Annotated in this window: 99 protein-coding genes and 3 pseudogenes; 61 read left to right on the forward strand and 41 right to left on the reverse strand. The window is 41.4% G+C overall.

Annotation, left to right across the window (positions count from 1 at the left end):
• Window positions 1-257: DinI-like family protein (locus GKR71_RS16220; RefSeq protein ID WP_154634552.1), on the reverse strand; the 257-nt coding region annotated here is incomplete at its 3' end.
• A 369-nt stretch (window positions 258-626) separates the two neighbouring features.
• Here GKR71_RS16220 and GKR71_RS16225 point away from each other — a divergent pair.
• Both GKR71_RS16225 and GKR71_RS16230 read left to right on the forward strand, forming a co-directional pair.
• Entirely contained in the window at window positions 627-1,352 is a 726-nt protein-coding gene (locus tag GKR71_RS16225) for a hypothetical protein (RefSeq protein WP_154634553.1), read from the forward strand.
• A gap of 246 nt (window positions 1,353-1,598) precedes the next feature.
• Window positions 1,599-1,766, forward strand: a pseudogene (locus GKR71_RS16230) (NADP-dependent isocitrate dehydrogenase); the annotation flags it as partial.
• A gap of 122 nt (window positions 1,767-1,888) precedes the next feature.
• Here the strand turns inward: GKR71_RS16230 and GKR71_RS16235 are convergent.
• The 9 genes from GKR71_RS16235 to GKR71_RS16270 form a co-directional block, all read right to left on the reverse strand.
• A complete protein-coding gene (locus GKR71_RS16235; RefSeq protein WP_154634554.1) occupies window positions 1,889-3,022 on the reverse strand; it encodes a phage integrase Arm DNA-binding domain-containing protein in 1,134 nt (377 codons plus the stop codon).
• The gene (locus tag GKR71_RS16240) at window positions 2,997-3,248 is read right to left on the reverse strand and encodes a hypothetical protein (RefSeq protein ID WP_036965991.1); all 252 of its coding nucleotides are present in this window, start codon (window positions 3,246-3,248) and stop codon (window positions 2,997-2,999) included. Before GKR71_RS16240 ends, GKR71_RS16235 begins: the two co-directional genes overlap by 26 nt.
• Complete coding sequence (locus GKR71_RS20430) at window positions 3,248-3,454, reverse strand: hypothetical protein (protein ID WP_154634555.1); 207 nt, start codon at window positions 3,452-3,454, stop codon at window positions 3,248-3,250. Before GKR71_RS20430 ends, GKR71_RS16240 begins: the two co-directional genes overlap by 1 nt.
• 239 nt (window positions 3,455-3,693) lie before the next feature.
• Window positions 3,694-3,861, reverse strand: a complete 168-nt coding sequence (locus GKR71_RS19925; RefSeq protein WP_195848981.1) for a hypothetical protein — start codon at window positions 3,859-3,861, stop codon at window positions 3,694-3,696.
• Between the two features lie 29 nt (window positions 3,862-3,890).
• Entirely contained in the window at window positions 3,891-4,070 is a 180-nt protein-coding gene (locus tag GKR71_RS16250; RefSeq protein WP_154634556.1) for a hypothetical protein, read from the reverse strand.
• 44 nt (window positions 4,071-4,114) lie between these two features.
• Window positions 4,115-4,615 (reverse strand): siphovirus Gp157 family protein, encoded by a 501-nt coding sequence (locus GKR71_RS16255; protein WP_154634557.1) that lies wholly within the window; start codon window positions 4,613-4,615, stop codon window positions 4,115-4,117.
• Complete coding sequence (locus GKR71_RS16260; protein ID WP_154634558.1) at window positions 4,615-6,621, reverse strand: hypothetical protein; 2,007 nt, start codon at window positions 6,619-6,621, stop codon at window positions 4,615-4,617. Before GKR71_RS16260 ends, GKR71_RS16255 begins: the two co-directional genes overlap by 1 nt.
• Before the next feature lie 12 nt (window positions 6,622-6,633).
• Complete coding sequence (locus tag GKR71_RS16265; RefSeq protein WP_036965975.1) at window positions 6,634-6,966, reverse strand: hypothetical protein; 333 nt, start codon at window positions 6,964-6,966, stop codon at window positions 6,634-6,636.
• A gap of 378 nt (window positions 6,967-7,344) precedes the next feature.
• The gene (locus GKR71_RS16270) at window positions 7,345-8,097 is read right to left on the reverse strand and encodes a LexA family transcriptional regulator (protein WP_154634559.1); all 753 of its coding nucleotides are present in this window, start codon (window positions 8,095-8,097) and stop codon (window positions 7,345-7,347) included.
• A gap of 107 nt (window positions 8,098-8,204) precedes the next feature.
• On the opposite strand from GKR71_RS16270, the gene GKR71_RS16275 reads away from it, so the two are divergent.
• The 11 genes from GKR71_RS16275 to GKR71_RS16325 all read left to right on the forward strand — a co-directional run bounded on the left by GKR71_RS16275 (window position 8,205) and on the right by GKR71_RS16325 (window position 15,296).
• A complete protein-coding gene (locus tag GKR71_RS16275) occupies window positions 8,205-8,453 on the forward strand; it encodes a helix-turn-helix domain-containing protein (RefSeq protein WP_154634560.1) in 249 nt (82 codons plus the stop codon).
• A 44-nt stretch (window positions 8,454-8,497) separates the two neighbouring features.
• Window positions 8,498-8,953 carry a toxin YdaT family protein gene (locus tag GKR71_RS16280; RefSeq protein WP_154634561.1) on the forward strand — a complete coding sequence of 152 codons (456 nt, stop codon included), beginning with the start codon at window positions 8,498-8,500 and terminating at the stop codon, window positions 8,951-8,953.
• 17 nt (window positions 8,954-8,970) lie between these two features.
• The gene (locus tag GKR71_RS16285) at window positions 8,971-9,195 is read left to right on the forward strand and encodes a hypothetical protein (protein WP_154634562.1); all 225 of its coding nucleotides are present in this window, start codon (window positions 8,971-8,973) and stop codon (window positions 9,193-9,195) included.
• Between the two features lies 1 nt (window position 9,196).
• Window positions 9,197-10,027, forward strand: coding sequence for a replication protein (locus GKR71_RS19930; protein WP_195848982.1), 831 nt, complete (start codon window positions 9,197-9,199; stop codon window positions 10,025-10,027).
• Window positions 10,017-11,426: a replicative DNA helicase gene (locus GKR71_RS16295; protein ID WP_154634563.1), complete on the forward strand. Its 1,410-nt coding sequence runs from the start codon at window positions 10,017-10,019 to the stop codon at window positions 11,424-11,426. The genes GKR71_RS19930 and GKR71_RS16295 overlap by 11 nt, the downstream gene beginning before the upstream one ends.
• Before the next feature lie 79 nt (window positions 11,427-11,505).
• Window positions 11,506-12,195 (forward strand): hypothetical protein, encoded by a 690-nt coding sequence (locus GKR71_RS16300; RefSeq protein WP_154634564.1) that lies wholly within the window; start codon window positions 11,506-11,508, stop codon window positions 12,193-12,195.
• Between the two features lie 36 nt (window positions 12,196-12,231).
• Window positions 12,232-13,050 (forward strand): DUF5677 domain-containing protein, encoded by an 819-nt coding sequence (locus GKR71_RS16305; protein ID WP_154634565.1) that lies wholly within the window; start codon window positions 12,232-12,234, stop codon window positions 13,048-13,050.
• Between the two features lie 16 nt (window positions 13,051-13,066).
• Window positions 13,067-13,771, forward strand: coding sequence for a hypothetical protein (locus tag GKR71_RS16310; protein WP_195848983.1), 705 nt, complete (start codon window positions 13,067-13,069; stop codon window positions 13,769-13,771).
• Between the two features lie 84 nt (window positions 13,772-13,855).
• The gene (locus GKR71_RS16315) at window positions 13,856-14,449 is read left to right on the forward strand and encodes a DUF1367 family protein (RefSeq protein WP_154634567.1); all 594 of its coding nucleotides are present in this window, start codon (window positions 13,856-13,858) and stop codon (window positions 14,447-14,449) included.
• Window positions 14,450-14,460: 11 nt separating this feature from the next.
• A complete protein-coding gene (locus tag GKR71_RS16320) occupies window positions 14,461-14,775 on the forward strand; it encodes a Ref family recombination enhancement nuclease (RefSeq protein ID WP_154634568.1) in 315 nt (104 codons plus the stop codon).
• The gene (locus tag GKR71_RS16325) at window positions 14,763-15,296 is read left to right on the forward strand and encodes an antiterminator Q family protein (RefSeq protein ID WP_154634569.1); all 534 of its coding nucleotides are present in this window, start codon (window positions 14,763-14,765) and stop codon (window positions 15,294-15,296) included. The genes GKR71_RS16320 and GKR71_RS16325 overlap by 13 nt, the downstream gene beginning before the upstream one ends.
• Window positions 15,297-15,378: 82 nt before the next feature.
• Here the strand turns inward: GKR71_RS16325 and GKR71_RS16330 are convergent, their stop codons facing one another.
• Window positions 15,379-16,032 (reverse strand): hypothetical protein, encoded by a 654-nt coding sequence (locus GKR71_RS16330; protein ID WP_154634570.1) that lies wholly within the window; start codon window positions 16,030-16,032, stop codon window positions 15,379-15,381.
• 159 nt (window positions 16,033-16,191) lie between these two features.
• On the opposite strand from GKR71_RS16330, the gene GKR71_RS16335 reads away from it, so the two are divergent.
• From GKR71_RS16335 to GKR71_RS16345, 4 genes are read left to right on the forward strand one after another with little or no spacing between them, the layout of a single operon-like run.
• Complete coding sequence (locus GKR71_RS16335) at window positions 16,192-16,461, forward strand: HP1 family phage holin (protein ID WP_108477988.1); 270 nt, start codon at window positions 16,192-16,194, stop codon at window positions 16,459-16,461.
• On the forward strand, window positions 16,461-16,931 hold the full coding sequence (locus tag GKR71_RS16340) for a lysozyme (RefSeq protein ID WP_154634571.1): 471 nt from the start codon (window positions 16,461-16,463) through the stop codon (window positions 16,929-16,931). Before GKR71_RS16335 ends, GKR71_RS16340 begins: the two co-directional genes overlap by 1 nt.
• The gene (locus GKR71_RS19935) at window positions 16,913-17,086 is read left to right on the forward strand and encodes a hypothetical protein (RefSeq protein WP_195848984.1); all 174 of its coding nucleotides are present in this window, start codon (window positions 16,913-16,915) and stop codon (window positions 17,084-17,086) included. Before GKR71_RS16340 ends, GKR71_RS19935 begins: the two co-directional genes overlap by 19 nt.
• 20 nt (window positions 17,087-17,106) lie before the next feature.
• On the forward strand, window positions 17,107-17,562 hold the full coding sequence (locus tag GKR71_RS16345) for a lysis protein (RefSeq protein ID WP_230085106.1): 456 nt from the start codon (window positions 17,107-17,109) through the stop codon (window positions 17,560-17,562).
• Here the strand turns inward: GKR71_RS16345 and GKR71_RS20435 are convergent.
• On the reverse strand, window positions 17,529-17,975 hold the full coding sequence (locus tag GKR71_RS20435; RefSeq protein WP_154634573.1) for a hypothetical protein: 447 nt from the start codon (window positions 17,973-17,975) through the stop codon (window positions 17,529-17,531). The two genes, GKR71_RS16345 and GKR71_RS20435, sit on opposite strands and share 34 nt — an antisense overlap.
• A gap of 417 nt (window positions 17,976-18,392) precedes the next feature.
• On the opposite strand from GKR71_RS20435, the gene GKR71_RS16355 reads away from it, so the two are divergent.
• Window positions 18,393-18,665 (forward strand): hypothetical protein, encoded by a 273-nt coding sequence (locus GKR71_RS16355; protein WP_154634574.1) that lies wholly within the window; start codon window positions 18,393-18,395, stop codon window positions 18,663-18,665.
• Between the two features lie 81 nt (window positions 18,666-18,746).
• Complete coding sequence (locus GKR71_RS16360) at window positions 18,747-19,748, forward strand: terminase small subunit (RefSeq protein ID WP_154634575.1); 1,002 nt, start codon at window positions 18,747-18,749, stop codon at window positions 19,746-19,748.
• A 184-nt stretch (window positions 19,749-19,932) separates the two neighbouring features.
• Here GKR71_RS16360 and GKR71_RS16365 read toward each other — a convergent pair whose 3' ends face one another.
• Complete coding sequence (locus GKR71_RS16365) at window positions 19,933-20,460, reverse strand: hypothetical protein (protein ID WP_154634576.1); 528 nt, start codon at window positions 20,458-20,460, stop codon at window positions 19,933-19,935.
• Window positions 20,461-20,746: 286 nt separating this feature from the next.
• Here GKR71_RS16365 and terL point away from each other — a divergent pair, with 286 nt between their 5' ends.
• The 23 genes from terL to GKR71_RS16480 all read left to right on the forward strand — a co-directional run bounded on the left by terL (window position 20,747) and on the right by GKR71_RS16480 (window position 39,814).
• A complete protein-coding gene (gene terL / locus GKR71_RS16370; protein ID WP_154634577.1) occupies window positions 20,747-22,144 on the forward strand; it encodes a phage terminase large subunit in 1,398 nt (465 codons plus the stop codon).
• 2 nt (window positions 22,145-22,146) lie between these two features.
• Complete coding sequence (locus GKR71_RS16375) at window positions 22,147-23,649, forward strand: phage portal protein (RefSeq protein ID WP_154634578.1); 1,503 nt, start codon at window positions 22,147-22,149, stop codon at window positions 23,647-23,649.
• A gap of 37 nt (window positions 23,650-23,686) precedes the next feature.
• Complete coding sequence (locus tag GKR71_RS20440) at window positions 23,687-24,400, forward strand: phage minor head protein (RefSeq protein WP_154634603.1); 714 nt, start codon at window positions 23,687-23,689, stop codon at window positions 24,398-24,400.
• Entirely contained in the window at window positions 24,397-25,653 is a 1,257-nt protein-coding gene (locus GKR71_RS16385; RefSeq protein ID WP_154634579.1) for a DUF2213 domain-containing protein, read from the forward strand. Before GKR71_RS20440 ends, GKR71_RS16385 begins: the two co-directional genes overlap by 4 nt.
• The gene (locus GKR71_RS16390) at window positions 25,653-26,150 is read left to right on the forward strand and encodes a structural cement protein Gp24 (RefSeq protein ID WP_154634580.1); all 498 of its coding nucleotides are present in this window, start codon (window positions 25,653-25,655) and stop codon (window positions 26,148-26,150) included. The genes GKR71_RS16385 and GKR71_RS16390 overlap by 1 nt, the downstream gene beginning before the upstream one ends.
• Complete coding sequence (locus GKR71_RS16395) at window positions 26,150-27,217, forward strand: major capsid family protein (protein ID WP_154634581.1); 1,068 nt, start codon at window positions 26,150-26,152, stop codon at window positions 27,215-27,217. The genes GKR71_RS16390 and GKR71_RS16395 overlap by 1 nt, the downstream gene beginning before the upstream one ends.
• 56 nt (window positions 27,218-27,273) lie before the next feature.
• Window positions 27,274-27,615 carry a hypothetical protein gene (locus tag GKR71_RS16400; RefSeq protein WP_154634582.1) on the forward strand — a complete coding sequence of 114 codons (342 nt, stop codon included), beginning with the start codon at window positions 27,274-27,276 and terminating at the stop codon, window positions 27,613-27,615.
• A 2-nt stretch (window positions 27,616-27,617) separates the two neighbouring features.
• Window positions 27,618-28,049, forward strand: a complete 432-nt coding sequence (locus GKR71_RS16405) for a DUF4054 domain-containing protein (protein WP_154634604.1) — start codon at window positions 27,618-27,620, stop codon at window positions 28,047-28,049.
• A complete protein-coding gene (locus GKR71_RS16410; RefSeq protein ID WP_006661494.1) occupies window positions 28,049-28,507 on the forward strand; it encodes a hypothetical protein in 459 nt (152 codons plus the stop codon). The genes GKR71_RS16405 and GKR71_RS16410 overlap by 1 nt, the downstream gene beginning before the upstream one ends.
• The gene (locus tag GKR71_RS16415) at window positions 28,507-28,875 is read left to right on the forward strand and encodes a phage collar protein (RefSeq protein WP_154634583.1); all 369 of its coding nucleotides are present in this window, start codon (window positions 28,507-28,509) and stop codon (window positions 28,873-28,875) included. The genes GKR71_RS16410 and GKR71_RS16415 overlap by 1 nt, the downstream gene beginning before the upstream one ends.
• Window positions 28,865-29,380, forward strand: a complete 516-nt coding sequence (locus tag GKR71_RS16420; protein ID WP_154634584.1) for a phage gateway protein — start codon at window positions 28,865-28,867, stop codon at window positions 29,378-29,380. The genes GKR71_RS16415 and GKR71_RS16420 overlap by 11 nt, the downstream gene beginning before the upstream one ends.
• Window positions 29,381-29,389: 9 nt before the next feature.
• Window positions 29,390-30,877 carry a DUF3383 domain-containing protein gene (locus tag GKR71_RS16425; protein ID WP_154634585.1) on the forward strand — a complete coding sequence of 496 codons (1,488 nt, stop codon included), beginning with the start codon at window positions 29,390-29,392 and terminating at the stop codon, window positions 30,875-30,877.
• Between the two features lie 10 nt (window positions 30,878-30,887).
• Window positions 30,888-31,340 carry a phage tail fiber protein gene (locus tag GKR71_RS16430; RefSeq protein ID WP_154634586.1) on the forward strand — a complete coding sequence of 151 codons (453 nt, stop codon included), beginning with the start codon at window positions 30,888-30,890 and terminating at the stop codon, window positions 31,338-31,340.
• Between the two features lie 49 nt (window positions 31,341-31,389).
• Window positions 31,390-31,848 carry a hypothetical protein gene (locus GKR71_RS16435; RefSeq protein WP_154634587.1) on the forward strand — a complete coding sequence of 153 codons (459 nt, stop codon included), beginning with the start codon at window positions 31,390-31,392 and terminating at the stop codon, window positions 31,846-31,848.
• 82 nt (window positions 31,849-31,930) lie between these two features.
• Window positions 31,931-34,018 (forward strand): hypothetical protein, encoded by a 2,088-nt coding sequence (locus tag GKR71_RS16440; protein WP_230085108.1) that lies wholly within the window; start codon window positions 31,931-31,933, stop codon window positions 34,016-34,018.
• The gene (locus GKR71_RS16445; protein ID WP_154634588.1) at window positions 34,015-34,545 is read left to right on the forward strand and encodes a phage baseplate protein; all 531 of its coding nucleotides are present in this window, start codon (window positions 34,015-34,017) and stop codon (window positions 34,543-34,545) included. The genes GKR71_RS16440 and GKR71_RS16445 overlap by 4 nt, the downstream gene beginning before the upstream one ends.
• Window positions 34,545-34,838 (forward strand): phage baseplate plug family protein, encoded by a 294-nt coding sequence (locus tag GKR71_RS16450; protein ID WP_154634589.1) that lies wholly within the window; start codon window positions 34,545-34,547, stop codon window positions 34,836-34,838. The genes GKR71_RS16445 and GKR71_RS16450 overlap by 1 nt, the downstream gene beginning before the upstream one ends.
• Window positions 34,831-35,646, forward strand: a complete 816-nt coding sequence (locus tag GKR71_RS16455) for a baseplate hub protein (protein ID WP_154634606.1) — start codon at window positions 34,831-34,833, stop codon at window positions 35,644-35,646. The genes GKR71_RS16450 and GKR71_RS16455 overlap by 8 nt, the downstream gene beginning before the upstream one ends.
• 3 nt (window positions 35,647-35,649) lie before the next feature.
• On the forward strand, window positions 35,650-36,342 hold the full coding sequence (locus GKR71_RS16460; RefSeq protein WP_154634590.1) for a Gp138 family membrane-puncturing spike protein: 693 nt from the start codon (window positions 35,650-35,652) through the stop codon (window positions 36,340-36,342).
• A complete protein-coding gene (locus GKR71_RS16465) occupies window positions 36,339-36,683 on the forward strand; it encodes a hypothetical protein (RefSeq protein WP_154634591.1) in 345 nt (114 codons plus the stop codon). The genes GKR71_RS16460 and GKR71_RS16465 overlap by 4 nt, the downstream gene beginning before the upstream one ends.
• Complete coding sequence (locus tag GKR71_RS16470) at window positions 36,676-37,863, forward strand: baseplate J/gp47 family protein (RefSeq protein WP_154634592.1); 1,188 nt, start codon at window positions 36,676-36,678, stop codon at window positions 37,861-37,863. The genes GKR71_RS16465 and GKR71_RS16470 overlap by 8 nt, the downstream gene beginning before the upstream one ends.
• Window positions 37,860-38,519 (forward strand): DUF2612 domain-containing protein, encoded by a 660-nt coding sequence (locus GKR71_RS16475; RefSeq protein WP_154634593.1) that lies wholly within the window; start codon window positions 37,860-37,862, stop codon window positions 38,517-38,519. Before GKR71_RS16470 ends, GKR71_RS16475 begins: the two co-directional genes overlap by 4 nt.
• Window positions 38,520-38,524: 5 nt before the next feature.
• Entirely contained in the window at window positions 38,525-39,814 is a 1,290-nt protein-coding gene (locus GKR71_RS16480) for a phage baseplate protein (protein ID WP_154634594.1), read from the forward strand.
• A 192-nt stretch (window positions 39,815-40,006) separates the two neighbouring features.
• On the opposite strand, the gene GKR71_RS16485 is transcribed toward GKR71_RS16480, so the two are convergent.
• Complete coding sequence (locus GKR71_RS16485) at window positions 40,007-41,308, reverse strand: hypothetical protein (protein ID WP_154634595.1); 1,302 nt, start codon at window positions 41,306-41,308, stop codon at window positions 40,007-40,009.
• A 286-nt stretch (window positions 41,309-41,594) separates the two neighbouring features.
• Window positions 41,595-41,747, reverse strand: coding sequence for a DinI-like family protein (locus GKR71_RS20100; RefSeq protein ID WP_336431412.1), 153 nt, complete (start codon window positions 41,745-41,747; stop codon window positions 41,595-41,597).
• Window positions 41,748-42,034: 287 nt separating this feature from the next.
• On the opposite strand from GKR71_RS20100, the pseudogene GKR71_RS16495 reads away from it, so the two are divergent.
• Together GKR71_RS16495 and GKR71_RS16500 are read left to right on the forward strand one after the other, a co-directional pair.
• A pseudogene (locus GKR71_RS16495) lies at window positions 42,035-42,199 on the forward strand (NADP-dependent isocitrate dehydrogenase); the annotation flags it as partial.
• A gap of 448 nt (window positions 42,200-42,647) precedes the next feature.
• On the forward strand, window positions 42,648-43,406 hold the full coding sequence (locus tag GKR71_RS16500; protein WP_036953138.1) for a YnfC family lipoprotein: 759 nt from the start codon (window positions 42,648-42,650) through the stop codon (window positions 43,404-43,406).
• A gap of 95 nt (window positions 43,407-43,501) precedes the next feature.
• On the opposite strand, the gene GKR71_RS16505 is transcribed toward GKR71_RS16500, so the two are convergent.
• On the reverse strand, window positions 43,502-43,882 hold the full coding sequence (locus tag GKR71_RS16505; RefSeq protein ID WP_036953139.1) for a DUF805 domain-containing protein: 381 nt from the start codon (window positions 43,880-43,882) through the stop codon (window positions 43,502-43,504).
• 506 nt (window positions 43,883-44,388) lie between these two features.
• On the opposite strand from GKR71_RS16505, the gene GKR71_RS16510 reads away from it, so the two are divergent.
• Window positions 44,389-45,147 (forward strand): YnfC family lipoprotein, encoded by a 759-nt coding sequence (locus GKR71_RS16510; RefSeq protein WP_036953140.1) that lies wholly within the window; start codon window positions 44,389-44,391, stop codon window positions 45,145-45,147.
• A gap of 7 nt (window positions 45,148-45,154) precedes the next feature.
• Here the strand turns inward: GKR71_RS16510 and GKR71_RS16515 are convergent, their stop codons facing one another.
• Window positions 45,155-45,724: a cytochrome b/b6 domain-containing protein gene (locus GKR71_RS16515; protein WP_108478015.1), complete on the reverse strand. Its 570-nt coding sequence runs from the start codon at window positions 45,722-45,724 to the stop codon at window positions 45,155-45,157.
• Between the two features lie 223 nt (window positions 45,725-45,947).
• Between GKR71_RS16515 and GKR71_RS16520 the strand changes: the two genes are divergently transcribed.
• Window positions 45,948-46,337, forward strand: a complete 390-nt coding sequence (locus GKR71_RS16520) for a nuclear transport factor 2 family protein (protein WP_036953143.1) — start codon at window positions 45,948-45,950, stop codon at window positions 46,335-46,337.
• Window positions 46,338-46,419: 82 nt separating this feature from the next.
• Here GKR71_RS16520 and GKR71_RS16525 read toward each other — a convergent pair whose 3' ends face one another.
• Window positions 46,420-47,262 (reverse strand): MBL fold metallo-hydrolase, encoded by an 843-nt coding sequence (locus GKR71_RS16525; RefSeq protein WP_154634596.1) that lies wholly within the window; start codon window positions 47,260-47,262, stop codon window positions 46,420-46,422.
• A 208-nt stretch (window positions 47,263-47,470) separates the two neighbouring features.
• On the opposite strand from GKR71_RS16525, the gene GKR71_RS16530 reads away from it, so the two are divergent.
• Both GKR71_RS16530 and GKR71_RS16535 read left to right on the forward strand, forming a co-directional pair.
• Window positions 47,471-47,809: a GlpM family protein gene (locus tag GKR71_RS16530; protein WP_036953145.1), complete on the forward strand. Its 339-nt coding sequence runs from the start codon at window positions 47,471-47,473 to the stop codon at window positions 47,807-47,809.
• A gap of 165 nt (window positions 47,810-47,974) precedes the next feature.
• Window positions 47,975-48,373, forward strand: a complete 399-nt coding sequence (locus GKR71_RS16535; RefSeq protein ID WP_036953146.1) for a hypothetical protein — start codon at window positions 47,975-47,977, stop codon at window positions 48,371-48,373.
• A 59-nt stretch (window positions 48,374-48,432) separates the two neighbouring features.
• Here the strand turns inward: GKR71_RS16535 and GKR71_RS16540 are convergent, their stop codons facing one another.
• Window positions 48,433-49,212 carry a class I SAM-dependent methyltransferase gene (locus GKR71_RS16540; RefSeq protein WP_036953147.1) on the reverse strand — a complete coding sequence of 260 codons (780 nt, stop codon included), beginning with the start codon at window positions 49,210-49,212 and terminating at the stop codon, window positions 48,433-48,435.
• Between the two features lie 227 nt (window positions 49,213-49,439).
• On the opposite strand from GKR71_RS16540, the gene GKR71_RS16545 reads away from it, so the two are divergent.
• Window positions 49,440-49,784, forward strand: a complete 345-nt coding sequence (locus GKR71_RS16545; protein ID WP_036953148.1) for a DMT family protein — start codon at window positions 49,440-49,442, stop codon at window positions 49,782-49,784.
• A gap of 61 nt (window positions 49,785-49,845) precedes the next feature.
• Here GKR71_RS16545 and GKR71_RS16550 read toward each other — a convergent pair whose 3' ends face one another.
• On the reverse strand, window positions 49,846-50,997 hold the full coding sequence (locus GKR71_RS16550; protein ID WP_154599182.1) for a pyridoxal phosphate-dependent aminotransferase: 1,152 nt from the start codon (window positions 50,995-50,997) through the stop codon (window positions 49,846-49,848).
• Between the two features lie 277 nt (window positions 50,998-51,274).
• On the opposite strand from GKR71_RS16550, the gene GKR71_RS16555 reads away from it, so the two are divergent.
• Window positions 51,275-51,784 (forward strand): DUF1543 domain-containing protein, encoded by a 510-nt coding sequence (locus tag GKR71_RS16555; protein WP_108478017.1) that lies wholly within the window; start codon window positions 51,275-51,277, stop codon window positions 51,782-51,784.
• 68 nt (window positions 51,785-51,852) lie between these two features.
• On the opposite strand, the gene GKR71_RS16560 is transcribed toward GKR71_RS16555, so the two are convergent.
• Window positions 51,853-52,200: a hypothetical protein gene (locus GKR71_RS16560; RefSeq protein WP_036953152.1), complete on the reverse strand. Its 348-nt coding sequence runs from the start codon at window positions 52,198-52,200 to the stop codon at window positions 51,853-51,855.
• A gap of 338 nt (window positions 52,201-52,538) precedes the next feature.
• On the opposite strand from GKR71_RS16560, the gene GKR71_RS16565 reads away from it, so the two are divergent.
• Complete coding sequence (locus GKR71_RS16565; RefSeq protein ID WP_108478019.1) at window positions 52,539-52,910, forward strand: hypothetical protein; 372 nt, start codon at window positions 52,539-52,541, stop codon at window positions 52,908-52,910.
• 298 nt (window positions 52,911-53,208) lie between these two features.
• Here the strand turns inward: GKR71_RS16565 and GKR71_RS16570 are convergent, their stop codons facing one another.
• A complete protein-coding gene (locus tag GKR71_RS16570; RefSeq protein WP_036953155.1) occupies window positions 53,209-53,457 on the reverse strand; it encodes a DinI-like family protein in 249 nt (82 codons plus the stop codon).
• 652 nt (window positions 53,458-54,109) lie between these two features.
• Here GKR71_RS16570 and GKR71_RS16575 point away from each other — a divergent pair.
• Window positions 54,110-55,567 (forward strand): alanine/glycine:cation symporter family protein, encoded by a 1,458-nt coding sequence (locus GKR71_RS16575; RefSeq protein WP_154634597.1) that lies wholly within the window; start codon window positions 54,110-54,112, stop codon window positions 55,565-55,567.
• Window positions 55,568-55,777: 210 nt separating this feature from the next.
• Window positions 55,778-56,662, forward strand: coding sequence for an aromatic amino acid DMT transporter YddG (yddG, locus tag GKR71_RS16580; protein WP_154609554.1), 885 nt, complete (start codon window positions 55,778-55,780; stop codon window positions 56,660-56,662).
• On the opposite strand, the gene GKR71_RS16585 is transcribed toward yddG, so the two are convergent.
• Together GKR71_RS16585 and GKR71_RS16590 are read right to left on the reverse strand one after the other, a co-directional pair.
• On the reverse strand, window positions 56,630-57,094 hold the full coding sequence (locus GKR71_RS16585; RefSeq protein WP_036953160.1) for a DMT family transporter: 465 nt from the start codon (window positions 57,092-57,094) through the stop codon (window positions 56,630-56,632). The genes yddG and GKR71_RS16585 overlap by 33 nt on opposite strands.
• 3 nt (window positions 57,095-57,097) lie before the next feature.
• Window positions 57,098-57,550 (reverse strand): DMT family transporter, encoded by a 453-nt coding sequence (locus GKR71_RS16590; RefSeq protein ID WP_036953162.1) that lies wholly within the window; start codon window positions 57,548-57,550, stop codon window positions 57,098-57,100.
• Between the two features lie 101 nt (window positions 57,551-57,651).
• Between GKR71_RS16590 and GKR71_RS16595 the strand changes: the two genes are divergently transcribed.
• On the forward strand, window positions 57,652-58,578 hold the full coding sequence (locus tag GKR71_RS16595) for a LysR family transcriptional regulator (protein WP_154609552.1): 927 nt from the start codon (window positions 57,652-57,654) through the stop codon (window positions 58,576-58,578).
• 79 nt (window positions 58,579-58,657) lie between these two features.
• On the opposite strand, the gene brnQ is transcribed toward GKR71_RS16595, so the two are convergent.
• From brnQ to GKR71_RS16610, 3 genes are all read right to left on the reverse strand, one after another.
• A complete protein-coding gene (gene brnQ, locus GKR71_RS16600) occupies window positions 58,658-59,989 on the reverse strand; it encodes a branched-chain amino acid transport system II carrier protein (RefSeq protein WP_154634598.1) in 1,332 nt (443 codons plus the stop codon).
• Between the two features lie 220 nt (window positions 59,990-60,209).
• Window positions 60,210-61,019: a sugar-phosphatase gene (gene yidA, locus GKR71_RS16605; RefSeq protein ID WP_154634599.1), complete on the reverse strand. Its 810-nt coding sequence runs from the start codon at window positions 61,017-61,019 to the stop codon at window positions 60,210-60,212.
• A 165-nt stretch (window positions 61,020-61,184) separates the two neighbouring features.
• Window positions 61,185-61,568 (reverse strand): helix-turn-helix domain-containing protein, encoded by a 384-nt coding sequence (locus GKR71_RS16610; RefSeq protein WP_036953169.1) that lies wholly within the window; start codon window positions 61,566-61,568, stop codon window positions 61,185-61,187.
• A gap of 257 nt (window positions 61,569-61,825) precedes the next feature.
• On the opposite strand from GKR71_RS16610, the gene mgrB reads away from it, so the two are divergent.
• On the forward strand, window positions 61,826-61,957 hold the full coding sequence (mgrB, locus tag GKR71_RS20140; protein ID WP_255425017.1) for a PhoP/PhoQ regulator MgrB: 132 nt from the start codon (window positions 61,826-61,828) through the stop codon (window positions 61,955-61,957).
• Window positions 61,958-62,143: 186 nt separating this feature from the next.
• On the forward strand, window positions 62,144-63,508 hold the full coding sequence (locus GKR71_RS16620) for an amino acid permease (RefSeq protein WP_154634600.1): 1,365 nt from the start codon (window positions 62,144-62,146) through the stop codon (window positions 63,506-63,508).
• Window positions 63,509-63,630: 122 nt separating this feature from the next.
• On the opposite strand, the gene pagP is transcribed toward GKR71_RS16620, so the two are convergent.
• The gene (gene pagP, locus GKR71_RS16625; protein WP_036953173.1) at window positions 63,631-64,206 is read right to left on the reverse strand and encodes a lipid IV(A) palmitoyltransferase PagP; all 576 of its coding nucleotides are present in this window, start codon (window positions 64,204-64,206) and stop codon (window positions 63,631-63,633) included.
• A 500-nt stretch (window positions 64,207-64,706) separates the two neighbouring features.
• On the opposite strand from pagP, the gene thiD reads away from it, so the two are divergent.
• Window positions 64,707-65,504, forward strand: a complete 798-nt coding sequence (gene thiD / locus GKR71_RS16630) for a bifunctional hydroxymethylpyrimidine kinase/phosphomethylpyrimidine kinase (protein WP_036953175.1) — start codon at window positions 64,707-64,709, stop codon at window positions 65,502-65,504.
• Window positions 65,505-65,859: 355 nt separating this feature from the next.
• Here thiD and trhP read toward each other — a convergent pair whose 3' ends face one another.
• The 11 genes and pseudogenes from trhP to speG all read right to left on the reverse strand — a co-directional run bounded on the left by trhP (window position 65,860) and on the right by speG (window position 85,026).
• Window positions 65,860-67,236, reverse strand: coding sequence for a prephenate-dependent tRNA uridine(34) hydroxylase TrhP (trhP, locus tag GKR71_RS16635; protein WP_036953177.1), 1,377 nt, complete (start codon window positions 67,234-67,236; stop codon window positions 65,860-65,862).
• A gap of 152 nt (window positions 67,237-67,388) precedes the next feature.
• Entirely contained in the window at window positions 67,389-68,102 is a 714-nt protein-coding gene (gene baeR, locus GKR71_RS16640; RefSeq protein ID WP_108478025.1) for a two-component system response regulator BaeR, read from the reverse strand.
• Window positions 68,102-69,496, reverse strand: a complete 1,395-nt coding sequence (gene baeS, locus GKR71_RS16645) for a two-component system sensor histidine kinase BaeS (protein WP_036953183.1) — start codon at window positions 69,494-69,496, stop codon at window positions 68,102-68,104. The genes baeR and baeS overlap by 1 nt, the downstream gene beginning before the upstream one ends.
• Window positions 69,486-72,575 (reverse strand): multidrug efflux RND transporter permease subunit MdtC, encoded by a 3,090-nt coding sequence (mdtC, locus tag GKR71_RS16650; protein WP_154609549.1) that lies wholly within the window; start codon window positions 72,573-72,575, stop codon window positions 69,486-69,488. The genes baeS and mdtC overlap by 11 nt, the downstream gene beginning before the upstream one ends.
• The gene (locus GKR71_RS16655; RefSeq protein ID WP_154609548.1) at window positions 72,575-75,691 is read right to left on the reverse strand and encodes an MdtB/MuxB family multidrug efflux RND transporter permease subunit; all 3,117 of its coding nucleotides are present in this window, start codon (window positions 75,689-75,691) and stop codon (window positions 72,575-72,577) included. The genes mdtC and GKR71_RS16655 overlap by 1 nt, the downstream gene beginning before the upstream one ends.
• The gene (locus GKR71_RS16660) at window positions 75,691-76,941 is read right to left on the reverse strand and encodes an MdtA/MuxA family multidrug efflux RND transporter periplasmic adaptor subunit (RefSeq protein ID WP_108478028.1); all 1,251 of its coding nucleotides are present in this window, start codon (window positions 76,939-76,941) and stop codon (window positions 75,691-75,693) included. Before GKR71_RS16660 ends, GKR71_RS16655 begins: the two co-directional genes overlap by 1 nt.
• 256 nt (window positions 76,942-77,197) lie before the next feature.
• Window positions 77,198-78,553 carry an MFS transporter gene (locus GKR71_RS16665; RefSeq protein ID WP_036953195.1) on the reverse strand — a complete coding sequence of 452 codons (1,356 nt, stop codon included), beginning with the start codon at window positions 78,551-78,553 and terminating at the stop codon, window positions 77,198-77,200.
• 584 nt (window positions 78,554-79,137) lie between these two features.
• Window positions 79,138-80,418, reverse strand: a pseudogene (gene mgtE, locus GKR71_RS16670) (magnesium transporter); the annotation flags it as partial.
• Between the two features lie 386 nt (window positions 80,419-80,804).
• The gene (gene ppx / locus GKR71_RS16675) at window positions 80,805-82,337 is read right to left on the reverse strand and encodes an exopolyphosphatase (RefSeq protein ID WP_036953201.1); all 1,533 of its coding nucleotides are present in this window, start codon (window positions 82,335-82,337) and stop codon (window positions 80,805-80,807) included.
• 4 nt (window positions 82,338-82,341) lie between these two features.
• Complete coding sequence (gene ppk1, locus GKR71_RS16680) at window positions 82,342-84,411, reverse strand: polyphosphate kinase 1 (protein ID WP_154634601.1); 2,070 nt, start codon at window positions 84,409-84,411, stop codon at window positions 82,342-82,344.
• 69 nt (window positions 84,412-84,480) lie between these two features.
• Window positions 84,481-85,026 (reverse strand): spermidine N1-acetyltransferase, encoded by a 546-nt coding sequence (gene speG / locus GKR71_RS16685; protein WP_132496064.1) that lies wholly within the window; start codon window positions 85,024-85,026, stop codon window positions 84,481-84,483.
• 379 nt (window positions 85,027-85,405) lie between these two features.
• Here speG and GKR71_RS16690 point away from each other — a divergent pair, with 379 nt between their 5' ends.
• Complete coding sequence (locus tag GKR71_RS16690) at window positions 85,406-86,302, forward strand: LysR family transcriptional regulator (protein WP_036953210.1); 897 nt, start codon at window positions 85,406-85,408, stop codon at window positions 86,300-86,302.
• Window positions 86,303-86,349: 47 nt separating this feature from the next.
• Here the strand turns inward: GKR71_RS16690 and GKR71_RS16695 are convergent, their stop codons facing one another.
• The gene (locus GKR71_RS16695; RefSeq protein ID WP_036953212.1) at window positions 86,350-86,937 is read right to left on the reverse strand and encodes a LysE family translocator; all 588 of its coding nucleotides are present in this window, start codon (window positions 86,935-86,937) and stop codon (window positions 86,350-86,352) included.
• Window positions 86,938-87,284: 347 nt separating this feature from the next.
• Here GKR71_RS16695 and GKR71_RS16700 point away from each other — a divergent pair, with 347 nt between their 5' ends.
• Genes GKR71_RS16700 through arsC form a run of 3 tightly spaced genes read left to right on the forward strand, consistent with a single transcriptional unit; the run spans window position 87,285 to window position 89,378 of the window.
• A complete protein-coding gene (locus GKR71_RS16700; RefSeq protein ID WP_108478032.1) occupies window positions 87,285-87,605 on the forward strand; it encodes a metalloregulator ArsR/SmtB family transcription factor in 321 nt (106 codons plus the stop codon).
• Window positions 87,606-87,650: 45 nt separating this feature from the next.
• Window positions 87,651-88,940: an arsenic transporter gene (locus GKR71_RS16705; protein WP_108478033.1), complete on the forward strand. Its 1,290-nt coding sequence runs from the start codon at window positions 87,651-87,653 to the stop codon at window positions 88,938-88,940.
• Between the two features lie 12 nt (window positions 88,941-88,952).
• Window positions 88,953-89,378 carry a glutaredoxin-dependent arsenate reductase gene (gene arsC, locus GKR71_RS16710; protein WP_154599195.1) on the forward strand — a complete coding sequence of 142 codons (426 nt, stop codon included), beginning with the start codon at window positions 88,953-88,955 and terminating at the stop codon, window positions 89,376-89,378.
• 185 nt (window positions 89,379-89,563) lie between these two features.
• On the opposite strand, the gene purN is transcribed toward arsC, so the two are convergent.
• Window positions 89,564-90,051 (reverse strand): phosphoribosylglycinamide formyltransferase (purN, locus tag GKR71_RS16715; RefSeq protein WP_154634602.1); only part of this gene is annotated, 488 nt, incomplete at its 5' end.

Genomic DNA, 90,051 nt, shown 5'->3' on the forward strand with positions numbered 1-90,051 from the left:
TCAGTTTCTTTCATTTCAGGCATCCAGTCTCCATCATTCCAGATTTCTTCCAGCGTTTCTTCAATGTAGGTTTTCTTTTCGTTCTTTCCAAGACCATCAATAGACACATTCGCTTGAGATCCCCAGTTGATATCGATGTTTAAATCGGGGTATTTAGAGCTCAATCTTTTTGTGATCTCATTTCTCAATGCGTCGAAAGTCCCCATGGGTAACTTGCCTTTCATACTTGCAGCGAAGCGAACTTTAATTGTAACCATCTCACATCCTCCTTACATAAAACACTGTATATAAAAACAGTTAAATAATAACTGTGATTATATACAGTAAAATATTAGTAGAGGTCAAGAAATAAGGTGAAATTTATCTTATGGCTAAGAAAATGACTTCCCCAAAACCATTTAAAGAATATCGTCAAATCAAGAGGTTAAATGATAGTTGAAAATGACATAAAACCAAGGGTTAATGCCATTTAAATAATTATGAATCAATAAGTTAAGTTATTATTAAGCGCATGAATAAAATGCATATCATTAGTATGCTTAAAAATATACCATAGTGTTATTCTAATAAAATTACCGATATTGATAGAGCTCATAAACAATTCATATAAATCAAAAGGATATTAAATGAATAGTGACACTGATACAGAAAAAAAAGACTCTGTATGGGATGAAGAAATAGCAAGATTGCTTGATAAGAGAGCAACCTTTGTAAGGTGGACAAATATTATTTTAATAGGGGTTCTTGTATGCGCAGCTGTGGCTGTTGCAATTTTAATTATCAATGGTAAGGACTCGCAACGTAGTTGGATTTCAGAAACAATGACAACACCTAAAAGAAATTCACTGGTATCGGGTGACATTGTCATTTTTAAAACAGGGAAAGGTAATGAAACGAGAGCTGGTGTTTATGTCGGAAATGATGGGTCTATAAAATCAGGTAGTAATAGCTCAGAAAATGGAAGTTTCATAATGAATGACTTGGGAAATAATGGAGAGGCTTGGAATGTATTAACAGAAAAAATCAGGCAACTACAGTCTAAAAAAAGCGAAAGTGAGAAAATTGCAGATTCAATTGCAACGGTCCTTTTAAATTTATCTTTGATAATATTTATAGGCTTTGTAATGAAGGCGGTATTGGTTTTTATACGGTATTACATGCAATTAGGTGCTGATTTTGAAAATCAAAAACTTGCATATGCATTAAGCAAAGGACATGCAGGTGATTTTTCCCATATCTTAAGAAATCTTCGAAAAAACAGCATTAATTTCGAAAAAACACCAACTCTACCACAAGAGAAAATAATCCTATCGCTAATTAAATCCATGGGGAAGTCAGGAGATAAAAAATAACTATTGAATTTATGTTTCATCAGATAACTGACTGCCACTGACCGATTTTAATCTCTGGATCTTGGGGAGTTAAACCAATAAACATAAGTGTATTTAATGTAGCCTTCTGCAAAAAAAACTTTCTGCAAAACTATTTGTTATGCATTGATCTTTAAGCAATTTTTAAACAGATAATTACAGGTATAATAAGGATGTTTATAATCAATATACTTATATAAATCAATGTGTTATTTTTTTTATCTGATTGTGGTGCTGCGCCATATGGGTTGGGTTGAAGCGGCAGACTTAATCGTTAAGGGTATGGAAGGCGCAATCGCGGCTAAGACTGTAACTTACGATTTCGAACGTCAATTAGAAGGCGCTAAATTACTGAAATGTAGCGAATTCGGCGACGCAATCATTAAACACATGTAATTTATTACGTAGTGTGATTAATAACGGGAGCCTAATGGTTCCCGTTTGTTTTTTGTTCAATTATAATCTTCCCCAAAACCCCACCAAAACTCTTCCCCAAAACGGTTCAAAAAATAGGCTATTTAAATCGCAATAATTTGCCATTCTTTACCTCGGTCATCATTATATTTGTCGGTCATTTTCTGTGACTTATGACCAAGGAGTTTCTGGGTGTTGATCCCTTGCTCTCGATAGAGTCTTTCAGATAGAGAACGCTGTTCATGAAATGAAGGTGCCGACTTTTCAGCCCATGTTAGCCCGCATTTATCCCTAGCTTTTTTAAAAGTTGTCGTTAATGTGTTTGCTGTAACTTGCTCGCCCCGTTGAGCTTGAGAGGTAGTATGGCGATAATGTACGAGATATTGGCTAAGAACAGCATCTCGGCATTTTGAAATAACTTGTTTAAGTGTCATATCAATAGCATCACACTTAATTGACAGAGGGATAGCTAATTTAGATCCAGTTTTCTCTTGTTCAATATGTAACATATCATCCCAAATATCCGAGAATTTCATTTTCACGATATCACCAATCCGCTGACCGGTTACAATTGCTAGAAGCATTCCACATTGCAAATAAGGTGGGTGATTTTCTGCTTGTGCATAAATGATTTTCCACTCATCAAAAGTTAGTCGCTCCCTTTTAATTCTATTTCTAGGTTGTTTAGTCGCTAGAGCTGGATTATAACCAGGAGGTACATGACCAAAATGTTGGGCTTCTTTAAATACATCGATTAGAACCATACGTACTACTTGAGCCATTCTATCGTGCCCAAGTATTTTAACTTCATCGATAATTCTTGATATCTCTAATGCAGTAATGTCTTTAAGAGATAGGGTTCCACAATGCTGCCTAAATAAGTTTAATGGCTTAATTTTTTGTTTATATGAGTTAAATTTAAGTTCTTGAGCATCAAGTCTATCTTTTTGCACTTCTAGATATTTATCTATCCAATTAGTTACACTGATCCCAAGCTTTTTATTTTTAATACCTGAAAGGCGGTCATTAATGCTTAAAATTTGCTTTGTTTGCTGCTCTGCAATAATGGTATTAGCTTGAGATGCAACTTGCACAGCTTCTTCGGCATCTGTGCCAAGGCTATGGAATGTGCCTGTTAGTGGGTGTTTATATTGCCAGTATGTTTTTCCATTTCGTTTATCTAACTTTCGGTAGAGATTTGGAATGGTGATTTTATGAGAACGTGGTCTTGCTGCCATCTGATAAAATCCTCAATAATTTTTCATTTGCCTGTGTCGGTAATTGGGGTTTAGAAACTAAACCTACGTACCTTGAGTCACGGTCAATCATCCAACGTTTGCCAACCTTTAAAGCAGGGGGGATCATCATGTTGGCTTTGGCGTATTTAATTAAGACTTGTTGGGTGGGGGCACTATCACCAAATTCTAATTGCGCCCATGCTTCTAGCTTAATCATTCGAGACATCATAGCCTCCTGTGATATTTTTTCTCATTCTGGTCTTGCCTCATCATTAATAAAATGATCTTATCTGCAGTATCACAAGCATGTTTTATTTCAGCTTCAGTGCATGGTCGATTTTTTACACTTGCAGCTAACTTGCCTAATTTAATATCGAATTCAGTTAATAATTGTTCCTCGGGCACCCAAGGGGTTAGTTGTGGTTGTTTCATGGCGGCTACTCATTATTGAATAATCCGCCATGTTAATTATTACTAAAGAACAAATCTGATTAAGCTTAATCAATTTTTAACTGGTATAACCGAGTCAACCGGGTAACACTCTGCGATTTTCCCTTTGCCGGCTGCAATTTCTCTATCGATTAAACAATTAATTTCATCAGGGTAGATATAGCCATATGGCTCAAACTGACAATTTATTGCGCTACATACGAGTAAAAATAAACCAAACATTATTTCCCACCTTGATGTTTCGATATTGTTGGTTGTATTTCAATTTTGATATTTGCCGGTAGGTCATAGGAGACTTTGCAACGGCGGTCAGTTGAAATAAAACCGTACGATCCATCGGGAAGGGTGATTTTTACTTCTTGGTCTTTTTGATGTTCGTGTCTTAGCATTGGTCTTGCCTCTTTCGTGACATGTCACGCTAGTGAATAATAGGTCTAGTGACAGGGTAGCCTAGTTGCAGTAAAACCGCTTTTTTTACCATTGATAGAGTATGTTCTTCTTGAGTTGTCACATGCTCAGTTGTATCTGTAGACCACTCTACGCTGCATTTATTGCTTACTTCATCATGGGTGATGATAACTTCTAATTTCATGGCCATAATGTATCTCCTGATAATGCGCCCATTACTGGGCGCTTTAGGTATTAACGAACCATTAATGAACGATCACCGACTTCTAAGTGAGCACCAGGAACGTCGACGCCGTTTTCGATCGCCTCTTTAATGGCTTTTTTGTCGGGCGCCGTAATGGTTTGAACATCAACGAGAGCATCAGGAAGAGCCGCTTCATTATCAATGATGACTCGAACAACACCGGCGCGAGCCGTGAAAGTATTCTTAGTTGTTTTTAGCTTATCCATGCCAGACGTTAACAGGCAATCCAGCGCGTATTTTTTGAGGTTCTTAACCTGATTCTCGAATGATTTTTTACGATCAGCCAAACGTTTTGATTCTTCATCCAGCGTTTTAGCTTGCCCTTCTAGATTACGTGCGTGAAGCATAATTGCATCGAGCTTATCGCCTAGTTCACCTTCGATACCAACCAACGTATCGGCGATATCTTCGGCAGTAAACTCGCCGGTTTCGACGAGTTGTTGTAATTTGCTGTAGTCAGCAGCCATTGCAATAGCAGTTGTCTTGGTCATTAAATTGCCTCTTCTTTCTGGTTAAGTTGGTCTAAACACTCTTTTTCAATTTCATTTAACCGGCGCAAACGACCGTTTAAATATTTTTCATATTCACTATCGCCACGTTGTTTGGCCAATTTGGCATGCGTTGAAATTTCACGAGTTAGGTTTGACGTAATACCCCGCAATTCATTTGCAGTGACGGCGCTACGCATGGTCTCAGTGTGTCGAGTAAGCTTTTCATCTAACTCTTTACGAATACGCGTTACATCTTCAGCGTTATCCGTCGCCGCTTTGATTTCGTACTCGAGCTTGTTGCTTGCTACATATTCAGGATTATCGTGCATGCCCATAAACACATCAGAACTAAATCCAAGCATTGATAAGGCTTTTTTAATTGCATCAGTGAGTGATTTTTTAATTGCCTCACCATCGACTTTAATTCCGTAGTTCGTTTGGTAGCGATAAGGCGTGGCGCCATAACTTTCAAACTCACCGCGTGTTTCACATTCGATGGTGTACCAGAACTTGATCTTGAGCGAATGGTTCTGTTCACAAAATAATGAGCCATCAGCATCACGTAAAAATTTAGTGGCCACTTGCTTATTACGTTCATCGAGGACAGGTTCTAGGAGTGGCTTTCCATCAATGAACTTCTCTTCGATAACTTCATATCCCCAGCCTTCACCAATAGGGCCAAAGATTTCAGTTGCGCGCATAAACATGTAAGTGCTGTTAATGCTGGTACCAGTAAATCCCATCCCCTCTAAAGGCTTTGTAAATCGTGCGTCAGTGCGCTGTACGCGCTTCCAAATGCTTAGGTGGTCGTTATTGCCTTCGAGCACTTCATCGATAACGGCTGCACGATGTTCAAAATCATCTTGCTCAGAAGTAGCAGTAGGAATTGGTTTAGTAACTGCCTGCACATCGTTGCTTTCAATAACAACGGGTTCAGGTTCTTTTGTTGCTTTAGCCGGCGTGTCCTTTTTCTTACTTGTACGTTTTGGTTTATCTTGCCTGATGGTTTCTTCAGGCGCCCCATCATTAGCCGGTTTGGTACCTAAGTTATCAACTGAGAAGCGCCCATTACCTAGAGCCGTTACTTTCGTGGTTTCGGTACCAAGTTTGGAATCGATGAACGCTTTACGGGCATTAGCATCGTCAAATAATTCAGGCTTCTCTCGTGCCTCAGTTACTAATGCAAAGATGTTTTCGCGCGGTATATCTAGAGCGCTAGGGAGTGTGCGCAAGTCCATTGATAAACGTTTCCATACTTTATCTTCGGTTGCTATTAATTCTTTAGCTTTACGGATATCAGCACTACGGATAGCGTCAAAATCAACATCACCAATTAATGCAAGGGCAACCTCCATATCAATCGTGGCGTAGTCACGTTTAAGTACAGGTTCTTCTTCAATTGCTGCTTTAGAAGTAACATCTTCAGGTTTAGGATCTTCAACTAACCAACTGTTACCTAACCCAATTGCATCGATGACGGAAACATTATCATCAGCATATTCAAAAACAGCATGGGCAATTTCAGATGTTTGTTCAGCATCCATAGAATCGAGAGCTTTTATTCTTCCCAAGCCTTGAGCGATATTACGGATTTTTGGTTGCTCTGAACTTTCATTCATAAAGCTAATGGCTTTACTTACATCAGTGCGAGTAAACTGGGTTTTACCAAACAACAAGATTGCAGCGATACGAATAGTCGTATTTATTTTGCTAAACTCTTCTAATTTTGCTGGCTTCCAGCAAGTACCGTCGAATTCATTTTCTATTGCAAATGTTTCATCAAATTGGCCAACCGGTGGGCGAGGTGAGCCCATGGCATCTTCACAAACGATAGGTTCGTCAGTGTTGAAGTTATCCATAGCGTCTGGATACACTTCTGATAACTTAACCATGGCTGTTGCGGCAGCTAGTTTTGCATTTGCAGCATCGAGAGCGATAGTTAGTGGTACCGCTCCGTTAGTTCGAGCCTCGGTCGTTGGCTCAAATACACAGATAAAAGTTGTCATTGGTCTTGCCTCTTAATAAGGGATTTGTTCGTCAGTTTTAGAAATGGGTTTGCCTTCCAAACAGAGCAGCATCTGGATCTGGTCTTCCAGTAGGCTTGATTTCACCTGAGCATCAGCAAGAATTTTGCTTTGCTCGGCTTTGAGTGAGTCAATCTCTAATTGAACTAGCTCAGTATTTGACGGAGCAGTAAAGGGAATGTCGATAGTATGCTCAGCAATGACAAAGCCTAAACCAGATTCAATATCATATTTAAATGGATAAGGGCGGTATTTGTATGAGCCGTCAAATTGTTTCTGAGCATGAATGTATAAGGTGACACTTAGGGTTTTAGGTTGTGCTTTCATAGCAGCTCCTTTAAAATAACAGTGATCAGTGATTTATCATTGGTCTTGCCTCTTCTAGCGTTTGGTCGCGCTAGTAGAACTCTCGGTTAGCTTTGGTCGGCGACCCGAGGTAAAGGAACCCACTTCGGTGGGTTTTTTTACGTCTGTAAATCAATACTCGTCTTTCCGAGTTGTCTGGTCTTGCCTCAAGCTTTGGTCTAACTGTTTCCCTGGTGTGGGCTAATTTTTAAGTCTGAACACTTATCTAAACACTTGCTGTGTTTGTATTAATGAAATGAATATTAGCAGCGCTATTTTTAATTATCAATAGCATTGCTAATTATTTTAAGCGAAAAAAAGCCGCTAATATTAGCGGCGGTATTTAACTGTTTGTTTTAGTTAAGCAAAATCAACCATTTTTATTGGAAGAGATTTTATAACTTTACCTATCACACGCAAGTCATGCATCTCAGACTCTTCGATATAAAAGGTTTCATAGGCGGGATTATCTGATTTGACCGCGAGTTTTCTGCCTTTAACGCGTTGTAGTCGTTTAATGAACAGGGAATTTTCAAAACTAAACACATAGACGCCATCCCCATCAAAGAAGTCGCTATGCGTATCAACAAAGACAACATCTCTAGGATTAATTGCAGGGGACATGCTGTCACCACTGATATTAATCATCTCAATGCCTTTCAGACTTTTACGACCAAATAACTCAAAAACTTTTTCGGAAGAGAACTCGATAGATTTTATGGTATCTGGGAAGTCATTGTTAATAAAACCACCCGGGCCTGCTTTCGCATATATATCCATTAATCTCAATGTGTTGTGATCATTTCTAACCGAATGTTGCGGTTGAGCTATCTCAACATTTCGATTTGTTGACCTGACGTAGTCGAGTAAAATTTTTAATTCAGGGTTGATATCTTCAGGATCAACGCGAAGTAAAGCAGCAAATTTTAATGTGGTATCTGTATTTAACGCGGTACGGCCATTTAGGTACTGGCTAACCGCTCCTTGCGTAGCAAAACCAAGTGCCTCCGCGGCTTTTTCTTGAGTTAAGCCGAGAGATTCACGTTTGCTTTCCCAGATATTGCGTAAATTCTGGGCTGCTACCTTGTCAGATTCGGAAATTTTTCTGTTCATACTGTCTAGTTTATTTGTATTACTAATATTTTTCCAATAGCGTTGCTATTGATCTATTTAATTAGCATTGCTAATATTGCATTGTTAAGTTAAAAAGGAGCTAACAAATGAAATTAAATATCTACCTAAAGCAGCAGCAAATTAGCCAGTCTGAGTTTGCTCAGGCAGTTGGCGTGACACAGGGCTACATTAGCCAAGTCATTGCAGGAAATTACATTCCAAAGGGACGCAAAGCTATTGAGTGGGCATCGAAAACAAATTGGCTAGTAACCCCACATGACTTGAACCCGATAGATTACCCAAACCCTTACGACGGCTTACCCAAGGAGCCATCAGTATTACAGCTATCAGATTAAAAAACTGATTATTCATAATCAATTTTGCGACAGGAGACGCAGAGATGAGTTTTGATATCGATATTGTCCGCTCCGAAATTGAGAGTTGGGCTACAGAACACGGTCAAGAGCACGTAGCGATTGAGATAAGTCGTGCGTATTTGCAGATCACACGAGACAAATCACAGAGCCGCTTGCATGTGATTGAAGATGAACGAGGACAAGCGGATTGGAAAGCGATTAACAATAACCGACAGCAGATATTTCGTTGGTTGCGAGGCGACTCGAGCGCATCAATGAAAAAATTAGCAGAGCTGATGCCAGCGATTGAAATGGCGTTGCCAGCTTCGAGGTTAGCTCGAGTACGTGGCGATACAAAAAACTATTTAGCATCAGTGGCCATACAGCGATTTGCAGAAGCTATGACCGAAATTTTATTAGAGGGGCGTGACATGTCACACCGAATAAATAATGCCGTTAATGCACTCAATGCAATATCACGCCCGACCAGCGTGCACTAATTCAAGAGGCAAGACCAATGCTAAGAACGACTGAATTAATTACCTACTGCAATGGTTTTTTATTGAATGGAAAGCCAGCAGACAGAAAACAAATCGAAGACATTTTCGAGGGAAGAAGGGCGATAGCGCTCAACATTGGAGAGCAATACGAACAACAAAAACAAAAGCTACTTTTAAAGAAACTGACGCCTGAGCAGTACCAGAACGCTTGCCGTGATATCGCGAAAGCGCTGGGGGTGTGAAATGAGACCATCAGATTTGTTGCTCGATTTTGGGCGGCCTGTGGCTTACTACCCTGGTCTAGTTAAACGCTTTGGTAGCGTCAATGCGGTGATATTTTTTAGCCAGATATTTTATTGGCAGGATAAAACTGATTCTGAATTAGGGGTCTATAAGTCTTCTGAGGATATTACGGCCGAAACGGGCTTAAGCTATCGTGAGCAACTCACCGCAAGAAAACATCTTGTGAAACGTGGGGTTTTAATTGAAACGGATAGACGTCTAGAACACAAAATATATTACCGTATAGATTGCGACCAACTTGACCAAATTATGACACAACCTATTGATAATATCCCAAATGCGCAAAGCGCAATCGGGGAAAGTCACAATGGGGATTTGGCGAAACAACAAAATGAACAGCCGCCACAAGACAAATTCGACGGTGGCGGTGAAACAAATCCGCAGTTCGATCCTACAGAGATTACAACAGAGAATACTACAGAGAATACTAATGGTACGTCAGACTGTGCTGACGTACCCAAACCCTCATCAAAAATAAAATTAGATTATGGCCATATCCTTGAGGCTTATCACAGCATCTTGCCTGATATGCCATCGGTTAAAGTGATGACTGATGCACGAAAACGGATGCTGAAAAACTTTTGGCTAAAATTTAAATTTAACCAGGAACGTTGGGAAAATTATCTGTCGTACATAGCGAATCATTGTCGGTGGATGACTGAAGATCGTGATAACGGTCGTGGAGGTTTATGGCGACGCAAAAACTTGGATTACCTGATCACTGAACGTTGCTACGTGGCGGTCAAGGAGGAGCGAGCCAATGACAAATAATTATTTTGTTCCTCCCTGTAATCTTGAAGCTGAACAAGCGGTTTTAGGCGGTTTGATGATTAGCACAGACGAAGATAAGCGTCAGCATGTTATTTCGCTAATTAAACCTGAATCATTCTATCAGTGGTCACATAATCGGATTTTTGCAGAGATAGTTCGACTGATTAAAACCAATCAGCCTACTGATGTAATTACCGTAAGCGATGCGCTAACAGCTAATGGTGATTTAGACAATGTTGGTGGATTCGCCTATGTCGCTGAGCTTTGCATGTTACCAACAGCAGCAAACATAGTGAATTATGCAAGGATCATTCGTGATAAGGCCATACAGCGTTATGCGATTAATAATCTCAATAATTGCGTTGAAATGTTGATGGCCAATGATGGGCTTGAAGTGAGTAATAAACTCGCTAATGTACAGCAAGTTGTTTCAAGTATTATCGAACATGCGAAAACTGGAAAAAGTAAAGGGCTTAGACCTGCTCGTGATGTAGTAGGGGACTGGATTGAAGAAGTTGAAAGGCGTTTTGATGATCCGACGAATGCCGCTGGTTTTACTTTAGGTATCGAATCACTTGATGACTTAATGGCTCCCAAGCAAGCGCTAAGAGGATCTTTAATCGTTGTGGGTGCTAGGCCTAAAATGGGAAAAACAGCTTTCTACAACCGCGTAGCCACACATTTTGCCCTAAACCATCGGTTACCTACATTGTTGTTTAGTTTGGAAATGACGGACAGGGGGATCATTGAGCGCATGATTGCTCAAGAGGGGGGAGTCTCAGCAGATATATTCTATACCGGTGCGCATGATGATATAGAAATGGCTCGAGCATTAGCCAGAGCTGAAGAAATCGCAGAGTCGAATATGTACATCGACAGCACTCCTGGTGTTGATTTGCACCATATTATTGCTGAGTGTCGAAAGGTAAAAAGAGTTAAAGGGAAAATTGGGCTCATTGCTGTGGATTACCTGACATTAATCAAAGCTGCCCCAGCAGAACGCCGCGATATTGCCTACGGTGACATTACAACGGGTTTAAAGAACTTAGCCAAGGAAATGGATTGTGTGGTCCTATTACTAACCCAGCTTAACCGTAAACTGGAAGAACGAGCAGATAAACGACCGACACCTGCAGATAGCCGAGATACAGGACAAATTGAGCAAGATTGTGATGTTTGGATAGGCTTATACCGTGATGCGGTTTATAACAACAATGCAGATAAATCGTTGATGGAAATTATTCTTCGTTTGAATCGTGATGGAAATACCGGAACGGCTTATGGGCAGCTGGTGGATTCGTACATCAAAAACATTAGCCAAAATGAGGCTGAAAGGCTGTCGTTTAAGGGGCAAGACAAAGGGAGAGGGTATTCAAAGAAAGGGACGCAAGCGTTTTGAGTTATTCGTTGATTAATAGATATAGCTTATCTTTTAGCTATAATGTTTATAGTCATAAAATAGATGAAAGATAATATTAATGAAAAAAAATTTTAGTAAATTGGAAGAAAAATTTAAACATTTCATATCAACAAGTCTGGGGAGCATATGTTTAGATGATATGAAAGAAAGTTTTGAAAAAGGAGATGGCAGACAATATCAAATGGCTGATTTTCTTCTCAAAAAGGATAAAATTATTTTAGAAATGAAGACATTATTTAGCGATAGAAGCCAAATTGTTAATGAAAAGCTTAATGATTTAACAAAAACAGATTTGTGGTTGAAAAATAATTGGTATGGTGAAGTTCCTTTAAAGGAGTTAATTGAAAAACATCCTAATTCTGTTCAGTTTAGACAAAAAATATTAGATTTTGCGTATAGAAATATTAAAGAAAATATATTAAAAAAAGCGAACGAACAATTAGGAATTACAAAAAAAATTCTATCTATACCAAAAACGATAGGGGGGTTAGTATTACTGAATGACAAAGTCATATCTTATGATTCAAACCACCTTAGTACTGAAATATTATTTCACCTTAAAACTGGTAAATTTGAAAATATTGATTTTGTTATATTTATATCGGAAATAAATGAAGATTATATTGACCTTAATTTACTTTTAAATAGCAGTACAGGTAATGATGAGTATGTCAAATGGTATTTTGAAAGCAACTTTATGTTCAAATGGGCATCGTATAATAATGCGGGAATACAAACACATAGATAAAAGCATGGAGTATAAATTTGAAATGGAACAGAAATAATGAATATTAAAGATATAGAGTCAGAAGAAGGAATGATTTTATGGAGAGGATGTTTAAATAGCCATTTAAATCATTTGATTGAAAATTTAGAAGTTGTTAGAAATAGTAATAACTATAGGGTCGTTAAGTTATATCCATTGTATGCATCTATTATAGAAGATATTATTTCGTTAGATATTCTAACAAAACACTCCAGGTTAAATCAATGCTATATAATATCGAGGGCTCTCTTGGAAAGAGTAATCAATTATTGTTATTTGCTTTATGCCTCAAATGAAGAGTATGAATCATATGTTGATTATACTAAAAATAAAGCAGCCCGAAGCTTGTCTAGAAGTATAGAACTAGATGGCGTTAAGAAAGTTAGCGTGGAGTTTGCTAATGGTTATTATGAATTACCAGAAGATTATAAAAAAGCCGTTGATAAGTTTACTAGTAAAAATGGAAAGGAAATACCTCGATGGACAAGTTTAAATATAGATAAAAGAGCTATTTTTCTTGATGAAAAGTCAGGGAAGAATCTACTATTACATGTTCTTATGATATATGGTGACGCGTCAGAAGCTTTACATGGTACCCTTTACGGGGCATTATTTCATTTAGGAACCTATAATATTGGTTCAATACCAACAGATCAAAACTCACTTGATGAACATAGAAACAGCGCATTATCTTTTTTATATTTCATGGCATGCTCTGCTATTGGAACTTTATTTTTTGCTTTAAAGGATAATAACGTTGAAGTTAATGAGTCATATGAGCAGATGGAATCTAAATTTAAAAGTGTGACTATTAATACTGGTCTGGCTAAATCATAATTAGGCTGAGGTGATTATGGATGTTAATTGGATGAGTAAGTTTGATTGGGGTATTGCCATTGCAATTTTATCACTGTTATTTACTACAGTTGTTAGCTTTATTACAATCCGATATACAAAAAAATCTTTAGAGTACACCAAAAAATCTGTACAGATTGCAAATGATTCATTAGATGCAACGACAAAATCAGTTGTTACCTCGATCGAGATTTATGAACGCCAAAAAAGAGACGATTTTGAAAAAGAAAATACAATAACAAGAGCGGAGAAGAAAGCTTTGAATTATTTGATTTATAGTGAGGCTAATGGCAATTTTATTGTTTTTCAGCCTATTTTCGATTTTTGTACTTTTATTGGAAGTAATAAAGTAAAATACTATTTATATAATAACAAGGGGAGCGAATCATTTTTAAAGTACGCTGTAAGTGATAATGAAGAGATTGCTTTCTTGTTTTCAAAACAATCTTTAGATGTAATAGATAAATATTTACTTGATACTGCGAGAGTAGACAGCATATTAGTTGAAAAGTTAGTTTTACTAAAAATCAGTACATTAACATATAATAACTCATTTATTATCGCCTTAGAAACCATGATGAAAGCTAATTTAGATAAAAATGAATTAATGGATTTTATAAATAAGTGGATGGTGTTTGTTTCAGCATATAATAAACAATATAAAGATATAATAGACTATTGTAAGCTAAACATGAAATTGTGATATGATTATATTTAATATATAATAGTTACATTATTGGTCTGAACACCCAATCTTAACACTTGCTGTGTCTACTGAGAGAAACGTATGGCACAGCATGGCTTTATCAAAATGTCTAACGACACTCTTGTACCGGCTAATCCCGCTGCGAGAGTTTTTCTGCATTCAAAAATCAAATGTGGTGATGTGCTTTATGCTGATTTTAAGAAAGCACGAAACCCACGATTCCACCGTAAATACTTCGCATTGCTTAACCTCGGATATGAATACTGGGAACCAACCGGCGGTACTATTTCGCCTGAAGAAAAGGAGTTGGTACGTGGTTACGTTAAATTCCTCGCTTACTACACCGATAACGACGATGCCCTCCAGTCAGCTGCAGATGTTTACCTCGATGAAATAGCACAGAAACGCGCTCACAATATATCAGCGACCAAATCCTTTGATGCTTTTCGTTATTGGGTTGTAGAGCAGTCTGGTCACTATGAAACCTTTGAAATGCCGGATGGCAGCCTACGTCGTGTCGCTAAATCAATCAGTTTTGCCAAAATGGATGACCTAGCCTTTGGCGAACTCTACAAAGCCACTCTCGATGTGCTTTGGAACTTCATTTTATTCCGTAAATTCCCTACACAAGAAGCAGCTGAAAATGCGGCGGCTCAGTTATTAGATTTTACCTAGAGGCAAGACCAATGACCAAAAAATCAAAGACCAAAGAAGAGAGACAGTGGCTATCGGATGTAGCCGAACTTGGCTGTATTTGTTGCCGTAATATGGGGTATGGAGCAAGTCTCGCGGAAATTCATCATGTAAGAACGGGGCAGGGAATGGCGCAGCGAGCAAGCCATAAAGACGTTTTACCGTTATGCCCTCCTCATCACAGACCTAGCTATGATACTGGTTTTCATGCAGCGCCAAAAACATGGCAAGAAATTCATGGTACCGAGAGTGAACTACTTGAGCAAACCAAAAGAGAAGTCATGGAGCTGCGCGCATGTCGAGTATAAAAAATATTTCTGATGGACTTGTACTTGATGCAGAGCAAGAAGCCTGGTTACAAGGTTGGTTATCCAAGTTTGGTGCTTGGGTTTACAGTGGTAGATTAGAGAAACGCCAAAGCAGTATCATCGCTGAATTTATGGCAACTGTTGAAAAGCGTGATTATCCAGAAAGGGAGATGTGTAATGACGACGATGGAATGCTAATAACCAAGGTAGTTGATAAAATTTATCATATAGACCGAGTCGCATTTACGTTATTGTTATTACGCTATGCCTTTGTGAGTTCAGATCGTGCCATTGCTCGTTATTATTATGGTATTGCACAGCCACGGCAAATGGTTCGCAGAAATCGCACGCTTGAATATCGAAAGCCCTCGATGGCTACATGCCGCCGTGAGGTAAAAGAAATCATCAGTTCTGCAGAGTATTTAATTTATCCACATCTCTATAATGCATTTAAAATACGCGATAATGAGTGGAAAAAGAAAAATAATAGTAAGAACGTGTTGACTTCCTTGAGCCAATGAGCCACTATTTCAAGGTAAGTTGCCATTTTAGTAACTTCACCAACTAACCCAGCCAATGCGCTGGGTTTTTTGTTTTAACTTTCTATTTTTTATCCGTAATGGCTTGAGTTCCTCTTATCTGGAATTTCTTTTTACCTTCCATATATAAAGGCGATTTAAAGTAGGGGCCATTTTTTACTATTTCAGCGGAATTGACTAACTCTTCCATTGCATGAGCAATACCTTCTTCTAAATATGCAAAAGAATTTTGTCCTTGGGGATAACCATCTGCAATAGTTGTACATTCAATTTTAACATGTTGAATGTTATCCATGTAATTATGAAATGCATCCTGAGAAATAAATAATCCAAATTCTCTCCATGCATATTTTTTACCCCAATAATATTTATCCTTTACTAGATGAGGAGTAACCCTGTTATCATTTTTAGATTTATTTTCATCATGTTTTTGTTTTGACAAGTGTGTTGCATATAAAAAACTCATATTTTTATCTGTATTTTCCACTTTTGAAAGTGCGGAAATATCGAGTACCTTTTCATTATCCTCATTTACATAAAAACCAATATTACATCGATCACCATTCTTGAGGATTGGTTCAGAATTTCCGTAATAAACATACTCAGTTTCTGTTGTTAATGGAGTGAAAGAGTGGCGAAAATTAGTAGCTGTGACCGGAACTACTTTATAGTTTGTAACGATTAGGTCATGAATAGTTTTTAATTCTCTAGATTTCATAAGTTTATTCCTCTATTTGTTATATGAATCTTTCAATATATAAGAAATATTTATATTTTCAACCTTAGATGCCTATTGACGTCTTGTATAAGGGCAGAAAGTAACACTAAAAATTAATTTCTTTTCATTTAACTCGGGCACTCCGTAGGGGGTGAAATCATGCGTATGGATAAATATAGCAACGCAGCCTACGGCAGTGCTGGGCTAACAGCATTTTTTGCAAGCTTATCACTTTATGAGTGGGGCTTTATTATTGGGATGGCGTTCAGCATCATTCTTGGTCTCGCTACTTTTTTTATGAATAGACGGGAGCAACGAAAGCGAACGCGTTTATTCGAAGAACTGGTTCATAAAACCGACCCTCAAAACCCCTCAGCAAAAGCTAAAGTTGTCGCCAGTCTGATGGCGAAAGCGCCAAAGGATATCTAATGTCACTCAAACAAAAACTAACTGTGCTTGTTAGCGCAGGGGCTACGGCTATCGCTTTAACAGTGATTGCGCATTTTGAAGGTGTTAGGTATGAGCCTTATGAAGATGTGGGTGGTGTATTAACGGTTTGTTACGGTCATACAGGAAAAGACATCATTCCTAATAAAGTTTATTCAAAAGAAGAATGTAATGAGTTACTAGAGTTGGATTTTATGAGGACTAAATTACAAGTAGATCGCCTGGTTAAAGTTCCTGTTGATGAACATACAAAAGCCGCCCTTTATTCATTTGCTTTCAACGTTGGGACTGGTGCATTTGCTAAGTCGACAATGCTTAAAAAGTTAAACGCAGGCGATCAATACGGTGCTTGTGATGAACTTAAAAAATGGGTTTACGCTGGTGGTAAGGTATGGCGTGGGCTAGTTAATCGCAGAGAGGCGGAGGCGGCCATATGCCATGGAAACCTGTAGTGGCTGTCATTTTCTTTATGCTACTTGCGATATCAATGATTGCTTTTGGTGCTTATCGTTTGACAGACAACACATGTGGTATTGATAAGGCCAGTTTAGAAAAACGCTGCCAGAAAGCTATCGATCACTATAAAGGTCAGCAAGTTAATTTTTAATCTTCTCTATGGTAATCGCTATGAATATAGTTAGAGTCGCGTTATTTATCGCAGCATGGGTAGCCATATGGGGAATGTGGAAACAACACGAAAGGATAGGTGAGCTAAATACCAAGAATGACGAACTACTTGTTGAGCTGACAGAGCAAGTTAAAATCAATGAAGATTACCAAGAACGCGTCCAATCCCTTCATCAACTCGATACAAAACATACTCAGGAATTAGCCAATGCAAAAAGTGAGATTGATAAGCTGCGTATTGCTGCTGAGCGCAATCCTGAGCGGGTGTACATCAAAGCCAGCTGCCAAAAAGCCGAGGGCACTACCGCCTCCGGCTTGGATGATGCAATCACCGCCAGACCTACTGACTCCGCTATCCGAAATTATTGGCTACTCAGAGAGCGAATTGCAGAGTCAGAGCAGATGATTAAGGGGCTGCAGGACTATATACAAACACAATGTTTAATTGAGCTCTGAATTTCTTTTGCGACAGGTTCTAACCATTGTGGAGGGGTTAAATTTACGTTTTCTCCTTCATTTTTATATTCATAATGTATTGATTCTCCACTTCCGTAATAAATCGGAATATTTTTATCAAATTGTCCGTAAGTAATATCTATAATTGTGGAAGTATCGATTTCAACCCATGCATGAGATTTAGTGAGCCCATTTGTTAATATTTCAAAAGACACTACGTTACAGTCTATATCATAATAATGCTGTAAAATATTTTGTAGTATCCATGAGGCATTTCCACAGCAAGCGCAGGGAAATGTACTGAAGCTTGGTGGGCGAGCAATATTTTGGAATTTAATATTTTCCTTTAGTTTTTTATGGATTTCAATTGTGATTATCTTGGCAATTTTTAGCTTGTCACTCTGAATGAACACTTGAATTCCCCTAAGTTAGTATCATTTCTAGTTCTATATATATTAAATGTATCTGTCAATAATTAGTCAGATGTTGAAATGTTATCTTTATTGAAAATTTCAATATGTTAAAGGTAAATATACGATGGCTAAACCGGATTGTGGGGGCGCTACAGCAACAGTTCTACACATAACGTTATTTTGTGAGGGAAAAATAAAAATGCCCCAGATATCGGGGCGAAGTAGAGAATAATAGTTTATGAATGTGACGTCACTATACGTTAATCGTGAATGACCACAATCTGAAAAAGGTAGTAATCTCAAGCAGATGGTCAGATTAGAGCTTTGATGAACATCTCCTTTCTTATACATAAGTCAAATATGCGTTATTCATTATATTTAGCTAGTGTTAGTATCTCTCAAAAAGGGAGGTAACTAATGATTTCATGGTTCGATGTTATGGCTCTTCTTGCGATACCAATAATTATATTGTTTGTAGTTATAAAGATGGCAATAGGAAGTCATAAGATGCTAGAAAAAAGTGAGCAAGTAAAAGGGGAAGTATTAGAATCTCACAAAAACGAAATTAAAGAGTCTAGCGATGATGTGCAGGCAAGGAAGATAAAGAAAGAAATAGCAACAAAGATAATCTGGTACAGGGTATGCTCTGTTGTACTATTGATACCGGTTCTATATTTTTTGTTTAGATAACACCTCGCTTAGTACGGGGTTTTATTGCAAATCACAAAGCTCACTACGGTGAGTTTTTTAATTTGTTATGAGGAAAATATTATGGCTAAGCCGGATTGGAGCGAGCTACAAAAACAGTTCCTGTCTGACCATGCTAAATCAGGAATATCCCCTAAAAAGTGGTGTGAAGACCAGGGACTTAATTACGCGACAGCACGGCGATATATTAAAAAGCCAGCTGCGCAAAAAACTGCGCAAAAGAAATTGCGCACTGCGCACGAAAAAGAATGCGCAAAAGAGCCAATACACGATAGTGATATATCAATTGCGCAGAGCGGTGAACAAGATAATGCGCACAATGATGAAAACACGTTTAACCTGCGCAACTACAAGCTTACAGACCTACAATTTCGTTTCGTCAATGAGTATCTTATCGACTTAAACCGCACCGCTGCATACAAGAGAGCAGGTGGTAAATGTGATGGCCATAATGCCTACGCTAGCGCAAGTCAGATATATAGAAATATTGAGGTCAATCGAGCAATTAGAGACGCGTTAGCTGAACGAGAACGCAGAACTGAGATAACTCAAGATGCCGTATTAAAAATGTGGTGGGATATTGCGAACGCAGATGTAAACGAGCTAACTGAATACCGTCGTTTATGCTGTCGTCACTGTTGGGGCTTTGGCTTCAATTACCAGTGGCGTGATGCGGTCGAATATGAAGATGCCGTGAAAAAAGCCACGGTGGCAAATAAACCACCTCCAAAAGATGTTGGTGGCTACGGTTACGATGACACGTTAGACCCTAACCCTGATTGCCCTCGATGTAATGGCGCGGGTATTGGTCGTGCGCATTTTCATGATACGCGCGATTTAGCCGGTGCTGCTCGTCGTTTATTCGCCGGCGTGAAAGAGGGTAAGTTTGGTGTCGAGGTGATCACTCGTAATCAAGATGATGCTCTTAAGATGGTTGCACAGCATTTAGGTATGGTGAAAAATAGAACTGAAGTAACCGGTGCGGATGGTAAGCCTATTCAATCAACTGGGATTGACCTTAGTCATTTGAGTTTTGAGCAGCTCCTACAATTGAGAAAAAATTAAAGCTACTTACTTAACATAATGATATATAGAGAATCATTATTAAAATGATTCAGTATAGAGATCTAGATATAACAGTAAAACTTCAACCTAAAGAGATTCGAATGTTGATCTTATAAGTCATAAGGAAAGATATTATCTATTCCTTATGACTATGTTTAGATAGTTCAACTCGCATATGACTTATTTATGGTTTTTTCTTATTGTGTATATCTTTTTTATATATTATTTTTTTGCAGATATAAGGATAAGAAAGGGTTAATGCAACTGCTAATACTGGGAAGATTATAATAAATATCCAGGGAGTTTTAGATTTTGGGAAAGATGGTACATAATGAGGCGCTAAGGATAAGAAAAACAATAGTGTAGAATATGCCCATAATTTCCCTGATATCAAAACAGAAAAAAATATTCCGGAATATTTAATTAACTTATCGACATGCTGATCTTTTAATTTTTTAGAACTAAGATGAACACAATAAATTATGGCTATGAATAATAAAAATAGCCCAACGTAGAAAATTTCAAGGCCGTAATATTTATCAACTAGGAAAGATATTGTTGGGTTAATTTGAGTGTCAAGAGTTATTTTTCCTATATACATAAGATAGATTAAGAAAAGGGCAATGATAAGCATGATGAATTGAAAAATGAATGGAACGATAATCATATTGTTATTGTTTTTTTTCTTAGTTTGTTTAGAGGAGGGAACCATTTTATTTCCTTGTGAAAAATCAGATAAAATAAAATTATAAAGAAATTTTAATATATGTCTATGTTGATAATGTTTTTTTCATAATTATACTTATTTAACATAATGGTGCTTACATGCCCTGCGACTTTTCAACTCAATTAAAATGTCACTCTAAACCGATAAAAGCCTAAATCTTCTCTTTGAATTTGGACTTTTTATTTGTTGCTAATTTGTTATCAAAAACTCATTTCCCATTTCACTGTTATTTGGAAGCGAAAGGGCTATTTCTTACATTTTAGGTATGGCTATGGATATCGATTTCAGTTTATTTGATGAAGAGATCGAAAGGGAGATAGCACGCCGTAGTTTGCATGAATTCATTCAGTATATAAACCCTGAATACATCACAAGCCATTTCTCTCAAACGGTATGTGATGCGCTCGACCAATTCTTGATTGACATGATGGACGGCAAGCGCCCTAAGTTAATATTAGGCGCACCACCGCAACATGGTAAGTCTGATATTGTTTCACGTTATCTTCCCGCTTATTTCTTTGGAAAATACCCTAACATGCGTGTTGGGGCATTGTCGTATTCGTCTGATTTAGCCGGAGATATGAACACCGATGTTCAGCGAATTATGATGTCGGCTGAATATCGTGCGTTATTTCCTAAGAGCTGGTTAGGCAATAAGCCTGAGAATGGCATTGCTGTTAAACGTAATTCTGACGAGTTCGGCATTGCCAATCACAAAGGCAGCTATGTGTGTGCGGGGGTCGGTGGCCCATTAACGGGTAAGAAAGTTGATCTTGGTATTATTGATGACCCGATAAAGAACTCGAAAGAAGCACTTAGTCTGACGGTTAAAAAGTCGATTTGGAACTGGTACGTTTCGACCTTTAAGACTCGCTTATCAAAAAATAGCGGCGAAATCATCATGGCCACGCGGTGGGCGACCGATGATTTATCAGGCCAACTAAAAGAAAAAGCCCCTGAAACCAAAGTGCTTGCATTCCCTGCCATTAATGAGCAAGGGGAAGCGTTGGTACCTGAACTTCACCCCATCGATAAACTGTTGGAAACCAAAGCAATACTGGGTGAGTACTTCTGGTCTGCGATGTATCAACAGTCACCGAAACCGGGTGATGGCCAGATATTCCATGAAGAATTTGTCCGCTATTACTTACCTAAAGACCTACCTGATAAATTCGACAAGGTTATTCATAGTTGGGATATGACCTTTAAAGACAGCGACGGTACCGACTATGTAGTGGGGCAGGTTTGGGGTAAGAAAGATGCCAATGCCTATTTGCTCTATCAAATTCGAAAACGCATGAGCTTTACTCAAACTAAGGATGCCGTGAAGCTGCTCGCGGAAAAATTCCCTGAAGGGCGCCGTAAGCTGGTGGAAGATAAAGCCAATGGCCCAGCGGTAATTGATTCGTTGAAATCTACCGTGTCAGGCTTAATTCCTGTTGAGCCAGACGGCAGCAAAATAGCACGCGCCCACGCCTGTACCGCTGAATGGGAGGCTGGTAATGTGTGGCTACCGCACAAAGATATTGCGCCGTGGATCGTGGAAGCCGTGGAGGAAATTACCACGTTCCCATTCGCTGGCCATGACGACACAGTGGATGCAATGACGCAGGCGCTACGTGATTTATACCAAAAGAAAAAAGGCGGTTTCTTTACAACAAAGAGGTAAATATGTGGCTGTTTAAAAAGCGTAAAACAGAAGAGAAAATCGCGCCGGCTAAACGGTCAGCATTCACAACTGATTTGTATCCTGCGCTAGCAAAAGAGAATGGATTTAAAGGGATAGATTTGCCTCAGCCGGTGATTAACGGTGTGGGGATGGACAGTATTGATACTTCAGTGCCGTCATTTAAAGGTGAGCAAGTTTACGGTGTACCCGAGTCACAGGCGGCTTGGTATGCCTCGCAAATGTTTATTGGCTACAACATGTGCGCGATTATCGCCAAGCACTGGTTAGTCGATAAGGCTTGCAGCATGCCTGCCCGTGATGCCATTCGCCAAGGGTATGATATTGATTGTGATAATGATGATGACAGATCCATCAGTAAAAAGCTGCGTAGTCGCGATAAAAAGTACCGCATACAACACCACTTGAAGGAGCTTATTCACTTCGGGCGTGAGTATGGTGGTCGATTAGCACTGTTCGTGGTAGAAACCTCAAACCCAAATGAGTGGTACGAAAATCCCTTTAATATCGATGGTGTGACTAAAGGAATGTACAAGGGGGTCAAACAAATTGATCCGCAATGGGTAACGCCTGATTTAACCGACTCAAATATTCAAGACCCTGCCAGTATGGATTTTTACGACCCGACCTATTATGTGATTGGTGGTCGCAAATACCATAAGTCGCACTTTATTAAATTTGTGCCATTTCCCGTACCTAACGTGCTAAAGCCGCTTTATAACTATTTTGGTGTGTCGGTACCAGAGCGCATCTATGAGCGTGTCTATGCATCGGAACGTACAGCCAATGAGGCACCGCAACTGGCAATGACCAAACGGTTATTAACTATTGGCATGGCTGACCCTGAAGGAGCAGATAAAAGTACTATTCAGGAGAACATGATTTATTTCATGGAGATGCGCGATAATTATGGCGTGCAGGTTATGGGGAAAGAGGACGTTGCACAGCAGTTCGACACCTCGTTAGCCGATTTAGACGCCACCATTATGACGCAATACCAGCTAGTCGCAGCGGCGGCAAACGTACCCGCAACTAAGTTACTGGGTACCACACCAAAGGGCTTTAATGCCACGGGTGAGTATGAAGAATCGAACTACCGTGAAGAGCTAGAAAGCGTCCAATCAAATGACTTAGATGAACTCTTGCAGCGACATTACGACATGTTGATGCGCAGCGAAGATCTACCTCTGACTGAAATATCGGTCACGTGGGCGCCACTCGATAGCCCAACAGCGGCAGAGAGTGCAGATATTGAGTTGAAGTCTGCTCAGACGGATGCGGCTCTAGCGGCTACGGGTGCCATTGATGGGTTAGATATTCGTAAAAAACTCGCAGCCGATAAAGAGTCGAGCTATTACGGCATTGATGTGAACGAGAGTGACTATGTCGAGACGAATACGAGTCCGAACGAAAAAGGCGAAGTGGGCAACCTCCCGCCAAGCGGTATTGAAGGGCAAGCCCCTACAGTATTCAGCAGCGCCACCTAGCCGTTATCAGCGTGACATGTCACAGTTAATCAACTCAATGATTAAAGACTATGAAAAAGTGTTTAGTGAACTGAGTGATGATTTTGACGGCGCCACGATGGACGCCAGCATTGCGAGTCAAACGCGAATTTGGCTCAACCGGTTAAAACGTAAATGGGATAAAATCTTTAATACTCAATCGAGCGCCATGGCCGATAAGTTTGTTTCACAAGTCGACATCGGTGCGCAGCGTAATTTAGACGATTCTCTCAAGCAGCTTTCTGGTGGTATCGCCATCAAAACCCCAGCAATGCCCGACGCGTTAAAAGACAAAATGATTGCCGCAACAGCTGAAAATATCTCTCTGATTAAATCCATTCCTACTCAATTTCATCAACGTATTGAAAGTGCGGCGTTGCGCTCTATCTCACAAAGCGGAGAGGGGGCTAAAACGCTGCTAGATGAAATACGGGATATCGGAAGCGTCACGGAAAGCCGAGCGAATTTTATCGCCGTTGACCAAACGCGAAAAATCACGACTGCGGCGAACTATGAGCGCATGAAATCAGCGGGAATTCGTAAAGCTATTTGGCATCACTCCGGTGGAAGTGCCGAGCCTAGAGAGTGGCACCTGCAGCTAGACGGTGAAGTCTTTGATTTAGATAACCCACCCATGATTGACCCAAAAACGGGCGAGCGTGGATTACCGGGGCAATTACCTAATTGTAAGTGCTTTTGGTCACCCGTTATCGATTTTGGCGAGGAGACATGACAAAACGAACTTATGACAACAACGGCTGGCTCGAAGTAAAAGACAACCCCATCTCTAAAGTTGGGGTTTTTGATTATTTGGGGGCAGAAATTGGTGCGCCGGTACCCGATAAAATTTACCGTGTATTGCGCCCACCCGAAGAATTAGCCAGTGAAGAGACGATCAACTCTTTCAAGTTAACCCCGTTCATTATTGAACATGAAATGCTGGGTAAATATGCCACCCCAGCGGAGAAGAAAGGCATTCAGGGTGTTATTGGTGAGAACGTGTATTTTGACCCTCCGTATCTTAGAGCCAATATCAAAATCTTTTCTGATGTAGCACTTAGCAATATCGACAGCGGCAAAATCGACCTTTCACCTGGTTACCGCAGTAAGTATGAATTCACCTCCGGTATTTATGAAGGGCAGCACTATGACGTAATTCAGCGTCACCTACGTGGAAATCACCTCGCATTAGTAGATGAAGGGCGAACCGGCCCTGATGTTGCTGTGCAAGATCACCTCGTTATTACTATCGACACAAAGGAACTTATTCGCATGAACGAAGAAGAAAACAAAGAGAAGCAAACCGCTGATGAAGGTGCGTTTACAGCGGAGCAAGTCACTGCGCTGAAAAGCATTATTGCAGAGGTGATTGCACAAACTAAGCCTTCAACCGACGAAGAGCCGGAAGAAGAAAAAAAATCTACGGATGCTAATCCCGAAGAAGAGCAAAAAGCTGAAGAAGCCGTAGCAGCTGCCGAAGTTGCAGTGGGAGAAGCCTCAACGGGTACATCTGAAGCCGTAGAAGCTGCTGAAGTTGCGATTGAAACCGCTGTTGAAGCTATCGAGGAAGCCAAAGAGCATCTCGACCAAGCTACCACTGATAGTTTAAATCGTCGCATCAAGCGCTTGAAAAATGGCATCGGCACGATGGACGAGATTGCATCTTTAAAGCGCAAGATTAAGCGCTTGGAAGCGTCAAAGCCAACAATGGACACTGGTACGCTGTTAAAGCAAATCGGTGAGCGTGATTCATTAGCGCATAAGTTGACCCCGTTCATTGGCGTGTTTGACCATGCTGCCATGACTAAGCAGCAAGTAGCGGAGTATGGCGTTGATAAGCTCGGTATTCAATGTGGCAAAGGTAATGAATCCATTGCACTCGATGCGTGGATGCAAGGGCGTGTACCGGATTCTCAGAAAGCTACGGCAACGATGGACTCTGCGGTTAGCAATCAATCAATTATGGATAAATGGGGAGCTAAATAATGGCAATTCCTAAATCAGTGGCGCATGGTTTAACGTCTGGTGTCGTGGGTGAAATCAGCCATGCAGGCCCGATTCGCGCAATAGCGGCAATTCTCAGTTCAAAAGATGAGAAAGAAAACATTTTCGGTCGCGCTTTCACTTACAAAGATGATTCCGTTGAGTCTGTTCAAGTTGGCGGTGATGGCGCATTTGCTGGGATCATGATTAACCCGAAAGCGTATCGTGTTGAAGTGGGTTATGCACGTAACGGTACGCAAGGTGAGTTTTTGGCAATGGGCGAAGTCTATGTCGAACTCGAAGAGGGGGTAGGTAAGATCAATGCGCCAGTTGTCTTTGATGAAACGGACGGCTCACTTTCCTCCAAGCTTGTTCCAGCAGCTGGTGACCGCGTGATTGGTTTTGTTAGTCGTCACGTTGAATCCAGCGAATCAGCCCATTTGAGCGTTATTCGCTTAACTGAAATCCCATACCCAGTGGCAGTAAAGGAAGGTGAATAATGCCAGTTAGCAAGCAAAAGTTTTATATGTCCGGTCGTAAAGTTAAAGAAAAAGGACAGCTTAATATCAATCCCGCTCAGAAGTGGACATACGAAGAGTTAGACAAAATCGGCTTTGGTGGACTGGCTGCAATGGACTCCGCAATTAGCGGTACCGCCATGCAGGGTGGGTTAATTCAGCGTGAAATGTTGCAACATGTTCTCCCTGGACTGATTCGTACTGCAACTCGTGTTCGCGTACTGGATGAAATCACCGGTGTATTGAATGCGGGTGAGTGGCACGATGAAGAAATCATCTTAAACGTGGCAACACCAACCGGTAAAGCTGAGCTCTACGGTGATCATACCAACGTGCCGTTATCATCTTACATTCAAGACCAAGAGCGTCGCGGCATCGTGCGTTTCGAACAAGGCTTCCAAGTCGGTAAGCTCGAAGAAGCGCGCCAGTCTGCAGCAGGGTTTGAATCAGCAGCAGAAAAACGTAATGCGGTGGTTGAGTCATTAGAGCAAGGTCGTGAGCGCATTGGTTATTACGGTTTTAATGCCCCTGAAACCCGTGTTTTCGGTCTGTTAAATGAGCCTAATTTGCCGGCTTATGAAACTGCATCGAAAAAGTGGAAAGGCGGTACGTTTGCGGATATCACCAAAGATATCACTGACATGTTCTCACGCATTGAGATCACCTCTGGCGGTATTATCAAAGATGATATCAATATCACGTTGACGTTGCCGTTGGGCTACCGTTCAGCACTAAACGTTGCTAACCCTGTGGCGCGAGGTGAGACCGTGTATCAGTGGGTGAAAGAGAACTATCCAAACATGCGCTTTGTGTTCTCGCCTGAATTTGTCGGGGCGAATGGTGGGGCTGATGTGGCGTATATGTTCGCTGACACTGTGGATGATGGCTCAACCGCAACCAGCGCGACAATCTTGCAAGTTGTACCGGTTAAGTACCAATTGCTGGGTTCACAAGCTCAGATTAAAGGGTATTTAGAGGATGCGACTAACGCAACAGCAGGTGTCTTTGTCACGCGTCCTTGGGCGATCACCCGTCTAACGGGCATCTAACTTAACTACTTCCTTTTTTACGCCCTCATTTGAGGGCTTTTTTCTTGGAGAAAGCCATGTCTCTCTATGTTTATTGCACATTATCAAACGACCAAAATTACTCCGTTAAAGACGGCAAGGTGTTTATTGCAGGTCAAGCCAACATCATGACTAAGCACATGTATACCCCGCGTGGGCGTGTCACGGAAATTAGTGATGAACAATACGCCCAACTTAAAGATAACCATGTATTTCAGTTGCATAAAGAAAACGGGTTTATCAGTGTGGAAAATCGCAAAGAAGATCCAGACAAGGTGGCTACAAATATGGAAGCCAGTGACAACTCAGCACCTGAAACACCTGAATCACTGGAAGCGGCTAAACAGGAAGTTCCGAAAACCAACAAAAAGGGTAAATAATGATGGATGCGAGCACATTTCCTCTTCAATCATTTCGTGTGCTCCGCCCTCAGTTCAACGGGGTGCCTGATGATGATGTTTATGTTATCGCCCAATCTGCGTTGAATTACTTCTCGCCTTGTCGTGGTGTTTGTACCAATGAATTGTGGATGTTGGTTGTTGCTCATATGTTGGATTTAAACCAACAAATCGCCGAGGGTGCTGCGCCAACAGGGGTTATCACCAGTGTTACCATGGACAAAATCAGCGTGTCATATTCCGCGCCCCCTGCCGGTTCTGATTGGTCGCACTGGTTCAAAATGACGACCTACGGGCAGCAGTTCTTAGCGCTAATTAAACGCTGTAGCGTACCTCAATACTTTGGTGGTGTGGGTGAGCGCTCGGCATTTCGTGGCGTTGGTGGTCGATTCACGCGAGGAGGGCGGTTGCGTTAATGACAAAATTGGCTCAGTTGAAAAAAGTCTATGACGAATTGGGTAATAAACAGCTGAAAGTCGGTTTTTTTGATCATTCAAAATATCCCGATGGGACGCCAATTGCGTATGTTGCCGCTATTCAGGAATTAGGTTATCCCGAAGGTGGTATTCCTCCTCGCTCGTTTTTTCGCCCTACGATGAGTGATAAAAAATCAGAGTATGGTTCGTTAATCTTTCGTGCCGCTAAAGCAGCTGCAAAGGGAAATATCACAGTCACCGATGGGCTAACTCAAGTGGGTGCAAAAGCAGCTAGTGATGTGAAGTTAGCTATCAAAGCAGTAACAACACCCGCATTAGATGATGCAACAGTAAAGGCTCGTGCGCGGCGACATAGCAAAGGCAAATCGACGAATAAGCCATTGGTCGATACAGGTCAGATGTTAAATGCGGTCACTTTTGCCGTGGAGGACAAATAATGTTTGGTAATTTGCATCGCATAGCTTCTCGCTATATTCCTCAGCAAAAAGCCCTGTGGTTTCGCTTTAAAGGTCGTGAGCCAGATGATTTAGGGCATGACCAAAATCAGTACCATGAACCGGTTGAAATTCGCGGGAGTTGGCAAGCGGTAGATACACAAGACGCCCAAAGTATGGGGTTTGATTCAAGCTCGGTTTATCGTCGCTTCTATACCTCTCACGATATCAAAAGCATTCAGCGCGGAACGTCTCCCGATTTCCTTGTTTTCAATGGCAAAAAATACGATGTGATGGGCGATGCGGATTGGTATGAGCAGGACGGTTGGAAATCGGTAATTTGTATCGAGGTAGGTGCTTATGACAGATAACGAAGTTGATATTGCCATTCGTAAACAGCTTCTTTTTCAACTTAAAGCGGCAGGGATTGAGATCCCGGTCAAAGCGGGTTTTCAATCGACAAAGCAAGGTCGTGAGGAAAACATGCTGATGTTTTTCCCTATTGATGAGCATGGTCACGGATGGCAGGGGCGAAAATACAACGTTCAAGGTGAAAAGGCGAATCACCAAGAAAACCAATTATCTGAAAAGACATACCAGTTTCAAGCCTTAATCACCGATTTAGGGCGTTATACGGCGGGAGACATTACCGCTATTGTCAGAATGATTACCAACTCTTTGCCGTTTGTTGAAGCATTAAGAAAGCAAGGTGTGGGTATTCAACGCGCAAGCACCATTCGTAGACCTTATTTTCTTAATGATCATGGTAACTACGAACAAAATCCCTCGTTCGACCTCACAGTTTCATTCATCCGTACATTACTTCCCGATACAGCGGCTGTTAGTGCGCTCTATCCTGACATTCACCGCATATAAGGTTTTACTATGCCAATTAAACAAACTCGATACGTTGATATCGCATCGGCGGTCATTGGCGCGTCTGCTGTTCCGATGCGTAAATTAATCGGTCGCTTATTTTCAACAAACCCCAAAATTCCCGCAGGCAAAGTTTTAGAGTTTGCCAGTGGTCAAGTTGATGAACTGTTAGGCGCGGATTCACCCGAAGCGCACTTTGCGCGTCAGTATTTCAGCTATGTCAGTCCAGCACCGGTTAGCAAGCCTAAAGCGCTGCAAATCGCGTCTTATGAGCCAGTAGGACGAGCACCTACGTTGTTTGGTACCAAGGCAGCGGCGTTAGCAGATTTAAAAATGATTGCGGATGGTACTTTGTCTGTCACTATCGGTTCCATCACCAAAGATTACAAAGACTTGGATTTATCCGAGGTGAAATCGTATGCCGATATTGCCTCTCTGATCCAAGCGAAACTGAATGCCGAGACTGAACCTCAATTCTCAAGCAGCTATTTGACGTTTAACTCATTGAATAGTGCCTTTGAATTAAGCGGTGGCGTTCAGGAACGCGCCTCTATCAGTGTGGCTTACTCCGTGCTGTCGAATGCGATGGGGTTATCATCCGGCACCACATCCGAAGGTAATCCAGCACAAACACCACTTGAAGCCTTTATTATTGCTGAGCAAGTTTCCGATTCTTTTGGCAGTGCAACATTCTTAGATGAAATGTCGTTAGAACAAGCGGTTCCACTGGCGCAGTATGTAGCAGGTGAAAACGTGAAGTACCAACTTCACCTGAGCGTGAGTAAAGGTAAGGTTGAAGATTTTAGCGCAGCATTAATCAGTACTGCATCTGTAGGGCTTAATCTTAAAACTGAAAATGGTTACCACGTCCAAGCGCTGCCAATGGCGATCATGGCCGCAACTGATTATGACCGTACTAATGCAACAACGAACTACATGTTCCGTCAATTTAGCGTGACGTTCCCAGCGCAGGTTACTACTGACCAGGATGCCAACCTTTACGACAAATCGCGTGTGAACTACTACGGTGAAACGGCGGTTGCCGGTTCGCAGATTCGCTTTTATCAGCGCGGGTTCTTGTGTGGGGGACCATCGAATCCATTGGACATGAGTGTCCACGCTAACGAGCAGTGGTTAAAAGCCTATATCGCGCAACAGTGGTTCAGTGTATTGCTTTCCACGCGTGGTGTTCCGGCGAATAAAGATGGGGAAGCCCGTGCGCTTATGGTGATAGCTGGGGCGGTTACTAAGGCATTGGATAACGGCACGATTTTAGCCGGCAAGACAATCACCGAAGTTCAAAAACTGGCGATTGCCGATGCTTCCGGTGATGACCTCGCTTGGCATGACGTGCAGGACAAGGGCTATTGGTACAACGCCCAAATCGTTGAAAGCACTGGCGAGAGTGGATTGCCCGAGTATGTCATGAAGTACGTATTAATTTACGGAAAAGGCGACTGGGTACGCAAAGTCGAAGGCTCACATAATTTAGTGTAAGGAACAGATAATGAGCGACATTTCAGCAACAGGCTTGAGTTTAACGATTCAAGCCTCTAAAACTTTTCCTGCCGGTATCTTAATCACCACCTTTGCGGATGATGCCGACCCGCTGGATTTACCTGCCGTCGATATCGCGCAGACTGGCATGGACATTAACGGTAATTTGGTGAGCTGGTCAATACCGACGCCGCAGACGGTGACAATTAACGTTTTAGCCGGTAGCGAAGAAGACCAAAACCTGTCGATTTTGCTCGAGGCAAATACAGCGAAAAAAGGGCGTCGTCATGCCGGCGATATGATCACGATGGTGGCATCGTATGGGGATGGTTCAACTACGACGGCACGTAACGGTAAAATCACCAATGGTCCTCGAGGTAATTCAGCAGGGTCATCGGGTAAGTTAAAAGCAAAGCAATATACCTTTGTTTTCCAAGACTTCGACAGCACGCGAGTCCGTTAATTCACTTCCAACTATGGCGGGGTTCCCCGCTTTTTTATAGGTTCACATCATGTTAATTAAACCCAAAGAAGTCGCTATCAAAGACGTTGATGGTGACGAAAAGCTATTTGTGATCAGCCGACTACCGGCAACTGTCGGGCGTGAAATTTTGGCTAAATACCCACTGTCTAACGCACCGAAAATTGGTGATTATGATGTCAGTAAAGAAGCCATGCTGAAAATGATGGCGTATGTCTGCGTTGTGGTTGAGGGGGATGAAATTCCACTTAAAACGCAAACATTGATTGATAACCACGTGCCGGATGGTGAATCGTTGATCCGCTTAGAGTTGGAGATGTTGAAATATAACACCAGTTTTTTCGGCAAAGACGGGAGCCAAGGTTTCCTCCAATTCCTGCTCAGCAAGGTAAGCGCTTCACTCCCGTCGATTATAAAAACGCTGATAGCTTCTTTGCCGTCATCATCAGCGAACGCCTCGCCACCTTCACAGAACTCAAAACCTCAATAGATTTAGAAGAGGCGATGGACCTGTGGGAAATCGCTATTACCAATCGCTATAACGAAGCCCTAGCGGCTTCAAAGGATAGATAATGTCATTAATGGATACCTTTGTTCAGGTTTTTGAGTTTGACACAAAGCAAGCAGACAGTGCGTTTGAGAAAGTCCAACGCTCTACTGATGACATTATCGCGGACATGAAACTGGTAAGCGAGAATGCCAAAGGGGGGATCACTTCACTCACTGGATTTCTTTCTCAAGTTGCATCCTCGCTTCAAGCCGGTGCGGATAGTGCAAAAGTTGATATTAATCTCGATGCGCCTAGGGAGGAAATGTCCGCGTATCTCGATGAGATGAAACACTATCTTGATTATGCAAAATCACTGCAGCAATCAAATGTGTTATCTGCCGAAAGTAATAAAAAGCTGGCTAATGGTATTCAAGTTCTTGAGTCAAATATTCAGCGTGCAGAAGGCACTTTATCAGACCACACCACGGTTACTGGAAAAGCCGTGAATGAAGCCGAAAAGTTAGCCAATAAAAACTATCAGCTCTCAAAATCTGTGGATAACGTCGCCACGCAATACGGCAAGGCCACACACTCACTGTCGGGCTTTTTAGTCAAAATGGCTGGCATGGTGGGTTTGGGTTTAACAATTGGCGGTGTGGCCTCTTTTATCCAATCTACCGCTGAAGAAGTGAATATCTTATCGCAGTCTGCAGATGCGATGAATTTGCCCGTTGAAGACGTAGATGCGTTCGGAAAAGTAATTACAGCCATGGGTGGGGATGCACAAGGCGCGCGTGACTCACTTATGGATATGTCTGAAAGCATTGGTGAAGCGTTACAAGATGCATCATCTGGTAAAGCTGATGTATTTAAAAGCTTAAAAATCAGCTTAAAAGACGTAAAAGGCGACTCCATTAATGCGATGGAAGGCTTATACCGCTTATCCGATGCGGTTCAAGGGATGAGCAAAGAAGAAGCAATATTTAGGATTAAAGAAGTCGGGATTACCGATAACAAAATTGTTGAATCAATATTAAAGGGTCGGCAAGAACTCGAGACTTTAACGAAAAAACAAAAAGAAAATGGCGTTGTCACCAAAGAGCTGGCCCTACAATCTCAAAAGTATAAAGAGGTTACAGGTGGTCTAAAAACCGTATTCAGTAGTGTCATGATGAGCGTTATGAATGCGGCGCTGCCAGCATTAACGGCGGTTCTATCGTGGGTGCAATCTTTTGTTAAGTTTTGCAGTGATAACAAAGGATTGATAACGGGATTCTTTATTGCCATCGGTTCGGCCATCGCCCTTTATTACATCCCTCCAATGTTATCTGCAGCCGCAGTTACGCTAGCCGCAACATGGCCCATTCTGGCAATTATTGCCGTCATCGCATTGTTAGCGGCTGCGTTCGCTTTTGTCTATGACGACATCATGAATTTTATCGACGGAAACGACTCGATGATCGGCCGTATTCTTGATGAATATCCGGGGCTGAAAGCTGTCATTTTACAGTTGTGGGAATCATTTAAGATTTTCTTTAACTTCATTATTGATGTTGCGAAAGTAGTAGCCGATGCAGCTGTCGCTGCATTCAACTTGATGATGGATGGCGTCTCGAATTTTGTTGCTGTGCTGAATGCCTTTATTGATGGTTTGAAAGGGTGGGGCGCGAAATTTGAGGGAGTATTTGACTCCGTATCAAATACTGTTGTGGATATTTTCAAATGGTTGTGGGCGCAAATACAGCAATATCTCGGCTGGATCAATGACGGGCTGGACGCGATTAAAAATGGCTGGAGTACAGTTAAAGGCTGGTTTGGTTTTGAAGATGCAGAAGTGACTCAGACAGTTGAGCGTAAAGTCTCTGCAGGTGGAACAATCGAACACAAGATCCCTGAAACGCCAAAACTGTCGGAAGAAGATACGGCCTTACTGGTGCAAGGGTTAAACCAGCAAATCACAGGTATGTCGACTAATCCAATGAACCCCGTCACTAGTCAAGCAATCAGTAATCAATCCAGCACGACCAACGAAACCAATCTTTCAATTGGTGAAATCAAGGTTGAAACACAAGCGACGGATGCGCAAGGTATGGCTAACGGCACAAAAGATGCGCTTCAATCACAGCTGCAAGATTTGGGGCATCAAAATAGCACAGGGTGGGGCAAATGATCACCGAAGTTAAAATATTCAACGTAGATAATTTTACGACACTATTTGAGAGTGCAAACCCTATCCAAATTAATGTCCGTGACGAACATAAAGCGACGCAGTTTGCTGTTGAATCCGGCGAGACGCGTAGCGATCATGTCGTTGTTCAGCCGGTTGAAATTGGCATGGATCTTATACTTACGGGCGAGATGAAAAATGCGTTTGAGCTTATGCAGCAAGCGTATGACAAACATCAATTAGTCGGCATTCAAACGCGTGTTAAAACCTATCAACCTATGTTGTTAGTGAATTTCTATCATGATGAAATTCCTGAAATGGCAGACGCGATTAAGTTGTCATTACGTTTCACTGAGTGGCGAACGGTCGAGCCAGAGTACGGTGACTTGCAGCCTCGCAAGGTTGCCAAAAAAGAGCAATCAAGCACTGTGAACCGAGGCAAGATTCAAACTTCGACAGTACCAGAGAAGAAGAAAAAATCGGCAGCCGCTAAGGTTGCTGATGGCGAATTTACACTAGGGGAATGGTAATGCAAGAGATTCCATTAAATGCAGTCCCCAACCAACGATTGCGGGTAAGCCTTGCCGATGATGAGTGGGAACTCACGATAAAAGTGGCGCGTAATGTGATGTGCTGCGACATTAAACGTAATGATGTAACTCTAATCCAAGGTATTCGCGTCATGCCCAATCAACCTCTAATCCCCTATCGCTATTTATCCGGTACCGGCAATTTTGCGTTTATCACGGATAATGACGAGTTGCCGTGGTGGGAACAGTTTGGGAAATCTCAATATTTGGTGTGGTGGGGTGCTGATGATTGATTTACGCCGCATTAGAGTTGGCATTGAGGTAAATGGTCGTCTGCAGTGGTATGAGGGCTTGCGTATAAAAGCCAATGGCACCAAGTATGCCAACCCATTGCAGAATGAGTGTACGGTCAACATTGACGGTTTAAATGCGGATACGCGCAATATGCTGTTAACGGAAACCAGTCCGTATACAAAAAGTAAAATGCCGCACCGGTTAATTGTTGAAGCCGGTCGCGCCAGTACGGGAGTGTTTCGGATTTATGTCGGCGATATTGTCAGTGCTGAAATAGCATCCCCACCGGATGTCACGCTGACATTAAAAGCCAAAACCAATAATGCCACCGCACGAGAAATAGTATCAACGTCCGGTTCGGCAATAAACAAGCTTAGTGATATTGCAAAGAACATTGCGCAAGATTGTCATGTAAAACTCGACTTTCAAGCCACTGATAAGAATATTGCTAACTGGTATTTTTGCGGCTCTGCACTTAAACAGGTCGAAAAGCTGCAAGAGGCCGGCAGAGTCAAAGCGTTTATTGACGATGATGTGTTGTATGTCAAAGACCAGGATAAGGCTCTAAGTGGTCGTTTGCGTATTTTAAACCAAAAATCCGGCATGGTGGGAATTCCAAAAGTCACTGAAAAAGGCGTTGATGTCACGTATCTCATTGATGCTGAGTCGTCACTTGGTGGGATGCTTCGCCTTGAAAGTAAGTTTAATCCTGCACTTAACGGCGATTACATTATCGAACAACTCAAGTTCGATATTGCTTCTCACGACGACCCTTTCTTTTACCAAGCGACCTGCAAACGAGTCTAAATCATGAATCAACCTAATAGTGATATTGCTAGCGAAGGCAGCTTGGCAGGGCAGCTCTCGGCTGCATTTCGCAATTTCTTGATGAATATTGATGACATGCTTCCGGCGACGGTGGTGAGTTATGACGACCAAACCAACCGCGCTGTTATCAAACCTTTAGTGATGATGGTGTCCACTGAAGGGCAAAAAATGGGGCGAGCTGCGGTACCGAATATCCCTGTTTTTCGTTTTGGTGGTGGAGGCTTTTTTATCCGCATGCCGATTAAACCGGGTGATTTCGGTTGGCTCAAAGCCAATGACCGAGACGTCAGTTTAGTATTTCAACGGGGCGGTTTAGAAGATGAACCCAATACAGCACGTTTGCACACTTTCAGCGATGCGATGTTTTACCCCGACACGCTCAAGGGTTGGCTGATTGATGGAAAAAACGCGGATGCGTTGGTGATCCAATCTATGGATGGATCGGTGTGTTTGTCGCTGCACGAAGGTAAAGCCGTGCTGGATTCGCCCATTCTCGAAGCTAATGTGCCTGAAACCACGTTTAACGGCAATGTGACCATCAACGGCAACCATGCGGTTAACGGTAACAGTGACTCAAACGGTGGAACGATGAAACACAACGGTAAAGATATTGGTTCCACGCACAAACACAGCGGTATTCAGCGTGGTGATAGCAATTCAGGAGATCCCATATGAGGACATTTAATGTCAACAGTAATAACGATATCCATCTTGGGAGTGACGGAAATTTGTCGATTGTGAGTGGTGAACGGGCATCAGAAAAACGCTGCGAACATTATGCCAAAGCATTACGCGGCGAGATGTTGCATAAGTTGGATTTAGGTATTCCGTATTGGAAAACTACGTTTGGACGGCAAGCCGATATTCCGCTGTTTGAATCTGCGTTTCGTGATCGTATGCGAGAGTTGGACGATGTTATATCGGTGTTGTCTTTTTCGGCTTCATTAGTGAATAACACGCTGAAATACACTGCAGTGATACAAACGATTTATGGGGAGATAACACTCAATGGCTGATTATCAATTTATTACCTCACAGGGGGTTGTTGTTCCTGATACCAGCACATTACGTGATGATGTCGAAAACGAATATAGAAGCGTGTTTGGTCAAGATTTAGATGTTAATCCTGAAACCCCACAAGGCTCTCTGATCACCATGGAAGTCGAGAATAGGGACGCAGTCGCTCGTAACAATGCTGAATTAGCCAATCAGATTAACCCCGATTTAGCCGGCGGCATTTTTCTCGATGCAATCTGGGCGCTGATGGGCGGTCAACGCTTTGATGCGACACACTCATTTCTGACTCAGGTTAAGTTTAGTGGTGTCGCTGGTACCATTATCCCTAAAGGTTCACAGGCAACGACGCGAGGTGGCGATCTTTTTGAAACGACCAAAACCTTAATTTTAGGTAAAGACGGCACCGCTACAGGCGATATGCGTTCCATTGAGACTGGTGCAATTGAATGTGGTGTTGGACAGCTTGATAAAGTGGCCAGTTCAGTGCTTGGTTGGGAAACAGTGAATAACCCGACCTCTGCGACGCTAGGGCGAACTGAAGAGTCTGATTTGCATGCCAGACGCAGACGTAAACAAACACTGGCCAGAAATACGGTAAGTGTCGGAGAGGCGATTACATCAGCACTCTATGAGTTGGAAGGCGTGCGTTCTTTGGCATTCAGAGAGAACTATGGCGATACGCCAGTCATTATCGACGGGATCACCTTGGTGCCTCATAGCGTTTACGTTTGTGTTGAGGGCGGTGATAAGAATCAAATTGCTCAATCTTTACTGAGAACTAAAACACTCGGCGCAGCCTTTAACGGCAGTGAAGAAGTTGAGGTGCTGGAGAAAATCAGCGGTCAAACGTATCCCGTGAAATTTGATAGAGCAAAAGAAATCGTGTTGTTTTGTCGTGTGACCGTAAAAAAAGCCACGGTAGATGCACAAACCATTATTCCCAAAGCGGTCGAGTCTTGGGCGAATGGTGATGTGGAAGGCGACGGCGGTTTAGTGGTTGGGCGTGATGTTTCTCCCTTTGAAATTTCAGCCGGTATTAACACCGTAGAGCCAAGACTGTTTATTACGCGTGTAGAGCTTTCAACAGATGGTAAAGCGTGGTCTTCTAATAACTTCACGATAAAGCTGAATGAAGTGTCTCGTATAAAAGGTAGTGCTGTACAAGTGGTGATCGTATGAAATCAGTACAATCATTTGATTTTCATTCGGATTTATTGAAAGCCATTCTTTGGCAATATGAAGATGCGGATAGCTTAAAGGCGTTGGCTGGCTACAAAGCCGCTTACTTTGATAAATCGACAGTGCAGTTTTGGCGCAACTGGTACCGTGATGTTTTTAATATCGATACAGCGAATGAATTCGGTCTCAATATCTGGTCGCGTATTCTTGATGTACCGCTAGGGATTGATGTTCCCCCCAGTGACAAAACGAAAGTGGGGTTTGGTTTTGGCAAAAAGAAAGCCAATTTCAAAGCTAACTTCCGGCGTAATTCAGATTACACACTCGCACTGACGGTTGAGCAAAAGCGGCTAATTATTCGTATGCGTTACTTCAATCTGACTCAAAGCCCCACAGTCACCAATATCAATGAGTTCTTGATGCGTTTCTTTTGGCAAGAGGACAGCAAGGTCTTTGTCTTAGATCCGTTAGACATGACTTACATGTACTACGTCTTCAATTACAACCCTGACGAACGCTTGAGACTCTTATTAGAAAACTTCGACCTTATGCCTCGCCCGTCGGGTGTTGGCGTCAAATATCGCATTGTGACGAAGAAATCCTTCGGTCACGGAAAATTCCGCAAAAACTTCCTGAGCAGTAATTTCGGAGCATAAACACAATGACTAAAATTTTTAAAGTCCCCTTTGCAACACAAGGGGATCGAACTTCTATTCCTAATGAAGTGCAAGCTGATGGCGCCGTGTCTTACACGCAAGGCTATGGATATGATTATGAGCGCGATCAAGTATCAGACCCTGCTGCTAAAGATATCGAACGTGAAAAAATGAACGGGATATTTCACGATATCACAGAGGCTGTAGGCGAAATTCAAAATTACGGCTTTCCTAAATGGGCTGAAGAGGGTAAGCCTTATCCTATTAGAGCTATTGTTTATCACAAAAACAAAGTGTGGCAGTCCAAAGTTGAGAATAATGAAATAGAGCCTGTTGCTGGTGCTCAGTGGGCTGAATTAAAAGCGGACTTAACCGCTGGCGACATCAACGTTTATAACAAGACGGAGTCGGATAAGCGATACCAGCCTTTGGGGAATTATCAGGCTGCAGGATATAGCTACTCAAAATCAGAATCTGATACTAAATATCAACCGAAAGGCAACTATGCTCCTGCTGCTAACTACGCAATGAAAGGTGATAGTTACACGAAAGCAGAGGGCGATGGTCGATACCAGCCAAAAGGCAATTATGCGCCAGCTGGGGACTATGCAACGAATACGGCACTAACCAACGGATTAAATACTAAACTTAATACAAGTAATGTAGCTCAGGGAACAGGGAGTTCAACAGTCAATGTAATGAGCCAAAAAGCCGTTACTGATGCCTTACAAAACGCGGTTAACCTCAATACTATTTATCCAGTGGGAATTGTTGTTTGGTTCGCGCAGAACAAGAATCCCAATACTTTATTCCCTAATACAAAATGGCAATATATTGGTGAAAATAAAACCATTCGATTAGCTAGTTCGAGTGGTAATAATGTCTTATCTACAGGTGGTTCTGACTCAGTCACATTGACAGAAGCACAAATTCCAGCTCATAACCATAGTTTCTCTGCTACCACGAATAATACTGGTGGCCATACTCATAACAGAGGAACCATGGAGATTAATGGGCAGTTTGCTGCGGTAAGGCGAGGTGGTAATCAAAACAACACATTAAATGGTGCATTTACTACCCGAACGAATTGGAATGCTGGGACCAGTTATGGTGGTGGAGATGATGCTGGTGGATTATGGACTTTTCAGGCATCAAAAGGTTGGACTGGTGAAACGTCTAATAATGGCGCTCACACTCACACAGTGTCGGGAACCACAGGAAATAAAGGTGGTGGTACATCCATCAATATAACGAATGCTTATATTATGTTGATGGGGTGGTATAGAATAGCATAATTTGGAATTTTAAGATTCAAATATAAGCCGCTGTAAAAAGCGGCTTCTCATCAAATTAGATATATTAGTCCAGACTTGCACATAAATTTCCTAGGTAGGATATCACAAAGCCTACCAGCCTGCTCTGAGCAAGGAACGAGAGTTAGCAGCTCAAATACTAGAGTAACAAATAGTGCACTCTTCAATGCATGACTATTCTAATGGTGATGGCAACTCCTCTTCAAACTCTACAAGATTGCTATTCTTGAGAAAAAAGAAGAATGTCGAATCAATGGCAAAAAGAAGCTTTTTTCCTTGATCATAGTCGAGTAAAGGGGGGGTTAGTTTTTTCTTAAATTGTAGATGTGATATATTGTGAAGAAGGTTACTTATGTCACTAGGTCTAACATCCCCGGCTCTATGATGTACTGATTTAATTCCATCAGTAATATCGGCTCTGGATAGTCCTCCAACAATACCATTATATCCTTTCTGTGCTATGACTCTTACCAAATAGTATGGCAGGTGGAGAGGTGCTTTCTCCTTACCTTTTGAGTGAGTAATATTACCAGAAGCCAGTAGTTCTAAAGATTGCTGGTGAGTTTCTCGGTATTCATTGCATTTCTCTTCTAACGCCTCTTCAGCGAGAGAATCGCATGCTATATGAAGAGTCTGCCCCTCATGTTTTCGGTTAACGCCAGCAACTCTACAACAGACTTTTAAAAGCTCCTGAAGTACACCAACACTACCAAATGAATTGGCGATAAACTTCAAAATAATACTTTCACTAATTGTGATATTAAGCTCCTGACATCCTTTTTCTATTACTTTTCTAAAGTCGCTGTCAGTCCACGGTTCTACAGGTATATCATCGACTCTATCTGTTAAATCAGAGCAAAAAGACCTAAGCCTATCTTTTTTTCGCCAAACGCCAAGGATCACAAAAATTATATTTGTTTCCTGGAAAGTTCTTAGATCAAATGATAATTCTCTTTGCTTTTCTTCATCGAGATAATGAAAGTTCTCTAAAATAATTTTCTTGTTGAAGTTAATTTTGTGGAGAAGCTCGGAAATATCCTGAGCTACTGATAAATTAAACGGGATAGTTTCGTACGTTTTTGATTTTTTATCTCCAGCACTTATTGTACTAGATGTATTTACTTCCGCTTCTCCAAACAGAAGTACTTTTGCTTTGGCTTTTATACCAATATTTGCTGAGGCTTTGGTGGACTCTTCATCTTGGGTTATCGTTTCAATTTCCACCCCTAGCTGCCTCAATATACTTGAATAAATATCAGATATATTTGTATTAGGCGTAAGTCTAACAACAATATTATTTTCATAAGGTAAATGTCTTGAAACTAGAGCTGTCTTCCCTTGTTTAGATGCTCCATATACTACAATGTGATTTCCGGAGGTTAGAGCATTACTAAATTTGATGTCAATATTATCTCGTTCAACATACGAGCGGATTTGGTTTGAGCTAACCCCAAACACTTCATTTAATCCTACCATATTTCTATCCTTTTCTTAATATATTAGCTTATTCGATGAGTCAATCTGACTTAAATACAGAGTAACTCGCCCAAGAAAATGTTGTTAGTTTTTATTAGCACGCTGAATATAAATACATCAGTTAAAATCGATTGATAGCAGTAAATAGAATACCAGATTTTTTAGCCGGTTGAGCTATCAAATTAGATTTTGCTTCGTATCATAGCTGTATTAGGTAAAATTGTTAGATAACACAGATAAGATACATGGGCGTACAATGATTTTAATTGGGTAACCAATAATCATCTTACGAGATCTCTTCTAATATTTGACCTATCTCTTCGTTCTCATCATCTGTTTTAGTGCCGCTAATAGTTAGTGATTGTGATGAACTCATAGCGATACGCAAACTCAATGGGCCGAACCTGTCACCAATTCTTTTTATGATTTGCTCCTGCAGTGCGTTACGAGTTTTGTCAGAAGGTTTTGTTTTGACTCTTTATCAAAGAGAATTTCAATGCGTGGCATAATGTAACCTCTCATTTAACTGTTAATATATACAGTGTGTTTATATGCAGTAAATTATAAAATTGCAAATCTTAGTTGAACCAAAAACCATTCCCCAAAACTATTTATCATTACGATATAAATCAACAGGTTATATGTATAATTGAATCGTTTAAAACCATAAAAAATAAAGTTTAAATTTATGTAAAATCAATGCGATAGAGTTTAATTGGGGATATACTGCTGCGCCACATGGGTTGGGTTGAAGCGGCAGACTTAATCGTTAAAGGTATGGAAGGCGCAATCGCGGCTAAGACTGTAACTTACGATTTCGAACGTCAATTAGAAGGCGCTAAATTACTGAAATGTAGCGAGTTCGGCGACGCAATCATTAAACACATGTAATTTATTACGTAGTGTGAATAATAACGGGAGCCTAAAAACTCCCGTTTTTTTCGTCGGGTTTTTCTCTCAAAAATGCATAAATTAATTACATTAGACTATAGGTCGCATAAAAAAATTTGGAAAACTTAAAAGGGTTAAAATATATATTAATTAATAGTATTTAGCTTTGTATTTACAGCTGCCTAGTGCAGTCTTTTATTAATTCTAAACAATCAAATAGGTATGAATCCTATTATCTAAAGATTATCTTAATGCAATGTGAAGACATTTAATGAATAAGTGTTTGTACTTACTTTTGCATAAAGAAATGGCGCTGGAAGTTAGTTTGATAAATGTTAATATGATAAGAATTATTTGTAGTGAAATTAATGATGTAAATAAAAATTAGAAAAGAATCGTTATAAAGTTTAGAACACAGCAAATTAGCAATTCTGAGGTATGGAATTATATGAATAACAAATACTTAGCTTCAATTGTTCAATTGGCATTATTTACTGTCTCTTTTCAATCTGCTGCATTTCAAAAAAATGAGTATAACCCGATCGTTTTTAATTTTGCTCAACTCTATGATTTTAATCCAGTTAAAGGCAATATCAAAGAACTGAATACCTTTGTTTATAATGAGGATGAAACCATTAATTATCAGTCTGCATTAAAGGTTGGTCGTGATGGTTGTGTTGATAGTTTCACGATGAAACAAAAAAAAGATGAGTATTTAAATAGCATTGCTAACTGGCTTTCAGTCAAGCGAGAAAAAAATAAATTAGTGGGTTCAGATGCAAATGGACCTGTTGAAATGGAAGTGGCAGAGAATTGTTTGATTATTTCAAGAACTGATAGCAATGGAAAGTTAATATATCAGTACAATAATGATGGAATAATTATCGGCTCAATGAGTGCAGAACCTAAAGTTCAATACAGTGAAAACACATATAACGAGAATAACCTTCCTGAGACGATAAAATATTATAAAGATAATGTTGTTTTCTCTGAAAGTATCATTAGTTACGGCAAAGACATAACTAAGCCATTTGATCTTCAAATGGAAATTAAGGCACTTGGTTTGCCAATCTTAGTTGTTGATTCTAAATGTGATTATGACGAGCAAAATATTGCACACAAATGCAACTTTATACTCACAATCGTATCAAATGGAAAAACAATAAAGTTACCGAAAAGAAGTATTACGGAAACAGTGTTTTACTAGCGGACAATGTATTGAAGCAAATAGATTAAAGATATTTTGAAGAGAATTTAAAAGGGTAGTTAAATAAGCCCCTTACATAATAAGGGGCACTATTTTTATGCTTTTGGATCTGCGCCAAAACGGTTGTCGCCTTTAGTACCCTCTAAGCACATGAAGACGAGCAAAACGATCGCACCAAATGGGATAAATGAGATTAAATACCACCAGCCTGATTTTTCAGTATCATGTAAGCGACGTACAGATACAGCAATGGAAGGGACGATAGTGGCTAACGCATAGATCCCTAATAAAATTCCAGCGATCATTCCTAATCCACCCATTTCGCCTGTTGTGTAATCAACAGATGAAATGATCAATGCATATAGAACCATAATGATGATCATGTTAATAAGAGTAAACATCCAATACTCTTTACGTCTAGCACGACCTTCGAAATTAGCATAGTTATTTTTGATGACTTCTAAATACCAATTCATGTTTATTCCTTGACGAAAAATTGAGTGGTGAGTATAGGTAGAACTTAAATTTGTGTAAATCAGCATTATCTGTATATTTCAAGATAACAGTAAGATAACTCTCAATAAATTAATCCATCTCCCATGAGATAATCTGTTAAAAACAGGCATACTTGCGCAACTTTACATTAATTCTAGCAGCTTATTTCACTTTGCTAAAAGATTGTGCTGGTTTTTTCTTATTTTAAAAATGTATGACTTAAATGAAAATAGTTTTATGTTAGAGATAAAGATAGTATGACCGAGAGTATTTGTATGGTAGTGCATCTAAGCTCTAAATTTCTTGAGCTCAGTGAGGTAATCTAACCTTTAACCTTTAACCTTTAACCTTTAACCTTTAACTTTAAACGTAAGCACAGTAAAATTAGGCGCATCCTTCTGGTGGTGTTTTTACGTATAAAATTTCAATTTCATTAAAATAAATAGTAATTTAACTATCAGAATAAATATAAAAATTAGAGGACAGCATGAATATTAAGTTCTTATCACTGGCTTCCAGCATAACAACATTTTTTTTACCATTTCAGGCCGGTGCAGTCCCTATGGATAAATATAACCCGGTTGTTTTTAATATGGCTCAACTGTATGATTTTAATCCAGTAAAAGGCAATGTTAAGCATGTTAAATCTGTCGTTTATAATGAAGATGGTTCTATAAACTATGAGTCAGATTTGAAAATAGCAAAGGATGGCTGTATTGAAAGCTTTAGCATGACTCGTACAAAAGATGAGTATATTAACAGTGTACATAATGAGCTTTCTGTTAAACGTGAGAAAAATAAATTGATTGGTCAAGATTCTAATGGACCAGTAGAAATGGAAATTGGAAATAATTGTTTAATTCTATCTAAAAAAGACTCCGATGGTAAATTAACCTACCAGTATAATGCCGATGGTTTCATTAATAGCTCATGGGTCGCGGAACCTAAAACTAAGCTCAGTGCGTTCCACTATGATGAAAACAATCGCTCATACAATGTTTCCTATTACAATGATAATAAATTGTTTTCAGAGATTTCCGTAAGGTATACGAGTGATGAAACTAAGCCGTATGATCTTATTCTAGAAGTTAAAGTGCTCGATCAGTCTGTGCTAACTGTTGATACTCAATGTGAGTATAACCAGCAGGGCGTGTCGCATAAGTGCCAATTTGTATTGACACTTATTTCGGATGGAAAGCAAATTACATTGAAGAAACATAGTACGACGGATGCTTCATTCTATTAGTTGTAGGTCAATGGGGTGTTTTTCTCCATAGGATAAAATGCAATAAGCCCATAAGACCATGTCCCACAATATAAGCTTCGATTAGTCCTGTGAGTGTTTTATGAATATTTCTTGCTTCAGGGGCTAATGATGAGTTTTGCCACCATAAAATAAACCAAGTTACACCAGAAAGGATAACTAGCGCCAATGCACCCAGTCCAAGCCCTTGGACACTTGTTGCTAACCCTTTAGGTGAGCTGTCAGGAAGCTTTAAATTAAATAAGCTTGTGATATCGTTTTTTATCTGAGTGAGATCCCCCCATAAATAAGGATAGAAATATCTAAATCCTCGATTTGAGAGACAGACAAAAATGAGAATGGCCGCTAAAAATAATAAACAAAACCCAATGATAATGTGTAGCCAAGTAAAATAATACGCAAGACCACTTGTTGGGATTACGCCACTTTTACTGACAGACATCCAATTGCTGATGATAATTTGCCCAATGACCAATAAAAATATCATGCAATGAGTTAAGCGAATCGCGGGCGTTTGATAAACACCAAAAAACTGCCAAATAGATTTAAACAGTTTCATGTTATTCCTTAAAAGAATTCTTTTTCTATTACTCTATGTTGTAGTCTTTTTACTTATGAAATTCAATAAGTTTATTTTGATGATAAGAATTAGATGGATAGATTTACGTAATGTAAATAAGAATTATTTTTATCCAATAAAAGACAGAGTGATTGAAAGTCATGTGATTTGACCGAATATAGCATTAAGAAATGTAAAATTAATATTATATTGGGAAATAGTCATGAATAAGATGGTATTTGTGGAGCAGGCATTAAAAGCGGTTCTTGGTAAACAAATTGGAGAGTTAGCTATAATTAAGCAATTCTTCTCATCGGATTATGTGCAAGTAGTTGACGGAAAAATGATTAATTTTTCTGAGTTCTACTCGCATATGCAGGTTTTAAAAGAAGCCACCGAGAGCATTACGATAGAAATTAAGTCAATTGCAGAAGGTGAAAATTGTGTTCATACGCAACATATTGCGAAAGCAATAAAAAAAGAGGGCACGGTGAGTGAATTTGAAGTATTTGCTTGCTTTCATTTGATGGATGGAAAAATTATTCGATGTGAAGAGCTGACGAGAATGTTATCAGGCTCAAAACACGATAATGATTTGGGTTCTAGAACATAAATATATTTATAAAGGCAATCAACATGAAGCCATGTAGCTAATATAGGGGTTATTGTAATTAGCTACATGATTAAGTGTTATTTTATGCAGGATAAGTGAGTTGCATACCGGTTCCAACTTCTTGTACAGGGGCGTGTTTTGCCAAATGAATTTTAGCAGCTAAGTCCGTGCAATGGCATGGGTGGATCTGCAATAAATTCTGTTTTTTAAAATACTCACTGGTTTGGTGTAACAGCTCATCGGACGCTTTTTGTAAATGAAATCCGCCGATGACAGTCACAATTTTGTCTATTTTAGTGACTCGCTTAGCATGCTCGACAATGTTACAGATCCCAGAGTGTGAGCATCCCGTAATAACAATCAGCCCCTCGGAGGTTTTAATCGCAAGGGCGCTGTCATCCAGTACATAATCATCAACACTGTTATTATGTTCATCGATAGTTTTACCTACCGGCTCTTTTCCTTCAAACGTGTTATTTCGTGGGATCTCACCTAAGAAAATGACATTCTCAGAAACAGAGTAAGAACCTTTAGTTTCAACTGTATCAAAGTAGGCGGTTAAAACATTCTTAGGGGTATTCGCGCCAATAACTTTTGAGTCATAACTTTTAGGTTGCAAAGCATCCGGATGATAAATCAATTTTTTGGATTGCTGGGATTCAACATTTCGGCGATCTAAATATTGAATAAGGTGATTAATTCCCCATGTGTGGTCATTATGACCATGGGATAAAACGAGGTCAGTAATTTGAGCAAGGTCGATATTGAGGATATTGGCATTGTTAATGAAAACATCGGAATAGCCAGTATCAAATAGGATTTTTTTACCGTCAGCTTCAATGTGGTAGCAAACTGCGGGTTCGCCACAAAAATAACTGTCAATCAGGGTGTTGTTATCAACGAGTACAGAAATTTTTATTGTCATTTTTATCTCTTTAGTTGTTTCATTATACAAAGAGGTTATATCAGAATAATGGCAAAAAATATTCAACCATCGATAAACATATAGGGTGTAAAAAATCACATGTTTAAATATGTGATCGGGAAAGGGTTGTTTATGAAAGTGAACTAGTCAATGTGGGTGCTTTAGAGTGATAATCAGTACAAATACTCTTAACCCTATTGAGTTTGCTATGATTTCGTTATTGGTAAAATGCTTGTTTGGTGCACTCGCTGTTTTAGTTATTGCGATTCTCTCGCGTAGCAAAATTTATTATATTGCGGGATTGGTTCCTTTGTTTCCTACTTTTGCATTAATTGCCCATGTGATCGTGGTTCAGGAGCAAGGTGCGGAGGCATTAAGAAAAACAGCATTATTTGGTTTATGGTCACTAATCCCTTATGCAATGTATTTAATCACTGTTTATGTCTTTGCAACCAAATTAACACCGTGGATTTGTTTAAGTTTAGCGACGTTGATTTGGATAGTCGCTGCAGCTGTTTTAGTGTATTTCTGGCAGCTTACTCAGTGAAATTTATTGTTCTAACTCCTTTATTGTGTAAATTGAATGAAATATGCGTTTTTCAGCACTTAAATTTTTATACAACATTTCTGTGTTAGATTTGTACTCGAATTATTTTTTAGACGATTTATAATAATACTTAGTGTGTTCTAATTCGCCATTCTATAGAGAAAAATGTTACTAAGAGTCCTTGTAGTATTATTAGTCGCGGGCTGTTCCTACATAGCAGGTGTGATGACAGAAGTTTCTTCAGATACAGAGATGGACGCAGAGAGTAAAGTCAAAAGCGCCGTTGAAGATTTTCTGGTATATCCATCAGCCGCAACATACAAAAATGTGAAATATCATGTTCTGAATCAGAATGAAGAGGGCGATGAGACTGGCTACTATTGTGGTGAAGTTTTTGGGTTTGAAGATGGTTTACCTTACGGATATAAACGATTTATTGTTCGTTTACATAAAAACAAAGAAGGTAAAACAGTGGTTTCTATTCCACTAGTGGAAAAAGTTGATGATATTGTTCCTGTTGAACAATTTGACCCTATCTGGGAACGTTATTGCAATCGAGAGTAATAAATCATAATAATTAAAAGGCAGATTGATCTTTGTATTATCAACTCTGCCTTATGATTTCATGGTTTTATTGCCAATGTGGCTAGGAATGTTGGCAAGAAATTATCGATAACAAAACGAGGATTTGGCTGCCAATCTTCTTGAAAACCTGCAATGTTAAAGCCCGCCTGTATTTGCCCACCAATTAAGTCCGTCAGTGAATGACCAAAGACAAACGCTTCTTGCTTTGCTTGTTTTGACGCCACCTGTTCCTGAGATAAGTTATCTAATTCTGAAAACGGCATGGTATATCGTGGTCGAATAATTGTATTTTCAGTAGGACTTTTATCTCTATCATCAACAAATACGACAGGGTTAAAAAAGCTTGAGAGCAATCGACCTTGCGGTTTAAGTACCCGAAAGCATTCTTGCCATACAGGATTAACATCGGGAATGTATAAGTTTGAAATTGGGTGAAAAATAATATCAAATGAATTGTCTTCAAACATAGGGAGATAACGCATATCACCTTGAACTGTTGTCAGTGCTAAATTATCCCGCTTAGCCACCATACTATCTTGCGCTAACTGTTTTTCTGACAAATCAAATACTGTCACGATAGCGCCCACAGCAGCCAATATTGGCGCTTGCTGCCCACCCGCAGAAGCTAAACAGAGAATTTTTTTCCCTTTTACGTCACCAAGCCAAGCTTTATTTAATGGGGTTGGCGTTAGATGAATTTCCCAATTTCCTTTTTTTGCTTCTTCAATTGTTTGGCTATCAACCGGAGTAGACCAAGGTTGTTGAGATGCCGCTTGTTTATCCCATGCCTTTTGGTTTGCAGTAATAAAATCCGTCATAAAGTGTACCTATACATACATTAATTGAGGTCATTGTAGTCGCTGTAAGATTAAAGTAAATAAAAAAGCGTACCAATAAGTACATTTAATTTCCATGTTGGGAAATAATGCAAGCTATTTGGCTGGTTATATGTGAAAGCAATCATGAACAAGTATGGGAAGATGATTGAAATTAAGGGGTGTTATTCGCATAATATATGCATATTTGAACTCGCCATTGGCTTATCATGCTAGCAAAATTCTATCCTGTTATCTTATTGGTTATTTCCAATGTATTTATGATGTTCGCTTGGTATGGACATTTAAAATTTACGAATAAGCCATTATATATAGTCATATTCTTTAGTTGGTTGATTGCATTTGTAGAATACTGTTTTGCGGTACCTGCAAATCGCTTAGGACACCAATATTACAGCGCCGCTGAATTGAAGACGATGCAAGAAGTGATTACGTTATGCGTATTCGCTGGGTTTTCTGTGCTTTATCTAGGTGAGAGTTTTACAATAAACCATATCATTGGCTTTATTCTTATTTTTGCAGGCGCATTTTTTATTTTTAAAGGTCCTTTTTAGTGAACAGCATCTTCTACTTTATAGAAAGTAGAAGATGCTTAATAAATAATGGGATTTTTACTTACACCCAACCTTTTTGACGAAACTCTTTAAGTACCGCAACGAACTGCTCCATTTCTTGCGGGGTACCTAAGGTTAAGCGGTTCCAACCCATAACAGGTGGAAATTCTCTGCCAACCATAATATTGGCCTCTTTCATACGCTGTTTATAAGTTTTCACATCACCTTTTACTTTGTGGAAAATAAAGTTAGCTTGTGATGGCGCATACTCTAAGCCTAATTCATTAAGCGCAGTTTCAACGATTTTACGTGAAAGATTGTTAGATTTAAGGCTATATTCCAGGAATTTCTTATCTTTCAATGATGCAATGGCAGCGACAGCACCCGCAGTATTGGTGTTATCAATCGAGATAAATTCATCGACCGCTTCAATGATTTCAGGGGTTGCAATGCCGTACCCCACTCGCAGGCCTGCTAATGCGTAAATTTTCGAGAAAGTCCGTGTCACTATTAGGTTTTTTTGTCCTGCTTTGACTAATCCAATTGCGCTTACAAACTGTGGATCTTCAACAAATTCCGCGTAAGCTTCATCAACAATAAAAAACTGTTTATCTGAAACTTTTTTCATCCAGTTATCGAGTGGGCTATGCGGAGTTATCATCGCCGTTGGGTTGTTTGGATTACAGATATAGATAATGGATAAACCATCGTAATCATTGGCGATTTGCTCCATTTTTTTCAGGTCAAAACTCAAGTCCGATTTTAAGGGAACTTTAGTTATTTCTACACCGAGTGGGAGAGCATAAAGTTCAGCATAGTTAAATGTTGGATCTGGAGTGATAAGTTGAATTTTTATGCCATCTTTTCTTGCTTTATTTGCGAGCATGGCGACAGCCGCCTGAATGGTTTCTGACGAACCATTTCCGAGGGTCACATTTTTGCTGTCTAGACTATGCAGTGTGCCAATATTACCAATAAGCTCAGAGCGTGCGTCATCAGGGTAACGGAATGAACCGGGTAAAGCTTCAATAACCGCTTTTTGTGCACTGGGTGACATTCCCAATGAGTTCTCATTGAAATTGAGTAATAAAGGATGTTGGGCATTTGGTTTAACAAGTGCGCTAGTATTTGCACTTGCTTGATTTAAAACTGAATTTAGTGCTAAGCCACCAGCAATAAGTGAGCTTGATTTTAGAAAAGAACGACGATCCATAATGAGTCCCTGAAATATATTTATCTTGTGTGATTAGATTACTCGAAATAATTCAGTTGTAAATAAATATATAGTTAAAGTGATTTTTTATTCATTTTGTTATATTTCAAAAGGCTGGTTTGAAACGGAGATAATTTTTAAACTGCTCTAATTGATTGATTATAAATAGTAATTTTGATTAGTTTTAATTTTTGGGAGTGGTGTTAATTATTGCACATTGAATTGATATGGTTGTATATTATCATACATAACGATAACTAATCACAGAGAGAGAATAATGAAACTATTTATGTTTTATGTTGGTGGTAATGCCGGAAAATCCAATATTGAGGTGCACGATATTCAGTTTGCGGCAGTCAACACACCAGAAGAAGCTTGGCCACTATTGCGCGATGCTTGGTTTGGGGATAAAGATAAAATTCATGTGGATGGGTATGCAGATATCAATTGGGCAGATGGGTTCGACATCAGTTTGAGCAAAGAACCATCAGAAAGTGAATACAAACTCTATTTTATTAATGTAGGTGGATATATTTCATCAACACTTGCGGAGCTGCATGAGTTTGATCTCTTTGTGGCAAAAAATGCCCAAGAAGCTAAACAAAAAGCAATTAGCCAGCTCTTAGTGAACAGTCAGCAACAGCATAAAGATAATTTAAAAGATGTTGATGATTGTTTATTGCTACAAAAAATTGGTGAATATTATATTCACCTAAATAAAAATAAGAATGGAGATAAATATCAACCATTATGGCAAGGGTATTTACCAATAGGTATAAATAGCTAACTTTTAGTTAATACGTAATAGCCAGCATTATTAAAGATATTACTGGCTATTATGATTCAGAGTGAAATTTATTGAGCTTCTTGTGTCGCTAAGCTAGGTGAAATTTCAATCACTGCCACTTTCACCATATATTTCTTGTTATTCTCACCCTTTGGTACTTCCGCTGTAATTTTCTTTAACGCTTCTTCTGGCTGAGCGGTTTGTACAGCCGTTGAGTATTGCATCATTCCTTGATGGCGTCCCATATATTGCCCACGGTAAGTACCATCACAGGGTCTGTCATACTGAGATTGATTGGATCCGTTACACCAAGTTCCATTGCCATTTCGGTGATAACCATTACCGTGATAAGCAAATGTAGAGAAACTCACCGCTAATAAGCTGCCGACTAAAATAAGTGATTTTAAATTTTTCATTTTGATTCTCCTCTTTATTTATTATCAGCTTGCCACTGTGTTTTTTTATTTCAATCTTATTTACTTAAATATAGGGAAGTTTCATATTTAAAACACAGTTATTCATTATTTCTTCATACTGATAAAAAATTGTTAAATAAATATTGGTAGTGTTCGAATGGCAATAATTCAATATTATATAAGCTATAAAATGTTAAGTGTAAAATAAATTTATTTTTATTTTGTCAATTAAATGGAACTTTTTGTGCGGCATGAATATCGAGATACTTATTATTGATGGGGTAAAGGTGTTAACATAATCGATAAGCCCATAAGTGTAGTATGAGAAGGATTTGAGATTGAAACGTATAAAAAGCAAGCTACTGATAGTTATATTGTTGGCGTTAGGTGCATTTGCTTATCAGTTTTATACAACGATCGGTGATAGCGATGTCACCAAGCAAGCTGAAAAGCTTATCGAGAATAAGCTAAGTTCAGGTAGTCCTCTGACTTTTGAGGATGTCAAAATTGTCCTGAAAAGCGAATTTAAAGAAGGTGAAAGCTACCGAGTCTGTGGTTTTTATCAAACTAGTGAGCAAGGTGATAAGTTACCGTTTGTTGCTAGCGTCAGTGTTCAAGATGGAAAATTCTCTGAACATCATCAATTGATCACCAGTGATACACCAGAACTACGCACTGCCATTGTGTCATTGTGTGAAAAATCACAGTAATTCTATTTAGAGTATTTACGGTATAGCTGCGTATCCAATTCAGGCGTTCGCCTACATTTTTCCCATAAAAAAAGCCAGTAATAAATACTGGCTGCTATAAATTAGCAAAAGCAATGTAAATGAAAATTCGTTATATACATTACCATATAGCGCTTAAAAGAAAAGGACTTTTATACAAAGTCGACTAACATCATTATTAACTATGATCTTGATCAGGGTTTGAAATAGGTGAAAGGGCGAGAGGGATGAGTTCCAGCCTAGCGGTTATCGCTGGAGGCTGGAAAATAGAGCTAGAGTATTATGCTTTTAACCAGTGACCATGATGGAAAACATCTTCAACCAGTTCATGGAGAACGATATGGGCTTCTTTATCATCATGGAAGCCTTTGGTATTGAAGGTGGTTGCACCACTGTCATGTGTAATAAAAAGGTTGCTACCTGGGTATACTTCTAAAACTCTGGCATGCAATTCAGCTGTGAACGCGTCGTAGGATTTTTCAGAGAGCGTTGAGACTAAATCGTCAGAAACTTTGATGTGGATTTCCATATATTACCCTTTGATGTAGAAAGCAAATTAGCGATAAGTGTATTGGTATCATAAAACATTAGCAATAATCTTATTATGATGATTGCAAAACGATTATTCTACTCTGAAATAGGTTTGAGTGGTAGATTTAAAATATAATTCAATGAAGACGTATCAAACTATATTTAATATTTATCATCAATGATTATTCAAAGGAGTAATCATTAAAATTTAGCAATTAGTTATTCAATTTAAAAAATAATTAAATACCATTTAACCAAATACGCGTTCACTTAATTAAATTTAATGATTTTTTACTTATAATAGTAAATTCTGGTTAAAAATTATCATGTTTTTAATCAATTGATTGAGATCGTTCTTAAATTAATCAATCTGGTGTATCACTTTGTTTTAATAATTATTTTATTTCACTTTTTTACTCTGGCTTGCATGATTATTCGCTGTCTTAAGTATTAAATAGGCTGATGTTCAGAAAAAAATTTACAGAGAAAGTAAAAAAAATATAATTCATGGGTCTTGTTTAATAACATTGATTATTCATGATAAACCATCATGGTTTATATTTTTATTTGTTTAATTACTTAAATAATATGGAGCTAAATAACTCACCAACTAATACATCTATTAGTGGATATAATAAAAGGAGCATAATTTGATAGAATTTATAAACTCAATCAGCAATCTTATTTGGGGCTCGTTATTAATTTATTTATTACTGGGAGCCGGCTTATATTTTACAATACGATCTAAATTTATTCAGTTTAGGCATTTTGGTCACATGTTCGGAGTACTGAAAAATAGCACTCAATCGGACAGCTCAGGTATTTCTTCATTCCAAGCACTATGTACCAGCCTAGCGGCACGAGTCGGTACTGGAAATCTAACGGGTGTTGCTATCGCGATTACGGCAGGCGGCCCTGGCGCTATATTCTGGATGTGGGTCGTTGCATTATTAGGAATGGCGACATCATTTGTTGAATGCACATTAGCGCAGCTTTATAAAACCAAAGATGACCAAGGTAGCTATCGCGGCGGACCTTCTTATTACATGGAGAAAGGCTTAAAACAGCGCTGGATGGGTGTATTGTTCTCCATCTTCTTAATTATTGCATTTGGTTTGGTTTTTAATGCAGTTCAAGCGAACTCCATTGCACAAGCAACTGCTGTGGCATTTGATTTTAACCCACTCTATGTTGGAATTACCTTAGTGATCCTCAGTGGCATCATTATTTTTGGTGGATTAAGATCAATTGCTAAAGTTGCCGAATTTGTTGTGCCAATCATGGCTATTGCTTATTTAGTACTGGCTTTCTGGGTCGTCGGTCAAAATATTGAGCGCTTACCTGATGTCTTTATGCTGATTTTCCGTAGCGCCTTTGGTTTACAGGAAGCCGCAGGCGGTGCAATTGGTTATGGTATCGCTCAAGCGATGACGCAAGGCATTCAGCGGGGATTATTCTCGAATGAAGCCGGAATGGGGTCTGCGCCAAATGCAGCGGCATCTGCGTCACCTTATCCACCACACCCAGCCTCCCAAGGCTATGTCCAAATGTTGGGAGTATTCATGGATACCATAGTGATCTGTAGCGCTACAGCCATTATTATTTTGGCTTCTGGCGTGTTAGATGGCCCGGTGGGTAAAATCAATGGTATTGAGCTGACTCAGCTAGCTTTATCTTCTGCGGTGGGCAGCTGGGGAAGTATCTTCGTTGCGATTGCAATTTTCTTTTTTGCCTTTACATCCATCATTGCCAACTATGCTTATGCAGAAAGCAATATGATTTTCTTGGAAAATAATCATACCGCAGGGCTATTTATTTTCCGCTTAGCGACATTGGGAATGGTGATGTTCGGGGCGCTCGGTGAAATGCCACTGATTTGGAAACTTGCGGATATTTCGATGGGCTTAATGGCAGTTACAAACTTGATTGCCATCCTCTTGTTGTCCGGTGTGGCATTTAAACTCGCGAAAGATTACAACCAACAGTTAGGTGCGGGCAAAATTCCAACATTTGATATTAATGATCATCCAGAGCTGAAAAAGCAGCTCAATGAAGGAATTTGGGAAAAGGAGTCGGTTGAGCAGTGGGTTAAGAACGAAGCCCATTAATTTTGCAGCTGCTGATCGCTGTTGACTGCATTGACCTCAGTTGAAAATTAATAGAAATGTAAGGCGCTTGGATTTATTTCTAAGCGCCTTTTTTATTATTCATTCTCTGGTTAATAAATATAAAAAACTTGCTTTATTGTCTTTAGAGCGTAAGGTTTTGGAGGAAAATAATAACCAAGATAAATATGAAATAAGGTGTTGATCAGGAAGATGAAACTCGGGCGATACGCAGCAACATTTTACGGGGTCGTGTCCATATTATTGTGGAGCACGATGGTAGGGCTTGTTCGCAGTACGAGCGAAAACTTTGGCCCTATTGGTGGTGCGGCTCTTATCTATTCGATAGGGAGCCTAGTTTTGGTTATTGTAATGGGATTGCCGAAAATTCATCTTTTCCCTAGACGTTATTTGTTCTGGGGGGCATTTTTATTTGTTAGCTATGAAATTTGCTTTATTTTAGCTCTAGGGCTTGCCAATACTCGTCAGCAAGCCATTGAGTTGGGTATGGTGAATTATTTATGGCCGAGCTTCACAATTGCGTTAGCGGTTTTATTTAATCGGCAGCGTTTTAGCCTATTACTGATTATTGGGCTTATTTTAGCGTTTGCAGGCTTATTGTGGGTTATCTCAGGGGATCAACCTTTGTCCCTGAATGCGATTCTTTCAAATATTCAAAGTAACCCACTGAGCTACGGCTTAGCCTTTGTTGGTGCATTATTGTGGGCTTTCTATAGCAATATTACGAAACGAATGTCGAATGGCTGCAATGGTATGGTGCTGTTTTTTATCATGACATCGGTCGGATTGTGGATCTTATTTATCTTTTCGACGCCAGCGCCATTTAATATCAATGTGAATAGCATCAGTTTGTTATTTGTCACTGCTATTGCAACTGGCGGGGCGAATGCACTTTGGACAGTGGCAATCATTAAAGGCAATGTGGCTTTTCTCGGGACATTGTCCTATTTCACTCCTGTTATCTCTACAGCGTTTTCTTCAATGTTATTGAGCACCGCATTAACACTGGGGTTCTGGCAAGGTGTCTTGATGGTAACCATAGGGTCAATCACCTGTTTTATTGCGACAAGGCGCTGAGTTATGTTTGGGCGTGTAACGAACACTAATAGCGCCGAGGATAAAAATCACACCAAGTAGCTGCAATACCCAATGTTCTGGTAAGCCATGTTGAACAGCATCGATAATGACGCTGGAAAGTACTTGACCACTAATAGCGAAAATAGTGGTTAGTGTGGCGCCAAGTAATGGCAAAACATAGCTGTTTATGATGACAAAGCAAGCACCAATGACGCCTCCTGTAAACGCAATGAGAGGAATGTTTTCAAAGGTAATGTTAAATGAGTCTTGGGCGAACCAAATAATCATGCTTAATAATAAAAATCCCACAACATGATTAATTAAAGAGGCATAAAAAGCATTGGTGACTTGAGATAGCCCTCCATTAATGCTTCGGCTCAGAATAATACAAATTCCATTAGACAGTGCGATCATAATAAAAAACAGTAACATAGATTATTTCCCCAGAATGATGAATGTTGAGCCAATCAGTAGTAGCAACACCGTAATTCCATCCTTTAGCGTTACTTTTCGTTTGGCTAACCCTAAAAATCCTATATGGTCAATGAGTAGCCCTGCCACTATTTGCCCTGTTAGCATCAATACAATGGAACCTGAAAGTGAAAGAGGGCTGTTGACTGTGATCGCGGCGAGTAACACTGTAAAGGCACCAGGGATCCCACCGAGATAGCTCCAGCGGGGAATTTTGTGGTTTCTTTGTGTTTTTCCCAATCGACCTTTGACCATCAACCAGATCAGCAAAGCAACCATGCTACCTATTCCGTGAGTCAACCAAGAGGCTTGTAGTGGCGAGGTAAAAGTAGATAAATAGCTATTACTCATGATCATCAATGTGAGTAAAACACCGGAACACACGGCGATCAGCGAAAGTAAAATCTCTTTTTTCATATTGATTAATTCGGGGTGAATGATTTGCGAAGTATAGGGATTGTCGATGATGAGAAAAACCGTTATAAAGGAAAAACTGTGTTTCTATTAAGTTGACAATAATGAATGTTGATTACACGCTACTCCCTATTTTTATCGCTATTGTCGAGCAGGGAAGCCTGACAAAAGCAGCAGAATCACTGCATATGACAAAATCGGCGGTGAGCAAAAAGTTGATAGCGTTAGAAGCGCAAACGGGGATCCGTTTAATTACACGCTCAACTCGCCACCTGCAACTGACAGAAGCGGGTGAGCTTTACTATTCCTACCTGAAAAAAGCCCATCAAGCGATTAACGAGGGCAATGAAATGCTCTCTCGTTACAGTGGTTCGGTCGATGGAACATTAAAAATCAGCGCTCCAATGGTATTTGGTCATTTGCACTTAACCGCACTGCTTCCCGAGTTTTTGAAACGCTGGCCACAATTACATGCAGAGATCGTGTTTGACGATAAGCTGGTGGATTTAGTGGGTGATGGCTTTGATATGGCAGTGCGGATAGGCGAATTACAGGATTCTTCGTTAATTTCTCGAACGTTATCACCTTGCCATAGTGTTTTGTGTGCTTCCCCGAAATGGCTTGAGGAACATGGAAACCCGAATAATCTTGATGAACTCGCTGAGCATAACTGCCTTTTATACAGCTATTTCCAAGCAGGGCAAACATGGTTGTTTACCTATCAGGGAAAGAAAGTTCGATTTACCCCGACGGGGAATTTTCGGGCAAATAGCAGCCTCGCATTGCACCAAGCCGCTTTACAGGGGCTTGGTATTTGCCAGCTACCTCAATTTATTGTCGCACCGGATATTCTCGCTGGGCGATTGGTCACGGTGTTACCGGAGTATCGCTTGCCGCTGCATCATATTTATGCGGTCTATCCAAACCGGAAGTTTTTACCTAAAAAGGTGGCGACTTTTCTCGATTTCTTACAGGAAACGCTCGGAAGTTCAGGGGATTATCAGAAAAATTATGAATTGAAATTATTGTGAGTTTTCTGGAATAAGGTCGCTAAAAAATAAAAAGCCGAATGTCAGCAATATGCCAACATTCGGATTTTAAATATCAAGATTAAGCTAAGTTTTGCTCAGCAACAGGCTCGCTTTTCGCGGTCAATTTGCCGATAAACATCGAGATAATAAACGCGATAATCCCTGGAATTAACCAACCCATACCTTGCTCAAACAGCGGTAAGTAGGTGATTAGGTTTGCTTTTACTGTTGTGCTTAATAATTCCATATTATTTAGCGTATCGAATAGGCTCATCAGTACAACTACGCCAATGGTGATCCCATAAGTGACCCTAGGAGCAGCCATAAATTTGCGTGCAAATTGCAGGAAGACGATAGTGACCGATGAAGGATAAATCATCAGCAGAGCCGGAATAGTGACGCGCAATAAAGTATCGAGACCAAACGTGGACACGACAGTGGTTAGCATCGTGAAGAAAACCACCCAGAAGCGATAACTTAAACGGTGATGGAAAGTGGCAAAGTAATCTGCACAGGCGCTGGTCACACCCACTAACGTGGTCATGCTTGCCAGTAATACAATTCCGCACATGATCCACGTACCTACCGTACCAAACAGGACATCGACGTAACGAGAGAAGATCTGTCCGCCGTTGGTGGCTGTATTCGCCACTTGTTCACTGGTCGCGCCTAAATAGAACAGGCAGATATACAGTGCCGCGAGTAAGCTCACTGAAATTAAACCCGCTTTAATCGTGATGGTCGCGACTTGGCGTGGTTCAGTGATCTGTTTTGAAGCTAATGCACGCGCCACAATCCCGCCAAACGCCATCGCAGATAGTACATCCATGGTTTGGTAACCATCAATTACGCCGCCAAAGAAGGCAAATTCTGCATACTGTTTAACAGGGGGATTCATATCAGAAAGCGGGTCAATGACCACGGCAATCCCCACTACCACTAATAAAACAAGTAACGCTGGAGTCATAAACTTACCAATCGCACTGATCATGGTGCCTTGCTTCAACATGAAGAACATCGAGGTAAAGTTAAAAATGAGCGCGAAAGTGAGATGAGAAAATGTGCTTTTTTCAACGAAGCCTAATGGTAAAAAGCCCATTTCAAATGCGGTATTCGTCACCCTTGGCATCGCAAATGTGGAGCCGACAATTAGGTAGAGTGCAACCCAGAAAATGACCGCAACCCATTTAGGCAAATCAACAGAAAGCTTTTCACCACGTCCTTTTACTGCAACTGTTACTAAGGTTAAGAAGGGTAATAGAACACCGGTGATCAGAAAACCTAATGAGGTATCAAACCAGTCTGTCCCTGATTGATAGCCTGCCATCGGTGGAAAGATGATATTTCCCGCGCCTAGAAATAAGGCGAATACCATCATCCCCAGAATTAACATATCTTTAGTCGAAAACATTTTACTACCTGTTAGTGATGTGGGTTTTATTGTACTTATAGATGAATGACAATTTTTTAAAAGAGGCAGATAGTATCAAATTTGGAAGAGTAAGTAAGGTAAAGGATAAAATAGCCCTAAGAGAAAGACAGGAGATGGATATGCCAGAATGGGGATGTCTAGGCATATCCAGTTAAATTGTATTTTGGTCTAGAGATTTGAACTTTAAATTAACTGCTCACTAGAAAATAAATTTGTTTATTGCGACAGCAACGCCATCACAATCGTTGGTATCGGTGACAAATTTCACTATTTCACGAATATGTGGCGCAGCATTTCCCATTGCAACCGAAACACTCGAATACTGTAGCATGGCAACATCATTATTTTGGTCACCGATGCTCATGACTTTATCCGGCGTGAGAGATAATTTCTCACATAACACTTTTAGTGCAGAGCCTTTGCTTGCATCCTTATTCGAAACTTCGAGGAAATAAGGACTAGTTTTGATCAGCGAGTAGTTTTCAAAGGTATTTTCAGGAATATAGCTGATACCTACATCCAGTTTCTCGGGATGGTCAATAATCATGATTTTGGTAAAACTGAGCGAGCTATCCATTTCGTTAACTGGGCAATACACCAAAGGGGTATTGGTGAAATAGGCATCATGAATGGTATAGCGGCTAATATGACGATTCGCAGTGAACATGGTGTTGTCTGCAAGGGCGTGCATATGAACCCCCACGTTGTTAGCTAGTTCAGCAAAATATTGATAATCTTCAAAATCTAACAAGTTTTCATAAAGGTGGCTGCCATCATTGGCTTGATGGATAACGCTGCCATTGTTACTGATGCAGTAGTTACTGGCGGTGTCTAATCCAAGTTCTTGAAGGTAGGGCAAAATGCCAGAATAGGGGCGACCTGAGGCAAGGACAATTCGCACACCTTGTTTGTGCGCGCGGGTAATGGCTTCTTTCACTGCGGGAGAAATTTGGTGCTGCGAATTGAGTAACGTGCCATCTAAATCAATGGCGACCAGTTTGATTGACATCAATGCCTCCTAAAATAGAACTTTTACACGTACCTTACTCTGATTATCGAGAATGTAAATTATCTAAGAGGGCAACGGATAAGTTGCTCAGTAAAAAGGATGAGAATACCCATGTTTTATCGCATTAAAACTGAAAAAATGCAGGTTAATGCGCGTAAAACAAATTCACTCATCATCCGGGATTAGGTGTAATGGCTCTTTTACATCCAAATGAATTTGGTCATTTTGACGAAAATCAAACGGCGTAATGCCATATTCTTTGCGGAACATATAGGTAAAGTGAGATTGCGAGCCGAAGCCAAAATCTAACGCAATATCAAAAATACTTTGGCTGCTGTTTCTTAATAAATTTACGGCGCCAGCCAGTCGGCGCTGACGGATATATTTTCCTAAGGAGATTCCTGTGACCTCCTTAAAGATTTTTTGCATATGCCAAAGGGAATACCCAGAATAAGCAGCGAGTTCTTCCAAATGGATGACTCGACCTAAATGCTCTTCGATCCATTTACTTAGAGCATTAACAAGTGCTACGTGGTTATCTTGTGCCATCTCAAATTCATTCTTATTTTACGGTAACCGAAGTATACACAACTTCATTTCACCATGACAAAGGTTGGTTGTGCGGTATTACAGATTTATGTATAAAAATCACACAATAATAGCCAGTTATTTATCAAGAGCTGCAAAAATAAACAATTGTTTTCTTGAAAACGATGAATAGCCCATTTTACGAAACTAAAGACGATAATATCGATTAATATTGCCAGATGATGTGACTATTAAGAACCCCATTATCTATGCGAAATATGCTATTAATCATCAGCATTGTAATTATTTGTGCTTTTTTATACCTCTTGGCGATGAATAATCTCTGCGATCAGGGCGGGGATGATTTTCAACTCGGTGTTTGCCGCGTGACGGGTTTGTTACCATTTTGAGTTTGCATTTTGCAACGTCTTACAGGATATTAGTTTGTCATTATTTGGAAACATTAGAAGACAGGCAGAAAGCCAGCTTTACAGTTGTATAATTGCGAGTGGAGTTCATGCAAAAATTCAAATAAACTTGCGTGATTATCACAACTGTGGACGATAACAAAAAGCTAGAGGATGAAGGGTAAAGATATGGCGCAACAGACGCTAAAGCGCGGATTGAAAAACAGGCATATTCAGTTAATTGCCTTGGGGGGCGCTGTCGGTACAGGGCTATTTTTAGGGATAGCAACCACCATCCAAATGGCAGGTCCGTCGGTACTACTTGGGTATGCATTGTGTGGATTTATCGCTTTTCTGATCATGCGTCAGTTAGGTGAAATGATTGTTCAAGAGCCTGTTGCAGGGTCATTTAGCCATTTCGCATTCAAATATTGGGGCGGTTTTGCCGGGTTCCTCTCGGGTTGGAACTACTGGGTGATGTTTATCCTCGTGGGGATGACTGAACTGACCGCTGCGGGTAAATATATGCAACACTGGTGGCCTGAGTTACCTATTTGGGTTTCGGCACTGGTGTTTTTTATTGCGGTTAATGCAATTAACCTGATTAATGTTCGCTCTTATGGAGAAACCGAATTCTGGTTTGCGCTAATTAAAGTTGTTGCGGTTATCGCGATGATTTTATTTGGCTGTTACTTACTGTTTAGTGGCCATGGCGGCCCTCAAGCCAAAGTGAGTAACTTATGGGAATACGGCGGCTTTTTTGCCAAAGGCTATAATGGGCTATTAGTCGCGCTGGCGATTATTATGTTCTCATTTGGTGGATTGGAATTAGTGGGGATCACCGCGGCAGAAGCGGAAGATCCAGATAAAAGCATTCCAAAAGCCATCAATCAAGTGGTTTACCGTATCTTAATTTTCTATATCGGCTCACTGGCGGTATTACTGGCGCTGTATCCGTGGGTGCAACTGGATGGCAAAACTAGCCCCTTCGTACTGATTTTCCATGAGCTGGGTGATTTACTCGTTGCCAATGCATTGAACGTGGTGATTTTGATTGCGGCTCTGTCGGTTTATAACAGTGGTGCTTACTGTACTAGCCGCATGCTGTATGGTTTAGCACAACAAGGTAACGCACCGCTCTTTATGGCAAAAGTGAATAAAGGCGGCGTGCCTGTAATGGCGCTGATTGTTTCAGGTATCGCGACTTCTGGCGGGATCTTGATTAACTTCGTGATGGAAGGCAAGGCATTTGAATTACTGATGTCCTTAGTGGTAACGACGCTGGTGCTAAACTGGATTATGATTTGTGTTTCTAACTTGAAATTTAGAGCCGCGATGAATAAACAGGGTATTGAAACGAAGTTTAAGAGTATTTGGTATCCGTTTGGTAACTATCTGTGTTTAGCATTCTTGTCGCTAATCTTGATTATTATTCTGACAATGGATGGGTTACGCGTTTCTGTACTGATTATGCCTCTTTGGATCGCGGTTCTGTGGGTTGGTTATCAATTCTCAGGTGCTAAAAAACAAGGTGTAGAGAGCAAAGCGTTATAGTCTTATCAATCAGTAAAAGACCAGATAAATAAAAAACAAAAAACCGGTAAGATTTTTAATCTACCGGTTTTTTTATGCTGGCTTTTTGGTTAATCAGCCTCTAGCGAGATGAGTTCAAACGCTTACCACTGCCAACGTAACCAAGCAAACAGGACGTTACCGTTATTGTATGTTCCTGGAATATAGGTCGCTTGAACAGAAAGCTTATCATATTCAATAGAAACTAAAGGCAGAGGCGCAGGGAGTGGAATATAGCTATATTCCTCACGCGCGGTAATACCTAATGTGAATCCCGCACCCATACGGAAGCCATCAAGATCGCCCGGGATCCACATTTTTTGGAAACCATAACCCACGATTGGCTCGACTTTATTATGGGAATCCATAAATGCCATTGCGTAGAGTGCATGCCAGTCATTATCTTCATCATAACGATATTTACCGATACCAAAGCCCCATGGCTCTTCATTATAGGTATCTGTTTTTTCTTTATCGTACATAAGACGGTTATGCCAAGTGAAGAACGGGATATACAGCTCATATTTGTCAGAATCCCAAGTGGTGCTGACATTATTAGTGAATTTATCCCATAAACCGACTGACTGCTCTTCAGCAAATGCAGGCGATGACATGCAGATTGAAGCGCTCAGAATTGCCGATGCGCCTACAACCAACTGTATGTTTTTATTAACTCTCATTGTGGATCCAATCTAGTTTTATCTGATAGATGAGTCATGATAGACATTGACAATGATGACATCATTATCGCAATTGTAATAATTGTAGTGGAAATTATTTTAATAAAGATAAGCTAAATAGGACAGCAATAAATGGTTAAATTAGGATAATGACGTATTGGGATCGTAATTTGCTGTAAGGAATCAACTCAATATTGATATCAATTTTTTGATATTAGAATGAATCAATTAGCTATAACCATTTGATTATTAATTATAAAATCCAATTTATTTTTGATGGAAATCAATCGCATTTAATTATTGAAGACAATAGATAATCTGCTAGTAATTAGCATTGTGTATGAGACAATTCATTTAAGGACGTTATTTAATTAACTTAATGATTTTTATTAAGTTAAAAAGACGTAATAAGCGCAATATGACTAAGGTCAATTATCTTTCTAAAGGCAATTGTTTTACTGAAGACAATTATTTTACTGAAGACAATGGAGAGGGCACTAATGAGAGTGAATGCATTAACGATTGCGGGAACGGATCCATCTGGTGGAGCCGGTATTCAAGCAGATCTGAAAACATTTTCCGCACTCGGTGCGTATGGAACCAGTGTGATGACTGCGCTGGTGGCACAAAATACGCAAGGTGTTCAAGCCATCCATAATATCCCTTCAGACTTTGTTGCGGCTCAATTGAACTCTGTTTTAAGTGATGTCCGTATTGATGCCGCGAAAATCGGCATGTTATCTAATCGAGGCAATGTTCAAGTTGTCGCCAATGCGTTGAAAAAAACACCCGTGCCTTATGTGGTGCTCGATACGGTGATGGTAGCTAAAAGCGGAGATCCGCTATTATTGCCAGATGCGGTGGAGACGCTAAGACGCGAGCTTTTACCTATGGTTTCGCTGATCACGCCAAATTTGCCCGAAGCGGCAGTATTACTTGATGAGCCGATGGCACAAACGGAAGAACAAATGCGTGAGCAAGGGCAACGTTTACTGCAATTAGGTTGCCAGAGTGTCTTGATGAAAGGCGGGCACTTAATCGATTCTCAAAGCCCTGATTGGTTGATCACCCCAGAAGGTGAGTGGCGCTTCACATCGGTACGTATCGATACCAAAAATACCCATGGTACGGGATGCACATTATCTGCTGCATTAGCTGCACTGAGGCCGCGTTTTGAGGATTGGCAACAAACAGTTGTGGAAGCAAAAGCTTATTTGCAAGGGGCGCTAGAGCAAGCGGATAGCTTAGAAGTTGGTAGTGGTTTTGGGCCTGTACATCATTTTCATCGCTGGTGGTGAGAATTTTGAGGGACTAGAAAAAAGAAATGGCTAGCTCAAGGGAGATTGAGCCAGCCAAGGAGGTGGTTCCTAGTCTTAATTTATGACTTTCTAGTTCTTCGTTTTCGACAGTGACTATACGATATAGAATAACCAATTGATGTGATCTGTTGCATAAATTTGGATATTGAGTGCACTTTTTAACGAAACTGTCAATAACGAGAATGATTCTCAACTAAAATAAAGCATAAAATGGCCGTTTTTTACACGAATACCTAAGAAAAAACCCATAGTCATCGACCATGGGCTTCTATTTAGTAAAACGTGTTTAGTAATAAGCGATGGAATGCTTAGTCAGTTTACGCTTTTTCTGCTTTTACGCTTTTTCTTCTTGGGCTTGGTGCGGATCCCGAGTAGTCGTTCCTGCAAGATTGCGGATCAACAAACCAAAATTCACATCCACATCTTCAGGAATTGGCAGATAAACTACATGTCCATTACCTGGAGCAACTTCAATAGATTCACCTTTGCGGTTAGTTAATGCATCCAGAGTAAAGACGATATTACCTGACGGTGTCATTAACTCTAAGCTGTCACCGACGCTAAATTTGTTTTTCACATCGACTTCCGCTAAGCCATTCACTCGGTTGCCTGTGAATTCACCGACAAATTGCTGGGTATCCGAAACGGAATAGCCATATTCATAGGTTTGGTAGGCATCATGGGTGTGACGACGTAAGAAACCTTCGGTATAACCACGGTGTGCTAATCCTTCAAGGGTAGAAAGCAGGGTTGGGTCAAATGGCTTACCCGCTACCGCATCATCAATGGCGCGGCGATATACTTGGGCTGTACGAGCACAATAATAGAATGATTTAGTACGACCTTCGATTTTCAGTGAATGAACGCCCATTTGGGTCAGTGTTTCAACGTGTTCGATGGCGCGTAAATCTTTTGAGTTCATGATGTAAGTGCCATGTTCGTCTTCAAAGGCGGTCATGTATTCGCCCGGACGCATCGCTTCTTCAATCATGTAGACTTTATCGGTTGGAGCACCTTCACCGAGTGTTGGCGCTACGTTTTTAACGGGGATTGGCTCATGAACATGCACGATGTTACCCACATCGTCTTCTTTGCCTTCTTGAACTTTATATTCCCAGCGACACGCGTTAGTACAGGTGCCTTGGTTAGGGTCACGCTTATTAATATAACCAGACAGCAGGCAGCGACCAGAATATGCCATACACAGCGCACCGTGTACAAAGACTTCCAGCTCAATTTCAGGCACTTGCTGGCGGATTTCAGCGATTTCTTCCAACGATAATTCGCGGGATAAAATCACGCGAGTTAATCCCATTTGTTTCCAGAATTTTACGGAAGCCCAGTTGACGGCGTTAGCCTGAACCGACAAGTGAATATCCATCTCCGGGAAGGCTTCACGCACCATCATAATCAGACCAGGGTCTGACATAATCAGTGCATCGGGTCCCATTTCAATCACGGGAGTCAGATCACGAATAAAGGTTTTTAACTTGGCGTTATGTGGCGCGATATTGACGACCACATAGAATTTTTTACCCAGCTCGTGGGCTTCGTTGATCCCTTTCGCGAGATTCTCATGGTTAAATTCGTTATTACGCACGCGTAAGCTATAACGTGGTTGGCCAGCGTAAACCGCATCGGCACCGTAAGCGAAAGCATAGCGCATGTTCTTCAAGGAACCTGCTGGGGATAATAATTCTGGTGTAAACATGTTAGTTCTCAGTCTGATGTCAGGTCAGCACCAAGCCGGATGGCTTGGTGTAAAAATTCGAGGGTGGGGATTTTAACGCTAAATGACGGGAATGCCAAATTTCCCATGTAAAAAACAGGGTTATAATTTTGTTACAGAAACGCTGGCAGCAATTAGATGTCGTCCCAACGATAGCCTAAACCATAGATGGAGCGGATAAAGGTTTTTTCGTCATCCAACGATTCGAGCTTACGGCGTAAATTTTTGACGTGGCTATCAATGGTTCTATCGGTGACCACGCGATGGTCGTCATACAAAATATCCAGTAATTGATCCCGAGAAAACACCGTACCTGCGTTATCAGACAAAAACTTTAGTAGGCGAAATTCTGCGGGGGTTAATTCCAGTAATTTATCGCCATAACGGACTTGGAACGCATTTTCATCGATAATCAGTTGAGTCTCTTGGCTACCTGTAGACGAAGGGGCTTTTTGGCAACGGCGCAAAATCGTTTTCACTCGGGCAACCACTTCTCGCGGACTAAAGGGCTTACAAACGTAGTCATCGGCACCAATTTCTAACCCTAATAAACGGTCAATTTCTTCCGTTTTAGCCGTCACCATAATCACAGGAACGTCGCTGAATTTACGCAGTTCACGGCAGACTGAAATGCCATCGAGTCCCGGCAACATCAAATCTAATAAAATCAGGTCAGGAAAGTGCTTTTGTACATAGGGGATCACTTCATCACCACGCATCAGCAAGGCGGGAACATAGCCTGCCGCTTGCAGATAATCAAACAGTAATTGTCCAAGTTTGGGTTCATCTTCAACAATCAGAACATGGGCGCTATTGGCTCCCAATAAAGGGGAATCAGGCAAAGACACTATTGCTCCTCCTGCGTCGTAATGGGAATTTGAATGGTTATCTTCACGCCACCGAGTGGAGAGGGGGCAGCAGAAATAGTCCCGTTATGGGCTTCGACAATATTATAGCAAATCGCCAGTCCCAAACCTGAGCCGCCACTCGCACGGTTACGAGAAACTTCTACACGGTAAAATCGCTCAAACAGACGCTGGCACTCTTCAACACTTAATCCCGGCGCGCTATCTTCCCACGTGATCACTAGTTGTTGGTCATGTTGGCTCACGTTGACGGCAATTTTGCCGTGAGGATCGGTATAGCGCAGGCTGTTTTCCATCAAATTATAAAACAGTTGGTTGATGCGGTCAGGGTCAGCAAATAGGTGGGAATGGGAGGAAAAGTGAGTTTCTAACGTTAGTTGTCTATCTTCCAATCGCCATTTGGCTTGCCCTAAATTCATCTCAATAATCGGGATAATATCGATAGATTCCATACGATAAACCAAGGAGCCTCTATCGGATAACGAAAGCTGATGCAGGTCATTGACCAGTTTTATCAGTGTTTGAGTCTCATTGAGTAGGGAATTGATGGTTTCAGGAGTCGCTTGGCGTACGCCGTCTTGCACAGCTTCAAGTTCTCCGCGTAAAACGGAGAGCGGGGTGCGTAATTCATGGGAAATATCCGCCATATAATCGCGGCGCATTTGCTCATTTTTTTCCAACGTCGAGGCGAGATGGTTAAAGTCTTTTGCCAATTGCCCCAACTCATCTTGGCCAATCTCAGATATCCGTGCGCTGAAATTGCCTTTAGCGAGCTGTTGAGTACCTTCCAATAATCGGGTGATGGGCTTTAAAAAGCCGCGAGCTAAAAATAGGGTTACTAACAGCGCCACGAACAGAGATAGCCCTGCAATTACCCAGCTAATGTGCATCTGCTGGGTATCAAAACGTTGGTCTAATTGGTTGCTGATACCACTTTCATAACTGGCAACTAGCCAGCCGACGGTTGCTCCTCGGCTCGTTTTAACTGGCACGCGGATGACTTGATCCGGTGGGGGGAGGTCACGCCCCCAAATGAGGTTGTCTTTGGTGTCATAAACCCAAAACATACCGCGCATTCGCTTATGACCACCGCCATGACCTTGCCCTTGGTGCTGATTATCGACATTGCGTAAAATACGGAAAAACATCCGCTCATCAACCGCCAAAAAACGCCAACTTTCTCGCTCCTCATATTGTTCGGCAAGCGCCAAAGCGAGTAACTCAGCACGTTGCTGGTCATTCTCTTTTATATAGTCAATAAAACCATGCTGGAAGCCCATTCTGACCCCTTGATGCATGATAGCAACCAGCAGCAAACAGGTGGCAAAGATAGCGATAAATAACCGAGTACTGAGGCTCGAGAGTTTAAGCTTCATGGGATTTCTCCTGCATTGAAGGCGCTTTGCGTGAAAACCGCTGTCTCAGACTATCAAAACTGAGATACACCACTGGGGTGGTAAATAGCGTCAGCAACTGGCTCATGACCAAACCACCAACAATTGCGATCCCCAGTGGTTGGCGTAATTCTGCGCCATCACCTGTACCTAGCATCAAAGGGAGCGCCCCAAAAATCGCGGCAAGGGTCGTCATTAAAATCGGTCTAAAGCGCAGCAGGCTCGCGCGTAAAATAGCTTCTTTCGCCGATAAGTTCGCATTGCGTTGGGCTTGAAGGGCAAAATCTACCATGATAATGGCGTTTTTCATCACAATCCCGATAAGCAACATAATGCCGATTAGAGCAATTAGGCTAAATGGCGTATCAAATAATTCCAAGGCTAATAACGCGCCGACACCTGCGGATGGCAGTGTCGATAAAATGGTGAGTGGGTGAATATAACTTTCATACAAAATACCCAGTACCAAATAGACCGTGACAATCGCCGCTAAGATTAAAAATAACTGAGATTTTAAGGTATCTTGGAAAACTTGCGCTGTTCCTGCGAAAGTACCGCGTACCGTCGATGGAACGCCTAAAGCGGTCATGGTTTTTTCCACCGCCACAATCGCATCGTTTAAGGTATAACCGTCTGCCACGTTAAAGGAAATAGTAGACGCGGCTGATAACCCTTGGTGGTTAACACTTAAAGGTGCATTGGCGGGTTGCCAGCGGGCAAAATAGGAGAGGGGAATAGCTTCTCCCTGTTTATTCACCACAAACATTTTATCCAGCGAACTGACGTCTTGGGTATATTCCGGTGCCACTTCCATCACCACTTTATATTGGTTCATGGCTTCATAAATGGTGGAAATTTGACGTTGACCAAAGGCGTTGTTGAGCAGGTTGTTCGCATCACGCACATCGATACCCAGTTGCGCCATCAAATCGCGGTCATAGGTTAATGCCATCTCCGCGCCTTTATCTTCTTTATCAGAGTTCACATCGGTTAATTGAGGCAAATCCCCCAGCGCTCGGCGAATAGCGGGCTCCCATGAACGTAATGCATCCAGCTCGTCGGCTAACAGGGTGAATTGATAGCTGGCTTCGGATTGGCGTCCGCCCACGCGAATATCTTGAACGGGCATCATAAATAAGTTGGCACCGGGTTCGTTCGCCAGTTTCATGCGCAAGCGATTAATCACGCTGTTGGCACTCTCTTTGCGCTCATCCAGTGGTTTTAAGGAGATAAACATAGAACCGCTGTTGACGCGGCTGCCGCCCGTAAATCCAGTGACGCTATCCACGGCAGGATCCGCTTTCACTTGCTGCATAAAGCTGGTCATTTTTTGCTTCATTGACTGGAATGAGATGCTTTGGTCTGCTCGAACGAATCCCAGTAAACGCCCTGTATCTTGCTCAGGGAAAAAGGCTTTAGGGATCGAAATATACAGATAAACATTCAAGCCAATTGCCGCAATCAGCACCGCCAGTACACTGCGACGATGAGATAGCACCCAATTTAACGTGACGGCGTAACTTTCTTGTAACCGAATAAGAACGCGTCCAAATCCTCGTTGCTTGGTATTAGCAGAGCCACGTTTTTTCAGTAAATGCGCGCACATCATCGGGGTTAACGTCAGCGAGATAATCAATGATATTCCGATGGCAGTAGAGAGCGTAATAGCAAATTCGCGGAATAATCGCCCAACTAATCCATCCATCAATAACAGTGGGATAAACACTGCCACTAAAGAAATACTCATAGAAACAACAGTAAAGCCAACCTCAGAAACCCCTTTAACCGCCGCGATAAACGGTTTTCGACCATTTTCAATGTGCCGAGAAATGTTCTCTAACACTACAATGGCATCATCCACTACGAATCCGGTGGCGACAGTTAAGGCCATCAATGACAAGTTATTGAGGCTAAACCCGCATAAATACATGGCGGTAAAGGTACCAATTAACGAGACAGGTACCGCAATAGCGGGAATTAAAGTGGCACGCCCTGAACGTAAAAATAGCAATACGACGAGGATCACCAGCGCAATCGCAATCATTAACGCCCGTTCGACCTCTGCCAGCGACGCTTTGATTGTGGGTGTTCTGTCTTGAGCAACCTGTAAATCAATAGCGGCGGGGATCATATCTTTAAATTCAGGAAGTTCTTCGCGAATGCGTTTGACAGTTTCAATGATATTGGCACCCGCTTCGCGGCGAATAATGATCAAAACCGCCGGTTCACCACTGGACATCCCTGCGGCTCGCACATCTTGGACGGAATCTTTTACGACGGCTACATCACTGAGTTTGACGGCATTGCCATTGCTGTAATGCACAATAATCGGACGGTAATCGGCGGCTTTTTTCAGTTCGTCATTAGTCTGGACTTGGTAGCGATTATCGTCATTATTAATATAACCTTGGGGCTGGCGCACGTTGGCACTACTGATGGCAGAGCGCACAGCATCAAGGGAAACCCCTTGATTAAATAGGGCGGTTGGGTTGAGTTCTACACGCACAGCAGGAAGAGAACCACCCCCTACGGCAACTTCACTGACGCCATCGATTTGCGCGATACGCTGAGCTAAGCGTGTGGATGCCACATCATACATTTCCCCGGTACTTAAGGTTTTTGATGTGAGGGTTAAAATCATAATCGGCGCGTCAGATGGGTTTGATTTATAGTAACGTGGTCGACTTGGCATGCCGCTAGGTAATAAATTTTGTGCGGCATTCAACGCCGCTTGTACTTCCCGCGCGGCATTATTGATATCTTTGGTTAAATCAAACTCTAAGGTAATGGAGGTTCGCCCTAACGAACTGCTCGAGGTCATCTCATTTAACCCAGCAATACTACCTAATGAGCGCTCAAGCGGTGTCGCGATAGAGGATGCCATGGTTTCAGGGGAGGCGCCAGGAAGTGACGCTGTCACCCTTATCACAGGGTAGTCTACCTGTGGCAATGGCGCCACAGGTAAAAACAGAAAGCTCAATGCACCGCACAGGGTAATGGCGACACTGATTAACGTGGTCGCCACCGGACGGCTAATAAACAAAGCAAAGAAGCGTTTCATTAAGACTCCTGTACCTTGTGCTCACGGCGATTGAAGCGATGGGCTAAACGGTCAAACATCAGGTAAATTACAGGCGTGGTGAACAGAGTTAAAATCTGGCTCATGATCAGCCCGCCCACCATACAGACCCCCAGTGGTTGACGCAGTTCTGCTCCGACACCAGTACTGAGCATCAGTGGCAGCGCACCAAGCAACGCAGCCATGGTGGTCATCAAGATCGGGCGAAAACGCAGTAAACAGGCCTGATAGATCGCATCATACGGGGATAAACCTTGTTCACGCTCTGCGGCGAGAGCAAAGTCAATCATCATAATGGCGTTCTTTTTCACAATCCCGATCAGCAAAATAATCCCGATAATGGCGATAACATCGAGCTCATTGCCCGCCATCATGAGTGCGAGCAGAGCCCCCACACCAGCGGTCGGCAAAGTGGACAAAATAGTGATTGGATGAATAAAGCTTTCGTATAGAATACCCAGCACGATATACATGGCGATAATAGCAGCAAAAATCAGCCAAACGGTGCTACTCAGCGCTGCTTCAAAGGCGAGGGTGGCGCCTTGGAATTGTGTCGTTATCGATTTTGGCATCGCTATCTGTTTTTCAGCCAGTTTCACCGCATTGACCGCCTCTTCTAATGAAGAATCTCCCGCTACATCAAAAGAGAACGTGACTGACGGGAATTGATCAAGGTGATTAATCGCCAAAGGTCCATAGCCTTCTTGAATATTCACAAGGGTATTTAGTGGAACAATGGCGCCATCAGTACCTTTCAAGCGAATATCATTGAGCGCATCCATTCCATCACGGGTTTGGGTATTGTGCTCTAAAATCACGCGATACTGGTTAGCTTGGGTGTAAATGGTGGAGATCATACGCTGACCAAATGCGTTATACAGAGCGTTATCGATATTCGACATAGTAATACCAAAACGGCTCGCGGTATCCCGATCCACATTCACATACGCCACTAAACCTTTGTCTTGCCAATCGCTGCTGACATCAATCAATTCAGGTTGCTGACTTAAGGCTTCCTGCAATTTTGGTACCCAAGTGCTGAGCTCATCCAGAGAACCTGCTTGCAGCGTAAATTGATACGGGGTACGGGAAACCTGCGTATCAATGGTTAAATCCTGTGACGGTTGCAAGTAAAGATTGACCCCTGCAATGCCGCTGGTGGCTTGTTGTAAGCGAGGAATAATCGTAGGAACACGATCGTCGCGTTCATCAAGGGGCTTCAATGTGATTTGAATACGGGCGTTATTCAGAGTGGCATTGTTACCATCGATACCCACATAGGTGGTAACGTTCTCAACCGCCGGATCTGCCAGAATAATGCCAGCCACTTCTTGCTGTTTCTTCGACATCGCGGCAAACGAAATGGATTGGCGACTTTCAATTGTGCCTTGAATGATTCCGCTATCTTGCAGTGGGAAGAACCCTTTCGGGATCCACATATACAGCAGCACAGTAAGTACCAAGGTTCCCAGCGCGACACACAGAGTTAACCATTGGTGGTTAAGAATGCGTTTTAGCCAAACACCATAACCCGCAATCATCCACTCAAAAAAACGCTCACAGGCGATTTCAAAGCGGTTATGTTTATGCTGAGATTCCGGTTTGAGTAAGCGGGCGCACATCATTGGGGTGAGGGTGAGGGATACCACCGCAGAGATCAGAATTGCCACCGCCAACGTAATCGCAAACTCACGGAATAGGCGCCCGACAATATCCCCCATAAACAGCAGCGGGATCAGTACGGCAACCAAAGAGAAGGTCAGGGAGATAATGGTAAAACCGATTTCTCCTGCGCCTTTTAAGGCGGCAACAACCGGCTTATCCCCTTGTTCGAGATAGCGAGAAATGTTTTCAATCACCACGATGGCGTCATCCACCACGAATCCCGTGGCGATGGTGAGTGCCATCAAGGTGAGGTTATTGACGGAAAAACCACAAAAATACATGACGGCAAAGGTGCCAACTAACGATAAAGGTACGGCGATGCCGGGGATCAGCGTCGCAATACCATTACGTAGAAATAGGTAAATCACCATCACCACGAGGGCGATAGCGAGCATTAATTCGAATTGAACATCATTAACAGAGGCGCGAATGGTGCTGGTACGGTCAGTCAAAATATCCACGTTAACGGATGCTGGTAAGCTTTCAATCAATTCAGGCAACAACGCGCGGATAGTATCCGTGGTGCTAATCACGTTAGCGCCAGGTTGGCGCTGAACGTTAATGACAATTGCTTGTTGGCTATTGGCCCATGCACCGAGATAGGCGTTCTCAGCGCCTTGTTCAATGGTGGCAATATCTCCCAAACGAACAGGGGCGCCATTTTGGAAAGCCACAATCAACTTGCGGTAATCCTCAAGGGATTTCATCTGGTCATTGGCAGATAACGTTACAGAGCGGGTTGGACCATCAAAACTCCCTTTTGCAGAGTTGACGTTGGCATTATTGATAGCGGTGCGAATGGTTTCGCTGTCTAATCCTTTTGCCGCCATGGCTTGCGGATTAAGATTGACGCGCACAGCAGGGCGTTGTCCCCCCGCTAAGGTGACTAAGCCGACCCCAGTCACTTGGGAAATTTTCTGCGCCACGCGGGTTTCAATAATATCTTGTACCTGCGTTAACGGCATCGCATTGGAGGTGACGGCGAGCGTTAAAACGGGCGGATCCGCAGGGTTTACTTTGTTGTAAATCGGTGGATACGGTAAATCGGAGGGCAGCAAGCTAGTGGCAGAGTTAATCGCTGCTTGAACCTCTTGCTCTGCCACATCGAGAGGCAAAGAGAGCTGGAACATTAAGGTGATCACCGACGCACCGCCAGAGCTGCGAGATGACATCTGTTGCAAACCAGACATTTGACCAAATTGAGTTTCTAGCGGTGCAGTGATAGCCGATGTCATTACATCAGGGCTGGCACCAGGATATAAGGTCACCACCTGAATGGTTGGGTAGTCAACTTCCGGTAATGCTGATACAGGTAAAAACCGATAACCGATGATCCCCGCGAGCAAAATCGCCACCATAAATAAGGTGGTTGCAACAGGGCGCAGAATGAAGAGACGGGATGGGCCACCGCCTTTATGAGTATCCGGCTGCATTAGGCTTTCTCCGCGCTATTGCGAGGTTTTTTCTCAGCGGAAGCGGGTTTCTTTTCAAGGGTTGAAGCGTTGACCACTTCAACTTTCGCGCCGTCTGTTAGCTTATCGACGCCATCGGTAATGACTTTTGTATTGGCGGATAAACCGCTTTCAATCACGACTTGTTGGCTGTCTTGAATGCCCACCGTCACAAGGTGTTTCGTCACGGTATCATCATCGCTTAGTACCCAAACATAGTGACCTTCATTGCCCATTTGCAGGGCAGCAGTTGGGATCACGACAGCATTTTGTAAGGTCTCTACCTGCATTTTGACGTTCACAAACTGGTTCGGGAACAGTTTTTGCTCTTCGTTAGTAAAGCGTGCTTTGATTTTCAGTGTACCGGTTGCTGGATCAATTTGGTTATCGGTACTCAGTAATTCACCGCGCGCAATCATAGCAATGTTATTACGATCCCACGCTTCAATCAGGACTTTATTTCCTGCTGCTTGTGCTTGCTGGATTGCAGGAATGTCGCCTTCAGGTAAAGCAAATAGAACGTCAGCAGGTTGTGTTTGGGTGATCACCACAATCGGCGTGGAAGTCCCTGAAGAGATAAAGTTACCCACATCCACTTGTTTTAAACCGATGCGTCCAGAAATAGGGGCGGTAATTTTACTGTAGGTGAGTTGCAGCTTGGCGTTATCAACCGCGGCTTGGTCAACTTTGATGCTACCCTCGGCTTGTAACACAGTAGCCCGCTGGTTATCCAGCTCTTGTTGGGAGATGACTTTGGTTCCCGCCAGTTTTTGGTAGCGGGTCAGGTCTAATCGAGCATTGGCTAAAGTCGCTTTATCTTTAGCTAATTGACCTTCCGCTTGAGCAAGTTGCACTTCAAAAGGACGTGGGTCAATTTGCGCGAGTAAATCACCCGCTTTAACGGATTGCCCTTCGGTGAAGTAGATATTCATTAATTGACCTTCAACTCGGCTAGTGACCGTCACCATGTTAGCAGCCTGTACAGTACCTAAACCGGATAGGAAGCGCGGAACGACTTTTTCTTGGGCAGTGGCAAATTGAACGGGTGCAAGTGGGCGCATTGGTCTTCCACCTGCTTTTTTCCCTTGTCCATCTTGAGTTGCACTGGCTGTGGTTGGTACTTCATTTTGGTTATTTTTATGGTAGACATACCAGGTTGCGCCAGCCGCAGCTAACAGAGCAACAAACAGGGCAGAGCGAGTCAAAATTGTACGGCGTTTCTGTGTCGTCATGGTGGGTAATTCGCTTAACTCAAGGTTGAGTAAAATCAGTTAGGAACCATTCCAATAAATTTAACTGAATATAATAAGGTATATATTAAAAATTAATCAGTTGCGTATTTTAATAGTTTAGCCTGAGGGGAACAAAAGAAAATGGAGGAAATATGAAAAAATGGAAAAGAACTATGGATAAAAGCACGGTTTTTCGTAAGAAAATAAAAAAGCCTGTGACTTTACAGCCACAGGCGAGTAATTGTTCTCATTCGTTTTATTGAGTTACGCTGGTTTTTAATGCTGCCGCAGGGTTACGTTCCTCTGTTGCGGTACGAGTCCAACCTTTGTATGACAGAGGGATAAACGCTACAGCAACAGCTAACAAGGAAACCCCCGCCACATAGTAGGCTGGCGCCATATGGGATTGCTGTAACCATGCACCGGTTAAGATTGGGGTCAACCCGCCAAATACGGCGTATGCCAAGTTGTACGCAAAGGATAAGCCAGAGAAACGAATTTCTGGTGGAAACGCGCGAGTACTGATGATTGGCGTTGTCGCAATCGCTCCTACGAAGAAGCCCATTAACGCGTAATTAAATGTTAAGGTATTCGCAGAAATATCGGATGACAATGATGAATAGAAGTAGATAGCTGTGACAGCTAATCCGCCCCAAGACAATGTCATCGACGTACGTGTTCCCGTTTTATCTCCTAACCATCCCCAGAAAATACAGCCTAAGGTTAAGGTCAACGTTGCTGCGCAGTTGGCTTGTAAAGCAATATTACGATCGATGCCATAAATACCTTTTAATACCACGTCAGGGGTCATCAAAATGGTGACAACGATAGCGGTAGACAGCGACCACGTCAGTGCTGCAGTGATCATGCAAGCTTGTTTATGGGATTTAACCACGGTTTTTACTGGCAACTCTTTGGTTAATGCTTTCTTAGCGGCCATCTCTTTGAAAATCGGGGTCTCTTGTAAGAAGCGACGCAGATAGACAGAGATAAAACCAAAAATGCCCCCTAAGATAAACGGAATACGCCACGCGAAATCATGCACTTCTTGGGTAGTATAAGAACGCTCAATGATAATAGCGACGATAGAGCCTAATAAAATCCCGCCAGTGATCCCTGAGGTTAATGTTCCCACGCCTAAACCATAACGCTGTTTCGGTGTATGTTCGGCAATAAACACCCATGCACCAGGCATTTCACCGCCAATAGCAGCGCCTTGCATGATACGCATTAATAACAGTAACAGTGGTGCAGCGGCGCCAATGGTCTCAAATGTTGGCAAGAAACCAATAATAAAAGTTGGGAATGCCATCAAGAAAATACTTAAGGTAAACATTTTCTTACGACCGATTTTATCGCCAAAGTGGGCCATAATAATGCCGCCCAATGGGCGAGCAAGATAACCCGCAGCAAACAGACCCAGCGTCGCCATTAATGCGAGAAATTCATTATCGCCCGGGAAAAATAGCTGGGAGATAATTTTCGCGTAAAAAACGAAAATAACGAAATCATAAAATTCTAAAGTGCCACCTAAAGAGGATAAGCCCAATGTTTTATAATCTTCTTTGCCTAACGGTCTGGCCGCAGGCTGGCTGGTTGTTTGCGATGTCATAATTCTGTCCTTCTAAATACACAACAATTCAATATTAGCGCGATGAGGTTATTTGTAATAATAGGTACGTTAAATAGCGAAGTAATTAATATTATTTGGCAAAGGATATGAGAGATAAAACGAGGGAAAATAAACCAAGGTAATACTCTGTATCTCTAACGTGAGTTCATTTATAGCAGAAAGTTTCATATTCTGTAAACTGCCACCTTAAAAACAAGCGTAATATTCTGTTTAGTTTGAAAAGGTAAAATTACTACTCCAAATGACAATTGAATGTCACGATATGATATTAATAAACGAGCAATTACAGACGATTGTATATTTTTAGGTGCAAAATAATGGGAAAAAATACAATAAATATAATGGTACTCATTTATTAAGTGTGAAATTAAATAGAATGAATAACGGGGATAAATAAAATAATATAATTAACTTGCAGGGGATAAGGCTATTTAAATAAATAATACTCGCGGATATGATCTGTCAGTGATTTCTATTTTAGTAGAATTAGGAGGTTTTGCAGGAAATGGCAGGTTTTTATAAACCCGCATACCTAGCTTAAGGCAAAGTACGCGGGTAGTTAGTTAAACTAAGAATAGGGTTGCTAACCCTAAGAAGATAAAGAAACCACCAGTATCAGTGATTGCGGTGATCATCACGCTAGAGCCGATAGCAGGATCTTTACCCATCTTAATCATAATTAATGGGATCAGAACACCCATGATGGCAGCCATCAAGAGGTTGAGCACCATCGCAAGGGTCATCACAGCGCCCATGGCGAGATCCCCATAGAGAAGGTAGGTGACGACGCCCATAATACCACCCCAAACCACCCCGTTAATAAAGGCGACTCCGAGCTCTCTTATCATGAGGAAGGAGAAGCTACCGTTCTGAATTTGGTGTAGCGCAATGGCGCGGACAATCATCGTAATAGTCTGGTTACCGGTATTACCACCAATACCTGCCACGATTGGCATTAATGTTGCGAGGGCAACTAACTGTGAAATGGTATCTTCGAACACCCCGATAACGCGGGAAGCCACAAACGCGGTACACAGGTTAATGGCAAGCCATGTCCAACGGGTTTTAACCGCTTGACCAACAGGGGCGAATACGTCCTCTTCAGGGCTTAACCCCCCCATACGGCGGATGCTGTTGTCGTTTTCTTCGCTGATATTATCAACGATGTCTTCAACGGTTAGGCGCCCCATCAGTAAACCATTGCTGTCTACAACGGCGGCAGAAATTAAGTCATAACGTTCGAACGCGCTTGCCGCATCTTCACCTTTTTCATCGGGTAAGAAGGTAACGGTATCGGTTTTCATCACGTCGGCAACAATACGTTCTGGTGCTTGAATCAAAATGGTGGTCAGGGGTAATTCACCTTGCAGATAATTATCTTTATCGACAACGAAAATTTTATCCGTTGCTTCTGGAATTTTTCCCCGTTGGCGTAGATAGCGTTGTACTGTTTTTAGGGTGACATTGGAACGCACGGTGACGAATTCGAAATCCATCATTTGCCCAACGCTGTCTTTGGCGTATTGGAGAACTTCACGAATACGGCTGCGTAAGCTTGGGTCTAAGTAGGTAAGGAGACGGCGCATCGTATCGCGGGGCAAGTGCTCGGCGATATACGCTTGTTCGTCCACATGTAAGCCAGCAACCGCTCGCAGCAGTTCTCGGTCTGACATATCTTTAATCAGGCTGTCCCAAACAGAGACAGAGGCCTCAACCAATACTTCACCGCGTTCGTTGTTGTCGACTAAGCGCCAAAGTGCGAGACGCTCGTCGTACGGTAGCATTTCAAGGATATCGGCGATATCCGCGGTGTGGAGGTCAACAAGCAGTTCTTTAACAGTGCTAATTTTTTCACTAAATGCTTTATCATCCATACTGACGTGTTGGTCTTTCTCGACAAGAGCGTGAACAAACTCTTCGTCTTCCATGAATAACGTCAGTATTTGCTGGCGGATGTACGCCAGTCTTTGTGAATGCGGATTGATTATTGGTGCCGCATCAGTTGAAAAAGCAGTTTGTGACATGTTAATCCTTAAACCATTCGGCGCCGAAGCGCTTTAAATTAATTCGCCTGCGAGGTGACGAAACTTCTACCCAGTATTGTCGCTGATCCCAAAAAAATATCAAATCTGTTCATATTTCGAATAAGAAGAACAAAACAACACTGACCGCAAATCATTATTTTTTATTTCTATTTTCTAAATCATATTCATTTTTGAGTCATATAAGCCTATGGCTCATTTTCTGCGCAAATGGTGAGTTTCCAGCCTGGAACCTCTTCCCAGTAGGCACTCTCTTTTTCAAGGTCAAGCAGCATTAACGCATTGTGGGCGAGATACTGCGCAGGTAAGAAAAGTGTCCAATGACCATCGTCAGTTTCAATGCGCATAGTTGAAGGCGTCGTTGTCGATTGGCGCTGATTATTCAATAAGATAGATAAGCGCAAAATCTGTATCAACGGCATAAATTGCTTGCGTTTAAATAAGTTAAATTTAGGTATTTCATCGTATTTAATGGCACGACGATGATTACGAACCAATGTCGCTAATAGCAATTGTTGCTCTTGGCTAAATCCTGGTAAGTTGGTGTTTTGTAAGATATAAGCGGAGTGGCGATGCATGCCACTATGGTTAATACTTAATCCCACTTCGTGCAGCATAACCGCCCAAATTAAAATGGATTCTAATTGCGGGTTGGCCTGTTTAGGGTTCTGCTGGCGCCACTGATAATACAGCTCTTCCATGGTTTTCAAAACCCGTTTAGCTTGTTCTCGGTCGATATTATAGTGTTCGGCAAGGCTTAATGCGGTGCGTTGACGAATATCTTGGTGGCGAAAGCGACCTTCCATCTCATAGAGAACACCTTCACGCAAGGCGCCATCTGAGAGGCGTAATTCTTTGATGTCGAGGGAATCAAAGACCGCAATTAAGATAGCTAAACCTGGCACAAAAACTTGTTTACGATCAGAAGAAAGTCCCGGAATTTCTAGTGATTTAAACGTTTTGTACTTCAATGCTATTTGTTTGATTTTTTCGAGGCGCTCACGGGTAATAATGCCATCACGCTCGCCCATCTCTACAATCACCGCATGTGCCGCTTTAATGGTGCCGGATGCTCCCATTGCGACGTCCCAAACTTGCTTCTTAAACAGGGTAGCGGTGCTTTCCAATTTTAAGCAGGCGGCTAAATAAGCGCGATTAAAATTATCTGGGGAAATCGTTTCATTAGGGAAATAGTGACGCGCGAAGCTAACGCAGCCCATACGGCGGCTTTCAATTAAAATCGGCTCAAATTTTTCACCGATCACCAGCTCCGTAGATCCACCGCCAATATCGATAACCAGTTTGCGTCCTTTTTCCGGCTGCGTGTGCTCAACGCCCATAAAAATCAAGCGAGCCTCCTCTTGTCCTGAAATAATCTCAATCGGGTAGGGGATAATGGCTTTGGCTCGGCGTAGAAATTCTTCAACGTTGGTGGCGACTCGTAATGAATGGGTACCGACGATACAGACGTTATCAGGCGTGAAACCTTGTAGACGCTCAGCAAATAGCGATAAACACGCTAAGCCGCGCTCCATGGCTTCTTCACTGAGTTCGTTGGTATCACTCAGCCCATCAGCAAGATGAACACGTTTTTTTAAACGGGTTAGAACTTGTAGTGCTCCATTGACAATACGCGCAATAACCATATGAAAACTGTTTGAACCCAAGTCAATTGCGGCAATTTCTTGTGGTCTTGGGGTAGATGAACTGGCAATTGGCATAGTATCAAGCTCTTCTTTCAGGCATTTCGAGTGCTTTTAAAAATTCATAAACAGCTAATTGAGCGCGAATTTTGCGCTTATTGCCGCGGGGAACATAATGATTACTGAGTTCTTTGTCAACAAAGCGGGCTTTGACGGTATCACTGAACTGTAATTCGAGGATATCTAAAACCAACTGTTTAAGTCGCGGATCCAGCAAACGAACAGCCACCTCGATACGGTAGTCGATGTTGCGGGTCATCCAATCGGCTGAGGAGATAAAGACTTTTTCGTCACCGCCGTTGGTAAAGACATAAACTCGGTCATGCTCTAAGAATCGGTCCACCACACTGGTGACCTGGATATTCTCGCTATAGCCTTGTTGCCCTGAAACAAGTGAACACATACCACGCACTAGCAAGCGAATTTTAACGCCTGCATTAGAAGCATCATAGAGCTTATCGGTCAATTCTTTATCGACTAAATTATTAATTTTCAGCGTGATGCCGCTAGGCAACCCAGCTTCAGCATTCGCAATTTCTTGGTCAATTAATTCAGTGATTTTGGTGCGTGTATTTTGCGGAGATACCATCAAATTATCGAAAGTTACAGGGCGATACGGGTTTTCAATAAAGCTAAATACTCGGCGCACTTCATTGGTGATTTGCTCATTACAGGTGAGTAATGAGTAATCGGTGTAGAGACGAGCGGTTTTTTCGTTAAAGTTACCCGTACCGATATGGGCATAGCGAACAATTTGTCCTTCTTCCATGCGGGAGATAATAAATAACTTGGCGTGAATTTTAAGCCCTGGCGCGGAGAAGATAACGTGGACACCCGCTTCAGTCAGGCGTTTTGCCCAGTGAATATTGGCGGCTTCATCAAAACGCGCTTGCAGCTCCACTACCACGGTGACTTTTTTACCGTTGTGGGCGGCGTGGATCACCGAGTCGATGATGCGTGAGTCTTTTGCCACACGGTAAATATTGATTTTGATGGATAACACATTCGGGTCAAACGACGCTTGGCGCAGCAATTCTAATGTGTGCTCAAAGGTGTAATACGGGTAGTAGAGCAACACATCGCGTTCGCGAATGGCATCAAATCCGTTACGGAAATTATCAAACCAACGGTGACGTAAGCGCGGTAGCGGTTTGTTGAGTAAGTTTTTATTTCCTTCATTTGGGAAGTTAATAAAATCTTTAAAGTTATGGTAACGCCCCCCCGCAATCACCGAGTCATCACTTGATAACCCCAGTTTTTCTCGTAGCAGCGCGACCATTTCATCGGGCATATCACGTTGATAAACAAAGCGAACAGGCTCAGCCGTTAAGCGCTGTTTTAACGTGGATGACATAATTTCCAGCAGGCTAGACTCCATCTCCGTGGCGATATCATATTCCGCATCCCGGGTCATTTTCATGGAGTAGGCGTTGAGTTTGTCGTAATCAAAGAAGCCTTTGAAAATTTCATCGAGAGTATAGCGAAGGATATTATCAATCAAAATCATTGACTTGCGGCGCTTTGGCATCTCTGGCGGGAGATTAACAAAACGCGGAACTTTATCCGATGGGATTTCTAATAAAGCGTATTGCACTTCAGCACCATTAATAATTTCAACGGCAAGGTAGGTGTAATCGTCTTTCAGAAATTCCACTAAGTTAGTATCACGATTAATTAAAATTGGCGTGATATGTTGGCGTAAATTTTGGCGAAAATATTGGCGTAACCAAATTTGCTGACGAGGTGAAATTTGACGCTCGTTAATTAAGAATATTTGGTTGCGTGCCATTTCAAGGAGCAGGTCGTTGTAGAGAACGTCGAACTCTTGCTCTTGTTTGGCCACTTTAGATTGAATGCGTTTGAGTAGATGACGTGCACCGCTGGCGGAACCGCGCTCTTCATTGATTAAGATGCGACGTTTTACATCCGCAAAACGGACTTTATAGAACTCATCTAAGTTATTGGAGTAAATGCCCAAAAAACGCATTCGTTCTATAAGAGGGTTCCGCTTATCCGCGGCTTCTTGGAGAACTCGTTCGTTAAAAGAGAGCCAGCTGAGCTCTTTTTCATGATAGAGGCGTTCTTGGGACATTGTTGCTCCGTATTCGACTGGTTAATGCTGATAAAAACCGATTATCACCTTTGACTTCTATTGCGTTATTTACGCGTTTTCAGACTGCTGTTTCATTGCAAAATATTGGTGCTGGAACACACACATACGGATTGCGGTGTGGTAGCGACCATTAACAAAAAATTCATCAATCAGCTCGCCTTCTGTGTGGAAGCCGAGTTTATTATAAATATGGATAGCTTTGACATTTTCTTTATCGACTATCAGATAAAGTTTGTACAAATTGAGCACTGAAAAGGCGTAGTCCATGGCCAGTTTTGCAGCGCGGCTTGCATACCCTTTGCCTTGATAGCGGGGTGCAATAATAATCTGGAATTCAGAACGACGGTGAACATAATCAATTTCAACCAGCTCAACTAAACCGACTTTTTCACTGTCAGATTCGACAATAAAGCGGCGTTCGGATTGGTCATGAATATGCTTATCGTAAAGATCACTGAGCTCAACGAATGCCTCATAAGGCTCTTCGAACCAATAACGCATAATGTTGGCGTTATTGTCCAGCTGGTGGATAAAAGCTAAATCTTCACGCTCAAGTGGGCGCAACTTAAACAGATGAGCTTGCCCGGTCGTCATAAAACACCTCGATTGTTGTTAATTATAAAACTATTTATGGCGAAAGTATCAACTAGAAAATTAATTACTTAGCGCTGTTATAAGGATACCACTTATTTGCAATAAAATAATGACAGAAAGCAGGGAGAGGGTGAGTTTGTCGAAGATTAGTTTGTTTAAGTGGGAGTGATTAGCATGTAGTTAGCGGTACACTGAGATGATTGTGATATTAATCTAGTCAGTGTGGTCGCTTTGTACCATGAGTGGGCGTTGATGAATCGCTCTCAGAGGATAGGCTTTGGTGTTATTTATAAAAATATAGCCATTTCGAATTAGGTGTAGAATACGATAGTATGATGAATATCAAATTGAGAGTTTATTCATGTCCATAGGTATATAAATGATAGATGATATCCGTTACCTGATTGTTTTTGCAAAAATTGTGGAGTCAGGCTCAATTTCAGGAGGGGCAGACGCTTTAGGGCTCACTACTGCAACGGCAAGTACTCATTTATCTAAACTTGAGAAAAACCTTGGAAGTGCATTGTTATATCGAAATACCCGAAAACTCTCTCTAACTCATGATGGTGCCAAATTACTTGAGACAGCAAATTCCATGCTTGAGTTGTATGAAAAGGGATTTATTGAGTTTAAGCAACGTGCCATTTCAACAACAAATAAGTTGAATATTTCTATTCCCGCTGTTTTTCTAAATAGTGATTTTACTCATCATCTTGCCGATTTTATAAAAGAATATTCAGATGTTTGCCTGAATATTTCTTATAGTGATACACGCAAAGACATCATTGCGGACAGTATTGATGTTGCATTTCGGATTGGGGAACTTCCGGACAGTTCACTCAAATCTCGACATCTTTTTGTATTGCCTAGACAAGTTGTAGCATCTAAGCGATTTCTCAGAAATTACAAGCCAGTAAACCATCCTAAGGACTTAGAAAAAATGCCTTGGATTGGTTTAACTATGCGGCAGAGTATTCGAGAATTTAAGCACAAAAATGGGGAGGTAGCTTTAATTAAGTACACACCAACTGTTAATGTCGATAATGTTGAGGCTGCCTACGCCCTTGCAAAACAGCAAGTGGGTCTAACCGCACCTCCCCTCTATCTCTGCAGAGGAGACATTAAACGTGAAGAGATGCAAGAGGTACTCCCTGAGTGGTCATTAGAGCCGCTTAAAGTTTATGCAATTTGGCCTCCCAATATATCGACTAGCAGTATTGCTTACACATTGATTAATAAGCTTTATAATGCGTTTGAGTCTCATCAATTGGATTGATTGAATTGTTGAATGATTAGCGTATTAATGGAAACTGACAATTTGAGTTATTGGGAATAAAGCAGATAGCATGCTGTAATAATTAATGTTCCCCCCATCAAAAAATTAAAAATGCGAATTCTCTGGGTGCTATTCAGTAATATTGAAACTTTATCCCCAAGAATAGCCCATGCAGTCAACGAGAAATAACACACGAGAAAGTAGATCATGATAAAGGTTATTAGTGTAGTTTGCGTTGATGGTTCAGAGAACAAGGCAATCCCTGAAGCGCAAGCTATCCAAGCTTTTGGATTGAGCCATTGAAGCAAAAAACCGTGGGTAAAACTTGGGATATCAACTTTATTCAAAGTTAACTCAGGCTGAGATGAGGCAATTTTATAACCGATATATATTATAAACGCTGATCCAGTAATATTGAGGTATTTGAGGAACAGTGGATGCTTATCGATGACTGTGTAGAAACCAAATCCGATAAATATAAGCAATAACGTAAATCCGATTGTGGCGCCTGAAACAAATGGGAGAGTTCTTCTAACGCCATGGCTTGCCGCTGAAGAGACAATGACCATATTGACAGGACCTGGTGAAATTGACATCGTTAAGGAAAACATAAACATAGTAAAGATTAGAATCATTTTCTCTCCGCGTTCTTATTAACGCACAATAAAAAATATACCGAATTTTTATTACCCGGTTGAGTTTCTGTAGTCTTTATAGGTTATAGAAATAAAAACGCTAAATTAAGTCGGTTTTCTTTAAAGGTGTATTTGATTTTTCCACATTATCGTTTCATGTATCGATCAGACAATACCATCGTATTTTCAGGGGGTTGAAAAGCAAGGTCTTGTCATTCGCTTTACGTGCTCACTTTATGCGCAGAACCAAGCCATAATTACGTTTGCGCCTACGAGATGTTTTGATGGTTTCAAAATAAACACATATGGTATACCATATGTGTTTGGTGTGCTAAACGGAGTAAACAATGCTACAACCTGTTCAGCTTTTTAAAATCTTATCGGATGAAACTCGTCTCACCATTGTTATGCTTCTCCGGGAATCGGGTGAACTGTGCGTATGCGATATATGTGTGGTTACTACTGAATCACAGCCTAAAATTTCTCGCCATATGGCTATCCTGCGTGAGGCTGGGCTGGTGCTAGATCGTCGAGAAGGTAAATGGATTCACTATCGTCTCTCACCTCACATTCCCGCATGGGCGAGTGAAACAATAACGACGGCATGGCACTGCTTGCGCGATGATATACGTGAACGCTTGAAAAAATCCGTATGTACGTCTTGCTGATAAGTTTAATTATATGCGCATAAACATATATAAAGGAGTCTGGAAATGTTTCTTGCTGGAAGCATCTTTATACTGACGTTGGTTCTAGTCATCTGGCAACCAAGAGGACTCAGTATTGGCTGGAGTGCAAGTATTGGAGCTGTGCTTGCTTTGGGAACGGGGGTGATCCAATTTGATGATATTCCCGTCGTCTGGCATATCGTCTGGAATGCTACAGCAGCATTCATTGCGATCATCATCATCAGCTTGCTGCTAGATGAATCTGGTTTCTTTGAATGGGCTGCATTGCATGTTTCCCGCTGGGGAAACGGGCGCGGTCGTCTGCTGTTTACCTGGATTGTTCTGCTTGGCGCCGCGGTTGCTGCACTGTTTGCAAACGATGGTGCTGCATTGATATTAACACCGATTGTGATTGCAATGTTACTCGCTCTGGGGTTCAGTCAGGGAACAACACTGGCATTTGTCATGGCGGCAGGATTCATCGCTGATACCGCTAGCTTACCTCTGATTGTCTCTAACCTAGTCAATATTGTTTCAGCAGATTTCTTCGGTCTGGGCTTTACGCAGTATGCTTCCGTGATGGTTCCTGTGAATTTGGCGGCTATTGCTGCCACGCTGGTTATGCTGCATCTCTTCTTTCGTCGTGATATCCCTGCCAGATATGACGTTTCCTTGCTGAGAATTCCTAGTAGTGCGATTAAGGATCCTGCAACGTTTAGGGCTGGCTGGGTTGTTCTGCTGTTCCTGCTAGTTGGTTTTTTTGTTCTGGAGCCACTGGGGATCCCTGTCAGCGCGATAGCAGCTATTGGCGCAGTGGTATTGCTAGTGGTAGCCAAGAGGGGAGATGCCATTAATACTGGGAAAGTGCTTCGTGGTGCGCCTTGGCAGATCGTGATTTTTTCTCTGGGTATGTATTTGGTTGTCTATGGTCTACGTAATGCTGGACTCACTGACTATCTTTCTTCCGTACTCAATATACTGGCGGATAAAGGCTTATGGGCTGCGACATTCGGTACTGGCTTCCTGACCGCCTTCTTATCGTCGATGATGAATAATATGCCGACGGTGCTGATTGGAGCGCTGTCGATAGACGGGAGTGCTGCAACTGGTGTCATCAAGGAGGCAATGATTTACGCCAATGTGATTGGTTGCGACTTAGGTCCCAAAATTACCCCGATAGGCAGTCTTGCTACACTGTTATGGCTTCATGTACTGGCTCAGAAAAATATGACAATCACGTGGGGGTATTATTTCCGTACCGGCATTATCATGACCCTACCAGTGTTATTTTTTACTCTGGTCGCGCTAGCGTGGCGGCTATCTATCACTTTGTAATGAGATATTGATATGAGCAACATTACTATTTATCACAATCCAGCCTGCGGCACTTCACGTAATACACTAGAGATGATACGTAACAGCGGTAATGAACCAACGATTATTTACTATCTTGATGCGCCGCCAACCCGCGATGAACTTATTAAACTAATTTCAGATATGGAAATTTCTGTGCGTGCATTGCTGCGTAAAAACGTTGAACCTTATGAGAAATTGGGTCTTGATGAAGACAAATTCTCTGATGAGCAGTTGATTGATTTTATGCTTCAGCATCCTATTCTGATTAATCGACCAATTGTAATTACGTCGCTTGGTACACGTCTTTGTCGTCCCTCAGAAGTTGTGCTGGATATTCTACCTGAAGCTCAGAAAGGTTCTTTTACTAAAGAGGATGGTGAAAGGGTTATAGATGAAACAGGGAAACGAGTGAAATAATTTCTCGAATTAATATTATCGGGTGTCTGTTTATTTCACACTGACGCCCGCTTTCCGATCAAAACTACTTCTCGGGTTGCCTGACAAAACATTTCTTACAAAGGGCAAATGGCTGAGATTGTATTACTCGCTCAGACCTGCCAACCAAATCTGAGCGAATACATTTAAACTTACCTAACTGCGCATTAATTTGCTTGATAACCTGTCGCTGATAGCGGCTGGCCATCAAGCAGGGCTTTACCGTCTTGCATCACGAGGCGACCCGAAACAAACCACGCAATAACTTGAGGATAAATCAGGTGCTCTTGGAGTTTAACGCGTTCAACCAAATCGTCTTCAGTATCTTGCGGTAAAACCGGCACATGTCCCTGTAAAATAATCGGACCGCCATCGAGCTCTTCAGTGACAAAATGCACGGAAGTGCCGTGTTCTTTATCGCCGTTCTCAAGTGCGCGTCGATGAGTATGTAACCCCGGATATTTAGGCAGTAAAGAAGGGTGGATATTCAGCATTTTTCCTGTGAAATGTTTCACAAACTCAGGGGTTAAAATACGCATGAACCCCGCCAAGACCACTAAATCCGGTTGATACTGCTCGATAGCTTCTAACAGTGCAGCATCGTAGGCTTGGCGGTCGGCGAACGCTTTTGAGCTAACACAAAGGGCTGGAATAC

It is taken from the genome of Providencia sp. wls1922, assembly GCF_009706505.1.
In the GTDB taxonomy this organism is placed as follows: Bacteria; Pseudomonadota; Gammaproteobacteria; order Enterobacterales; family Enterobacteriaceae; genus Providencia; species Providencia lanzhouensis.

Bases quoted from the DNA above. Each gene is read 5' to 3' on its own strand.
- GKR71_RS16225 (WP_154634553.1), top strand. From the start codon at position 627: ATGAATAGTGACACTGATACAGAAAAAAAAGACTCTGTATGGGATGAA.
- GKR71_RS16235 (WP_154634554.1), bottom strand. From the start codon at position 3,022: ATGGCAGCAAGACCACGTTCTCATAAAATCACCATTCCAAATCTCTAC.
- GKR71_RS16240 (WP_036965991.1), bottom strand. From the start codon at position 3,248: ATGTCTCGAATGATTAAGCTAGAAGCATGGGCGCAATTAGAATTTGGT.
- GKR71_RS20430 (WP_154634555.1), bottom strand. From the start codon at position 3,454: ATGAAACAACCACAACTAACCCCTTGGGTGCCCGAGGAACAATTATTA.
- GKR71_RS19925 (WP_195848981.1), bottom strand. From the start codon at position 3,861: ATGCTAAGACACGAACATCAAAAAGACCAAGAAGTAAAAATCACCCTT.
- GKR71_RS16250 (WP_154634556.1), bottom strand. From the start codon at position 4,070: ATGGCCATGAAATTAGAAGTTATCATCACCCATGATGAAGTAAGCAAT.
- GKR71_RS16255 (WP_154634557.1), bottom strand. From the start codon at position 4,615: ATGACCAAGACAACTGCTATTGCAATGGCTGCTGACTACAGCAAATTA.
- GKR71_RS16260 (WP_154634558.1), bottom strand. From the start codon at position 6,621: ATGACAACTTTTATCTGTGTATTTGAGCCAACGACCGAGGCTCGAACT.
- GKR71_RS16265 (WP_036965975.1), bottom strand. From the start codon at position 6,966: ATGAAAGCACAACCTAAAACCCTAAGTGTCACCTTATACATTCATGCT.
- GKR71_RS16270 (WP_154634559.1), bottom strand. From the start codon at position 8,097: ATGAACAGAAAAATTTCCGAATCTGACAAGGTAGCAGCCCAGAATTTA.
- GKR71_RS16275 (WP_154634560.1), top strand. From the start codon at position 8,205: ATGAAATTAAATATCTACCTAAAGCAGCAGCAAATTAGCCAGTCTGAG.
- GKR71_RS16280 (WP_154634561.1), top strand. From the start codon at position 8,498: ATGAGTTTTGATATCGATATTGTCCGCTCCGAAATTGAGAGTTGGGCT.
- GKR71_RS16285 (WP_154634562.1), top strand. From the start codon at position 8,971: ATGCTAAGAACGACTGAATTAATTACCTACTGCAATGGTTTTTTATTG.
- GKR71_RS19930 (WP_195848982.1), top strand. From the start codon at position 9,197: ATGAGACCATCAGATTTGTTGCTCGATTTTGGGCGGCCTGTGGCTTAC.
- GKR71_RS16295 (WP_154634563.1), top strand. From the start codon at position 10,017: ATGACAAATAATTATTTTGTTCCTCCCTGTAATCTTGAAGCTGAACAA.
- GKR71_RS16300 (WP_154634564.1), top strand. From the start codon at position 11,506: ATGAAAAAAAATTTTAGTAAATTGGAAGAAAAATTTAAACATTTCATA.
- GKR71_RS16305 (WP_154634565.1), top strand. From the start codon at position 12,232: ATGAATATTAAAGATATAGAGTCAGAAGAAGGAATGATTTTATGGAGA.
- GKR71_RS16310 (WP_195848983.1), top strand. From the start codon at position 13,067: ATGGATGTTAATTGGATGAGTAAGTTTGATTGGGGTATTGCCATTGCA.
- GKR71_RS16315 (WP_154634567.1), top strand. From the start codon at position 13,856: ATGGCACAGCATGGCTTTATCAAAATGTCTAACGACACTCTTGTACCG.
- GKR71_RS16320 (WP_154634568.1), top strand. From the start codon at position 14,461: ATGACCAAAAAATCAAAGACCAAAGAAGAGAGACAGTGGCTATCGGAT.
- GKR71_RS16325 (WP_154634569.1), top strand. From the start codon at position 14,763: ATGTCGAGTATAAAAAATATTTCTGATGGACTTGTACTTGATGCAGAG.
- GKR71_RS16330 (WP_154634570.1), bottom strand. From the start codon at position 16,032: ATGAAATCTAGAGAATTAAAAACTATTCATGACCTAATCGTTACAAAC.
- GKR71_RS16335 (WP_108477988.1), top strand. From the start codon at position 16,192: ATGCGTATGGATAAATATAGCAACGCAGCCTACGGCAGTGCTGGGCTA.
- GKR71_RS16340 (WP_154634571.1), top strand. From the start codon at position 16,461: ATGTCACTCAAACAAAAACTAACTGTGCTTGTTAGCGCAGGGGCTACG.
- GKR71_RS19935 (WP_195848984.1), top strand. From the start codon at position 16,913: ATGCCATGGAAACCTGTAGTGGCTGTCATTTTCTTTATGCTACTTGCG.
- GKR71_RS16345 (WP_230085106.1), top strand. From the start codon at position 17,107: ATGAATATAGTTAGAGTCGCGTTATTTATCGCAGCATGGGTAGCCATA.
- GKR71_RS16355 (WP_154634574.1), top strand. From the start codon at position 18,393: ATGATTTCATGGTTCGATGTTATGGCTCTTCTTGCGATACCAATAATT.
- GKR71_RS16360 (WP_154634575.1), top strand. From the start codon at position 18,747: ATGGCTAAGCCGGATTGGAGCGAGCTACAAAAACAGTTCCTGTCTGAC.
- GKR71_RS16365 (WP_154634576.1), bottom strand. From the start codon at position 20,460: ATGGTTCCCTCCTCTAAACAAACTAAGAAAAAAAACAATAACAATATG.
- terL (WP_154634577.1), top strand. From the start codon at position 20,747: ATGGATATCGATTTCAGTTTATTTGATGAAGAGATCGAAAGGGAGATA.
- GKR71_RS16375 (WP_154634578.1), top strand. From the start codon at position 22,147: ATGTGGCTGTTTAAAAAGCGTAAAACAGAAGAGAAAATCGCGCCGGCT.
- GKR71_RS20440 (WP_154634603.1), top strand. From the start codon at position 23,687: ATGATTAAAGACTATGAAAAAGTGTTTAGTGAACTGAGTGATGATTTT.
- GKR71_RS16385 (WP_154634579.1), top strand. From the start codon at position 24,397: ATGACAAAACGAACTTATGACAACAACGGCTGGCTCGAAGTAAAAGAC.
- GKR71_RS16390 (WP_154634580.1), top strand. From the start codon at position 25,653: ATGGCAATTCCTAAATCAGTGGCGCATGGTTTAACGTCTGGTGTCGTG.
- GKR71_RS16395 (WP_154634581.1), top strand. From the start codon at position 26,150: ATGCCAGTTAGCAAGCAAAAGTTTTATATGTCCGGTCGTAAAGTTAAA.
- GKR71_RS16400 (WP_154634582.1), top strand. From the start codon at position 27,274: ATGTCTCTCTATGTTTATTGCACATTATCAAACGACCAAAATTACTCC.
- GKR71_RS16405 (WP_154634604.1), top strand. From the start codon at position 27,618: ATGGATGCGAGCACATTTCCTCTTCAATCATTTCGTGTGCTCCGCCCT.
- GKR71_RS16410 (WP_006661494.1), top strand. From the start codon at position 28,049: ATGACAAAATTGGCTCAGTTGAAAAAAGTCTATGACGAATTGGGTAAT.
- GKR71_RS16415 (WP_154634583.1), top strand. From the start codon at position 28,507: ATGTTTGGTAATTTGCATCGCATAGCTTCTCGCTATATTCCTCAGCAA.
- GKR71_RS16420 (WP_154634584.1), top strand. From the start codon at position 28,865: ATGACAGATAACGAAGTTGATATTGCCATTCGTAAACAGCTTCTTTTT.
- GKR71_RS16425 (WP_154634585.1), top strand. From the start codon at position 29,390: ATGCCAATTAAACAAACTCGATACGTTGATATCGCATCGGCGGTCATT.
- GKR71_RS16430 (WP_154634586.1), top strand. From the start codon at position 30,888: ATGAGCGACATTTCAGCAACAGGCTTGAGTTTAACGATTCAAGCCTCT.
- GKR71_RS16435 (WP_154634587.1), top strand. From the start codon at position 31,390: ATGTTAATTAAACCCAAAGAAGTCGCTATCAAAGACGTTGATGGTGAC.
- GKR71_RS16440 (WP_230085108.1), top strand. From the start codon at position 31,931: ATGTCATTAATGGATACCTTTGTTCAGGTTTTTGAGTTTGACACAAAG.
- GKR71_RS16445 (WP_154634588.1), top strand. From the start codon at position 34,015: ATGATCACCGAAGTTAAAATATTCAACGTAGATAATTTTACGACACTA.
- GKR71_RS16450 (WP_154634589.1), top strand. From the start codon at position 34,545: ATGCAAGAGATTCCATTAAATGCAGTCCCCAACCAACGATTGCGGGTA.
- GKR71_RS16455 (WP_154634606.1), top strand. From the start codon at position 34,831: ATGATTGATTTACGCCGCATTAGAGTTGGCATTGAGGTAAATGGTCGT.
- GKR71_RS16460 (WP_154634590.1), top strand. From the start codon at position 35,650: ATGAATCAACCTAATAGTGATATTGCTAGCGAAGGCAGCTTGGCAGGG.
- GKR71_RS16465 (WP_154634591.1), top strand. From the start codon at position 36,339: ATGAGGACATTTAATGTCAACAGTAATAACGATATCCATCTTGGGAGT.
- GKR71_RS16470 (WP_154634592.1), top strand. From the start codon at position 36,676: ATGGCTGATTATCAATTTATTACCTCACAGGGGGTTGTTGTTCCTGAT.
- GKR71_RS16475 (WP_154634593.1), top strand. From the start codon at position 37,860: ATGAAATCAGTACAATCATTTGATTTTCATTCGGATTTATTGAAAGCC.
- GKR71_RS16480 (WP_154634594.1), top strand. From the start codon at position 38,525: ATGACTAAAATTTTTAAAGTCCCCTTTGCAACACAAGGGGATCGAACT.
- GKR71_RS16485 (WP_154634595.1), bottom strand. From the start codon at position 41,308: ATGGTAGGATTAAATGAAGTGTTTGGGGTTAGCTCAAACCAAATCCGC.
- GKR71_RS16500 (WP_036953138.1), top strand. From the start codon at position 42,648: ATGAATAACAAATACTTAGCTTCAATTGTTCAATTGGCATTATTTACT.
- GKR71_RS16505 (WP_036953139.1), bottom strand. From the start codon at position 43,882: ATGAATTGGTATTTAGAAGTCATCAAAAATAACTATGCTAATTTCGAA.
- GKR71_RS16510 (WP_036953140.1), top strand. From the start codon at position 44,389: ATGAATATTAAGTTCTTATCACTGGCTTCCAGCATAACAACATTTTTT.
- GKR71_RS16515 (WP_108478015.1), bottom strand. From the start codon at position 45,724: ATGAAACTGTTTAAATCTATTTGGCAGTTTTTTGGTGTTTATCAAACG.
- GKR71_RS16520 (WP_036953143.1), top strand. From the start codon at position 45,948: ATGAATAAGATGGTATTTGTGGAGCAGGCATTAAAAGCGGTTCTTGGT.
- GKR71_RS16525 (WP_154634596.1), bottom strand. From the start codon at position 47,262: ATGACAATAAAAATTTCTGTACTCGTTGATAACAACACCCTGATTGAC.
- GKR71_RS16530 (WP_036953145.1), top strand. From the start codon at position 47,471: ATGATTTCGTTATTGGTAAAATGCTTGTTTGGTGCACTCGCTGTTTTA.
- GKR71_RS16535 (WP_036953146.1), top strand. From the start codon at position 47,975: ATGTTACTAAGAGTCCTTGTAGTATTATTAGTCGCGGGCTGTTCCTAC.
- GKR71_RS16540 (WP_036953147.1), bottom strand. From the start codon at position 49,212: ATGACGGATTTTATTACTGCAAACCAAAAGGCATGGGATAAACAAGCG.
- GKR71_RS16545 (WP_036953148.1), top strand. From the start codon at position 49,440: ATGCTAGCAAAATTCTATCCTGTTATCTTATTGGTTATTTCCAATGTA.
- GKR71_RS16550 (WP_154599182.1), bottom strand. From the start codon at position 50,997: ATGGATCGTCGTTCTTTTCTAAAATCAAGCTCACTTATTGCTGGTGGC.
- GKR71_RS16555 (WP_108478017.1), top strand. From the start codon at position 51,275: ATGAAACTATTTATGTTTTATGTTGGTGGTAATGCCGGAAAATCCAAT.
- GKR71_RS16560 (WP_036953152.1), bottom strand. From the start codon at position 52,200: ATGAAAAATTTAAAATCACTTATTTTAGTCGGCAGCTTATTAGCGGTG.
- GKR71_RS16570 (WP_036953155.1), bottom strand. From the start codon at position 53,457: ATGGAAATCCACATCAAAGTTTCTGACGATTTAGTCTCAACGCTCTCT.
- yddG (WP_154609554.1), top strand. From the start codon at position 55,778: ATGAAACTCGGGCGATACGCAGCAACATTTTACGGGGTCGTGTCCATA.
- GKR71_RS16585 (WP_036953160.1), bottom strand. From the start codon at position 57,094: ATGTTACTGTTTTTTATTATGATCGCACTGTCTAATGGAATTTGTATT.
- GKR71_RS16590 (WP_036953162.1), bottom strand. From the start codon at position 57,550: ATGAAAAAAGAGATTTTACTTTCGCTGATCGCCGTGTGTTCCGGTGTT.
- GKR71_RS16595 (WP_154609552.1), top strand. From the start codon at position 57,652: ATGAATGTTGATTACACGCTACTCCCTATTTTTATCGCTATTGTCGAG.
- brnQ (WP_154634598.1), bottom strand. From the start codon at position 59,989: ATGTTTTCGACTAAAGATATGTTAATTCTGGGGATGATGGTATTCGCC.
- yidA (WP_154634599.1), bottom strand. From the start codon at position 61,019: ATGTCAATCAAACTGGTCGCCATTGATTTAGATGGCACGTTACTCAAT.
- GKR71_RS16610 (WP_036953169.1), bottom strand. From the start codon at position 61,568: ATGGCACAAGATAACCACGTAGCACTTGTTAATGCTCTAAGTAAATGG.
- mgrB (WP_255425017.1), top strand. From the start codon at position 61,826: ATGCTATTAATCATCAGCATTGTAATTATTTGTGCTTTTTTATACCTC.
- GKR71_RS16620 (WP_154634600.1), top strand. From the start codon at position 62,144: ATGGCGCAACAGACGCTAAAGCGCGGATTGAAAAACAGGCATATTCAG.
- pagP (WP_036953173.1), bottom strand. From the start codon at position 64,206: ATGAGAGTTAATAAAAACATACAGTTGGTTGTAGGCGCATCGGCAATT.
- thiD (WP_036953175.1), top strand. From the start codon at position 64,707: ATGAGAGTGAATGCATTAACGATTGCGGGAACGGATCCATCTGGTGGA.
- trhP (WP_036953177.1), bottom strand. From the start codon at position 67,236: ATGTTTACACCAGAATTATTATCCCCAGCAGGTTCCTTGAAGAACATG.
- baeS (WP_036953183.1), bottom strand. From the start codon at position 69,496: ATGAAGCTTAAACTCTCGAGCCTCAGTACTCGGTTATTTATCGCTATC.
- mdtC (WP_154609549.1), bottom strand. From the start codon at position 72,575: ATGAAACGCTTCTTTGCTTTGTTTATTAGCCGTCCGGTGGCGACCACG.
- GKR71_RS16655 (WP_154609548.1), bottom strand. From the start codon at position 75,691: ATGCAGCCGGATACTCATAAAGGCGGTGGCCCATCCCGTCTCTTCATT.
- GKR71_RS16660 (WP_108478028.1), bottom strand. From the start codon at position 76,941: ATGACGACACAGAAACGCCGTACAATTTTGACTCGCTCTGCCCTGTTT.
- GKR71_RS16665 (WP_036953195.1), bottom strand. From the start codon at position 78,553: ATGACATCGCAAACAACCAGCCAGCCTGCGGCCAGACCGTTAGGCAAA.
- ppx (WP_036953201.1), bottom strand. From the start codon at position 82,337: ATGCCAATTGCCAGTTCATCTACCCCAAGACCACAAGAAATTGCCGCA.
- ppk1 (WP_154634601.1), bottom strand. From the start codon at position 84,411: ATGTCCCAAGAACGCCTCTATCATGAAAAAGAGCTCAGCTGGCTCTCT.
- speG (WP_132496064.1), bottom strand. From the start codon at position 85,026: ATGACGACCGGGCAAGCTCATCTGTTTAAGTTGCGCCCACTTGAGCGT.
- GKR71_RS16690 (WP_036953210.1), top strand. From the start codon at position 85,406: ATGATAGATGATATCCGTTACCTGATTGTTTTTGCAAAAATTGTGGAG.
- GKR71_RS16695 (WP_036953212.1), bottom strand. From the start codon at position 86,937: ATGATTCTAATCTTTACTATGTTTATGTTTTCCTTAACGATGTCAATT.
- GKR71_RS16700 (WP_108478032.1), top strand. From the start codon at position 87,285: ATGCTACAACCTGTTCAGCTTTTTAAAATCTTATCGGATGAAACTCGT.
- GKR71_RS16705 (WP_108478033.1), top strand. From the start codon at position 87,651: ATGTTTCTTGCTGGAAGCATCTTTATACTGACGTTGGTTCTAGTCATC.
- arsC (WP_154599195.1), top strand. From the start codon at position 88,953: ATGAGCAACATTACTATTTATCACAATCCAGCCTGCGGCACTTCACGT.